At 71.4% G+C, this 115343-nt stretch carries 70 protein-coding genes and 5 pseudogenes (2 of these 75 only partly in view); 47 read left to right on the top strand and 28 right to left on the bottom strand.

All coding sequences use genetic code 11. The annotated features are described in order from the left end of the window. The 4 genes and pseudogenes from ACZ6TD_RS42100 to ACZ6TD_RS42085 all read right to left on the bottom strand — a co-directional run. Window positions 1–6305, bottom strand: a pseudogene (locus tag ACZ6TD_RS42100) (SDR family NAD(P)-dependent oxidoreductase) (its annotated part extends 247 nt beyond the left edge of the window); the annotation flags it as partial. Between the two features lie 36 nt (window positions 6306–6341). Further along, window positions 6342–11870, bottom strand: a complete 5529-nt coding sequence (locus tag ACZ6TD_RS42095; protein ID WP_471346696.1) for a type I polyketide synthase — start codon at window positions 11868–11870, stop codon at window positions 6342–6344. Between the two features lie 81 nt (window positions 11871–11951). After that, complete coding sequence (locus ACZ6TD_RS42090; protein WP_471346694.1) at window positions 11952–18545, bottom strand: type I polyketide synthase; 6594 nt, start codon at window positions 18543–18545, stop codon at window positions 11952–11954. Window positions 18546–18572: 27 nt separating this feature from the next. Then, a complete protein-coding gene (locus ACZ6TD_RS42085) occupies window positions 18573–34931 on the bottom strand; it encodes a type I polyketide synthase (RefSeq protein WP_471346692.1) in 16359 nt (5452 codons plus the stop codon). A 201-nt stretch (window positions 34932–35132) separates the two neighbouring features. Between ACZ6TD_RS42085 and mhpA the strand changes: the two genes are divergently transcribed. Then, window positions 35133–36731, top strand: coding sequence for a bifunctional 3-(3-hydroxy-phenyl)propionate/3-hydroxycinnamic acid hydroxylase MhpA (gene mhpA / locus ACZ6TD_RS42080; protein WP_471346690.1), 1599 nt, complete (start codon window positions 35133–35135; stop codon window positions 36729–36731). Between the two features lie 16 nt (window positions 36732–36747). On the opposite strand, the gene ACZ6TD_RS42075 is transcribed toward mhpA, so the two are convergent. Both ACZ6TD_RS42075 and ACZ6TD_RS42070 read right to left on the bottom strand, forming a co-directional pair. Beyond that, window positions 36748–39636, bottom strand: a complete 2889-nt coding sequence (locus ACZ6TD_RS42075) for a helix-turn-helix transcriptional regulator (protein WP_471346688.1) — start codon at window positions 39634–39636, stop codon at window positions 36748–36750. A gap of 632 nt (window positions 39637–40268) precedes the next feature. Further along, complete coding sequence (locus ACZ6TD_RS42070) at window positions 40269–40898, bottom strand: malonic semialdehyde reductase (protein WP_471346686.1); 630 nt, start codon at window positions 40896–40898, stop codon at window positions 40269–40271. Window positions 40899–41106: 208 nt separating this feature from the next. Between ACZ6TD_RS42070 and ACZ6TD_RS42065 the strand changes: the two genes are divergently transcribed. Beyond that, complete coding sequence (locus ACZ6TD_RS42065) at window positions 41107–42081, top strand: zinc-dependent alcohol dehydrogenase (protein ID WP_471346684.1); 975 nt, start codon at window positions 41107–41109, stop codon at window positions 42079–42081. A gap of 46 nt (window positions 42082–42127) precedes the next feature. Here ACZ6TD_RS42065 and ACZ6TD_RS42060 read toward each other — a convergent pair whose 3' ends face one another. The 4 genes and pseudogenes from ACZ6TD_RS42060 to ACZ6TD_RS42045 form a co-directional block, all read right to left on the bottom strand. Next, complete coding sequence (locus tag ACZ6TD_RS42060) at window positions 42128–44212, bottom strand: Orn/Lys/Arg family decarboxylase (protein ID WP_471346682.1); 2085 nt, start codon at window positions 44210–44212, stop codon at window positions 42128–42130. A 44-nt stretch (window positions 44213–44256) separates the two neighbouring features. Further along, window positions 44257–44571 (bottom strand): annotated as a pseudogene (locus ACZ6TD_RS42055) (hypothetical protein); the annotation flags it as partial. A 131-nt stretch (window positions 44572–44702) separates the two neighbouring features. Beyond that, the gene (locus ACZ6TD_RS42050; RefSeq protein WP_471346681.1) at window positions 44703–46334 is read right to left on the bottom strand and encodes a hypothetical protein; all 1632 of its coding nucleotides are present in this window, start codon (window positions 46332–46334) and stop codon (window positions 44703–44705) included. A 35-nt stretch (window positions 46335–46369) separates the two neighbouring features. Further along, window positions 46370–48196 (bottom strand): flavin-containing monooxygenase, encoded by a 1827-nt coding sequence (locus tag ACZ6TD_RS42045; RefSeq protein ID WP_471346679.1) that lies wholly within the window; start codon window positions 48194–48196, stop codon window positions 46370–46372. 230 nt (window positions 48197–48426) lie between these two features. On the opposite strand from ACZ6TD_RS42045, the gene ACZ6TD_RS42040 reads away from it, so the two are divergent. From ACZ6TD_RS42040 to ACZ6TD_RS42020, 5 genes are all read left to right on the top strand, one after another. After that, complete coding sequence (locus ACZ6TD_RS42040) at window positions 48427–49008, top strand: TetR/AcrR family transcriptional regulator (protein WP_471346677.1); 582 nt, start codon at window positions 48427–48429, stop codon at window positions 49006–49008. 135 nt (window positions 49009–49143) lie between these two features. After that, complete coding sequence (locus ACZ6TD_RS42035; RefSeq protein ID WP_471346675.1) at window positions 49144–49872, top strand: succinate dehydrogenase; 729 nt, start codon at window positions 49144–49146, stop codon at window positions 49870–49872. 2 nt (window positions 49873–49874) lie between these two features. Further along, window positions 49875–51833: a fumarate reductase/succinate dehydrogenase flavoprotein subunit gene (locus tag ACZ6TD_RS42030; RefSeq protein ID WP_471346673.1), complete on the top strand. Its 1959-nt coding sequence runs from the start codon at window positions 49875–49877 to the stop codon at window positions 51831–51833. Next, window positions 51830–52576, top strand: coding sequence for a succinate dehydrogenase/fumarate reductase iron-sulfur subunit (locus ACZ6TD_RS42025; protein WP_137976501.1), 747 nt, complete (start codon window positions 51830–51832; stop codon window positions 52574–52576). The genes ACZ6TD_RS42030 and ACZ6TD_RS42025 overlap by 4 nt, the downstream gene beginning before the upstream one ends. A gap of 166 nt (window positions 52577–52742) precedes the next feature. After that, a complete protein-coding gene (locus tag ACZ6TD_RS42020) occupies window positions 52743–53216 on the top strand; it encodes an SRPBCC domain-containing protein (protein ID WP_471346671.1) in 474 nt (157 codons plus the stop codon). Window positions 53217–53228: 12 nt separating this feature from the next. Here the strand turns inward: ACZ6TD_RS42020 and ACZ6TD_RS42015 are convergent, their stop codons facing one another. After that, window positions 53229–53933, bottom strand: a complete 705-nt coding sequence (locus tag ACZ6TD_RS42015; protein ID WP_471346669.1) for a TetR/AcrR family transcriptional regulator C-terminal domain-containing protein — start codon at window positions 53931–53933, stop codon at window positions 53229–53231. Between the two features lie 107 nt (window positions 53934–54040). Between ACZ6TD_RS42015 and ACZ6TD_RS42010 the strand changes: the two genes are divergently transcribed. After that, on the top strand, window positions 54041–55534 hold the full coding sequence (locus ACZ6TD_RS42010; RefSeq protein ID WP_471346667.1) for an FAD-dependent monooxygenase: 1494 nt from the start codon (window positions 54041–54043) through the stop codon (window positions 55532–55534). Window positions 55535–55569: 35 nt separating this feature from the next. Here the strand turns inward: ACZ6TD_RS42010 and ACZ6TD_RS42005 are convergent, their stop codons facing one another. Then, window positions 55570–56082 (bottom strand): MarR family winged helix-turn-helix transcriptional regulator, encoded by a 513-nt coding sequence (locus ACZ6TD_RS42005; protein WP_471346665.1) that lies wholly within the window; start codon window positions 56080–56082, stop codon window positions 55570–55572. 153 nt (window positions 56083–56235) lie between these two features. Between ACZ6TD_RS42005 and ACZ6TD_RS42000 the strand changes: the two genes are divergently transcribed. Further along, window positions 56236–57438, top strand: coding sequence for an FAD-dependent monooxygenase (locus ACZ6TD_RS42000; protein ID WP_471358525.1), 1203 nt, complete (start codon window positions 56236–56238; stop codon window positions 57436–57438). Between the two features lie 19 nt (window positions 57439–57457). Here ACZ6TD_RS42000 and ACZ6TD_RS41995 read toward each other — a convergent pair. Continuing rightward, window positions 57458–58519, bottom strand: a pseudogene (locus tag ACZ6TD_RS41995) (pectate lyase family protein); the annotation flags it as partial. A 197-nt stretch (window positions 58520–58716) separates the two neighbouring features. Between ACZ6TD_RS41995 and ACZ6TD_RS41990 the strand changes: the two are divergent. Next, window positions 58717–60519 carry a glycoside hydrolase family 43 protein gene (locus ACZ6TD_RS41990; RefSeq protein ID WP_471346663.1) on the top strand — a complete coding sequence of 601 codons (1803 nt, stop codon included), beginning with the start codon at window positions 58717–58719 and terminating at the stop codon, window positions 60517–60519. Between the two features lie 98 nt (window positions 60520–60617). On the opposite strand, the gene ACZ6TD_RS41985 is transcribed toward ACZ6TD_RS41990, so the two are convergent. Both ACZ6TD_RS41985 and ACZ6TD_RS41980 read right to left on the bottom strand, forming a co-directional pair. Beyond that, on the bottom strand, window positions 60618–61472 hold the full coding sequence (locus tag ACZ6TD_RS41985) for a hypothetical protein (RefSeq protein ID WP_471346661.1): 855 nt from the start codon (window positions 61470–61472) through the stop codon (window positions 60618–60620). A 36-nt stretch (window positions 61473–61508) separates the two neighbouring features. Then, a complete protein-coding gene (locus tag ACZ6TD_RS41980) occupies window positions 61509–62408 on the bottom strand; it encodes a LysR family transcriptional regulator (protein WP_471346659.1) in 900 nt (299 codons plus the stop codon). Between the two features lie 70 nt (window positions 62409–62478). On the opposite strand from ACZ6TD_RS41980, the gene ACZ6TD_RS41975 reads away from it, so the two are divergent. After that, complete coding sequence (locus ACZ6TD_RS41975; RefSeq protein ID WP_471346657.1) at window positions 62479–62796, top strand: hypothetical protein; 318 nt, start codon at window positions 62479–62481, stop codon at window positions 62794–62796. Then, window positions 62793–63539, top strand: coding sequence for an SDR family NAD(P)-dependent oxidoreductase (locus ACZ6TD_RS41970; RefSeq protein WP_471346655.1), 747 nt, complete (start codon window positions 62793–62795; stop codon window positions 63537–63539). Before ACZ6TD_RS41975 ends, ACZ6TD_RS41970 begins: the two co-directional genes overlap by 4 nt. A 169-nt stretch (window positions 63540–63708) precedes the next feature. Here ACZ6TD_RS41970 and ACZ6TD_RS41965 read toward each other — a convergent pair whose 3' ends face one another. Next, entirely contained in the window at window positions 63709–64446 is a 738-nt protein-coding gene (locus tag ACZ6TD_RS41965) for a class I SAM-dependent methyltransferase (protein WP_471346653.1), read from the bottom strand. A gap of 356 nt (window positions 64447–64802) precedes the next feature. On the opposite strand from ACZ6TD_RS41965, the gene ACZ6TD_RS41960 reads away from it, so the two are divergent. Next, window positions 64803–65258: a DUF6010 family protein gene (locus tag ACZ6TD_RS41960; protein WP_471358522.1), complete on the top strand. Its 456-nt coding sequence runs from the start codon at window positions 64803–64805 to the stop codon at window positions 65256–65258. Window positions 65259–65307: 49 nt separating this feature from the next. On the opposite strand, the gene ACZ6TD_RS41955 is transcribed toward ACZ6TD_RS41960, so the two are convergent. Next, window positions 65308–66819: an FAD-dependent oxidoreductase gene (locus ACZ6TD_RS41955; RefSeq protein WP_471346651.1), complete on the bottom strand. Its 1512-nt coding sequence runs from the start codon at window positions 66817–66819 to the stop codon at window positions 65308–65310. Beyond that, a complete protein-coding gene (locus ACZ6TD_RS41950) occupies window positions 66816–67316 on the bottom strand; it encodes a hypothetical protein (protein ID WP_471346649.1) in 501 nt (166 codons plus the stop codon). Before ACZ6TD_RS41950 ends, ACZ6TD_RS41955 begins: the two co-directional genes overlap by 4 nt. 168 nt (window positions 67317–67484) lie before the next feature. On the opposite strand from ACZ6TD_RS41950, the gene ACZ6TD_RS41945 reads away from it, so the two are divergent. From ACZ6TD_RS41945 to ACZ6TD_RS41920, 6 genes are all read left to right on the top strand, one after another. Continuing rightward, a complete protein-coding gene (locus ACZ6TD_RS41945) occupies window positions 67485–68384 on the top strand; it encodes a LysR substrate-binding domain-containing protein (RefSeq protein ID WP_471346648.1) in 900 nt (299 codons plus the stop codon). Window positions 68385–68491: 107 nt separating this feature from the next. After that, window positions 68492–69133, top strand: a complete 642-nt coding sequence (locus ACZ6TD_RS41940; RefSeq protein WP_471346646.1) for a TetR/AcrR family transcriptional regulator — start codon at window positions 68492–68494, stop codon at window positions 69131–69133. Continuing rightward, window positions 69130–70632, top strand: coding sequence for an MFS transporter (locus tag ACZ6TD_RS41935; RefSeq protein ID WP_471346644.1), 1503 nt, complete (start codon window positions 69130–69132; stop codon window positions 70630–70632). The genes ACZ6TD_RS41940 and ACZ6TD_RS41935 overlap by 4 nt, the downstream gene beginning before the upstream one ends. Before the next feature lie 96 nt (window positions 70633–70728). Continuing rightward, window positions 70729–71193 carry a MerR family transcriptional regulator gene (locus tag ACZ6TD_RS41930; protein ID WP_471346642.1) on the top strand — a complete coding sequence of 155 codons (465 nt, stop codon included), beginning with the start codon at window positions 70729–70731 and terminating at the stop codon, window positions 71191–71193. A 107-nt stretch (window positions 71194–71300) separates the two neighbouring features. Further along, window positions 71301–72350, top strand: coding sequence for an SDR family oxidoreductase (locus ACZ6TD_RS41925; RefSeq protein WP_471346640.1), 1050 nt, complete (start codon window positions 71301–71303; stop codon window positions 72348–72350). A gap of 165 nt (window positions 72351–72515) precedes the next feature. Then, a complete protein-coding gene (locus ACZ6TD_RS41920; protein WP_471346638.1) occupies window positions 72516–73265 on the top strand; it encodes a nucleotidyltransferase domain-containing protein in 750 nt (249 codons plus the stop codon). A gap of 112 nt (window positions 73266–73377) precedes the next feature. On the opposite strand, the gene ACZ6TD_RS41915 is transcribed toward ACZ6TD_RS41920, so the two are convergent. Further along, window positions 73378–74385 (bottom strand): EamA family transporter, encoded by a 1008-nt coding sequence (locus ACZ6TD_RS41915; protein WP_471346636.1) that lies wholly within the window; start codon window positions 74383–74385, stop codon window positions 73378–73380. Window positions 74386–74453: 68 nt separating this feature from the next. Here ACZ6TD_RS41915 and ACZ6TD_RS41910 point away from each other — a divergent pair, with 68 nt between their 5' ends. From ACZ6TD_RS41910 to argG, 18 genes and pseudogenes are all read left to right on the top strand, one after another. Further along, window positions 74454–75308, top strand: a complete 855-nt coding sequence (locus tag ACZ6TD_RS41910) for a LysR family transcriptional regulator (RefSeq protein ID WP_471346634.1) — start codon at window positions 74454–74456, stop codon at window positions 75306–75308. Window positions 75309–75379: 71 nt separating this feature from the next. Next, window positions 75380–75868: a MarR family winged helix-turn-helix transcriptional regulator gene (locus ACZ6TD_RS41905; protein ID WP_471346632.1), complete on the top strand. Its 489-nt coding sequence runs from the start codon at window positions 75380–75382 to the stop codon at window positions 75866–75868. Window positions 75869–75984: 116 nt separating this feature from the next. Then, window positions 75985–77511, top strand: coding sequence for an MFS transporter (locus ACZ6TD_RS41900; protein WP_471346631.1), 1527 nt, complete (start codon window positions 75985–75987; stop codon window positions 77509–77511). A 127-nt stretch (window positions 77512–77638) separates the two neighbouring features. Beyond that, on the top strand, window positions 77639–77821 hold the full coding sequence (locus tag ACZ6TD_RS41895; protein ID WP_471346629.1) for a hypothetical protein: 183 nt from the start codon (window positions 77639–77641) through the stop codon (window positions 77819–77821). A gap of 152 nt (window positions 77822–77973) precedes the next feature. Continuing rightward, a complete protein-coding gene (locus ACZ6TD_RS41890; RefSeq protein WP_471346627.1) occupies window positions 77974–81075 on the top strand; it encodes a lantibiotic dehydratase in 3102 nt (1033 codons plus the stop codon). Beyond that, a complete protein-coding gene (locus tag ACZ6TD_RS41885) occupies window positions 81072–82352 on the top strand; it encodes a lanthionine synthetase C family protein (RefSeq protein WP_471346625.1) in 1281 nt (426 codons plus the stop codon). Before ACZ6TD_RS41890 ends, ACZ6TD_RS41885 begins: the two co-directional genes overlap by 4 nt. 44 nt (window positions 82353–82396) lie before the next feature. Then, window positions 82397–82681 (top strand): hypothetical protein, encoded by a 285-nt coding sequence (locus tag ACZ6TD_RS41880; protein ID WP_471346623.1) that lies wholly within the window; start codon window positions 82397–82399, stop codon window positions 82679–82681. 74 nt (window positions 82682–82755) lie between these two features. Continuing rightward, window positions 82756–83493 carry a DUF1775 domain-containing protein gene (locus tag ACZ6TD_RS41875; RefSeq protein ID WP_471346621.1) on the top strand — a complete coding sequence of 246 codons (738 nt, stop codon included), beginning with the start codon at window positions 82756–82758 and terminating at the stop codon, window positions 83491–83493. Between the two features lie 136 nt (window positions 83494–83629). Beyond that, window positions 83630–84061: a hypothetical protein gene (locus ACZ6TD_RS41870; RefSeq protein WP_471346620.1), complete on the top strand. Its 432-nt coding sequence runs from the start codon at window positions 83630–83632 to the stop codon at window positions 84059–84061. A 92-nt stretch (window positions 84062–84153) separates the two neighbouring features. After that, window positions 84154–84501, top strand: a pseudogene (locus ACZ6TD_RS41865) (DNA polymerase III subunit alpha); the annotation flags it as partial. Window positions 84502–84818: 317 nt separating this feature from the next. Next, window positions 84819–84941: a hypothetical protein gene (locus ACZ6TD_RS41860; RefSeq protein WP_471346618.1), complete on the top strand. Its 123-nt coding sequence runs from the start codon at window positions 84819–84821 to the stop codon at window positions 84939–84941. Between the two features lie 82 nt (window positions 84942–85023). Beyond that, the gene (locus tag ACZ6TD_RS41855) at window positions 85024–86022 is read left to right on the top strand and encodes a LacI family DNA-binding transcriptional regulator (protein ID WP_471346616.1); all 999 of its coding nucleotides are present in this window, start codon (window positions 85024–85026) and stop codon (window positions 86020–86022) included. A 217-nt stretch (window positions 86023–86239) separates the two neighbouring features. Then, a complete protein-coding gene (locus tag ACZ6TD_RS41850) occupies window positions 86240–87583 on the top strand; it encodes an ABC transporter substrate-binding protein (RefSeq protein WP_471346615.1) in 1344 nt (447 codons plus the stop codon). A 4-nt stretch (window positions 87584–87587) separates the two neighbouring features. After that, window positions 87588–88544, top strand: coding sequence for a carbohydrate ABC transporter permease (locus ACZ6TD_RS41845; protein ID WP_471346613.1), 957 nt, complete (start codon window positions 87588–87590; stop codon window positions 88542–88544). After that, a complete protein-coding gene (locus ACZ6TD_RS41840; RefSeq protein ID WP_471346611.1) occupies window positions 88541–89416 on the top strand; it encodes a carbohydrate ABC transporter permease in 876 nt (291 codons plus the stop codon). Before ACZ6TD_RS41845 ends, ACZ6TD_RS41840 begins: the two co-directional genes overlap by 4 nt. A gap of 30 nt (window positions 89417–89446) precedes the next feature. Further along, on the top strand, window positions 89447–91045 hold the full coding sequence (locus tag ACZ6TD_RS41835) for a glycoside hydrolase family 13 protein (RefSeq protein ID WP_471346609.1): 1599 nt from the start codon (window positions 89447–89449) through the stop codon (window positions 91043–91045). Window positions 91046–91100: 55 nt separating this feature from the next. Further along, a complete protein-coding gene (locus tag ACZ6TD_RS41830) occupies window positions 91101–93287 on the top strand; it encodes a discoidin domain-containing protein (RefSeq protein WP_471346607.1) in 2187 nt (728 codons plus the stop codon). 140 nt (window positions 93288–93427) lie between these two features. Further along, window positions 93428–94876 carry an argininosuccinate synthase gene (argG, locus tag ACZ6TD_RS41825; protein WP_471346605.1) on the top strand — a complete coding sequence of 483 codons (1449 nt, stop codon included), beginning with the start codon at window positions 93428–93430 and terminating at the stop codon, window positions 94874–94876. A gap of 76 nt (window positions 94877–94952) precedes the next feature. Here argG and ACZ6TD_RS41820 read toward each other — a convergent pair whose 3' ends face one another. Together ACZ6TD_RS41820 and ACZ6TD_RS41815 are read right to left on the bottom strand one after the other, a co-directional pair. Then, window positions 94953–96815: a glycoside hydrolase family 9 protein gene (locus tag ACZ6TD_RS41820; protein ID WP_471358519.1), complete on the bottom strand. Its 1863-nt coding sequence runs from the start codon at window positions 96813–96815 to the stop codon at window positions 94953–94955. A 229-nt stretch (window positions 96816–97044) separates the two neighbouring features. After that, window positions 97045–98319 (bottom strand): glucarate dehydratase family protein, encoded by a 1275-nt coding sequence (locus ACZ6TD_RS41815; RefSeq protein ID WP_471346603.1) that lies wholly within the window; start codon window positions 98317–98319, stop codon window positions 97045–97047. A gap of 215 nt (window positions 98320–98534) precedes the next feature. On the opposite strand from ACZ6TD_RS41815, the gene ACZ6TD_RS41810 reads away from it, so the two are divergent. Continuing rightward, complete coding sequence (locus ACZ6TD_RS41810; RefSeq protein ID WP_471346601.1) at window positions 98535–99890, top strand: MFS transporter; 1356 nt, start codon at window positions 98535–98537, stop codon at window positions 99888–99890. A 189-nt stretch (window positions 99891–100079) separates the two neighbouring features. On the opposite strand, the gene ACZ6TD_RS41805 is transcribed toward ACZ6TD_RS41810, so the two are convergent. After that, on the bottom strand, window positions 100080–101033 hold the full coding sequence (locus tag ACZ6TD_RS41805; protein WP_471358516.1) for an NADP-dependent oxidoreductase: 954 nt from the start codon (window positions 101031–101033) through the stop codon (window positions 100080–100082). 152 nt (window positions 101034–101185) lie between these two features. Here ACZ6TD_RS41805 and ACZ6TD_RS41800 point away from each other — a divergent pair, with 152 nt between their 5' ends. Continuing rightward, on the top strand, window positions 101186–101560 hold the full coding sequence (locus tag ACZ6TD_RS41800; RefSeq protein ID WP_471346599.1) for a winged helix-turn-helix transcriptional regulator: 375 nt from the start codon (window positions 101186–101188) through the stop codon (window positions 101558–101560). Window positions 101561–101644: 84 nt separating this feature from the next. Here the strand turns inward: ACZ6TD_RS41800 and ACZ6TD_RS41795 are convergent, their stop codons facing one another. Beyond that, entirely contained in the window at window positions 101645–102301 is a 657-nt protein-coding gene (locus ACZ6TD_RS41795) for a YceI family protein (RefSeq protein WP_471346597.1), read from the bottom strand. Window positions 102302–102411: 110 nt separating this feature from the next. Here ACZ6TD_RS41795 and ACZ6TD_RS41790 point away from each other — a divergent pair, with 110 nt between their 5' ends. Then, the gene (locus tag ACZ6TD_RS41790; RefSeq protein ID WP_471346596.1) at window positions 102412–103203 is read left to right on the top strand and encodes a thioesterase family protein; all 792 of its coding nucleotides are present in this window, start codon (window positions 102412–102414) and stop codon (window positions 103201–103203) included. Window positions 103204–103443: 240 nt separating this feature from the next. Beyond that, on the top strand, window positions 103444–104790 hold the full coding sequence (locus ACZ6TD_RS41785) for an MFS transporter (protein ID WP_471346594.1): 1347 nt from the start codon (window positions 103444–103446) through the stop codon (window positions 104788–104790). Between the two features lie 48 nt (window positions 104791–104838). Here the strand turns inward: ACZ6TD_RS41785 and ACZ6TD_RS41780 are convergent, their stop codons facing one another. Then, window positions 104839–105057 (bottom strand): hotdog family protein, encoded by a 219-nt coding sequence (locus ACZ6TD_RS41780; RefSeq protein WP_471346592.1) that lies wholly within the window; start codon window positions 105055–105057, stop codon window positions 104839–104841. 195 nt (window positions 105058–105252) lie between these two features. Continuing rightward, entirely contained in the window at window positions 105253–106059 is an 807-nt protein-coding gene (locus ACZ6TD_RS41775; protein WP_471346590.1) for an alpha/beta fold hydrolase, read from the bottom strand. 435 nt (window positions 106060–106494) lie between these two features. Here ACZ6TD_RS41775 and ACZ6TD_RS41770 point away from each other — a divergent pair. Then, window positions 106495–106620, top strand: a pseudogene (locus ACZ6TD_RS41770) (acyl-CoA dehydrogenase family protein); the annotation flags it as partial. A gap of 15 nt (window positions 106621–106635) precedes the next feature. Here ACZ6TD_RS41770 and ACZ6TD_RS41765 read toward each other — a convergent pair. Next, window positions 106636–107967, bottom strand: a complete 1332-nt coding sequence (locus ACZ6TD_RS41765; RefSeq protein WP_471358514.1) for an FAD-binding oxidoreductase — start codon at window positions 107965–107967, stop codon at window positions 106636–106638. Window positions 107968–108217: 250 nt separating this feature from the next. Here ACZ6TD_RS41765 and ACZ6TD_RS41760 point away from each other — a divergent pair, with 250 nt between their 5' ends. The 5 genes from ACZ6TD_RS41760 to ACZ6TD_RS41740 all read left to right on the top strand — a co-directional run bounded on the left by ACZ6TD_RS41760 (window position 108218) and on the right by ACZ6TD_RS41740 (window position 112442). After that, window positions 108218–108691, top strand: a complete 474-nt coding sequence (locus ACZ6TD_RS41760) for a nuclear transport factor 2 family protein (RefSeq protein ID WP_471346588.1) — start codon at window positions 108218–108220, stop codon at window positions 108689–108691. A 27-nt stretch (window positions 108692–108718) separates the two neighbouring features. Beyond that, window positions 108719–109294: a TetR/AcrR family transcriptional regulator gene (locus ACZ6TD_RS41755; protein WP_471346586.1), complete on the top strand. Its 576-nt coding sequence runs from the start codon at window positions 108719–108721 to the stop codon at window positions 109292–109294. A gap of 17 nt (window positions 109295–109311) precedes the next feature. Then, window positions 109312–110457 (top strand): sensor histidine kinase, encoded by a 1146-nt coding sequence (locus tag ACZ6TD_RS41750; RefSeq protein ID WP_471346584.1) that lies wholly within the window; start codon window positions 109312–109314, stop codon window positions 110455–110457. Beyond that, complete coding sequence (locus tag ACZ6TD_RS41745; RefSeq protein ID WP_471346582.1) at window positions 110454–111164, top strand: response regulator; 711 nt, start codon at window positions 110454–110456, stop codon at window positions 111162–111164. The genes ACZ6TD_RS41750 and ACZ6TD_RS41745 overlap by 4 nt, the downstream gene beginning before the upstream one ends. Before the next feature lie 96 nt (window positions 111165–111260). Next, the gene (locus tag ACZ6TD_RS41740; protein WP_471346580.1) at window positions 111261–112442 is read left to right on the top strand and encodes a serine hydrolase domain-containing protein; all 1182 of its coding nucleotides are present in this window, start codon (window positions 111261–111263) and stop codon (window positions 112440–112442) included. An 80-nt stretch (window positions 112443–112522) separates the two neighbouring features. Here the strand turns inward: ACZ6TD_RS41740 and ACZ6TD_RS41735 are convergent, their stop codons facing one another. Further along, window positions 112523–115054: an ABC transporter permease gene (locus ACZ6TD_RS41735; protein ID WP_471346578.1), complete on the bottom strand. Its 2532-nt coding sequence runs from the start codon at window positions 115052–115054 to the stop codon at window positions 112523–112525. A 126-nt stretch (window positions 115055–115180) separates the two neighbouring features. Beyond that, window positions 115181–115343, bottom strand: the final stretch of a protein-coding gene (locus ACZ6TD_RS41730; RefSeq protein WP_471346576.1) for an ABC transporter ATP-binding protein. It continues 602 nt past the right edge of the window; 163 of the gene's 765 nt are visible here — the last part of the coding sequence; the start codon falls outside the window, past its right edge — the gene reads right to left on this strand; the stop codon is at window positions 115181–115183.

Raw genomic sequence — 115343 nt, 5'->3', positions numbered from 1 at the left:
TCCTCCTCGCTTCCGGCGAGGCTCTGCTCAGGTGGGGCATCCGGACAGAGCTTCATCCGCAAGTGGCGCATCAGGGCGGTGGGCGTCGGATAGTCGAAGGCCAGCGTGGCCGGGAGCCGTATCCCGGTGAGGTTGGCCAGCCGGTTGCGCAGTTCCACCGCCGTGAGGGAGTCGAAGCCGATTTCGTTGAACGCCAGGTCCGGCCCGATGGCGTGGGCGGAGGCGTGGCCCAATACCCGAGCCGCCTCGCGGCAGACCAGGCCGAGGAGGATCTGTTCCTGCTCCTCGGGCGTGGCCCTGGTCAGGCGCTGGGTGAAGGCGTCCAGATCGGCGGCCGTCTGCGCAACGCGCCGACTCTGCCGGACGAGGCCACGGAGCAACGGTGGCACCGGTCCGGTGGCGGCGGCCTGAGCCCGCAGTGCGCCCAGGTCCAGTTTCATCGGAAGCACCACCGGCTGGGGCATGCGCAGTGCGGTGTCGAACAGTGCTCCGCCTTCGCCCTCCGACAGCCCGGCCACTCCCCCGCGCGCCATGCGCCGCTGGTCGGCGTCGGTGAGGTGGCCGGTCAGCCCGACCCCCGCACCCTGTGCCCACAGCCCCCAGGCCAGGGAGATGCCCGGGAGCCCCTCGGCGCGGCGCCGATGTGCCAGCGCGTCCAAGAAGGCGTTGGCCGCCACATAGCTTCCCTGCCCCGAGCTGCCGAGCGTCCCCGCGGCCGAGGAGAACAGGACGAAGGCCGCCAGATCCAGGTGCCGGGTCAGTTCGTGCAGGTGGAGTGCGGCGTCCACCTTCGGGGCGAAGACCGTGTCCAGCCGTTCCCTGGTCAGTGCGGTGATCACACCGTCGTCCAGCGCGCCTGCGCTGTGCACCACGGCGGTCAGCGGCGCGTCCTGGGGCAGTGAGGACAGCAGCTCGGCCAGGGCGTCGCGGTCTGCCACATCGCAGGCGGCGATCCGTACCCGTGCGCCGAGCGAGGTCAGTTCCCGCTCCAGCTCGGCGGCGCCGGCGGCCTGGGGTCCACTCCGGCTGGTCAGCACCAGATGCCGTGCGCCGTGCTCGGTCACCAGGCGCCGAGCGGCCACCTTGCCCACCGGTCCGGTGCCACCCGTGATGAGCACGGTGCCGTCCGGGTCGAGTCGGCGCGGGAGGGTGAACACGTTCTTGCCGATGTGCTGCGCCTGGCTCATGAAGCGGAAGGCGGCCGGAGCGCGCCGGATGTCCCATACGGTCACCGGTGGCGGGGTCAGCACCCCCTTCTCGAAGAGGTCGACCAGCTCGGTCAGCATCCGCTGGATTCGCTCGCCACCGGCCTCGGCCAGGTCGAACGCCCGATAGGCCACGCCGGGGTGCTGAGTGCCCACCTCTTCGGCGTCCCGTATGTCGCTCTTGCCCATCTCGATGAACCGGCCGCCCCTGGGCAGCAGTCGGAGTGAGGCGTCCACGAAGTCACCGGCGAGGGCGTCCAGCACCACATCGAACCCACGGCCGCCGGTCATCTCGAGAAACCGCTGCTCGAACTCCAGCGTCCGGGAGTTGGCCAGCCGTCCGTCCGGGACACCGGCGGCACGCGCCGCGTCCCACTTGGCCGGGCCGGCCGTGCCGTAGACCTCGGCGCCCCAATGCCGGGCCAGTTGCACCGCGGCCATGCCGACGCCACCGGCGGCCGCATGGATGAGGACCGACTCCCCGCGCTCCAGTCGTGCCAGGTCCCGCAGCCCGAAGTAGGCGGTGAGGAATACGCAGGGGACCGCGGCCGCCTGCTCGAAGGACCAGCCCTCGGGCATGTGGACGAGGGTGAGGCAGTCGGCGACGGCGATGGGGCCGCCCGCGCCCTCGAAGAGCCCCATGACCCGGTCGCCCGGGGCGAAGCGGGTGACACCCGGGCCGACCTCCGTGACCACACCCGCGCCCTCGTTGCCGATGCTGATCTCGCCGGGGTACATGCCCAGCGCCATCAGCACATCGCGGAAGTTGAGTCCCGCGGCACGTGTCTCGATCCGGACATGGCCCGCGGGCAGTGGCGCCAGTGCCTTCGGCGACGGCAGCAGCGCCAGGCCCTCCAGTGTTCCCGGACCACGGGTGCCCAGCTGCCACGCGGGCTCTCCCTCCGGCGCCACCAGTGACTCGTCGGCCACCGCCCGGGTCAGGCGGCGTTGGTGGCAGACGCCCGCGCGCAGCGCGAGCTGTGGTTCGTCTCCGGCGAGCAGGGCTGGCAGAAGGGTGGGCAGGGCCTCCGTGGAGACCGGTGTGTCGTCCAGGTCGAGGAGCAGGATCCGCCCGGGGTTCTCCGACTGCGCGGTGCCGACCAGTCCCCAGGCCGCGGCGACCGCCGGGTCGACCAGGTCGGTGTCCCGGACTCCTACGGCACCCCGCGTCAGCACCACCAGGCGTGAGTCCTCCAGCGAGGACTCGGCCAGCCACGTCCGCAGCAGGTCCAGCACGTGGCCCGTCAGCTCATGCGCGCGGGACGCGTTGGTGTCGCCGCCGGCGGCATCGCCGGGACCGATCTCGTACAGCAGCACCAGCGGCGGCTCGACCGACGCGTCGGCTCGAGTGGCCACCTGCCGTACGTCCTGCGCGGTGTGTACGGAAACGGTGTCCAGTGGTGCGTCGGCGGCGTCGACCCGCAGCTCCTCCCACCCTACGAGGAACATCTGGTCGGTCGAGGCCCGTGCGGCGGCGTCCAGCAGCGCCGTCGGCATCGGCCGTGACACCAACGACTCGACCACCGCCACCGCCGCCCCGCTCGGATCGGCCAGTCGCAGGCCCACGCCTTCCCCGCCGTGGGGCGTGATACGTACGCGCAGTGCCGAAGCGCCGGAGGCGTGCAGGGACACTCCGCGATAGGCGAACGGCAAGGCGGGCCCTGTCCGGTCATCGGTGCGGTCACGGAACGCGGTGGCGTGCAGGGCCGCGTCGAGCAGTGCGGGATGCAGCCCGAATGCGGTGGCTTCGGCCGACAGCTCCTCGGGCAGGGCCACCTCCGCGTAGATCTCGTCGCCCCGCGTCCACGCGGCCCGCAGACCACGGAAGGTCGGGCCGTATCCGTAACCGTTCGCCTCCAGCTCCTCATAGATGCCACGCACCCGCTCCGCCGAGACCGCCACCGCCCCGGCGGGGGGCCACCGCGTCAGGTCCGCGTCCAGCTCATTGGAAGTGGTCTGGGCAAGGGTGCCGCTGACGTGGCGGGTCCAGGGGGTGTCGATGCCGCCGTCCTGGCCGCGTGAGTGCACTGCCACCGGGCGTCGACCGGAATCATCCGCCGCGCCGACACTCACCCGCACCTGCACACCGTCGCGCTCGGGCAGGGTGAGCGGTGCCTCAACGACAAGCTCTTCGACGACACCACAGCCGACCTCGTCACCGGCGCGCACCGCAAGCTCCACGAACGCCGCCCCGGGCAGCAACACCGTGCCCGCCGCCGCGTGGTCGCCCAGCCACGGATGCGTACGCAGCGACAGCCGGGAGGTGAACAACACCCCGCCGGACTCGGGCAGCTCGGTGACGGCGCCCAGCAGCGGATGGTCGGCCCGCGCAAGCCCCAGCGCGGTCGCGTCCACCGATTCGCCTCGCCGTCCCAGCCAGTAGTGCTGGTGTTGGAAGGCGTAGGTGGGCAGGTCCAGTGCGGCGTGCGCGGGAAGGTTTCCGAGCAGGGCGGTCCAGTCGACGGGGACACCGCGTACGTATGCCTCGGCCAGGGAGGTGAGCAGGCGGCGCATACCGCCCTCGTCCCGGCGGAGGGTCCCGGTCACCACAACCGGCCCGGCATCCGCTTGCTCTGCCGCCGCCTCGATACTCATCGTCAGCACCGGATGCGCGCTCACCTCAACGAACGCCGCGAAGCCTTCCCCGATCAACCGGTCGATGGACGGGGCGAAGCGGACGGTGCTCCGCAGGTTCCGGTACCAGTACCCGGCATCCAGCTCTGCCGTATCCAGCCACTCCCCCTCCACCGTGGAGAAGAACGGGATACGTGAGGACACCGGCCGGACCCGCGACAACGACCGAGCCAACTCCTCCTCGATCACCTCCACCTGCCGAGTGTGCGAGGCATAGTCCACATCGATCCGCCGCGCCCGCACCCCCACACCCCCACACTCCTCCACCAGCTCCCGCAACGCCTCCGGCTCACCAGCCACCACCACCGACAACGGCCCATTGACCGCCGCCACCTCCACCCGCCCGGCCCAGCGGGACACCAGCAACTCAGCCTCGCCCACACCCACGGCCAGCGACACCATCCCACCACGGCCCGACAACCCAGCCGCGATCGCCCGACTACGCAACACCACCACCCGCGCCGCATCCTCCAACGACAACCCACCCGCCACACACGCCGCCGCGATCTCCCCCTGCGAATGACCCACCACCGCCAACGGCACCACACCAGCCGCCAACCACACCCGCGCCAACGCCACCATCACCGCAAACGACACCGGCTGCACCACATCCACCCGCCCCAACGACACCCCACCCCCCACACCCCGCACCACATCCACCAACGACCACCCCGTCAACGGATCCAACACCCCCGCACACTCCCGAAGCCCCTCCGCAAACACCTCCGACTCACCCAACAACTCCGCACCCATCCCCACCCACTGCGCCCCCTGACCAGGAAAAACAAAAACCACCCGGCCCTGCGCGTCCGCCCGTCCCACCACATCGCTACCGACCACCTCACCCACGGCCACCGCCGCCAGCCCCGCCAACGCCTCCCCCCGATCCCCCGCCACCACCACCGCACGATCCGACAACCCCGCCCGCGACATCGCCAACGAACGTGCCAAATGGCTCAGTTCTACATCCGGCCGTCGCTCCACAAAGTCCAGTAGCCGCCGCGCCTGCCCCCGCAACCCCGCACCACCACGCCCCGACACCACCAACGGCACCACACCACCCGACGCCACCACTACCGGCGCCACCTCGACCGCCACCTCCGGAGCCTGCTCCAGAATCACATGCGCATTCGTCCCGCTCACCCCGAACCCCGACACCCCCGCCCGACGCGGACGCCCCACCTCCGGCCACACCCGCTCCTCCGTCAGCAACTCCACCGCACCCCCCGACCAATCCACCTGCGGCGAAGGCTCATCCACATGCAACGTCCTCGGCAACACCCCATGCCGCAACGCCAACACCATCTTGATCACACCAGCCACACCCGCAGCCGCCTGAGCATGACCAATATTCGACTTCAACGACCCCAACCACAACGGACGCCCCTCAGGCCGATCCTGGCCATAGGTCGCCATCAATGCCTGGACCTCGATCGGATCACCCAGCGTGGTGCCGGTGCCGTGGCCTTCCACGGCGTCCACATCCGCCGCCACCAGCCCCGCGCCCGCCAACGCCTGCTGAATCACCCGTTGCTGCGACGGACCATTCGGCGCCGTCAAACCGTTCGACGCGCCGTCCTGGTTCACCGCACTGCCCCGCACCACCGCCAACACCCGATGCCCACACCGCTCCGCATCCGACAACCGCTCCAACACCAGCACACCCACACCCTCGGCCCACCCCGTGCCATCCGCCGAGGCCGCAAACGACTTGCAGCGGCCGTCTTCAGCCATGCCGCGCTGCCGCGAGAAGCCGATGAAGGCGCTGGGGGTGGACATGACGGTGGCCCCTCCGGCCAGCGCCATCGAGCACTCGCCCGACCGCAGCGCCTGCGCGGCCAGATGCAGACCCACCAGTGAGGAGGAGCATGCCGTGTCGATCGTCATCGCCGGGCCCTCGAACCCCAGCTCGTAGGCGACCCGCCCGGTGAGCACGCTCGCCGAGCTGCCCGTCATCAGATAGCCCTCGACGCCCTCGGGGACCGTGTCCACGTCCGTGGCGTAGTCCTGGTTGAGGGTGCCGAAGTAGACACCGACATCCCTGCCGCGCAGGGCCGTTGGACCGATCCCGGCGCGCTCCAGCGCCTCCCATGACGTCTCCAGCAGCAACCGCTGTTGCGGATCCATCGCCAGTGCCTCACGTGGCGAGATGCCGAAGAAGCCCGCGTCGAACTCCCCCGCGTCGCGCAGGAAGCCACCCTCGCGGACATAGCTGGTGCCCGGGTGGTCCGGATCCGGGTCGAAGAGGTTCTCCAGATCCCAGCCACGGTCCTCCGGAAACCCACCGACCGCGTCACCGCCGGACACCACCAGGTCCCACAGCTCCTCCGGCGTGGTCACCCCTCCCGGCAGCCGGCACGCCATCCCCACGATCGCGATCGGCTCCGACCGCGCGGCCTCGATCTCGGTGATCCGCTGCCGCGCCTGGTGCAGGTCGGCGGTCACCCGCTTGAGGTACCGGACCAGCTTCTCGTCGTTGTCCACCGGAGGTCACCTTCCCCTTCACTCGTAGGCGCGGTCGGAATCCGCCGGGTCCACGATTCCGAACTCGTCGTCGATGAAGGCCAGTACGTCGTCGACCGACGCCGCCTCGAGCGTCGCTTCGATGTCGGCGCCTCCGGCCGGCCCGGGGGCATCGGTGCTGAGCTTGGCCGCCAGGGCCCGGAGCCGGGCGGCGGCGCCCGTGTTCTTGGCGCCGTCCGGTGGCCGGGTGGCCACCAGTTCTTCGAGCCTCGCCACTTCGGCCAGCACCGGGTCCTGGATGGTGTCGGCGCCCAGGCGGGTGTTCAGGTGGTCCGCCAGGGCCAGCGGCGTGGGGAAGTCGAAGGCGAACGTGGCGGGGAGTCGCAGCCCGGTACGGGCGAGGAGCCGGTCCCGTAGCTCGATCGCCGTGAGCGAGTCGAAGCCGACGTCGGTGAAGGCCGCATCGGGGCCGATACGGCCGACCGAGGCGTAGCCGAGCACATACGCCGCCTCCTGCCGGACCAGGTCGAGCAGGATCGCCTGCCGGTCCACGGGGCCCACCCCGGCCAGTCGTGTGGTGAGCGCGTCGGCGTCGTGCGCATGCGCCGGCTGGGCCTTCTGCCGGATCCGCCGGGGCTGGGGGACCAGCCCGCGCAGTAGTGGCGGCACCGCCCCGGTGGCGGCCTGGGCCCGCAGTGCGCCGAGGTCCAGCTTGAGGGGGAGGACCGTGGGTTCGCCGGTACGCAACGCGGTGTCGAACAGCTCCATGCCCTCGGCCGAGGTCAGCGCGGCGAGTCCGTCGCGCGCCAGTCGACGGTGGTCGGTGTCGCCGAGCTGGGCGGTCATCCCCGCGTCCTGGGACCACATGCCCCAGCCGAGGGAGATCGCGGGAAGCCCTTGGGCGGCCCGGTGCTGTGCCAGCGCGTCGAGGTAGGCGTTGGCGGCCGCGTAGTTGCCCTGCCCGGAGCTGCCGAAGGTGCCGGCGGCGGAGGAGAACAGGACGAAGGCGGAGAGGCCCAGGTCCCGGGTCAGCTCATGCAGATGCAGCGCCCCATCGACCTTCGGCCGGAACACCGTATCCATACGCTCCGGGGTCAACGCGGTCAGCACACCGTCATCCAGCACACCGGCCGTATGCACCACCGCCGACAACGGAGCATCCTCTGGGACGGCATCCAGCAGCCCGGCCACCCCGTCGCGGTCGGCCACATCACACGCGACGATCCGTATCCGCGCACCCGCCCCCACCAGCTCCGCCTCCAACTCGGCGGCGCCCACGGCCTCAGGCCCGCTCCGACTCGCCAACACCAGACTCCGCACCCCATGCACGGCCACCAGATGCCGCGCCACCACCGCGCCCAACGCCCCCGTACCGCCGGTGACCACCACCGTCCCCCCCACGTCCACACCACCCGCTCCGGTCTCGGGCGGCTCCACCACACGGGTGAGCCGCCGCAGGAAGCACGCTCCCGCGCGGACGGCGGCCTGGGTCTCGTCGGCGGCGAACAGGGCGGGGACGAGGGTGCTCAGCGTGGCGTACGAGGACGGCGCGTTGTCGACATCCAGCAGGAGGATCCGGCCGGTGTTCTCCGACTGCGCGGTGCCGACCAGCCCCCATACGGCGGCGATGGCGGGGTCGACCGGCTCACTCGGATCGACGGCGACGGCGCCCGTGGTCAGCACGACCATCCGGGTGCTGTCCAGCGCGGGTTCGGTCGACCACGCCTGGACGACTTCCAGTACGCGGCTGGTCAGCTCACGCACACCTCCGGTGTCGGCCACCTCGACCGTCACGGCGTCGAACCGGTCACCTCGTGCGGCCAGCGCGCGCACATCCTCGGCCGTGGCCACCCGCACCGCGCCCAGTGCGGTGCCGACGGGCGTGAGGGTTGTCTCCTCCCATCCCGGGCGGAGCAGACGGTCATGAGTCGAGGCGGTCTTGAACTGCCCGGGCTCGACCGGGCGGGACACCATCGAACCCACCGAAGCCACCGGGGCGCCGGTCTCATCGGCCAACTCCAGCGTCAGGGTGTCCTCTCCGGTGGGGACCACCCGTACCCGTAAGGCCGTGGCACCCGTGGCATGGAGCGCCACATCGCGCCAGACGAAGGGCAGTGCTGTCCGCTGGTCGGCACGCTCCGCACGGTGCTGGAACGCGGCGGCGTGCAGGGCCGCGTCAAGGAGTGCCGGATGCAGTCCGAACCCTGCCGCCTGGGCCCGCCGCTCCTCCGGCAGAGCCACTTCCGCGTACACCGCACCATCCAGCCGCCAGGCCGCCCGCACCCCCTGGAACACCGGCCCGTACCGATACCCAGCTCGCTCCAGATCGTCGTACAGGTCCTCCAGCTCCGCCGCGTCCACCGCGACCGCACCCGTCGGAGGCCACACCGACAACCCCACATCAGGAGCAGAGACCCCCGACGTGGACCGCAACGTCCCGCTCGCGTGCCGCACCCACGCGGCACCCACACCCCCGTCCTCCGCCCGCGAATACACCCGCACCGCGCGCCGACCTTCCTCATCGGCCTCCGCCACACTCACCCGCACCTGCACCGCCCCACCCTCCGCCAAAACCAGCGGAGCCTCCATCACCAACTCCTCCACCCCACCGCACCCGACCTCATCACCGGCCCGGACCACCAACTCCACAAACGCCGCCCCCGGCAACAACACCGCACCCGCCGCCACATGATCAGCCAGCCACGGATGCGTACGCAGCGACAGCCGGGAGCTGAACAACACCTCTCCCGACCCCGGCACCTCCGTCACCGCACCCAACAACGGATGCTCCACCCCCGCCAGCCCGGCAGCCGCCACATCACCGGCTCCACTCCCGTCCCCCACCAACCAGTAGTGCTCCCGCTGAAAGGCGTATGTCGGCAGATCGACCGAACCGGTATGCGTTCCGCCCAGCACCGTTGTCCAGTCCACACGCACACCACGCGTATGGCAGGTGGCCAGAGACGTGACAAGGGCGCGGGTCTCGTCACCCTCCCGGCGGAGGGCCGGTACGAAGGCGGCGTGCGCGTCGTCCAGGCACTCGCGGCCCATCGCGGACAGCGTGCCATCGGGGCCCAGCTCCAGGTACGTACTCACCCCGTACTCCGCAAGTGCCCGCACTCCATCCGCGAACCGCACCGCCGAACGCACGTGCTCCACCCAGTACGCGGGCGAACACACCGCCTCCGCATCCGCCAAACCCCCGGTCACGTTGGATACCAGGGGAATCACCGGGGCGGCGAAGGACACATCGGCGATCGCTTCCCGGAACTGCTCCAGCATCGGCTCCATCCGGGCGGAGTGGAACGCGTGCGAGACCGCCAGACGCCTCGTCCGGCACCCCCGCTCCGACAACTCCTCCGCCACCCGCAGCACCGGCCCCTCATCACCGGAGAGCACCACCGCCGCAGGCCCATTCATCGCAGCGATACCCACCCCCGCCACCAACAACGGACGCACCTGATCCTCACCCGCACCCACCGCCACCATCGCGCCACCCCCCGGCAACGCCTCCATCAACCGACCCCGCGCCGCCACCAACACCGCCGCATCCTCCAACGACAACACACCCGCCACACACGCCGCCACCACCTCACCCACCGAATGCCCACCCACCACATCCGGCACCACACCCCACGACTCCACCAACCGGAACAACGCCACCTCCACCGCGAACAACCCCGCCTGAGCGAACACCGTCCGCTCCAGCAACTCACCGTCCCCGAACACCACCCCCCGCACCGAACCCGACACACCACCCGCACCCAACTCCCGATCCAACACCTCACACACCGCGTCAAAAGCTTCCCGAAACTCCGGGAACGCCTCATACAACCCACGCCCCATCCCCACCCGCTGACACCCCTGACCAGCGAACAACACCCCCAACCGACCACGCACCACCGAACCCGACACCACCCCCACACCCGACTCACCCCGCGCCACCGCGCCCAACCCCGCCAACGCCTCCTCACGATCCCCCGCCACCACCACCGCACGATCCGACAACCCCGCCCGACCACAACCCAACGCCACACCCAGCTCCGTCACCCCCACCTTCGGGTGGCCTTCGGCGAAGTCCAGCAGTCGCCGCGCCTGGGCCCGCAACCCCGCATCGCCACGCCCCGACACCACCAACGGCACCACACCACCCGACGCCTCCGGCACCGCCTCGGTGGCCACTTCGGGAGCCTGCTCCAGAATCACGTGCGCGTTCGTCCCGCTCACCCCGAACCCCGACACCCCCGCCCGACGCGGACGCCCCACCTCCGGCCACACCCGCTCCTCCGTCAACAACTCCACCGCACCCGCCGACCAATCCACCTGCCGCGTCGGCTCATCCACATGCAACGTCCTCGGCAGGACCCCATGCCGCAGTGCCATCACCATCTTGATGACTCCGGCCACGCCCGCCGCACCCTGGGTATGGCCGATGTTGGACTTGAGCGAGCCCAGCCACAGCGGGCGGTCGTCCGGTCGCCCCTGCCCGTACGTGGCCAGCAGCGCCTGTGCCTCGATCGGGTCTCCCAGCGCCGTGCCCGTCCCATGGGCCTCCACCGCGTCCACGTCGGACGGACCAAGGCGCGCATGGGCCAGCGCCTGCCGGATGACACGCTGCTGAGACGGACCGTTCGGGGCGGTCAATCCATTCGACGCGCCGTCCTGGTTCACCGCACTGCCCCGCACCACCGCCAGCACCCGATGGCCATGTCGCTCCGCGTCCGACAGCCGCTCCAGCAGCAGCACGCCCGCACCCTCGGAGAAGCCGGTGCCGTCGGCCGCCGCGGCGAATGCCTTGCAGCGGGCGTCGGCGGCGAGTCCGCGCTGGCGCGAGAAGCCGATGAACGCCCGGGGTGTGCCCAGGACGGTGACGCCACCGGCCAGCGCCATCGAGCAGTCCCCCGCCCGGAGGGCGCGCGCCGCCAGGTGGAGGGCCACCAGGGACGCGGAGCACGCGGTGTCCACCGTGACGGCGGGGCCCTCGAACCCGAAGGTGTACGAGATCCGGCCGGAGAGCACACTTCCGGCGTCGGAGGTCATCAGATAGCTCTCCAGTGCCTCGGGAAGCTCCGGCAACCCGGCCCCGTAGTCGCTGCCCGCGAACCCGGAGAAGACACCGACGTCCTTGCCGCGCCATGCGGTCGGGTCGATCCCCGCCCGTTCGAACGCCTCCCAGGACAGCTCGAGCATGATGCGCTGCTGGGGATCCATCGTGACCGCCTCGCGCGGGGAGATCCCGAAGAAGCCCGCGTCGAACTCCCCGGCGTCGTGCAGAAATCCGCCCTCGCGGACATAGCTGGTGCCCCGGTGGTTTGGGTCCGGATGGAACAGGTTCGCCAGATCCCAGCCGCGGTTCCCGGGGAAGCCGGTGATCCCGTCCCGCCCGTGCAGCACCATCTCCCAGAGTTGCTCCGGGGAGGACACCCCGCCCGGAAGCCGGCAGGCCATCGCGACGATCGCGATCGGCTCCGTCTTCTCGGCCTCCAGCTCGCGGATCCGCTTCTGGGAACGGCGGGCGTCCGCCAGCACGCGCTTGAGGTAGTCGCGCAGCTTCCCGTCATCTGCCATGGGTGTTCACTCCCGAAGGAAACGGTGGCGTCTGCTGGAGGGTCGGCGGCGTGTGGCGTGTCGTCGCGCGGGGCCGGGCGGTCACGAGGTGCCGAACTCCCGGTCGATGAGCTCGAACATGGCCTCGTCGGTCGCGGTGTCCACGTCGAACTCCTCGTCCTGATCGGCGGTTGTGGCGCCTGCCGTGGTCTCCCACTGCTCGACCAGCAGGTGGAGCCGGGCCAGCACCGTGGCGTGGGTCGTGGCGTCGGGGGTCACCTCGGCCAGGGTCGTGGCCACCGTGTCGAGCTCGGTCATCAGCAGCTCGGAGGTGTCGACCTCCTGGCCCAGTTCGGCCAGGAGGAAGCGGGCGAGTGGCGCGGGAGCGGGGTGGTCGAAGATGAGCGTGGCCGGCAGCCGTACCCCGGCCCGGCGGGAGAGCCGGTTGCGCAGCTCCACGGCGGTGAGGGAGTCGAAGCCGATCTCCTTGAAGGGCTGGTTGGGCTCGATCAGGTCGGCCGAGGAGTGGCCGAGGACGGCGGCGGCCTCCTGTTGGACCAGGTCGAGCAGGATCTTCTCCTGCTGGCCGGCGGTTGCCCTGGCCAGCCTGCTCACCAGGTCGTCCGTGTCCGCCGCCGCGTTGTCGACGGCCCGGCGCGGGGTGCGGACGAGGGCGCGCAGCAGCGCGGGCAGCGAGCCGGAGGCGGCCAGGGTGCGCAGGGCGGCGAAGTCCATGTGTGCGGGGACCAGTACGGTGTCGGGGCCGCGCAACGCGGTGTCGAACAGCTCCATGCCCTCGGGCACGGAGAGGCCGAGCATGCCACCCTGGGCCATGCGCCGCTGGTCGGAGCCGTCCAGGTGTGCGCTCATGTCGGTGACCTGCCCCCACAGGCCCCAGGCGAGAGAGGTGGCGGGCAGCCCCTGGGCGTGGCGGTAGCGGGCGAGCGCGTCGAGGAAGGCGTTGGCGGCGGAGTAGTTGCCCTGGCCTGGGGAGTCGAAGGTGCCCGCGCCGGAGGAGAAGAGGATGAACGCGGCGAGGTCGAGGTCGCGGGTCAGCTCGTGCAGGTTGAGCACCGCGTCCACCTTGGGGCGGAACACCGTGTCCAGGCGTTCCGGGGTCAGGGTGGTGATCACGCCGTCGTCCAGCAGCCCGGCGGTGTGCACCACGGCGGTCAGCGGGGTGTCCTGGGGGATCGAGCCGAGCAGTTCGGCCAGCGCCTCCCGGTCGGCGAGGTCGCAGGCCACCGTGCGCACGGTGGCGCCCAGCGCGCCGAGCTCGTCCTCCAGCTCGGGCATCCCCGTGGCGGCCCTGCCGCGCCGTCCGGCCAGGACGACGTTGCGCATTCCGTGTTCGGTCACCATGCGCCGGGCCACCAGACGGCCCAGTGAGCCGGTGCCGCCGGTGACCAGGAGGGTGCCGGTGGCGTCTGGGGTGCGGGGCAGGGTGAACACGTTCTTGCCGATGTGCCGTCCCTGGCTCATGTGGCGGAAGGCGGCCGGGGCGTGGCGTACGTCCCAGGTGTTGAGCGGCAGGGGGTGCAGCGCCCCTCGGTCGAACAGGTCGACCAGTTCGCGCAGCATCTCCCCGATGCGGTCGTTGCCCGCCTCATAGAGGGAGAACGCCTGGTAGGAGACGCCGGGGTGGGCGGCTGCGACCTCCTCGGGGCTCCGCAGATCGGTCTTGCCCATCTCCAGGAACCGGCCTCCTCGGGGCAGCAGCCGCAGCGAGGCGTCCACGAACTCCCCGGCCAGGCTGTCCAGCACCACATCGACACCCCGGCCCTGGGTGGCGTCCAGGAAGTGCGCTTCGAAGTCCACGGTGCGCGAGTTGCCGAGCCGGTCCTCGCTGATTCCGGTGGCGCGTACGGCGTCCCATTTGGCGGGGGCGGCGGTGGCGAACACCTCGGCACCCCAGTGCGTGGCGAGCTGCGCGGCGGCCATGCCGACCCCGCCGGCGGCGGCGTGGATCAGTACGGACTCACCGGATCGCAGACCGGCGAGGTCGCGCAGCCCGTAGTAGGCGGTGAGGAACGCCATCGGCACGGTGGCGGCCTGCTGGAAGGACCAGCCGTGCGGGATCCTGACCACGGTGCGGTGGTCGGCCACGGCCAGCGGGCCGACGGCGTCGGGGAACAGCCCCATCACCCGGTCGCCGACGGTGAGCCCGGCCACTCCGGGGCCGATCTCGGTGACCACGCCGGAGCCCTCGTTGCCGATGGTGGCATCGACCCGGTTCATGTCCAGCGCGACCAGGACGTCCAGGAAGTTCAGCCCCGCCGCCCGGACCTCGATCCGGACCTGACCGGCCGCCAGCGGTTCCAGCGCGGCGGGCGCGGGGCGCAGCGCCAGACCTTCGAGGGTCCCGTCGGTGCCGGGCTCGAGCCGCCAGGCCGCCGCGCCCGCGGGTGGGGCGAGCGCGCCGGTGGTGTCCGCGCGGGTGAGGCGGCGGGCGTAGCGGATGCCGTCGCGCAGGGCGAGTTGCGGCTCTCCGCCGGTGAACACGCCGGGCAGCAGGGCCAGGGACGCCTGGGCCCGGTCGGTGTCCACCAGTGTGATGCGCCCGGGATTCTCGGCCTGGGCGGACCGGAGCAGACCGCATACGGCGGCGGCGGTGGGGTCGGTGAGCTCCCGGTCGTGGTGTACGGCCACCGCGCCGTGGGTGAGCACGAGCAGCCGGGTGTCCTCGAGTTCGGGTGCGGCCAGCCAGGTCTGCAGCAGTTCCAGCACCCGGCCGGTCACCTCCCGTACGCCGCTCGCGCTCGGCTCCTGGCCGTCGCCGGCCAGGTCCAGGAGCAGCGCCTCGGGCACGCCCAGGTCGGCCGTCTCGGCCAGTTCGCGGATGTCCTCGGCGGTCGCCACCGGTACGGGATGGGGTGTGTCCGGTGTGGTGTCGGCCGCCGGTGCCGGAAGCTCGTCCCAGCCCACGCGGAACATCCGCTCCCGGGCGGGGCTGGTGCCGGTGTCCAGCAGTTCGGTGGCCACCGGCCGGGACACCACCGATCTGACGGTGGCGACGGCCGCGCCACCGGTGTCCGCCAGTTGAAGCGCCACTTCCTCGGGGCCGTTCGGGATGATGTGGACGCGTAGCGCGGACGCTCCGGCGGCGTGCAGGGCGACGTCGCGGTAGGCGAACGGCAGCGCCAGCGTGGGCTGGGCGGCGCCGAGGTCGCGGAAGGCGATCGCGTGCATGGCCGAGTCGAGCAGCACCGGGTGCAGGCCGAAGCCGTCCGCCGAGAGCCCCTGGTCGTCGGCCAGTGCGACCTCGGCGAACACCTCCTCGCCCCGGGTCCACACCGCGCGCAGTCCCCGGAAGGCCGGTCCGTAGCCGTAACCGGCTGTGGCCATGTCCTCATACGCCTCGGACACCCGCTCGGTGTCCACCGCGACCGCCCCGGCCGGTGGCCACTGGACGAGGCCGGTGTCCGGCGGGGTGGCGACGGCGGCCGGGGCCAGGACACCGGTGGCGTGCCGCGTCCACGCCGCCCCGGGGCCGCTTCCCTCCGCGCGGGAGCGCAGGGAGAGCGGGCGCCGCCCGGAGTCGCCCGCCTCGCCCACGAACACCTGGAGGCGCGCGCCGTCGCCCTCGGCCAGGGTGAGCGGTTCCTCGATGACGAGCTCTTCGACGACACCACAGCCGACCTCGTCACCGGCGCGCACCGCAAGCTCCACGAACGCCGCCCCGGGCAGCAGCACCGTGCCCGCCGCCGCGTGGTCGGCCAGCCAGGGGTGCGTACGCAGCGACAGCCGGGAGGTGAACAACACCCCGCCGGACTCGGGGAATTCGGTGACCGCGCCCAGCAGGGGGTGCTGGGCCGGTTCGAGGCCGAGCCCCGCCGCGTCGCCGAAGGTGTCGGCCGCCTCCAGCCAGTAGTGGCTCCGTTGGAAGGCGTACGTGGGCAGATCGATCCGACGCGGGTCCGAACCGGCGAACACCGTGGCCCAGTCCACCGGCAGCCCACCCACGTGGCCCTCGGCGAGGGAGGCCAGGAACCGTCGCGCACCGCCCTCGTCCCGCCGCAGGGAGCCCACGGCCACCGCGTCGGCCCCGGCGTCCTCGAACATCTGCTGCATGGCCGTCACCAGGACGGGATGGGCGCTGGACTCCACGAAGAAGCCGAATCCGTCGGCGAGGAGTTCGTGGACGGCGCCCTCGAAGTTCACCGGGTGGCGCGCGTTGCGGAACCAGTACTCGGCGTCCAGTTCGCCGGTGTCGAGCGCACCGCCGGTAACCGTCGAGTAGAACGGGATGTGTCCGCGGCGCGGAGTGATGTCGGCGAACATCGCCAGGATGCGGTCCCGCAACGGATCGACCTGGGCGCAGTGCGAGGCCACCGTCGAGCCCACGACCTGCGCCCGGACCCCGTCGGCCTTGCACCCGGCCACGAACTCCTCCAGCGCGGCCACCTCGCCCGCGACGGTCGCCGCCGAGGGGCCGTTGCGTCCGGCGATCACCAGCCGCTCGCCCCAGTCCGCCAGCCGCTTCTCCACGGCGTCGGGCGACAGCGCCACGGAGGCCACCGCGCCCTTGCCCACCAGTTCCTCGGCGAACAGGGCGCTGCGCAGGACCACGATCCTGGCCGCGTCCTCCAGCGACAGCGCCCCGGCCACGTACGCGGCCGCGATCTCCCCTTGGCTGTGGCCGACCACCGCCGCCGGTTCGACCCCGGCCGCCGCCCACGCCGCCGCCAAGGACACATGCACAGCGAACAGCGCGGGTTGCAGGATCTCGATGCGGTCCAGGGAAGGCGCTCCCTCGGCCCCTTGGATCACATCGCTGACGGACCAGTCCAGGAGGCGGCTCAACGCGTCGTCGCATTCCGCGAACCGGGTGGCGAACGCCGGTGAGGAGGCGAGCAGTTCGGCCGCCATGCCCTGCCACTGCGAGCCCTGGCCGGGGAAGACGAAGGCGATGTGCCCGGTGGCCGGACCGGTGCCGCGGATCACATCGGGCGCGGGGGTGTTGTGGGCCAGTGCGGTCAGGCCGCGCAGCGCGCCGTCCCGGTCGGTGGCCAGCACTACGCCGCGTTGCTCGAGCGCGGCGCGCCCGGAAGCCAGCGACCAGCCGAGGTCCGGCAGGGCCACGTCGGGGCGTTCGTCGAGGAACGACAGCAGGCGCTGGGCCTGAGCGCGCAGCCCCGGCTCGCCCCGCCCGGACACCAGAAGCGGCACCGGGGCGTCATCCAGCACCGGTGGTGACGACGGCGCCGGTTCGGTGGCGGCGGTGCCGGTTTCGGCGACCGTCCCCGACGCACCGACCGCACCGGATACGGCGGTCGAGCCGGTCGCGGGGCCGGGTTCGCTGGGCTGAGGTGCCGGGGCCTCTTCGAGGATCACATGGGCGTTGGTGCCGCTGATGCCGAAGCCCGATACGGCGGCCCGGCGCGGCCGTCCCGTCTCCGGCCACGGCTGTTCGCCGGTCAGGAGCTCCACGGCACCGGCCGACCAGTCCACCTGGGGCGTGGGCGCGTCCACATGCAACGTCTTCGGCAGTACGCCGTGCCGCAGCGCCATCACCATCTTGATCACACCGGCCGCACCGGCGGCGGCCTGGGTGTGGCCGATGTTGGACTTCACCGAACCCAGCCAGAGCGGGCGATCGCGGTCCCGGCCGTAGGTGGCCAGCAGGGCCTGCGCCTCGATGGGGTCGCCCAGTGCCGTACCGGTGCCGTGTGCCTCCACCACGTCCACATCGGCGCCCGTCAGCCGCGCGCTGCTCAGCGCCCGGCGGATGACACGCCGCTGTGAGGGGCCGTTCGGCGCGGTGAGGCCGTTGGACGCACCGTCCTGGTTCACCGCCGAGCCGCGCACCACCGCCAGTACCGGGTGTCCCGCGTCGACGGCGTCGGACAGGCGCTCCAGCAGAAGCACACCGGCGCCCTCGGAGAACCCGGTGCCGTCCGCCGAGGCCGCGAACGCCTTGCACCGGCCGTCGGGGGCCAGTCCCCGCTGGCGGGAGAAGCCCACGAAGGCGTCGGAGGCCGCCATTACGGTGACCCCGCCGGCCAGTGCCATCGAGCACTCACCCGCCCGCAGCGCCTGTGCCGCCAGATGCAACGCCACCAGCGACGAGGAGCACGCCGTGTCGATCGTCACGGCGGGGCCTTCGAGGCCGAGCGCGTAGGAGACCCGTCCGGACAGCACACTTCCCGCGCCACCGGTGAGGATGAAGCCCTCGAGCCCTTCGGGGACCTCGGCGAGACCGGCGCCGTAGTCGTGGAACGCGATACCGGAGTAGACGCCGACGTCCTCGCCCCGCCTGCTGGTCGGGTCGATCCCGGCGCGCTCGAACACCTCCCAGGACAGCTCCAGCATGATCCGCTGCTGGGGGTCCATCGCCACGGCCTCCCGGGGCGAGATGCCGAAGAAGCCCGCGTCGAACTCACCGGCGTCGTGCAGGAAACCCCCTTCCGTGGCATAGCTGGTGCCGGGGTGGTCCGGATCGGGGTGGAAGAGGTTGTCCAGGTCCCAGCCGCGGTTCACCGGAAAGCCGGAGATGCCGTCGCCGCCGGTGGACACCAGCTCCCACAGGTCTTCCGGTGTGCTCACCCCGCCCGGCAGCCGGCAGGCCATCCCGACGATGGCGATGGGGGCGGTGGTGGCCGCGACCGCCTTGTCGTACTCGTGCTTCAGCCGGGCGTTGTCCTTCAGCGAGGCGCGCAGGGCTTCGACGATCTGTTCGCTCTGGCTGCTGCTCATGGCTGCCTCCCACCGCGTCGAGTGCGATCACAACTGGGTTCCGTCGAACGCCCGTTGGACCAGTCCGGCGATATCCATTCCATCGATCAGGTCGAGCTCTTCATCAGCGGACGGCCGGCTGCCGTCCCGTGCGGCCGCTTCGGTCCTGGCCAGCGACCGCAGCGCATCGAGCACCCCGGCCTCGCGGAACCGGCTGAACGGCACGGCGGCCAGTACGCGGCGGATCTCCTCCTCATCGGCGTCGGTGGCCTCGTCGTCGCCCTGGTCTCCCAGGAGCTCGGTGCGCAGGTACTCCACCAGCGCGGCGGGCGTGGGGTAGTCGAAGACGAGGGTGGCCGGCAGCCGGGTGCCCAGAGCGGCGCCGAGGGTGTTGCGCAGGTTCACCGCCGCGAGGGAGTCGAATCCCATCTCCTGGAAGGCACGCTGCGGTTTGACGGCCTCGACGCCGCTGTGGCCCAGCGCGATGGCCGCGTTCTCACGCACCGCCTTCATCAGGGCGCGTTCCCGCTCGGCGTCGGAGCCCGTGGCCAGTTCGCGCAGGAATTCCGAGGCGGATTCGTCGGTGGCGTCGTCCGTACGAAGGCTGTCGACGATCTCCTGAACGCCCGGCAGGTCACCGATCAGCGGGCTGGGCCGCAGCGAGGTGAACGCCGGGACGAACGCCGACCAGTCGATGTCCACCACGGCCACGAGCGTGTCGTCGTGGCGGACGGCGTGTGTCAGGGCCGCCATGGCCGCCTCGGGCGCCATGGGCAGCACACCACGGCGGCGCAGCTGCTCCTGGGCCGTGGCATCGGCGGCCACGCCGAAACCGTCGATCACACCCCAGGCCACCGAGGTGGCCACAAGCCCCCTGGCGCGGCGCCGCTCGATCAGGGCGTCGAGCTGGGCGTTGGCCGCGCCGATCAGCCCCTGGCCACCACCGCCCCAGACGCCGGCGACCGACGAGAAGACCACGAACAGATCCAGCTCCCGATCGGCGAGGAGCGTGTCGAGATGCAGCAGACCGTCGACCTTGGCCGCCAGCGTCTCCGCCAGTTCATCGGCGCTGGTGGCATCGGTCTGGGCGATCCGTGCGAGGTCGGCGGTGTGGACGACACCGGAGAGCTCGGGATACGCGGCGGGGCCGGTGAGCAGCCGCTCCACCGCGTCCCGGTCGGTGAGGTCCGTCGGGCACACCGTCACCTTCGCGCCCAGGTCGCTCAGCTCGTCCCGCAGGGCCACCACATGCGGCGCCTCCGGATCCGACCCGACGGTCAGCACCAGGTGCTCGGCACCGGCACCGGCCAGCCAGCGCGCGGCATGCCTGCCGAGACCCTCCGTACCGCCAGTGACCAGGACGGTGCCCCGCGGCCGCCACTCCGGCTTCGCCACTCCGGTGGGCAGGGGATGGCTCCGCAACCTGCGTACGAACGGGCCCGTGGCACGGATCGCGAGCTGGTCCTCATCGCCCGGATCGGCCAGCGCGGCGAGCAGGGTGCGGGCGGCCCGGTCATCGAACACCTCAGGGAGGTCCACCAGGGCCCCCCATCGGTCCGGCTGCTCCAGCGCCACGGCCAGCCCGAGCCCCCACACCGCCGCCTGTTCCGGGGCGCTGAGGCGGTCCGCCGCGCCGACGGTCACCGCGCCTTGGGTGACGCAGTACAGGCGGTGTCCCACACCCGGCGAGCCCGTCGAGCCCACGTCGCCGAGGGCCTGGACCAGCGCCAACGTGGCCGCGGCCCCCTCGGTGAGCGTCGCGGAGCCGGGGCGTGTGCGCTGGTCGAGAGCGAGCAGGGACAGCACGCCGCCGATGTCGTCGTGGTCCGCGAGCGCGTCACGCAGCATCTCGGAGAAGGTGGCGCGGTCCGGCGGTTCGGGGCCGTCGAGCCGAAGGGTCGTGGTGCGCAGACCCTGGCGGTTCAGCACCGGGGCCACCCGGGCCGCGTACTCCTCGTCCTGGCAGTCGTACGGCAGGACGACCAGCCAGGTGCCGGTGGGTACGCCGGAGGTGGCGCCGGGGAGTGGCTTCCAGGTGACCTGGTAGCGCAGCCGGTCCGCCGCGGACTTCTCACCGCGCTTGCGCCGCCAGTCCGACAACACGCCCAGCGCACCGCCCACGGCGTCCAGCGCGGCACGGTCCTCATCGCCGTCCGCAAGGTCCAGCGCTTCGGCCACCGAGCCGAGGTCCCCGCGTTCGACCGCGGCCCAGAAGCGGGCGTCGGTATCGTCGGTTTCGCTGGAGGCACCGGCCGGGCTCCGGTGAGCGGTGGGCCGGGCGTCATGGAGCCAGTAGTGGGCGCGCTGGAAGGCGTACGTGGGCAGATCGGGGAGGTGGACGGGCGGAACCGCGCCGCCGAACAGAGCGCTGAAGTCGATGTGTACGCCTGCCACGTGCAGTTGAGCGACGGCGGACATCAGTGCGCGGGGCTCGTGGCCCTCACGCCGTAGCGACGGCACCACCACGGGCTGTTCGGCCGCCTCTTCCGGCAGACAGTCCCCGACCATCGCGGACAGCACCGCATCCGGAGCCAGTTCGAGAAAGGTGCTCACGCCGTGGTCGGCAAGCGCCCGCACTCCGTCCGCGAAGCGCACGGCGGCGCGCACGTGCTCCACCCAGTACTCGGGGGAACGCACCGCCTCTGGATCCGCCAGCCGGCCGGTCACATTGGACACCAGGGGGATCAGCGGTGCGGTGAAGGACAGATCGGCGATCGCTTCCTGGAACTCCTGGAGCATGGGTTCCATACGTGCGGAGTGGAACGCGTGCGAGACCGCCAGACGCCTCGTCCGGTACCCCCGCTCCGACAACTCCCGCGCCACCCGCAGCACCGGCTCCTCATCACCGGAGAGCACCACCGCCGCGGGGCCGTTCACCGCGGCGATATCCACCCCGGGCACCAGCACCGGGCGCATCTGGTCCTCACCCGCGCCCACCGCCACCATCGCGCCACCCTCCGGCAGCGCCTCCATCAACCGGCCCCGTGCCGCTACCAGTACGGCGGCGTCCTCCAGCGTCAACACACCCGCCACATGCGCCGCCGTCACCTCGCCCACCGAATGCCCACCTACGACATCCGGCACGACGCCCCAGGACTCCACCAACCGGAACAACGCGGTCTCCAGCGCGAACAGCCCCGCCTGAGCGAACACGGTCCGCTCCAGCAGCTCACCGTCCCCGAAGGCCACCTCCCGCACCGAACCCGACACACCACCCGCGCTCAGCTCTTGGTCCAGCGCCTCGCACACCGCATCGAAGGCTTCCCGGAACACCGGGAACGTCTCGTACAACCCACGGCCCATCCCCACCCGCTGGCACCCTTGACCAGCGAACAACACCCCCAACCGACCACGTACCACCGAACCCGACACCACCCCCACACCCGACTCACCCCGCGCCACCGCGCCCAACCCCGCCAACGCCTCCTCACGATCCCCCGCCACCACCACCGCACGATCCGGCAACCCCGCCCGCCCACAACCCAACGCGAGGGCGAACTCGCCCAGGTCCTGGTCCGGTCGCAGATCCAGGAAGGCCAACAGTCGCTGTGCCTGGGCGCGCAGCGCGCCCTCGCCGCGCGCGGACACCGGAAGAAGGGCCAGGCCGCCCGGCAGCGACGGTGCGGGCAGGGCCAGGTCAGGGACGTCCGAGGGCTGCTCCAGGATGATGTGGGCGTTGGTGCCGCTGACGCCGAACGCGGACACCCCGGCCCGGCGCGGGCGACCCATCTCCGGCCAAGCCCGTTGTTCGGTCAGCAGCTCCACCGCACCCGCCGACCAATCCACCTGCCGCGTCGGCTCATCCACATGCAACGTCCTCGGCAACACCCCATGCCGCAACGCCAACACCATCTTGATCACACCAGCCACACCCGCAGCCGCCTGAGCATGACCGATGTTCGACTTCAACGACCCCATCAACAGCGGCTGATCACGATCCTGGCCATACGTGGCCAACACCGCCTGCGCCTCGATCGGATCGCCCAACGGTGTGCCCGTGCCATGCGCCTCCACCGCGTCCACATCCGCCGCCACCAGCCCCGCACCCGCCAGCGCCCGCCGGATCACCCGCTGCTGCGACGGACCGTTCGGCGCCGTCAAACCGTTCGACGCACCATCCTGGTTCACCGCACTCCCCCGCACCACCGCCAACACCCGATGCCCAAGCCGCTCCGCATCCGACAGCCGCTCCACCAGCACCACACCCGCGCCCTCGGCCCATCCCGTACCGTCCGCCGAGGCCGCGAACGACTTGGATCGGCCATCGGGGGCGAGCCCGCGCTGACGGGAGAACTCCACAAAGGCGTCCGGCCCGGCCATCACCGTCACCCCACCGGCCAGCGCCATCGAGCACTCCCCCGCCCGCAACGCCTGCCCCGCCAGATGCAACGCCACCAACGACGACGAACACGCGGTGTCCACCGTCACCGCAGGACCCTCGAACCCCAGCACATACGACACCCGACCCGACAGCACACTGCCCGCACCGCCGGTCATGAGGTAGCCCTCGGAGCCGTCGGGAGCCGTGTCGAGGCGGCTGGTGTAGTCGTAGTTGACCATTCCGGCGAAGACACCGATGTCCTGGCCACGGAGCGAGGCGGGGTCGATCCCGGCTCGCTCCAGCGCCTCCCATGACGTCTCCAGCAACAACCGCTGCTGCGGATCCATCGCCAGCGCCTCGCGCGGCGAAATCCCGAAGAAGTCCGCGTCGAACTCGGCCGCGTCGTAGAGGAAACCGCCCCGCCGCGCGTAGCTGGTCCCGGCGTGATCCGGGTCCGGGTCGAACAGGTTCTCCAGATCCCACCCCCGATCCGCCGGGAACTCCCCGATGCCCTCGGCCCCCGCCAGGACCAGTTCCCACAAGTCCTCCGGCGAGGCCACGCCACCCGGCAACCGGCAGGCCATCCCCACGATCGCGATCGGCTCGGTGGGATCGCCCGCCGTCCGCGCCGATCCGGTCCGTGCGGCGTCCTGTCCGAGAAACCGGACGTGCAGGAACGACGCGAGCGCGGCCGGTGTCGGATGGTCGAAGGCGAGCGTGGTGGGCAGCTCGGCGCCGGTCAGGTCTCGCAGGCGGTTGCGGAGCCGGACCACGTTCAGGGAGTCGAAGCCGAGGTCCTGGAAGGCCCGTGCGCCGTCGATCGCCGAGGCGTCGTCGTGCCCCAGCACGGCGGCGGCGCTGCTCAGTACCAGGTCGAGGACGATCCGGTGCCGCTCGGCCTCGGTGCCTGCCTTCAGCCGTTCGACGAAAGCCGTGGCGTTGCCATCCCGGAGCGCCGCGGTCTGCGACAGCGGCCGAGGACCCGGCTCACCCACTGTGGAGGCGTCCGATACGGGGGCGTCCGGCCAGTACCGCCGGTGCTGGAAGGCATACGTCGGCAGGTCAACCGTGCGCCGCGCGGTTCCCGGGAGCAGCGCGTTCCAGTCGACCGGGACACCACGGACATGCAGCCGAGCGAGCGCGGCCACAGCGGCGACCGGATCGGACTGTTCGCCGCCGTGCAACGTGGGTACGAACATCGCCGGGTCGGCGCCGTCGCCCAGCGCTTCCTGGGCCATGGCGGTGAGGACACCATCGGGGCCGAGTTCAAGGAAGGTCGTGGTGTCCTGGGTGTGGAGCGTGCTGACCCCGTCGAGGAAACGGACGGTCCTGCGTGCGTGCTCGACCCAGTAGTCCGGAGAGCAGAGCTGGTCAGGGGTGGCCAACTCTCCTGTGACGTTGGAGACGATCGGTACCGCCGGAGGCGCGTAGGACAGCCCGGCGACGATTGCGCGGAACTCGTCGAGCATGCCGTCCATGTGCGCGGAGTGGAAGGCATGGCTGACCCGCAGCCGCTTGGTCCGGTACCCCTGGGCCGCGCATATCCGCTCGACGGCCGCCACGGCGTCCTGGTCGCCGGAGACGACGACAGAGGCAGGCCCGTTGACCGCGGCGATGTCCACGGCACCCGGGGCTTCGGCCAGCAGAGACCGCGCCACGGACTCGGGAACGTTGAGCGCCACCATCGCGCCACCGGGCAGGGCCTGCATCAGCCGCCCCCGCGCGGCCAGCAACGCGGCCGCGTCCTCGAGGGACAGCACACCCGCCACGTGGGCTGCGGTCAGCTCGCCCACGGAGTGGCCGACGAGGAAGTCGGGGCGCACCCCCCAGGACTCGTACAGCCGGAACAGCGCGGTCTCCAGCGCGAACAACCCCGCCTGGGCGAAGACGGTGCGGTCGAGCAACTCCGCTTCGGGGGTCCCGGGCTGGGCGAACAGGACGTCCCGGACGGGGTGTTCGACATGCCCGGCGTCGACCAGATGGCGGTCCAGTCGCGCGCAGGCCGCGTCGAAGGCATCGCGGAACGCGGGGTACCGTGCGTGCAGTTCCCGGCCCATGCCCGTGCGCTGGCTGCCCTGCCCCGTGAACAGCACCGCGAGCCTGCCGGGGCTCGCCACGCCTCGCGCCACGGGGCCGTCGCTCGGCCCGGTGATGGCGTCCAGCCCGCTCAGCAACTCCGCACGCCCCGTACCCACGACCACGGCCCGGTGGTCGAATGTGGCCCGTGTGGTGAGCAGCGAGTGCGCGATGTCGTTCGGGTCGAGCCCCGGGTGGCTGCGGGCGAATTCGGCGAGCCGGGCCGCCTGGCCGTACAGCGCGTCGGCGCTCCTCGCCGAGATCACCCACGGTACGGCGGGGATCGCGTCCGGGTCCTCCGTAGCGAGCTCGGCGACGGTGGCCGGTGCCTCCTCCACGATCACATGGGCGTTGGTGCCGCTGACGCCGAACGCGGACACCCCGGCCCGGCGCGGTCGCTCCGCCTCCGGCCACGCACGCCCCTCGGTCAGCAACTCCACCGAGCCCGCCGACCAGTCCACCTCCGGTGTGGGGGCGTCGACGTGCAGCGTTCGTGGCAGGACACCGTGCCGCATCGCCATGACCATCTTGATCACCCCGGCCACGCCCGCGGCGGCCTGGGCATGACCGATGTTGGACTTCACCGAGCCCAGCCACAGCGGCCGGTCACGGTCCTGGCCGTAGGTGGCGAGGATGGCCTGCGCCTCGATGGGGTCGCCCAGCGCCGTACCCGTGCCATGCGCCTCGACCGCATCCACTTCGGCGGCCGACACACCCGCGCCGGCCAGCGCCTGCCGGATGACACGCTGCTGCGACGGGCCGTTCGGCGCCGTCAGACCGTTCGACGCGCCGTCCTGGTTCACCGCGCTGCCCCGCACCACCGCCAGCACTCGGTGGCCGTTCCGCTCCGCGTCCGACAGCCGCTCCAGGAGCAGCACACCCACACCTTCGGCCCACCCCGTGCCATCGGCCGAAGCGGCGAAGGGCTTGCACCGGCCGTCGGCCGACAGTCCGCGCTGGCGCGAGAAGTCCACGAAGGCGTCGGGTCCGGCCATCACCGTCACCCCACCGGCCAGCGCCATCGAGCACTCCCCCGCCCGCAGCGCCTGCGCGGCCAGATGCAACGCCACCAACGACGACGAACACGCCGTGTCCACCGTGACCGCGGGTCCCTCCAGGCCCAGGGTGTAGGCCACACGCCCGGACAGGACGGCCGCGGAGACACCGGTGATCCGGTGCCCCTCGACCTCGTCCGGAACGTGGCGCAGGCGGATCGCGTAGTCCTGGGTGTTCATTCCGGTGAACACTCCGATGGCGCTGCCGCCCAGCGTGGTCGGGTCGATCCCGGCCCGCTCGAACACCTCCCATGAGGTCTCCAGCAGCAGCCGCTGCTGGGGATCCATCGCCAGCGCCTCACGTGGCGAGATGCCGAAGAACTCGGCGTCGAACCCGGCGGCGTCGGGCAGGAAGGCGCCGTGCCGGACGTAGGAGGTGCCGGGGTGGTCCGGGTCGCGGTCGTAGAGCGCGGACAGATCCCAGCCACGGTCGTCCGGGAAGTCGCCGACGGCGTCACCGCCCTCGCTGATCAGCCGCCAGAAGTCCTCGGGGCTGTTCGCCCCGCCTGGAAAGCGGCAGCTCATCGCCACAATGGCGATGCCATCGTCCGAAGCCCCGCCCGCAGGTGCCGGGGCGGCGGGAGCGCTCGGCGACCCCAGCAGTTCCGTGTGCAGATGCCGGGTGAGCGCCCGTGGGCTGGGATGGTCGTAGAGCAGGGTCGAGGGAAGCCGGAGCCCGGTGGCGGCGTTGAGTCGATTGCGCAGTTCCACGGACGTCAGCGAGTCGAACCCCAGCTCCCGGAAGGCCCGTTCGGCGGCGATGCTGTCCGTCGAGGAGTGTCCGAGCACCTGGGCGGCATGGTGTGTGACCAGATCCAACAGCGTCCGCTCCCGTTCGGCGGGGTCCACTGACTCCAGCCGCCGTACGAGGTCGGTCCGCGGCGCTGCCGTACGGCTCACGACCCGACGGCCCGGTGGCACCAGCTTGTGCAGCAGAGGGACGACAGGGGCGGCCGCCGCGCCGGCGCGCAGGCCCGCGAGGTCCAGGCGGGCCGCCACCAGCGCGGGCGTGGCACCGCGCAGACCGGCGTCGAACAGTGCCAGACCGGTCTCCTCCGACAGGGCGGTCATGCCGAAGCGCCGGGTGTGCTGCCGCAGGTCGGCCGCGGTGAGATGTGCGGTCATCTCGCTGCTGAGCGCCCAGTGCCCCCAGGCGAGCGAGGTGGCCGGGAGCCCTTCCGCCCTGCGCTGCTGGGCGAAGGCGTCCAGGAAGGCGTTGGCCGCGGCGTAGTTGGCCTGTCCGGGGTTGCCGAAGACGCCCGCGGCCGAGGAGAACACCACGAAGGCGGCGAGGTCCGTGTCGCGCGTCAGCTCGTGCAGGATGAGGGCCGCGTCCGCCTTGGGGCGGAGGACGGTGTCCAGCCGTTCGGGTGTCATGGCGGTGACCACGCCATCGTCCAGGACACCGGCGGTGTGGACGACCGCCGTGAGGGGCGCTTGGGCGGGGAGCGAGGCCAGGAGGTCCGCCACCGCGGTCCGGTCCGCGATGTCGCAGGCAACGATGCGTACGGACGCGCCCAGCGCGCCGAGTTCGGACTCCAGCTCCGCCACGCCTTCGGCGGCCCCGCCACGGCGACTGACCAGCAGGAGGTTACGTACGCCGTGCTCGGCAGCGAGGTGCCGGGCGAGCAGCCGGCCCAGCGCACCGGTACCACCGGTGATGAGCACCGTGCCGGTCGGGTCCAGCGGCCGCGGTGGCGCTTCCTCGTTCGGTGTGGCGCGCACCAGCCTCGGTACGGATGCCACCCCGGCGGTGATGGCGATCTGCGGTTCGCCGGTGGCCAGTGCGGCGGGCAGCAGCGCGCCGGAGGCGTCGTCCTCGTCCGTCGCCACCAGGACCAACCGGTCCGGGGCTTCCGACTGTGCCGAGCGCACCAGTCCCCAGACCGCCGCGCAGATCGGGTCGGTGACCTCGCGCGTGACGATGACCAGCCGTGCATCCGTCTCCGGTGCGGCCAGCCACGCCTGGACCCACTCCAGCGCCTGTGAGGTGAGCGCCCGGAGGCCGTGTGTGGTGTCCGTCAGGTCCACGCGTACGAAGGGCGGTACGTCGCCGTGGTCGGCCAACGTTGTCAACTCGGCCGGGCTCGTCACCGTCACCATCGCCGGATCCGAGGTGACCGGTGGAACAGGGAGGGGGAACCACTCCACCTCGAACAGCGCGTCCTGCGGTTCCATCCCGGCTGCCGACACCCATACGTCGACCGGGAGCGGCCGCGACGTCACCGAGCCCACGGACCCGACCGCCCTCCCGGCTGAGTCCGCCAGCTGTAGCGTCACGCCGCCCTGACCGTCCGGGCTGATGCGCGCGCGCAGTGCGGTCGCGCCGGTCGCGGACAGGGACACCGCACGGTAGGCAACGGGCAGCGCCGATGCCTCGGCGTGCGTGTCGGCGTGGCCTACGGCTTCCAGCAGTACGGGATGCAGTGTGCAGCGCGCGGCTTCGGCCTGCTGGTCGTCGGCCAGCTCCACCTCGGCGAACACGTCGGTGCCACGGGTCCACGCCGAGCGGAGCACATGGAACGCCGGACCGATGCCACGTCCAGCCCGTGCCAGATCGTCGTACACCTGGTCCACATCCACGGGGGTGGCTCCGGGCGGTGGCCATGTCGCGAGGCCGATATCGGGCGCGGTGGTGGCCGGGGCGAGCGTGCCCGTGGCGTGTCGGGTCCAGTCCGTACTGCCCGACCCGTTGCCCTGCTGGCGGGAGTGGACGGTGAGGCGCCGTCGGCCGGACTCATCCGCCCCGCCGACGACCACCTGGAGCTGCACACTCATGCCCTCCAACAGCACGAGCGGGGCCTCGATCAGCAGCTCGTCGACGGCGCCGCAGTTGACCTCGTCACCGGCGCGCACCGCCAGCTCGACAAAGGCCGAACCAGGGAGGACGACCGCACTGGCGAGCGTATGGTCGGCCAGCCACGGGTGGGTGCTCAGCGACAGTCGGGAGGTGAACAACACCCCGTCCATGCCGGGCAGTTCCACCCAAGCGCCGAGCAGAGGATGCTGAGCACCGGCGAGGCCGACTGCGGCCACCTCACCACTCCGGGGGCCACTCTTCAGCCAGTAGTGCTGGTGTTGGAAGGCGTAGGTCGGGAGATCACACGCGATGTGTGCGGGGACGTTGCCGAGCAGAGCGGACCAGTCGACGGGGACACCGCGTACGTATGCCTCGGCCAGGGAGGTGAGCACACGACGCACACCGCCCTCGTCCCGGCGGAGGGTCCCGGCCACCACAACCGGCCCGGCATCCGCTTGCTCTGCCGCCGCCTCGATACTCATCGTCAGCACCGGATGCGCGCTCACCTCAACGAACGCCCGGAAGTCCTCCTCCAGCAGGCGCTCAATCGACGCGGCAAACCGGACGGTGCTCCGCAGGTTCCGGTACCAGTACCCGGCGTCCAAATCGACCGTGTCCAGCCACTCCCCCTCCACCGTGGAGAAGAACGGGATACGTGAGGACACCGGACGGACCCGCGACAACGACCGAGCCAACTCCTCCTCGATCACCTCCACCTGCCGAGTGTGCGAGGCATAGTCCACATCGATCCGCCGCGCCCGCACCCCCGCGCCCTCGCACTCCTCCACCAGCTCCCGCAACGCCTCCGGCTCACCAGCCACCACCACCGACAACGGCCCATTGACCGCCGCCACCTCCACCCGACCCGACCACCCCTGAACCAGCCGCTCCGCCTCCTCCACACCCACGGCCAGCGACACCATCCCACCCAAGCCCGACAACCCAGCCGCAATCGCCCGACTGCGCAACACCACCACCCGCGCCGCATCCTCCAACGACAACCCACCCGCCACACACGCCGCCGCGATCTCCCCCTGCGAATGACCCACCACCACCGACGGCACCACACCAGCCGCCAACCACACCCGCGCCAACGCCACCATCACCGCAAACGACACCGGCTGCACCACATCCACCCGCCCCAACGACACCCCACCCCCCACACCCCGCACCACATCCACCAACGACCACCCCGTCAACGGATCCAACACCCCCGCACACTCCCGAAGCCCCTCCGCAAAGACCTCCGACTCTCCCAGCAGCTCCGCACCCATCCCCACCCACTGCGCCCCCTGACCAGGAAAGACAAACGCCACCCGGCCCCGAACATCCGCCCTACCTACCCCACCGCCCTCCGCCACCGCCGCCAGCCCCGCCAACGCCTCCCCCCGATCCCCCGCCACCACCACCGCACGATCCGACAACCCCGCCCGACCACAAGCCAGCGCCACGGCCAGCTCCCCAACGCCCAACCCCGGACGAGCCTGCACGTACTCCAACAACCTCCGCGCCTGCCCCCGCAACCCCGCACCACCACGCCCCGACACCACCAACGGCACCACACCACCCGACGCCACCGGCACCGGCGCCACCTCGACCGCCACCTCCGGAGCCTGCTCCAAAATCACATGCGCATTCGTCCCACTCACACCAAACCCCGACACCCCCGCCCGACGCGGACGCCCCACCTCCGGCCACACCCGCTCCTCCGTCAACAACTCCACCGCACCCGCCGACCAATCCACCTGCCCCGTCGGCTCATCCACATGCAACGTCCTCGGCAACACCCCATGCCGCAACGCCAACACCATCTTGATCACACCAGCCACACCCGCAGCCGCCTGAGCATGACCAATATTCGACTTCAACGACCCCAGCAACAGCGGCTGATCACGATCCTGGCCATACGTGGCCAACACCGCCTGCGCCTCGATCGGATCGCCCAACGGTGTGCCCGTGCCATGCGCCTCCACCGCGTCCACATCCGCCGCCACCAGCCCCGCACTGGCCAGCGCCCGCCGGATCACCCGCTGCTGCGACGGACCGTTCGGCGCCGTCAAACCGTTCGACGCACCGTCCTGGTTCACCGCACTCCCCCGCACCACCGCCAACACCCGATGCCCACACCGCTCCGCATCCGACAACCGCTCCAACACCAGCACACCCACACCCTCGGCCCACCCCGTGCCATCCGCCGAGGCCGCGAACGACTTGCAGCGCCCGTCGGCGGCAAGCCCACGCTGACGGGAGAACTCCACAAAGGCGTCCGGCCCGGCCATCACCGTCACCCCACCGGCCAGCGCCATCGAGCACTCCCCCGCCCGCAACGCCTGCCCCGCCAGATGCAACGCCACCAACGACGACGAACACGCGGTGTCCACCGTCACCGCAGGACCCTCGAACCCCAGCACATACGACACCCGACCCGACACCACGCTCGCCGAGGTGCCGGTCATCAAGTGGCCTTCCAGACCGGCGGGCGCATCTGCTCCATCAGCGGAGCCGACACCGTAGTTCTGATGCATCATCCCGGCGAAAACGCCCACGTCCTGGCCCCGTAACGAGACCGGATCGATCCCGGCCCGCTCCAGCGCCTCCCATGACGTCTCCAGCAGCAACCGCTGCTGCGGATCCATCGCCAGCGCCTCACGCGGCGAAATCCCGAAAAACTCCGCATCGAACTCCCCCGCGTCATACAGGAAGCCGCCCCGACGCGCATAGCTGGTCCCGGCGTGATCCGGATCCGGATCGAAGAGGTGCTCCAGATCCCACCCCCGATCCGCCGGGAAATCCCCGATACCCTCACCCCCGGCCAGGACCAGCTCCCACAACTCCTCCGGCGACCCGACCCCGCCCGGCAGCCGACAGGCCATCCCCACGATCGCGATCGGCTCATCGACCACGCCCACGCCGGCGCCCGCGACCACGGCCGAATCCGGGACCGGAACCGGGACCGGAACCGAGGTGGTCGGCGTTCCCGGCCCCGCCCCCGTACCGCCGAGCAGCTCCCGCCGCAGCATGCTCCCCAACGCCACCGGTGTGGGGTGGTCGAAGGCGGAGGTGGCGGGCAGACGGAGCCCCGTGGCCTCGCTCAGCCGGTTGCGCAGCTCCACCACCGTGACCGAGGTCAGGCCCAGGTCGGTGAAGGCCCGCTCGGGCTCGACGGCCTGCTTGTCGGCCAGGCCCAGCAGGTCGGCCAGGTGCTCGCGGACGAGATCGGTGAGCAGCCGGTCCCGGTCGGCCTCGTGCGCGTCCATCAGCCGCCCCCGCAGAGCCACCGTGACGGCCTCGTCCACGGTGGCGGTACGGGCCGGAACGTCGATCAAGTCCTGGAGCAGCGGGGAGGTCATCCCGGACGGCACGGTGGTCGGGTCGAGCTTCATCGCGACGAGTTGGGCCTGGTCCACGCCCAGGGCGGCGTCCAGCGCCGCGAGCGCCTCCCGAGAGCTCAGGGCACCGGCCGTCTCGTCGGTCTCCCCCTCCCACGGCCCCCAGGCGATGGACCGGGCCGGTACACCCCGTATGCGCAGATGCTGGGCGTAGGCGTCGAGGAAGGCGGCGGAGGCGGCCTCCGTGGTTTCCCCTGCCGCGCCCAGCAAGCCCTTGGTCGAGGAGGACAGCACGAACGCGGCGAGGTCGGCGTTCCGGGTGAGCTCGTACAGTGTCCTGGCCTCGGCGGCCACGCGCCCGTCCGACGGCTCGTCCACGGCCTCCCAGGCGTGGACGACCACGCTCAAGCGGCTGGTGGCCTTGGCCAGCGCCCGCCTCAGTTTGGTGCGGTTGTCCAGGTCGCATTCGACCAGTCGGACATCGGCTCCGGCATCGGTGAGCTGTGCGCCCAGCTCGGCGGCCCGGCCGCCCTGCCCCGGCGGGGCGATCAGCAGCAGCCGGCGGACGCCGTAACCGGTCACCAGATGCCGGGCGATCGCGGCGCCGCGCCGGGTGTCCACTCCGGTGACGACCGCGGTGCCATGGGGGTCGAAGGCCACGGACACATCCCGCTCAGCGTCCGGACCCATGCCCAGACCCACGTCCAAGGCCACGCGCTCAAGCCGTGGCAGCAGCACGACGCCCGAGCGCACCGCACTCTGGGGCTCGCCCGACGCCACCGCCGCCAACAGCCCACCCGCACACGCCTCGTCACCCGGCTCGTCGAGATCGACGATGGCGATACGGCCGGGATGACTGGCCTGCAGGGAGCGCACCAGCCCCCACAGCGCGGCCTGTTCCGGGTTCGGCACGTCCTCGCCCGTGGTCGTCGCCACGGCGCTTTCGGTGGCCACCACCAGCAGCGCATCGGACAACTCGGCGGAGGCCAGCCACGTCTCGACGTCCCTCAGGACACCCTCGGTGGTGTCCGCGGAGGTCGACAGCAGGGCCACGGCGGGCGGGGGACTTCCGGCGGCCACCGCCGCTCTCAGGTCGGCCGTGTCGATGTGCTCGCCCGACTCGGTACCGTCGGAGGCCCGCAGCAGGCCGACGAGCCCGGTGGCCTGCCGTCCGAGCAGCACCCAACGGCCGGACCGGGGCCGCGATGCAGACGGCTGTGGGGCAGACGGCTGGGGGATCCACCTCGTACGGAAGAGCGCATCATGGTAGGCGTTGCCCACCGCGCGCAGCCGTGCCGGGCCGTCCAGCAGCCGGTGCCGGGTGACCTTGCCGGTCGCGGTGCGCGGGATCCGCGCGATCTCGTACAGCTCCTCGGGGACCTTGAAGTACGAGAGCCGCTCCCGGCACAGGGCGAGCGCCTGGGCCGGGTCGAAACCGCCGGGTGCGGGGACGATGAAGGCCACCGGGACTTCACCGAAGACGTCGTGCGGCTTGCCGACCACGGCCGCGTCGGCCACGCCGGGCGCCATCCGCAGGACGTCCTCCACCTCGACGGGGTGGATGTTCTCCCCGGCGCGGATGATGAGTTCCTTGAGCCGCCCGGTGACCGTCAGATAGCCGTCCCGGTCGCGGCGGGCGAGGTCGCCGGTGTGGAACCAGCCGTCCCGGAGCGCCTCGGCGGTGGCTTCGGGCTGGTTGTGGTAGCCCGCCATGATGTTCGGGCCGCGGACCCACACCTCGCCCTCGGTCCCGTCGGGCACGTCCAGACCGGTGCGGTGGTCGACCACCCGCAGGGCGAGGCCGGGGACGGGGAGCCCGCAGGAGCCCTCGACCCTGGCCCCGGTCGGCCAGTTGATGGCGATCGAGCCGGAGGTCTCGGTGCTGCCGTACGCGTCGATGAGCGGGGCCCCGAAGGCGTCCTCGACCGAGCGCCGTAGCGCCGCCGTGGTCACGGCGCCACCGACCAGGCCCACCCGCAGGTCAGGGGCGGTGAACCCGGGCGCCTTGGAGGCGCGGACGAGGTAGTGGTACAGCGTGGGGACCCCCGCGATGACCGTGGAGCGCTCCTGGCCCCACAGCTCCAGCACATCCTCGGCGGAGTGTCCGTCGGTGATCCGGGCGGTCGCTCCGACCGCCGTCACGGCCAGCACGCACACGATGTGCGAGAGGCTGTGGAACAGGGGCAGCGGCCAGAGCACACGGTCCTCGGCGGTGAGACCGAGCGCGGGTACGTACGAGGCGGCGACCGACCAGAGGCAGTTGCGCTGGGTGGCGAGCACACCCTTGGGCTTGCTGGTGGTGCCGGAGGTGAAGAGCATCCAGGCGATGTCGTCGAGCCCGTGGTCGTCGCGGGCCGGTGTGTCCGGCTCGGTGGTGGCGAACCGCTCGTAGGACAGGCAGCCCGCGGGGACCGGGTCCTCCCCCACCACCAGCACGGTCAGCGGACTCGCCCCGGGGTGCGGCCGGCGCAGCAGCGGCAGGTGGGCGGAGTCCGTGATGACGACCTGGCTGCCGCAGGCGGTGCGCAGATGCTCCAGTTCGGCCTGGGAGACGTGCGGATTGACCGGAACACCGATCCCCCCGGCGCGGACGACGGCGAAGTAGCTCTCCACCATCTCGACGCGATTGCCGAGGTACATGGCCACGCGGTCGCCCGGCAGCAGGTTCAGTCCGGCCAGATGGCCGGCGAGCCGGCGGGTGCGCGTCTCCAGCTCGGCATAGCTGATGGCGCGCCGGGCGTCGGCGTAAGCGGTCTTGGCACCGAAGCGGCGGCTCTGTTCGGTGAGGAGGTCCTGGATCGGGCGGATCAGTTCGGTGCGCAGCATGCCACCTCTACCCTCCCTGCGGTCAGGGTTCCCGGTGACGCGTCAGCGGCTTCACCCATTCCAGCTTCACACCGGAAAACGAGGAGAATCCCCTGATTCACCCCCCTCATCCCCCCTTACTTCGTGATCGCCAAACCCCCTTTGTCCCAGTCCGTTCGGCCTCCGCTGATAGGTTCACCGCACCGGAGGAGGGAGGCGCGGATGCGCTCTGCGGGCTCTGGGCGGGGGCCGGACACACCGGATGCGGATGTGCTCATCGTCGGCTACGGACCCATCGGTCAGGTGCTGTCCATCCTGCTGGCCACCCGGGGGTGGCAGGTGCTGGTCGTGGAGCGGTGGGAGAAGCCGTACACACTGCCGCGGGCGACCAGCTTCGACGGTGAGACGGCCCGGACTCTGGCGTCGCTGGGGGTGGCCGGTTCGTATCCGGAGATCGGTCTGCCGGCCGACGCCTACGACTGGCGCAACGCCGAGGGCAGATCCCTGCTACGGGTCGAGCTCGCCGAGCGGGGTGTGCACGGCTGGCCGGAGACGACCACGATGCACCAGCCCGCGCTGGAAGCGGTGCTGTGCGCCCGCGCCGAGAAGCTGCCCAACCTGCGGGTGCTGCGCGGTTACGCCGCGACGGACCTGGTGGACAGCGGCACCGGGGTCGATCTCACGGCGACGGACACGGCGGGCAGCAGCCTGCGGTGCGGCGCCTCCTGGGTGGTCGGGTGCGACGGGGCTAACAGCTTCGTCCGCGACCGCATCGGCGTGGGCCGGACGGATCTCGGCTTCTCCTTCGACTGGCTGCTGTGCGACGTGGTGCTCCACGAGCCGCGGGTGTTCTCGCCGCTCAATGTGCAGCACTGCGATCCGGCCCGGCCGACGACGGCCGTGGGCAGCGGACCGGGCCGCCGGCGCTGGGAGTTCATGCGGCTGCCTGGGGAGAGCGTGGCCGAGCTGAACCGGGCGGAGACGGCCTGGCGCCTGCTGGAGCGCTTCGATGTCACCCCGGAGAACGCCACCCTGCACCGGCACACCGTCTACAGCTTCCAGGCCGCGTGGGCGGACGAGTGGCGGCGGGGGCGGGTGCTGCTGGCCGGGGACGCCGCCCATCTGATGCCGCCGTTCACCGGTCAGGGGATGTGCGCGGGCATCCGGGATGTGCTCAATCTGTCCTGGAAACTGGATCTGGTGCTGCGGGGCGCCGCCGGTGAGGGGCTGCTGGACACCTATCCGCGAGAGCGCGTCGGCCATGTGCGGGAGGCCATCGACACGGCGGTACGGCTGGGCAAAGTGCTGTGTGTGACCGACGCCGCCACCGCCGCGAGCCGGGACGCCTCGCTGCTCGCGGGCGGCGCCGACACCGGCCGGGGCAGGCAGCACGGCGTCGCGGGCCCGCCGCTGCGGACCGGCCTGCTGTACACCGGCATCGGCACGGCGCCGGTGCCACCGGCCGGGGAGGTGATACCCCAGGGCCGGGTGCGGCACGACGGCGTGACCGGTCTCTTCGACGAGGTCGTGGGCACCGGTACGGTGCTGCTGGGGTCGGCGGATCCGACCGTGGCATTGGAGGAGTCCCAGCTCACCTTCCTCACCGGGCTCGGTACGCGGGTGGTGCACATGGTGGCGGAGGGCACCGGGGCGACACCGGGGGCCGCCGTCGACATCGACGAGGTGTATCTGCCGTTTCTGAAGGCGGCGCGGGCACGATTCCTGCTGGTGCGCCCGGACCACCACATTTACGGCGCGGCCCGCACCTCCCGGGAACTCACCGCACTCGTGGACCAGTTCAGGTCCGGGCTGTTGACGTGACCGAAGTGAGAAAAGGCTAGAGGAAGTGCGGCAGATCCTGCCGCCGCTTGACGTTGACTTTACGGAACACCCGGGTGAGGTGCTGCTCGACCGTGCTGGCGGTGATGTAGAGCTTGGCGGCGATCTCGCGGTTGGTGTAGCCCTTGGCCGCCAGTAGCGCGATCCTCCGCTCCTGTGTGGTGAGCGCGGACAGCCCGTCCTGGCGCTGATCCGCGGACATCGCGGCCTCGGGGTCGATGGGGTCGAGCGCGGCCTCCCGGCACAGGTGCTCGGCCCCGGTCTGCTTCGCCAGGTGCCAGGCGCGATGGGCCACCCGGCGGGCGTTGCGCTGGTCCCCGGTGTCCTTGAAGGCGGTGCTGAGGTCGATCAGCGCACGGGCCAGCTCGTAGTCGTCGCCACTGTCCTTGAGCATGTCGACGGCCTCGGTGAGCAGTTGCGGACGGCGGGTGACCCGGCTGACCGCCGCCAGGGTACGCAAAGACAACCCACGGTCCCGCGAGGGGCCCGGGAGCAGCCGGGCCATCTGCTCCCGTACCAGACGCTTGGCCTGGTCCTGGTCGTCCTGTGCCAGCCATGCCTCGGCCGCGCTGGTGCGCCATGGGACCACGTCGGCGCCGGGCGTGTGCCAGGTCTCGGCGAATCTGCCGCAGGCCAGGAAGTCCGCGAGCGCGGCCTGAGGGTGGTGGGTGGCCAGCCGGTAGTGGCCCCGGGCGTGCAGATAGTGCGCGCCGTAGCGGCTGTGCAGGGCCTGCTCGGGGATCGGCTGCGCCACGTACTTCTCCGCCTGCTCCAGCCTGCCGGAGCGGGTGGCGGCCAGGATGGCGCAGCCCAGCACTCCGGCCAGGCCGATGCCCCAGCCCTGGGGCGGTACGAGGGCCATGGCGCGGGCCGCCAGGTCGTGGGCGGAGATCAGGTGCCCCTGCCGCAGATGGGCCTCGGCGCGGATGGCGAGGAACTTCCCCTGCCAGGCGACGGCGTGGTGGGCGGCGGCCTCGGTCTCGAGCTTTTCGCACCAGGCATCGACCTCGTCCAGGCGGCCCGCGTGGAGCAGCGCCCGCAGGGCGAGCGCTCCTGACTCGGCGTTCCACAGCGAGCCGTGGTCGAGGTGGAAGGTGCGCAGCAGCAGTTCGGCGCGGTGCGTCCGCTGGTCGTTGCGTCCGCGGGTCAGATCGTCGGCCAGGGTGACCGCCGAAGGCAGCCATGGGTCGTGGCAGGGAGTGGCCTCCGGGGTGGCCGCGGCCACCGAATGGGCCAGTTTCCGCAGCCCGGTGTGGAGGGGGTACGCCATCGCCGCCCAGTTCGTCAGGGGCCGGATGTCCTCGGTTCCGGAGCCGGCGCCCCGATGGGCGCGTGCGCGCAGGGCGTCCAGCAGGGCGGTCAGCTCATCGAGCGCACCGGCGTTGGCCAGGCCCAGCACCAATTCGGAAACTTCCCGGCGGTCCAGGTGGCCCGCGGTGAAGTCGCGCAGCTGGGGGCGGAGATGGCGGACGGCGACCTGCGGTTTCAGCTGCCACTCCAGCCTGCTGAGCCGGGCGCGGATGCGTGCCGCTGTGGGGTCGTCGGCCCGGGTGTGCTGGGCGAGGTCCAAGCAGCTGAGCGCGGTGCTCACATCGCCGGTCGCCAGCGCCTCGTCGGAGGCCGTGACCAGCACCTCGGTGGCGCAGTCGGCACCGGGGTCCGCGGCACTCAGCAACTGCCCGGCCACCGTCAGCGCGGGTGCCCCGGCCTCGTGCAGCAGTTCGGCGGCCGCGCGGTGCAGTGCGGCCCGGCTGTCGGCGGGCATGTCCTCCAGCACGGCGGTGGCGGCCACCGGATGGCGGAACGCCTGGCCCTTGGTGAGCAGTCCGGCGCTGACCAGGGCGTGCAGGGCCCAGCCGGTCACCGTGGCATCCACCCCGGCCAGAAGGGCCACGTCCGCGACCGGCGCCGCACCGCCGAGCACGGCGAGGGCGCGCACCACGGACAGCATCGACGGCCGGGAGTGCGCCACGAGCTCGAGCAGCGCCCGTCCGTAGCCTTCGGGATAGCAGGCGCCGCCCGCCTGCTGATCGATGATCAGGGCCTGGGCGGCCAGGGGGTTGCCGCCGCTGATGCGGTGGAGCTCCGCGGTGAGCCGGGGGGATGCGGTGTGCGGTCCGAGCAGCCGGACGGCCAGGGCGTCGACTCCGCTCCGGCTCAGGGGCCTCACGGCGATCCGGTGGGCGTTGGGGCTCTGCGAGAGCAGCCCGGCCAGCAGGGGCGAACGCGGCCATCGCAGGGTGTGGTCATCGGTGAGGAGCACCAGGATGCGGGCGGAATGCAGCCAGGGGACGAGGCCGGCGAGGAAGTGCAGCGAGGGCGGGTCCAGGTAGTGGGCGTTGTCGACGCAGATCACCAAGGGGGTGGTCTCGGCCAGATGGGCCAGCTCCATGGTGAGCTTCTGGAAGACGTCGACGACCCGCGCCTCCCAGCCGCCCCCGGCTAACCGCCCATCGGTGACGGAGTGTTCGACCGCGGAGGCGAGCAGGGCGCGCACCCGGTCCCGGCTGGGCGGCGGAATCGTCATGCCGTGGAAGAGCTGGGTCACCACGCCGAACGGCAGAAGGTGCTCCCGGAGCGAGGCGGTGGCCCTCAGGACCCGGGCGCCACCCGGTTCGAGGGATTCGAGGAACTCGTGCACCAGCCTGCTCTTGCCACTGCCCAGCGGCCCGTCCACGACGGCGAGCTGCCCCTTGCCCTTCGTGGCATCGGCGAGCAGCCGGCTCAGGCCGGCCAGGATGTCATCGCGCTCGACCAGGTCGGGGAGCGCCCCGCCGGGCGCGCGGCCCCCCTCGTCTCCCCGGTCCTCCTGGTCCCTCCGGAAACCGATCGCCGACCGACCGGCGCCGACCATGGAATCGTGGCATTCCAACAAGCTCACAGGCATCCCGCTTTCTGACATTCCTCCATCCGCGCGGCCGCTCATGGGGCGTGGCCGCGCGAAAGCGCATGACGAGCAGGCAGAACTCCTCAGCGGCACAGGTGCGTTGTCCACCCTTGATGCCCGTGGCCTACCGCCAGGGGGAGAGAAATGGATGGGAAAGACGCGAGCCGGCCGGAGTCTTGTGTTTCAACAGCATGCGAACAGCGTGTGGTGGCTGTGACATGCACCGAGTAGGGGGCGATATGCACCGGGTAGGGGGCACTCTCGGGTCCTATGCGTAGGTCCCGGCGCACCGCGCTGTCAAGCGAATGAGTCGTATATCACGAAACGATCACGCCGCACTTTTCGGCCGATGCTACGTGGCCCTCGTCGCCATGGGAAGGCACCGTACGGGCGGTGTGGGCGAGGAGGTGGGGGCCGGTGATGAGGCCGAAAGTCGACGGTCCTCGGTGGGTCCCGCGTTGGTCCCGCGTGGGTCCTGCGTGCGTGGCTCGGCGTACCGCCGCCGGGCGAGGCGGACCCATGCGACGGGTCCCCCGCCCGGCACGAAGGCCCGGCGCGAAGAGGGATCAGGTCACCGCGGCTGAAGTGGCCTGATCCCCTGGAGGTGGGCGCCTCACATCACCCCGCTGAGGTCAGACCAGCTGTACCGCCTGCTCGTACGAGGGGCGCGGAAGCCGGTCCCGGAAGGCTTCGGGGCCCGGGTAGCCGATGTTGACCAGCAGGAGCGACCGCCACCGGCCATCGGGGAAGAACTCCTTGTCCACCGCCTCGGCGTTGAATCCCTTCATCGGCCCGGCCGCCAGCCCCGCCGCGCGGACGGCCAGCACGAAGTAGCCCGCCTGGAGTACCGCATTGAAGTCCATGTGGGTCTCGCGCAGTTCCTGGTTGGCCTCCAGCATCTGCTGTAACTGCGGGTTGGACGGAGCGAGGAACGGCACATACTCCGGGTAACGGGTGTCCGCGGCCAACACCGCGGTGACCGGGGCCGAGGCGGTCTGCTCCTGATTGGGCTGCGCCACCCCGGGCAGCAGCCGCTGCTTTCCTTCCTCGGTGCGTACGTACAGAATGCGCAGCGGATTGATATTCGCCGACGTCGGGGCCCATTTGAACAGTTCGTAGATGGCCCGCAGACGGTCGTCGCCCACTGGCTTGTCGCTGAAGTCATAGGCCGTCTTGGCCTCGGTGAAGAGAAGTTTCCGCCCCTCGGGTGAGAGTGCGTACAAGGGCTGATCGATATCGGGGGCCAGGGTGCTGTCCGACATGGTCGTTCCAACTCCTTACTCAGGTAGGGCGATTGCGCACACAGCGTACGCGTACGAGGTGTGCGGTGGCCGGGGACTCGGTCAGGTGGGCCGGTGGTGTGGGCCGGTGGTGTGGGGTAGGCGGCGTGGTCTACCGCCGCGCGGATCATGTGTGGCACGCTCTTGGCATGATGCCGACGGCGCGTCCCATCGGAAAGCAGGCGTTCCCTTGAGGGCCGCCGTGCTGGCGGAGCCCGGCGCGCTGTCCGTGGTGTCCGTGCCGGAGCCGTCCTGCGGGCCGGAGGATGTGCTGATCCGTATGCGGGGCACGGGGCTGTGCGGCTCCGACCTCGCGGTGCACGCGGGACGCCGGCGACCACCGAGCCTGCCCTGGGTCCTGGGTCACGAGGGGGCGGGGCGGATCGTCGAGCTGGGCCGTCAGGTCAGCGGTCTGCGCATCGGCCAGGACGTGGTCATCGAACCGGACTACTGCTGTCTGGCGTGCGAACCCTGCCACGCCGGGCGGACGTCGGCCTGTGAGGGCCGGGCCGCCGTGGGACTGACGGTCCCCGGTCTGCTGAGTGACTATGTGGTGGCCCCGGCCGCGTTCGTGTGGCCGGTCGCCCCACATCTGCCCCTCGAGGACCTGGTCTGTGTGGAACCCGCGACGGTGGCACGGGCGGCGATGCGGCGCTCGGGGATCGCACCGGGGCAGAGCTGCCTGGTGATCGGGGCCGGTTCCCAGGGTCTGCTGCTGTGCCAGGCGCTGGTCGACCACGGGGTGACGGTGTTCGTCCAGGAGCCCAACGAGGCCAGGCTCGACCGCGCGTGTTCCCTCGGCGCGAAGCCCCTGCCGCCGGACGCGGACGGGCTCCCGTGTCTCTTCGAGACCTCCGGAGCCCCCGGCGTCGTCGAGCAGGGGCTGCGACGGCTCGCCAAACACGGCACCGCCGTGCTGATCGGGATGAACACCGCCCCGCTCGGGGTCTCGCCGCGCGATCTGGTGGCGGGGCAGATCACCCTCATCGGCAGCATGATCTACGACCATCCGGTGGACTTCGCACAGACAGTCAGCGCCCTGCAGTCCCAGACCCCACCCCGGCTCGGCGCGGTGGTCAGCGACGGCTACCCCCTCGACAACGTCCAGGAGGCGTTCACCGCCGCGTACACCGCGTCGGGAAAGGTATGGGTCGACCTGTCCTGAGCCGTCGGAGCGGTGACCGCCCTGGCGGCGGGCGCGGCCGACGGACTCAGGGGCGCTCCGCCGGGGCGGTGGCCGGAGCCGCCGCCGGAGCCGGGACAGCGAGCTCGCGCGCATCGCCCAGGGCCGCTCTGGAGACCTCCTCGCCCTGGGACAGACACTCGATCAGGTAGTCGCCGGTCTCCGGGTCGAGGGTCACGCCATGGGTCTCGCTGCGGAATCCGGGAAAGCGCCGGTCGAACGTCTCCAACGCGGTCAGATAGCGCAGCAATGGACCGTCGGGCGTGCCGATGCCCTCGCCGGGCATCAGCACCGGGATACCGGGTGGAGTGACGGTGACCATGGCCGCGGCCACCCGTCCCGCTGCCTCGGAAAGCCGCACCCGCTCGGTGCCGCCGCGGATGAGTCGCTGGTAGCAGAGCTGTGGCGGGACGACCGGCTCCGGCAGCTCCTGGAAGGCGGTGTCCAGCAGCTGGACCAGACTCACCTCACGAAGCTGGTCGTGCATCTCCTGGCACAGCTCACGCAGGGTCCGGCCGGTGTAGCGGCCGGGGTACGCGGCGACCAGGTCGGGCAGGACGCGGTCCAGCGGTGCGTCCTCGTCGTAGAGGGCCTTGAAGTCCATCAGGGCGTCCAGCAGCGTTCCCCATTTGCCCTTGGTGATGCCCATGGAGAACAGGACCAGGGTGGTGTAGCTGTCCGTCTTCTCGACCACTACGTGCCGAGTCGCCAGATAGGAGGTGAGGACCCGGGCGGGGATGCCCCAATCGGCCATCCGTCCGCTTGCGTCGATCCCCGGGCAGGTCACGGTGACCTTGAGCGGGTCGAGCATGCAGTAGCCCTGGCTGAGCCCCGGGAAACCGTGCCATTCGGCATCCGGTTCCAGCTCCCAGCACGAGGGGTCCGTGCGCAGCAGCTCGGCCGGGGCCTCGTCGAAGGGCAGCCGCTCACCGCTGGCCGGGTCGGTCACCGTCTCCGGCTGCCAGATTCCGAAGAACCAGGTGGGGCGGTCCCCGGCGGCCTTGATACGGCGCCCGATCCGCACCACCGACTGGCGGAAGCGGACCGCCTCGGCCACCGCCTCGTCGATCAGCCAGTGGCCCTGTGGCCCGTCCATCATCGCGGTGGCGACATCCAGGGAGGCGATCATCGGATACAGCGGCGAGGTGGTGCCGTGCATCATGAACGCCTCATTGAACCGGTCGTGCTCCACCGGGGCCCGGGGCGCGGGTTTGATGTGCACCATGGCGCTCTGCGAGAGCGCGGCCAGCAGCTTATGGGTGGACTGGGTGGCGAAGACGGTGGGCCGGTCCGGGCCGGGGAAGGTGTCGGGCCCCACCGACATGCCATAACGCCCGGCGTACAGGGGGTGGAAACGGGCGTAGGCGAACCATGCCTCGTCGAAGTGGACCCGTGGGGTGCTGGCCGCGAGCCCTCGGGCGGTCTGCACGGCGTCGTAACACAGCCCGTCGTAGGTGGAGTTGGTGAAGACCGCGTACTGGGCCTCGGCGGAGAGCGCGCCGCGCGTCAGCGGGTTTCCCGCGATCCGGGCGGCCACCGTGCCCGCCTGGATCTCATCCGGGGGCAGCGGCCCGGACAGTCCGTAGCCGTTGCGGGTGGGGATCAGATAGACCGGCCGGGCGCCCGAGACGACCAGACCGTGCAGCACCGACTTGTGACAGTTCCGGTCCACCAGGGCGATCTCGTCCCGGGTGACGCTGAAGTGGCCGACCAGGCGGTCACAGGTGGAGTCGCCGTGGAGGACGAAGTAGGTGAGGTCGGCGCCGAAGACCCGGGCGGCGTTCCGCTCCGCGTCGCCGATCGGGCCCGTGTGCTCGAACAGCGAACCGAGCGCCTCGACCGAGATCGACAGATCGCTGCGGAAGAGCCGCTCCCCGAAGTAGTCGTGGAAGGCGCGGCCCACCGGTGACTTCAGAAAGGCGACGCCACCGGAGTGGGCCGGGGTGTGCCATGAGTACTCATGCGTATCGTCGAAGCGGCGCAGCGCCTTGAAGAACGGCGGCAGGACGGCCTCGCGGTAGGCGCGGGCGGCGCTGGAGATCCGCCCGGCGATGAAGGCCGCGGTGTCCTCTGTGGGCCAGACATAGCCGACCACGGTCTCCGACACATCCATAGCGGCAGTTCTTCAAGGCTCTCATCGGCCGCGATCAGGAAGACCGGCAGATTCTGGAACCGCCGGCCGACCTGGCGCAGCACCGCGGCGCCACCCGGCTCACCGCCCCGTTCGCCGCGCGGTGGGCCGTCCGCTTCGCCGTCCGCGCCGCCGCGCGAGTCGAGCCCCCAGTCCACCAGCGCGGCGGCCAGACCGGCCTCGGTGCGCAACACCGTCCGGGCATCGGCGCCGGTACCGGCCCATCGCACCGCGAAACCGCCGGCTTCCAGCTCTTTGCGGATCCTGCGCAGCTGCTCGGCTCCGACCGTGTCGTCCCCGGGGTGCTCCCGCACCGCGAACAGAACCGTGTCGCCCGCCATATCCCCCTCCTCGACGCGCCTCCCCTGTCCGTCCAGTGTTCAGGAACAGACCGGCACATGGGGGGATGCAACTGGAAGACCACACGAAGGAAGGAAAATCACCCCGGATGGGATCCTGGAGCCGCGGCGGCTCACTCGGCTCGCGCGTCCAGACGCAGCACACTCCCCTCCCCGTTGGCCGATACGAGGAGGGCCCCGTCCGGAGCGACGGCGAGCCCGGCGAACTGGCGCGGGCGGCCGGGGACTCCGGGGATCGGCTCGGGTTCGGTGCGGGTGATGCCGGGCGGCAGGCCGACCGCCAGGTCCTCGGCCTCGATCCTGCTCTCCCCCGTGGCGAGCGGGATCGCCCGCAGCCGCCGGTGCGCGACCTCCACCGTGAACAGCTCGTCGCCGCGCACGGCCAGCCCCTGTGGTTCGCCGAGCCCGTCCGCGACGACCACGGCCTCGCCGTCCTCCAGCCGGAGCACCGCGCCGCGCCGGTCGTCGCTGACGTAGCAGCGCCCTCGGCCGTCGAAGGCGACGTCCAGGGGGTGGTCGAGTCCCTCGGCGAGCACACTGAGCGTGTCGGTGTCGTCGATGCGCAGGATGCGGCCGGCACCGGTCTCGGCGACCACGAGGGCGCCGTCCGGCGCGACCGCGATTCCGGTGGGCTGGTCCAGCCCGGTCGCGCGCACCCGGGCGGTCCTGTTCACGGGGTCGTGGGTGCGCACATCGCCGAGTTGGGAGGTGAGGTGCAGCAGACCGTCGTCGGCGGTGACGTTGTGCACGGCGTACATCAGCTCGTGGGTGACGACACCGGGCTCCTGCCCATCCTCGCCGGAGCCGCGACCGGAGTCGTGGCCGGAGACATCCGGGCTCGCCAGCCGGAAATGGTCGGCCGCGTACACCGTGCCACCGAGGTCGACCGTGATGCCGAAGGGCCCGTCGAACCCCTGCGGGACCACCACCCGGGTCCGGCCGTCGGTGTGCACCTCCGCGATCCCGCCACTGGCGAAGCTGGACACGAACATCCGGTTCTCGTGGTCGAACGCGGCGTTGTCCAGCCCCACGATGCCGGTGGCGACGACCGACCGGGCCCCGGTGTTCAGATCGATACGGGTCACCACCCCGGCCCTGCCACGGGACAGGACGACGAGGACACCACCCCGGTCGAACCGCACCGCGACCGGGTCGTCCACCTCCTCGGCCACCAGCTCGGGCACCCCGCCGTCGGGCGGGATCCGCCAGACCTGGTTGCGCATCATCTGCGGGTAGTACAGGCAGCCGTCCGGGCCGAGTTGCATCGCGTTGCCCAGGGCCAGGCCGTCGGTCAGCACCACCGGGTCGCCGCCGTCCGGGAACAGCTCCATCAGGCGGCCGTTCATCTTCATCTCGTTGACGAAGAGGCGGTCGCCGACGCAGGTGATGCCGTTGGGCACCGACACCTGGTCGGAGACGAGCGTGTACGCGCCCTCGGAGCCGCGCCGCCACACCCGGCCGGGGGTCAGATCGGCGATGTACATCGAACCGTCCGCCCCGAAGGCCAGGTCGTCCGGCGCCTCCACCGGGCCGTCGAGCGGCACCACCACCTCGATGTCACCCGAGGCCGGGTCCACGGCGCTGATCTGTCCGGCGAGGAACTGCGCCACGTACAGCCGCCCGTCGGGGCCGAAGGTGACGCCGTTGGAACCCCACAGCCGGTTCGCCCGGGTGAGTCGTCGCACCTCCAGGCGGTCGCTCGTGGCCTGCGTACGGCCGGTGTCGTCGAACCGGCTGGGGTGCATGGTCGCTCCTTGTACGTAAGTGGCACACATCGGTGTCAGACGACCAGGACATCGTCCATGCCGCCGTTTGCGCGCCAGTGCCTGAGCAGTTCGTGGAAGGCGATCGGCCCGTCGCCGAAGGACTCGCTGCGCTCCCTCGGCATGCCCTCGTTGTTGTAGTAGCCGGGGGTGCACTCGGCATGGAAGGCGTACAGGTCCGCCGCCTTCTCACGGATCGTGGCGCGCCACGCCGACTCGGCCTCGGCGGTCGGCTCGACATACCGGGCCTCGCGCTTGCGTGCCTCGGCGAGCACCTCGGCGACATGAATGGCCTGCTCATCGAGGATGTGCACATAGTTGACGGCGCTGGCGTTCTGCAGCGGGCCGAGCTGGAAGAGGTTGGGGAAGCCGTGGCTGTAGAACCCGTGCAGGGTCCTCGGACCGTCCTTCCAGGACTCGGTCAGGGTGACCCCGCCCCGGCCGTACACCGGGAGCTGTCCGGAGGTGACCCCGGAGCGGCCGACCTCGAAACCGGTGGCGAAGATGACGCAGTCGACCTCGTACTCGGCGCCGCCCACCACGACCGCGTTCTCGGTGATGCGCTCGACTCCCCCGTGGTCGGCCGTGTCCACCAGCGTGACATTGGGCCGGTTGAAGGTGTCCAGATAGGTGTCGCTGAACGTGGGGCGCTTGCACATATAGCGGTACCAGGGCTTGAGCGCGTCGGCCGTCGCCGTGTTCTCGACGATGGAGTCCACGCGGGTGCGGATGGCGTTCATCTTCTGGAAGTCGGCGATCTCATAGAGTTGCTCCCGCTCCTCGGGCGGGATGTCCGCGTAGCTGTCGGTGGGGACGAGCTTCTGCTGCAGCCGCGCGGTGCTGGTCCAGCCGTCGTTCACCAGGTCCTCGTCCACCTGGCCGCCGGTGACGATCCTGAGGAAGTTGTCCCGGCGGCGGCGCTGCCAGCCGGGCGTCAGCGACGCGGCCCACTCCGGATCGGTGGGGCGGTTGCCGCGCACATCGACCGAGGAGGGGGTGCGCTGGAACACATACAGCTGCCGGGCGTCCCGCCCCAGATGCGGTACGGCCTGGATGGCGGTGGCTCCGGTGCCGATGAGGGCCACGCGCTTGTCGGCGAGTTTATGGAGGTTTCCGTTCGCGTCGCCGCCGGTGTAGTCGTAGTCCCAGCGGCTGGTGTGGAACATATGCCCCTTGAAGGTCTCGATCCCAGGGATTCCAGGGAGCTTCGCCTGGCTGAGTGTGCCGCTCGACACCACCACATGGCGCGCCCGCATGCGGTCGTCGCGGTCGGTGTGGACGATCCACTCCGACTCGGCTTCGTCCCAGCGCAGTTCGGTCGCCCGGGTCTGGAAGCAGACGTCGCGGTAGAGGTCGAAGTGGCGCCCGATCGCCCGCGCGTGCTGTCTGATCTCCTCCCCCGGCGCGTACTTCCACTTCGGCACGTACCCGACCTCTTCGAGCAGTGGCATGTAGACGTACGACTCGATATCGCAGTGGATGCCCGGATAGCGGTTCCAGTACCAGGTCCCGCCGAAGTCCCCGCCCTGCTCGATCACGCGGATCTCCCGCACACCGGCCTGCCGCAGCCGCGCACCGGCGAGCAGACCGCCGAATCCGCCACCGACGATCAGCACCTCGACCCGGTCGTGCAGCGGCTCCCGGGTGAACCCGGGCTCCACATACGGGTCTTGTGCGTACGAGCCGAATTCCCCGGCGATGCGGCGGTATTGCTTGTTGCCGTCGGGGCGGATCCGGCGGTCGCGCTCGGCCCGGTACTTCGCCCGCAGGGCGTCCGGGTCGAATCCCAGCTCCTCGGCGTCCGGGGAGGTGGTGGCGGTGGGCGGGCGATGGGGGGTGGGCATAGGGGGTCCTCGGGCCTCTGGCGTCGGAAGGTGTGCGGGGCTCGGATGCCGTCCGGAACTCGGATGCCATCCGGGGCGTTGACCGGCGGCTGATCGGTCGGCGCCTGACCGGCCACGGCTGATCGGCAGGCGGCTGATCGGCGGCGCGGGCTCAGCCTCACAGAAACGTTCCCAGTGCGCAAGCTTTCCCAATGGGCAAGAATCGGCCGTCTCCCGTATGCTCATCGGCGATGACTACCGGCCTGCGCGAGCGCAAGAAGGCGGCGACCCGCCAGTCGCTGCACGACGCCGCCGTGCGCCTCGCCGCCGAGCACGGCGTCGAGAGCCTCACGGTGGAGGCCATCGCCGATGCCGCCACCGTCTCCCGGCGCACCTTCTCCAACTACTTCGCCAGCAAGGAGCAGGCGCTGCTGCACCACGACCGGGCGCGCACGGTCCGGCTGGTCGAGCTCATCCGCGCCCGCCCGGCGCGGGAATCCCTGATGGCGGCGGTCATCGGCGCCGCCGAGCAGCACGCCACCGAGTTCACCGCCGACCCGGAGCAGGAGGAGCGCTACCGGACCCTGCGCCTGCACCCGGCGCTGCTGCCCGAGCTGGTCGCCACCTACGCCGCCGCCGAACGCGATCTCGCCGTGGCCGTCGAGGAGCGCCTCCCCGCCGGACCGGACACGCCCCTGCGGGCCCAGGTCCTCGCCGCGACCCTCCTCGCCGCCTTCCGCGTCGTCGGGCAGACGGCTCTCGAACGCCGCGAGCGCGACGCCGTGGACCTCCTCCGCCAGGCGCTCGCCATCACCCGTGAGGGCTTCCACTGACCGGTTTTCCCTGGCCGCGCGGACGACAACGTCAAGCGTGGCCGGATCTGAGCGGCCCTCGATAGGCATCGCCTATCGAGATGATCAGAATCATATCTTGGCCCTTTTGACCCGCCGGGTTCTACCGTCGTGTTCATGGCATTGACAACGCGGCCGGAACAGCGTCCGACGCGGGCGGAGCGGCGGCCGTCCATGGCGCTCAATTTCTGGCACTCGACCCTCGGCAAGAAGATCGTCATGGGCGCGACCGGTCTGATCATGATCGGCTATCTCTGCGTCCACCTGCTCGGGAACATGAAGATCTTCTTCGGTCCCGGGGAGTTCAACGCCTACGGACACTGGCTGCGTGTCATGGGAGCCCCCGTTCTGCACCATGAGTGGGGCCTGTGGATCGCCCGGATCGTCCTCCTGGCCGCGGTGATCCTGCATGCCGTGTCCGCCTACCAGCTGAGCCGGCGCGACATCAAGGCCCGCCCGCAGAAGTACGTCCACACCAAGCCACGGATGAGCTATGCCACCCGGACCATGCGCTGGGGCGGGGTGATCCTGGGCCTGTTCATCATCTGGCACATCCTGGACCTCACCACCGGCACCACGCACTCCGGCGGATTCCAGGAGGGCCATCCGTACCAGAACGTGGTGGACACCTTCTCCACCTGGTACGGGAACGTCATCTACATCGTGGCGATGCTGGCCATGGGCATGCACGTCCGACACGGCTTCTGGAGCGCCGCGCAGACCCTCGGCGCGGGCAACCACGCCCGTGACCGTGCCCTCAAGGCCATCGCCAACGCCCTGGCGATCGTTCTCACCGCCGGGTTCATCTCCATACCCGTCGGTGTCATGACCGGAGTGGTGAGCTGACCATGACCTCGTACAGCGAATACACCGAGTACACCGTCGGCGAGCCGATCCAGGACGACCAGGCCCCGTCCGGGCCGGTCCACGAGCGCTGGGACACCCGCCGCTTCCAGGCCAAGCTGGTCAACCCCGCCAACCGCCGCAAGCACACCATCATCGTGGTGGGCACCGGGCTGGCCGGTGGCGCCGCCGGCGCCACCCTGGCCGAGCAGGGCTACCACGTGGTCCAGTTCTGCTACCAGGACTCGCCGCGCCGGGCCCACTCCATCGCCGCCCAGGGCGGGATCAACGCGGCGAAGAACTACCGCAACGACGGCGACTCGATCCACCGGCTGTTCTACGACACCGTCAAGGGCGGCGACTTCCGCGCCCGCGAGTCCAATGTCCACCGCCTGGCGCAGATCTCGGTGGAGATCATCGACCAGTGCGTGGCCCAGGGCGTGCCCTTCGCCCGCGAGTACGGCGGTCTGCTGGACACCCGCTCCTTCGGCGGTGTGCAGGTCTCCCGCACCTTCTACGCCCGCGGCCAGACCGGCCAGCAGTTGCTGCTCGGCGCCTACCAGGCGCTGTCCCGCCAGATCGCGGCGGGCAATGTGGAAATGCACGCCCGCACCGAGATGCTGGACCTGATCGTGGTCGACGGGCGGGCGCGTGGCATCGTCGCCCGCGATCTGGTGACCGGCCGGATCTCCACGTACTTCGCCGACGCGGTGGTGCTGGCCAGCGGCGGCTACGGCAACGTCTTCTACCTGTCGACGAACGCCATGAACTCCAACGCGACCGCCATCTGGCGGGCGCACCGGCGCGGCGCGTACTTCGCCAACCCCTGCTTCACCCAGATCCACCCGACCTGCATCCCACGCTCCGGGGACCACCAGTCCAAGCTGACCCTGATGAGCGAGTCGCTGCGCAACGACGGCCGGATCTGGGTGCCCAAGGCGAAGGGCGACACCCGTCCGCCCGCCGAGATCCCCGAGGACGAGCGCGACTACTACCTGGAGCGGATCTACCCGTCGTTCGGCAACCTGGTGCCGCGCGACATCGCCTCCCGCGCCGCGAAGAACGTCTGTGACGAGGGCCGTGGCGTCGGCCCCGGTGGCCAGGGCGTCTATCTGGACTTCGCCGACGCCATCGCCCGGATGGGCCGCAAGGCGGTCGAGGAGAAGTACGGCAACCTCTTCGACATGTACGAGCGGATCACGGCGGAGAACCCGTACGAGGTCCCGATGCGCATCTACCCCGCGATCCACTACACGATGGGCGGACTGTGGGTCGACTACGACCTGCAGACCACCGTGCCGGGGCTGTTCGCGATCGGCGAGGCCAACTTCTCCGACCACGGTGCCAACCGGCTCGGCGCCTCCGCGCTGATGCAGGGCCTGGCCGACGGCTACTTCGTTCTGCCGTCGACCATCAACGACTACCTGGCCCGCAACCCGCACAAGGACGAGGTCGACGCCTCCCACCCGGCGGCCGTGGAGGCGGTGCGGGAGACCGAGGACCGGCTGGCCAGGCTGCTGGCCGTGGACGGCGACCGCACCCCCGACTCCTTCCACCGCGAGATCGGCGAGCTGGTCTGGGAGTTCTGCGGCATGGCCCGCACCGAAGAGGGGCTGCGCAAGGCGCTGGACCGCATCCCGCAGATCCGCGAGGAGTTCTGGCGGCGGATCAAGGTGCCGGGCACCGGCGAGGAGTTCAACCAGTCGCTGGAGAAGGCCAACCGGATCGTGGACTACCTGGAGCTGGCCGAGCTGATGTGCCTGGACGCCCTGCACCGGGCCGAGTCCTGCGGCGGCCACTTCCGCGAGGAGTCCCAGACCCCCGACGGTGAGGCGGCCCGCAAGGACGAGGAGTTCTCCTACGCCGCGGCCTGGGAGTTCACCGACACCGGCACCGCCCCCGTGCTCCACAAGGAGCACCTGACCTTCGAATACGTCCACCCCACTCAGCGGAGCTACGCATGAAGCTCACCCTGCGCGTCTGGCGCCAGAAGAACCCCGACACCCCCGGTGCCATGGCCACCTACGAGCTCGACGGCGTCTCCCAGGACATGTCCTTCCTCGAGATGCTCGACGTCCTCAACGAGGAGCTCATCGTCAAGGGCGAGGAGCCGGTGGCCTTCGACCACGACTGCCGTGAGGGCATCTGCGGCGCGTGCAGCCTGGTGATCAACGGTGACGCCCACGGCCCGGAGCGCACCACCACCTGCCAGCTCCACATGCGGTCCTTCCAGGACGGCGACACCATCGACATCGAGCCGTGGCGCGCCTCCGCCTTCCCGGTCATCAAGGACCTGGTGGTGGACCGCTCCGCGTTCGACCGGGTGATCCAGGCCGGTGGCTACATCACCGCCCCGACCGGGTCCGCGCCGGAGGCACACGCCACTCCGGTGCCCAAGGCGGACGCGGACTACGCGTTCGAGCACGCCGAGTGCATCGGCTGCGGCGCCTGCGTGGCGGCCTGCCCCAACGGCGCGGCGATGCTGTTCACCTCGGCCAAGGTCAACCATCTCAATGTGCTGCCCCAGGGCTCGCCCGAGCGGGAGACCCGGGTGCTGGACATGGTGGCCCAGATGGACGCCGAGGGCTTCGGCGGCTGCACCCTGACCGGTGAGTGCGCCACGGCCTGCCCCAAGGGCATCCCCCTGTTCTCCATCACCGCGATGAACAAGGAGTGGCTGCGGGCGACCCGCAAGGTCAAGCGCTGACCCCACTCCCCCCGAACGGCACCCCTCGACAACGCTCCGTGGATGGGGTGTCCCGGCGGCGGAGGTCTTTCCGGACGCTAGACCTCCGCCGCCGCCCGCACATCCGGGGCGGTGGCTCCGGTGCCATCGGCTCACATACCCGCCGCCCAGCGGCTAGGTTGAGCGCATGTACGCCATGCGACTCTCCCGGCGGGTGAACGCTCCGCGCTCCGCCGTCTACCGCGCGCTCCTCGACGCGAGCGCCGTCGCGGCCTGGCGGGTGCCCGAGGGCATGACCAGCCGGGTGCACGAGTTCGACCCCCGCGAAGGGGGCGCCTTCCGCATCTCCCTCGTCTACGACGACCCGGCGAGCACCGGCAAGTCGAGCGGCCATACGGACACCTACCACGGACGCTTCACCCGGCTGGTGCCGGACGAGCGGGTGGTCGAGGTGCTCGAGTTCGAGACCGCGGACCCCGCCCTGCGCTCCACGATGACGATGACGACCACGCTCACCGACGCGGAGGGCGGCGGCACGGACGTCCACCTCCTGCACGAGGGAATCCCCGACGCCGTACCGGCCGCCGACAACGAACTGGGGCAGCGCATGGCCCTGGACAAGCTGGCCGAGCTGGTCGAGACGGGCGGGGCGCCTCGGTAAGAGGCCCCGCGGCTACCGCCGGCCGCGCTCGAAGAACGCCTGGGCCAAGCCGTCGAGTACATGTCCCAGGCGGCGGTCGAAGGCGTCCCGCGGATCGGTGGGCCGGGGGGCCTCCCGCAGGGCGCGCGCGGAGAGCGGGTACTCACCGCTCTCCGCGGCCTGGTCCAGGAACGAGGGTCCGGGCGCGCCGGTCTCGCTCCCGTCGGCCCGGCGCTGTCGGGCCCCGTGCCGGCGGGCCTCGGCGAAGGCATGGCCCTGGACGAAGGCGAGCAGGGTCCGCCAGGCGTCGAGCATGTCACCAGTGTCCAGCCCATGGCCGTCCAGAAGCGCCAGGGTGGACTCCGTCATCGCCAGCGTGCCCGGCCCGAAGTCCTCGGCGTTGAGGGCGTGTCGGGCCAGCCAGGGGTGGCGCAGTGTCACCTGGCGGATGCGGTGGGCCGCTTCGGTGAGGTCGGCACGCCAGTCGCCGGTCGGGGGCGGGGCGATGGCCTCGGCGCTGACCCGGTCGACCATGAGGGTGATCAGGTCGTCACGGCTGTCGACATAGCGATAGAGGGACATGGCGCCCGCGCCGATGTGCTCGGCGACCTTCCGCATGGTCACCGCGTCGAGCCCTTGGGTGTCCGCGACCTCGATGGCGGCGACCGCGATGGCCTCGTAGGACAGCGCGGCTCGTGGCGCCTTCGCCGGTTGCGCGACCTTCTCCCAGTTCACCATGAGCAGTGATCGTACGCTAGCGTACGCTGTACCCGCCGCGTACGGCGTACGCGACCTTGCCTCGTGCCCTCCTCGGCCCGCGCCGTCCCGACATCTGGAGCGCCACCATGGACACCACCGCCCCCGCCACCGACTGCGATGTGCTGGTCGTGGGCGCCGGTCCGACCGGCCTCACCGCCGCCTGCGAACTCGCCCGACGCGGTGTCAGTGTCCGCGTCGCCGACAGTGCGGCGGCCCCCTTCAACGGCTCGCGCGGCAAGGGGCTGCAACCCCGCACCCTGGAAGTCCTGGACAACCTCGGGGTGGCGGGGCGCCTGATCACCCTCGGCCGCTTCCGCATGCCGGTCCGGCTCCACGACGCCGACGGCACCTTCCGGGACGTGGACCTCAGCGGCGGCGCCGAGCCGACGCCCGACAGCCCGTACGCCCGCACCCTGCTGATCCCGCAGTGGCGGGTGGAGGAGACCTTGCGCGAGCACCTGGACCAGCTGGGCACCGAGGTGGAGTGGAACAGCCCGGTCGCCGATCTGGTGCGGCACACCCGCCATGTCGAGGTGGTGTTCGCCGACAGTGCACGCGCCACGGCCCGCTATGTGATCGGCGCCGACGGCGGCTCCGGGACGGTCCGCCGCCTGCTGGACGTCGCGTTCCTCGGCGAGACCGACGAGGACGAGCGGATGCTGCTCGGCGATGTCCGGCTGGACGGCCTGGACCGCGACCACTGGCATATCTGGCAGGGCCCCCAGGGCGGTTCGGTCGCGCTGTGTCCGCTGCCGGCCACCGACACCTTCCAGATCCAGGCGCCCGTCGCCCCCGGCGACACCGGCGAACCGACCCTCGAGACCTTCCAGCGCATCGTGGACACGCTGATCGGGCCGGACGCGGTGCGGCTGCGCGAGGCCACATGGCTCTCGCGCTGGCGGCTGAACGTCCGTATGGTCGACCGCTACCGCGTGGGCCGGGTCTTCCTCGCCGGGGACGCCGCACACGTCCACTCCCCCGCCGGCGGCCAGGGTATGAACACCGGCATCCAGGACGCCGTCAATATCGGCTGGAAGCTGGCCGCCGTGCTCCACGGCGCCGACGAGTCACTCCTGGACACCTACCAGGCCGAGCGGCTTCCGGTGGCGGCGGCCGTGCTCGGCCTGTCCTCCCGCCTCATGGGACAGGGCGTCGGCGAGCACGGCGAGGACGCCGAGCGGATGCTGCAGACGGGCCACACCTACCGTGGCGGGCCCCTCGCCCCCGCCGGGCCCGCGGATGCGGAGGGGCCGAGCGCCGGGGACCGCGCACCCGACGCTCCCTGCCACCGGGCCGACGGGCGGCGGGTGCGGCTGTTCGACCTCCAGCGCGGCGGTCACTGGACGCTCTACGGATTCGGGGTACGGCCCCGGCCACCGCACCCCGCGGTCCGCGCCGTGGCCATCGACGGCGAGATCGGTGGCGAGATCACCGACACCGGCGGCCACGCCCGGCGGGCGTACGCCGCCACCGACGGCGAGTGCGTCCTGGTCCGCCCCGACGGGCACATCGCCATCCGCAGCCACGATCAGGCGGCCATCGACGCCTACCTTCGCCCCGTCCTTCACCCTTTCCCCTAGGCCGCGCGGGCAGCGCGGACCACCCCGGTATCAGCTCATGCGGGCCGATCGTCGCCGAAGGAGTTCAGGTGGGCGGTGAGGTCGTCGACGAAGCGCGCGAGAAGGCGGCCGAACACCTCGCGGTCATCGGGGCTCCAGCCGGCGAGGGCGTCGCTGAACCATCCGAGGACGGTCCGCATATAGCGGTCGGTGGCCACCGCTCCCTCGGCGGTCGGCTCGATGAGCCGGGCGCGCTGATCGTCCGGATCGGTGACCCGGCGGACCAGCCCCCGCCGCGCCAACTCGTTGACCTGCCGGGTGACATGGGGCCCGACCACCTGCAGCCGCGCGGCGATCTCCCCCACGCGCAGTGGGGTGCCCGCCAGATGCAGGGCGACCAGCACCGACATCCCGGGGCGGTCCACCGATACGCCGGCGGCCTCCATGGCGCGCTCGGTCACCCGGCCCCGGTTCACGGCGCCGCTGAGCTGCGCCAGACGGGGCAGCATGGCCAGCAGGTCGTGTTCGCGGTCGCCGCCCTGCCCGGCCTCCGGTCCCTCGGCGGTCATGCCCGGCCTCCACATCTACCTAAGTTAGGTATATAGTCTTCTCACCAACCCCGCACCTCGCGGGTTCTTCACGGCCAGAAAAAGGATACCTGAGTTAGGTATGTGTTCAGGCTCTCCCCGCGGGAGGGCCGGAGAGGAGCGCCCATGGGCGCCATGAACACCGCACCGCGGCGCACGGTCCTGGTCTCCGGCGCCAGCATCGCCGGTCCCGCGCTGGCCTACTGGCTCCGCCGGTACGGCTTCGCGGTCACCCTCGTCGAGAAGGCGGCCGCACTGCGCGGCGGCGGCTACCCCATCGACATCCGCGGTACCGCGGTCGAGGTCGTCCGGCGGATGGGGGTGCTCCCCCGGCTCCGGGAGGCCCACGTCGGCATCCGCCGGATCTCCTTCCTCGACGAGGGAGGCGATCCGATCGCCGCCCTCCGGCCCGAGGCCATCTCCGGCGGCGAGGAAGGCCATGACCTCGAAATCCCCCGCGGAGAGCTGGCCGAGATCCTCTACGGCGCGATCCGCGACGACGTCGAGATCCTCTTCAACGACTCCGTCGCCACCCTCCACGACCACGACGGCGGGGTGGACGTGACCTTCCGCGGCGGCGCCCGGCGCACCTTCGACCTGGTCATCGGCGCCGATGGCATCCATTCGCGGACCAGGAGCCTGGCCTTCGGCCCCGAGGAGCCCTACCACCGCTACCTCGACCACTGCTTCGCCGGGTTCACCATGCCCAACCACCTGGGGCTCGCACACGAGGGGCTCACCTGGAACGTCCCGGGCCGGACCGCCGTCCTCTACGCGCCCCGCGACGACGACCGCGTGCACGCCTTCCTCAGCTTCCTGCGCCCCGAACCGCCCTTCGACGCCTTCCGCGACCCCGCCGCCCAGCGCGACCTCGTGGCCGAGGTGTTCTCCGGATACGGATGGGAGGTCCCGCGCATGGTCGCCGCCATGCGCGACAGCGACGACCTCTTCTTCGACGTGGTCAGCCAGATCCATATGCCGCGGTGGTCCACGGGCCGGGTCGCCCTGGTCGGCGACGCCGCCTACGCGCCGTCGTTCTTCTCCGGCCAGGGCTCGAGCCTGGCGCTGGTCGGCGCGTACGTCCTCGCCGGTGAACTGGCCGCACACGCCCACCACGACGACGCCTTCGAGGGGTACGAGCGCACCCTGCGGTCGTTCGTCGAGAGGAACCAGGGCCTCGCCGGCGAAGGAGGCGCCGGCGTCTTCCCTCGCACCGCCGAGGACCTGGCCCGGCGCGACAAGGCGCTGCGCGAGCCGTCCGCCGTGCTCAGCAGCGCCGGGCGGGACGCGCATTCGGCGCTGAACCTCCCCGGCTACGACGGCTCCGACGCCCCATGAGGACGGCGCCGCGTCAGCCGGTGGCGCCGATGGCCGAGGTGGGGCCCGAGCCGGAGCTCACAATGGCCGGCACCCGGTCGGCGGGGTCGAGGGAGTAGGAGTAGTACGCCTTCGGGTCGAACGCGGTGCCACCGCTCTCGTTGCGGCCGGAGGTGTTGACGAAGACGTTGCCGCGCTGGACCAGGGTGGCGGTGCCGTCCTTGATGACGGGGTTCTTGAAGCCCTGGAAGTAGCTGTTCTCCAGCACCATCCTGGTGTTCCCCCGGGCGTAGTTGCCGTAGGAGGAGTTGATGTCCGTGCCCGGGTCGTCCTGCAGGTAGTTGTTGTACAGATGCGCATGGGCGATGTTGTCGGTGGACGGGTTGCGCTGCTCGCTCTCGCGGAACCAGTTGTGGTGGATCGTGATGTCGGCCGTGGTGTTCTCCGTCCAGCCGATTCCGAAGCTCTTGTTGTTCTGCTGGAGCCGGTTCCAGGACACCGTGAGATAGGTGGTGTCCTTACGGCTGTCGATCAGCCCGTCGGCCATATGCCGCAGATCGTTGTGATCGATCCAGACATGATGGGCGCCGTCCATCTGGACGGCGTCCCAGTCGTGCTCCTTGTCGTTCCAGGTGCCCTCGTAGGAGTCACGGATCGTCAGATTCCTGAGGATGACGTTGTGCACGCCCTGGCCCAGGAAGAAGCCACCGCCCACGATCTGGCCCGACGTGCCCGAGCCCACGATCGTCTTGTCCGAGGCGACCTTGATCTCCTTGCCCTTGGGGTCCATGGTGATCGCCGCGGCCACGACGATGACGTACGGCTCGGACGCGGTCGCGTACTTCTCGAGATCGGCGAGCGTGCGCACGGTGACCGTACGACCGTCCCGGCCCCCGTACGTACCGTTCTGCCCGAGTGCGTTGACTGATGCGAAACCGTCCGCGACATCGGCTTTCCAGGACGCGGCGGCCGGCCCCGGCCCGCCCTCGGCGAACGCCCCCTGCCCCGGCAGGGCGACCGCACCGGCCAAGGTCAGAGCTCCGACGGCCGTCCCCAGCACACGACGCCTGCCGCGCCCCACCCTTCGACGTTCGGCTTCCATGGCCCCTCACTCCCACTGCTCGACGACTCCTGCCGTGCGACTGTCGTCACCGCGCACCAGGAGGTTGCCGGGGCGGGCCAATCGTCCTGTGGCGGATCCCCACCCCTTCTTGCCCACGCCGTGACGCGCTGACAGACTCCGGCAGCAAGCGCTTACCGACGGACGCACCACACCCATGAGTCGCCCCGGAGGGAACAGTGAGCGAACACGGTCGCAGGCAGGTGCTACGGACCGGCCTCGGCGCGGTCGCCGGATCGACGGTGCTCGGCGCCATCGGCGGCGCCACCCCGGCTTCGGCAACACCACGACCCGACGGGCCACTCGGGGCAGGTGGCGTGGTGACGCGAGGCGAGCCGGAGTCGGCCCGGGCAGACCTGCCATGGGTGGCCGATCTGGGCGACGGGCGCTATCAGAACCCGGTGCTCAACGCCGACTGGTCCGACCCCGACGCGATCCGGGTGGGCCCGTACTTCTATCTGGTGGCCTCCACCTTCAACCGCGTCCCCGGACTGCCCGTGCTGCGGTCGGTCGACCTGGTCAACTGGACCGTCATCGGACACGCCCTGACTGAGCTGCTGCCCAAGGACCACTTCAGCGAGCCCAGGCATGGCGAAGGGGTGTGGGCCCCGGCCCTGCGCCATCACGACGGCAAGTTCTGGATCTTCTACCCCGACCCCGACTTCGGGATCTCCATGGTGACCGCCACCGACCCGCGAGGGCCGTGGAGCACACCGCGTCCGGTCAAGCCGGGCAAGGGGCTGATCGACCCGTGCCCGCTGTGGGACGACGACGGGCAGGCGTATCTGGTCCACGCGTGGGCGAAGAGCCGCAGCGGCATCAACAACCGGCTCACCCTGCACCGGATGAGCCCGGACGGCACCGCCCTGCTCGACGAGGGCCGGATCGTGATCAACGGCGATGACCTCCCCGGCTACACCACGCTGGAGGGGCCGAAGCTCTACAAGCGGGACGGCTGGTACTGGATCTTCGCTCCGGCCGGGGGCGTCACCAACGGCTGGCAGTCGGCGTTCCGCTCCCGCTCCATCTGGGGCCCGTACGTGGACCGCATCGTGCTCGCCCAGGGCGGCACCCCCGTCAACGGGCCGCACCAGGGCGCATGGGTGTCCACCGAGAGCGGCGAGGACTGGTTCCTGCACTTCCAGGACCGCGGGGCCTACGGACGGGTGGTGCACCTCCAGCCGATGCGGTGGCGCACCGACGGCTGGCCGGTGATGGGCACCGACGACGGCAGCGGCCGGGGCGCGCCGGTGCTGGTGCACACCAAGCCGCGGGTGAACGGGCGGACGGAGGTGACCGCCCCGGCCACCAGCGACGAGTTCACCGGCACGGAGCTGGGGAAGCAGTGGACGTGGCAGGCGAACGCCGATCCGGCGTGGTGGTCGCTGCGCCGCTTCCCGAGCCGGCTCGCGCTGTTCTGCCGGCCGAGCCCGGTCGCCCATGACCTCCGGCTGCTGCCCCATGTGCTGGGCCAGCGGCTGCCCGCCGAGTCGTTCACCGCGACGACCTCGCTGCGACTGTCCACCGCGACGGCGGGGTCCCGGGCCGGGCTGGTGGTCCTGGGTGAGACCTACGCGTGGGCGGGCCTGTGTCACGACGGTGACCGGATCGTCCTCGTATGCCGTACCGCGGCGCAGGACGCCACCGAGGTGGACGCCGTCACGCCGGTGCCGCTGCGGAGGGGGCGCTCGGCCGTACGGCTGCGGGTGAGTGTGCGGCCGGGTGCGGTGTGCCAGTTCGCGGCCGATGCGGACGGGCGGGGGTTCAGGCCGCTCGGGGCGCCGTTCCCGGCGACGGCGGGCAAGTGGATCGGGGCGACGCTGGGGCTCTTCGCCACCGGTCCGGCGACCGGCGGCACGGGTGGTGTGACGGCCGGCGGCACGGGTGGCGTCACGGCCGGCGGCAGGGGTGGCGTCACGGCCGGCGGCAGGGGCGATGTGGCGGAGTTCGACTGGTTCCGGGTGGGTCCGATTTCCTCATAGATGGCCGATGACGGGCGCTTCGGGGCCAGTCCCCGCGGAGTGTGGTGCCCTGTCTGCCGGAAGGGGCGCCCAGGAGGGCGCCCCCGCGGAAGCCGGGCTCAGAGGCCGTAGCGGCTCTTCAGGTGGCGCCAGAAGTCACGGAGCATCCACTTGTCGAACTCCGTGATCTGTGTGGCACTGCCCGCCTTCATGAGGAAGCAGCACTGGCCGGTCGGGGTCCAGTCGTAGAAGTCGTCGAGGCCGAAGGTGTGGCCGACTTCATGCAGGTAGATGTGGATGTTCTCCTGGTTCAGCGCACCGGTGAAGTACTCCTGACCCACGCGCTGGCCCCAGTCCCCGCCGGCCCCGCCCTGGAACCCCTTCGTCAGCCACAGCGACTGGTCGTAGTGGCGGGCCGCACCGCCGGGGCAGCGCGAGTAGTTGCCGTCCTGGTGGAAGAAGCGGCCGCAGTCGGGGGAACACTGCGGGGCGCCGCCGCCGTCGAGGTTCCCGGCGTAGATGTCGACCGAGTTGTCGGTCCACTGCAGCGTCGAGCGGTTCTTCACCGCCCAGCCGACGATGTTGACCGGGACGTTGGTGTACGGCCAGGCGTTGTGGCCCTTGCCGTTCTCCACCATGGCCGCCGTCCACTTCGCGAACTGCTTCTTCAGCGCGGCGTGGATCTGGTCGCGCAGCGCGGCGCTGACCGGGGCGTCGGACTCCCAGCGGACGCAGTAGTTGACGCTTCCTCTGTTGGCCATGACCTGGTCCCAGCCGTAGTTGCGGAAGCCGTAGAGGTCCGGATAGGTCGACTCGACGTGGTTCCACACCTCGCCCAGCGGCTGTACGAGGTTCGCCGGCGGGTTCCAGTCGTCGGCGACCCGCGACGGGGCGGCCGTCGCGACACCGGGCGCGGCGACCAGCGCGGCCAAGGCGGCCGGCACGGTGGCCAGGCGCGCGAGGAATGAGCGCACTGTGAACTCCCTTGAGTAGCTGACAGATTGTCAGCCTCAGGTCGCCGCCACCGCCGCATCGGTTGCCGCCGTGTCTGGCCCTCGGGGAGTGTCGGAACGGACATGAGCGGCGAGCGCGGCCGCCACGAACGACGCGACCAGCGGCCGGCGGTCCCGCTCGTTCCAGGCGAGCACGAGGCGGCTGGGCGGCGCGTCGGCCACCGGGACGCAGACCAGGCCGGCCGGGACCGGTTCGACCAGCGAGCGGGGCAGCACCCCGATCATCCGGCGCACCCTGATCATGTGCAGCAGCTGGACCGCGTCGGCGACGTCGGGCCCGGTGCCGTCGCCCCCGGGGACCCCTTTCCAGGGCGGCAGCGTCTCACCCTCCAGGTCGGACAGGTGCACCGCGGCGCGCCCGGCCAGTCGGTGCCCGGACGGGACGATGACCACGCGGTCCTCGGTGTGCAACGTCTCGTGGGCCAGGCCGTCGAGATCGTCGAACGGCGCGTAGAGCAGGCCGACGTCGGCCCGGCCGTCGCGCAGGATGTCGGAGCGGTCGGCGGGGCCGCTGAACAGGATGTCCACCCGGCGTGCGTCGGGCTGGTGGGAGTACTCGGCCAGGATCCCGGACAGCAGGCCGGCGTCGCCACCGGGCTTGAGCACGAGCCGCAGATGGGCCTGGGTGTCCCCGGCGCGCCGGGCGTTCCGGACGGCGGCGCTGACCGCGTTGAGCGCATGCCGCCCGTGCTCCCGCAACGCCTCCCCGGCCGGAGTGAGCTCGACGCGCCGGCTGGAGCGGAGGAACAGCGGGACACCGAGCCGGGTCTCGATCCGCCGGATCGCCTTCGACAGCGCCGGCTGGGCGATCGAGAGCCGGACGGCGGCCCGGCCGAAGTGCAGCTCGTCGGCGACCGCCAGGAAGTACTCGAGCTCGCGGGTCTCCAGTTCGATCATGCCTCCAGGTTATCGCCGGATTCCCAACCAGTCTTGGACACCGGTGGCGTGCGCCCCCAAGAATCGAGGCATGATCTACCACACGATGATCGTTTCCTTCGATCAGCCGCTGCCCGACACCGAACTCGACCAATACCTCACGGACATCGAACGCGTCATGCTCGACTCCGGTCTCGTGCGGTCCGTGGTGACCCGGCGCCACCTTCCCATCCCCGGCGAGGAGGCCATTCCGGCGCTGATCGCGACCGCGATCGTGCAGGTGGCCGTGGCCGACACCGAGGCGCTGGCGAAGGCGTTCACCGCGCCCGGCATGCACGAGGTCATCGAGCACTGGCAGGCGCGGCACCCGTACAAGGTCGCCTGGGCGAACCACGAGCCGCTGGCATGAGCGACATGACCGGGAAGGTGGGTCTGGTCACCGGCGCCGGCAGTGGGATCGGCCGCGCGGCGGCGCTGGAGTTCGCCCGGGCCGGCGCCGCGGTCGCCGTGCTCGACATCGACGAGAGCACGGCGGCCGAGACCACCGAGATGATCAGGAAGGACGGCGGGAAAGCACTGTCCGTCCCCGTCGACATCGCCGACGAACACTCCGTGCGGGCGGCCGTCGAGCGCACGGTCGCGGCCTACGGTGGACTCGATTTCGCCGTGAACAACGCCGGCCTGGCCTCGCACCACCGGCAGCTCGACCGGATGCCCCTGGACGAGTTCGAGCGCGTGGTCCACGTCAACCTGGCCGGCACCTTCCTGTGCATGAAGTACGAGCTGCCCCTGCTCGACGGCGGTGGCGCGATCGTCAACATCGCCTCCAACGGCGGCCTGTACGCGATTCCGACCGCTCCCGCCTACGTGGCCGCCAAACACGGCATCGTCGGGCTCACCAAGGTCGCCGCGGTCGACTACGCGCCGCGCGGCATCCGGGTCAACGCCGTCTGCCCCGGCCCGACCCGCACTCCCGGGCTCGAGAGGGTGGCGGCCGGCACCGACATGCTCGCCACGCAGGAGGCGATCACACCGCTCGGCCGACTGGCCACCCCTCAGGAGGCCGCGGCCGCGGCGGTCTGGCTCTGCTCGGACGCCGCGTCCTACGTCACCGGGATCGCGCTGTCGGTCGACGGCGGGCGGCGGGCATAGGAGTCGTCGCGGTCCAGGAGCACATGGCCACCGAGGCGTTCCCGCGCGTCGCGCACGGCCTGAACGAGGTGCCGGGCAGCGGCTCCCGCACGGCCGGGTCGCGCCGGGCAACGGCTCCCGCAGAGCCTGGACTTCGTGCCGGGCGACGGCTCCGTGGTGTGCGGCCCGCTCACACCGGCCGGGTCGCCACCACCAGCCGGCAGCGCGGGCTGCCGTCCGCCCGGCGGCCGAGGTCCTCCAGCGGACGCAGCTCGACCTCGAACCCGGCTCCGATCAGCTCCTTCCGCACATCCCCGAGCCGGAAGGTCCGGTAGTACATCACGAAGGGCGGCCGCCACACCGCGTTGCGCACCCGCATCGCGGTGTCGAACGCAAGGAGCGACCAGTAGGGCCGGGACCCCGGGCGGGCCGGTGCCACGATCGGGAACGCGAACCGGCCGCCCGGACGGAGCACGGAGTGGACCTGGGCGAAAAGCCCGGGCCGCTCCCGTGGCAGAAAGTGGCCGAACGCCCCGAAGCTCACCGCCAGGTCGAAGACCGGCCCGAACGGGAGGGCGCGGGCGTCGGCGCGCACCCAGTCCGTGCGCGGGGCGTCCGGCACCGCTCGCGTACGGTCCCGGCCCACGGCCAGCATGCCCGCGCTGAAGTCGACGCCGGTGATCCGCTCCCGGCACACCCGGCGCAGCACGTCCATGCCCGCGCCGGTTCCGCAGCACACGTCGAGGCCGCTGTCGAAGGGCCCGAGCGGGCGCAGGGCGCCGGTCACGGAGTCCAGCACCGAGGCCGACGTCCGGTACGCGGTGTGGTCGAACTTCGGGGCCAGCAGATCGTAGCCGTGCTCGACGGAGGACAGCGCCTGGACGACGAGTTCACGGAAGCTGGGGCCCTGGCCCTGAGGTGCGGACATCGCGATCAGCATAGAGCCCACCGGGGCAGGGCGGCCTGTCGACCTTGTGGACAGCGCGCCGGTGGTCCCCGGCTGGTGCGAGGCCCCCGGATCGAGGTCAACGGCCGGGTGGTGGCCGCGCGCGGCGGTCCGCCTTCGTCAGCGGGACGGGGCGGAGGTCGTGGCCTCGGCGATTATCCGTTGGAACGTGTCGGGAATGGCCCTGTGGGGCGCCCCGGGGCGGATCTAGCGTGGTGAACCGTCGCCACGCCGGTTCCCGGTCGCGCCACCGGCCCGTCCGTGGAGGTGGCGGGCCCGTGCGCTTCGCCGTGCCGGGCGGCCAACGTTCCGTCACCCGCAGGAAGTTCTTCCGCATGATCCAATACATCGCTCCGGTCTTCATCGGTGTTCTCTACGCGCTCCTGATGTCCCTGATCCGCGAACCCCACCGCCGGCGCTTCAACGCGATCATGGTCGGCGGAGCGGGTGCCGCCTATCTCAGTGGCGGCGGCCTGGACGGCTGGGAGTTCGCCTTCACCGTGGTCGCCACCTATGTGGCCTACCGTGGCCTGGAGTCGTGGACCTTCATCGGCGTCGGCTGGCTGCTGCACACCGCGTGGGACATCGTGCACCACATCAAGGGCAACCCCATCGTCCCCTTCGCCCATGGCTCGTCGCTGGGCTGTGCGATCTGCGATCCGGTCATCGCGCTGTGGTGTTTCCGGGGTGGTCCGTCGCTGCTCCGGTTCTTCCGCAAGGGACGGCCCGAGGAACCGGCCGCCACTGCCCTGCCCGGCTCCCTGTCCGCCGGGCCGACGGCGGGAAACGGCTGAGGACCTCGGCGCCGGGCCGCCCGCCCGGCGCCATCTCCGCGCCTGCTGTTCAGCGCCCGGCGCGCACCGCTTCGGCGGCCGGGCCGGTCCAGGCCCGCCAGGTGGTGTGCCAGCCGTCGGAGCCGTCCGTACGGACACCGGGCCCCGCCCAGGCGATATGGCCGTCGGGGCGGACCAGCAGGGCGGGGCCGGAGTCGGTGCGCTCGGCCTGGGCCACCGCGGTGTCGACACGGGATGCGCCCTGCTCGCGGATCAGCAGAAAGCCACCGGCCCGCTGCAGTTCGGTCAACCGGCCCTCGACGAGGGGGACTTCGGTGGCGCGGGTGCCCACGAGTGCGTGCCGGTGCCGTCCGCGCGGATAGCGCAGGGTGACGCCGGTGAAGCTTCCGGCGATGGTGTCGCGCACCCGGCCGACGCCCAGCACGGCCGGGGCCAGATGGTCGCGCAGCCACCGCGCCGGGCGTGGCCCGAGGGTGACGGCGCGCATCATGGCACCGCTCTGGAGCAGGACACGGCGGCCGATGGGGTGGCGCTCCCGGTGGTAGGTGTCCAGGATGGCCGGGTCGGCTCCGCCGAGGGCGAGGTCGAGCTTCCAGGCGAGGTTGGCCGCGTCCTGGATGCCGGTGTTCATGCCTTGGCCGCCCATCGGGGAGTGTACGTGGGCGGCGTCCCCGGCGAGAAAGACCCGGCCGTGCCGGTAGGAGCGGACCTGGCGTTCATCGCAGTGGAACCGGGAGTGCCAGCCGATCTCCCGCACTCCGACGTCGCGCCCCATGGCCTCGGCCAGCACGCGGATGGCCTCCGCCTCCGCCACGGGGGCCCTGTCGGGCAGTTGGTGGCGGCGGTCCCAGGTCATCGACCGGTACCAGCCGGGGCGCGCCTTCCCGTACGGCACGAGGAAGCCGAAGACCTCGGGGGTGTTGCCCAGAGTGAGTCCGTTTCCGGCGGGGCCGTCGGTGAGACGGACGTCGGCCAGCACCACGGAGGTCAGGACCGTCTTGCCGGGGAAGTCCGCGCCGAGGAGGTCGCGGACGGTGCTGTGTGCCCCGTCCGCGCCCACGACATACCGCGCTCGCCAGGTGGACGCGGGTCCGCCGCCGTTGGGGCGGGCGGTCACGGTGACCGCGTCGGCGTCCTGCGCGAGGCCGGTGACCTCGGTGCCGCGCAGCACCTGGGCGCCCTGGTCGCGGGCGTAGCGTTCGAGCGCCTGGTCCACGTTGGTCTGCGGGGTGATCATCCCGTATCGGTGTCGGGAGGGCAGATGCGTCAGGTCGAGCGTGGCGCCCGCGAACAGGTGCACGGCTTCGGTGGTGTTCGCCTCGGCCAGGAGGTCGTCGGCCAGACCGCGGCTGTCGAGGACTTCCAGGGTGCGGGGCATGGTGACGAAGGCACGGCTGGACGGATGGATCGCCGGCCGGCGTTCCAGCACGGTGACCGCGCGTCCGGCCCGGGCCAGATCCCCGGCCAGAGTCATTCCGGTCGGCCCGCCGCCGACGACGAGCACATCCGTGGGGTGGGGGTCCGGGTTCGCCTCCTCGTGGGGCCGGGCCGGGGCGGTCATCGGGCCTCCCGCGGGCCGTGGGCGGCTTCGGAGCGGGCGGCGTTTCCGGGGTTCTTCATCGCGGCCTCCTCGAGGTCGCCGGGGATGTCGAGGGGAACGGTGGAGGCCGGGTCGGGGTAGTGGCGGTGGATGTCGTCGGGGGTGGCCGTGGCGGAGTGGTTGAAGATGAACCGCGCGTGGGGCAGCGCGGTGTGGACGAGGTTGACGATGGATTCGAAGAGCAACGTGTTACCGGCGGTGAGCCGTACCCCGGCGCCGATGAGGACCGCGTCGTAGCGCTTGCGGCCGAGCATGGCGCGGATGGTGTCGAGTGCGGTCTCCCCGAAGTCGATCTGACATCCGTCCGCCTCGTATCCGGCGTCGCGCAGCAGGGCGAGGTTGCCGTCGTTGGCGGCGCGCAACGTCTCCCGGCTCAGACCGGCGAAGGCGGCGAACTCCGGCGCCTCGTAGTCGATGGCATCGGGGTGGAGCCCGATCTGGATGGCTGAGACGCTCATGACGGTGGATGCCTTCCATGGTGAAGTGCGTTGACACAAGGGGTAGTTGGGAATGCGCGGCGCCGAACCGGGCCGTCCGGCCGGGGCGTTCCGCTCCCCCTCCACGGTGGCGGGCCCATCGGTATCGTGTCCAACGATGATGTGTGCTGTGTGGCATCGCGAATGGAGATGGCAGTGGAGCTCCGGCAGCTTGCGTACTTCGTCGCGGTGGCCGAGGAGCGCAGCTTCACCCGCGGCGCCCAGCGGGAACACATCGTCCAGTCGGCGGCCTCCGCCGCCGTGGCCCGGCTGGAGCAGGAGTTCCAGACCGCGCTCTTCGACCGCTCGCACCGCACCCTGGAGCTGACCACCGCGGGGCGCACGCTGCTGGCCCGGGCCCGGATCCTGCTCGCGGAGGCACAGCGGGCGCGCGATGACATGGGCCGTCTCACCGGGGGGCTGAGCGGCGCGGTCACCCTCGGGACGGTCCTGTCCACCGGCTCGTTCGACCTGATCGGGGCGCTGAGCGCGTTTCAGGCCGAGCATCCCGATGTCGTGGTGCGGCTGCGCCACTCGACCGGACCGCTGGCCGGACACGCCACCGCCCTGCGCGAGGGCAGGTTCGATCTCATGCTGCTGCCCGTGCCCCCGCACGGCCCCGCCGTCCTCGGCCCGGATCTGATCATCGATGACGTGTCGCGGATACGCCTCGGGCTGGCCTGCCGCGCCGACGACCCCCTCGCCGAGGCCCACGGCGTGGCCTACGCCGACCTCGCCGACCGCCGTTTCATCGACTTCCCCACGGGGTGGGGCGACCGCACCATCGTCGACAGCCTCTTCGGCGCCGCCGGAGTCCAGCGCACCGTGGCACTGGAGGTCGTCGACACCACCACCGCCCTGACCATGGTCCGGCGGCGTCTCGGACTCGCCTTCGTGCCCGAGGAGACCATCGCCTCGCAGCCCGGCCTCGCCCAGGTCGATCTCGCCGATCCACCGCCCGTCCACGGCCTCGGCCTCGCCGCCTCGCGCGACCATCCCCCGTCCGAGGCGGGCCGCGCCCTGCGCCGGACCCTGCTCGCCGCGCGCTGACCGCGGCGTCGAAGCCGAAGGTCTCACTACAGCCCTCACCGGCACTCCCCTCGTGGCTGTGCGTCGCACATTGACGGAGTGAGTACTCACTCCGTACGGTGTGCCGCATGACCGAGAAGCCAGAGAACCCCTCCACCCCGCCCCGTCGCCGCGCTCCGGCCATGCATCCCGACCAGCGCCGCGCGATGATCGTCGCCGCGGCGCTCCCCCTCGTCGTCGAATACGGCGCCTCCGTGACGACCGCGAAGATCGCCCGGGCCGCGGGCATCGGGGAAGGCACCGTCTTCCGCGTCTTCGAGGACAAGGACGCCCTGCTCGCTGCCTGTATGGCCGAGGCCGTGCGGCCCGATGACACCGTGGCGCATCTGGAGTCGATCGCCCTGGACCAGCCGCTGGCGGACCGGCTCGCCGAGGCGGCCGATGTGGTGCGCGGGCACATGGCGCGCATCGGCGCGGTCGCCGGAGCGCTCGCGGCGGCCGGGCGGCTGGAGCGCATGGCGCCCAAGCCCGGCAAGGACGGGCGCCTCCCGGACCGCGAGGCGAGCCTGGTCCGGCCGCGCGCCGCGCTGGCCGCGCTGTTCGAACCCGACCGGGACCGCCTCCGGCTCGCCCCGGAACGGCTCGCGGACGCCTTCCAACTGACGCTGATGTCGGCCGGGCGCCCGGGCGCCCCCGACCCGCTGACCACCGAGGAAGTCGTGGACCTCTTCCTGCACGGCGCGCTCACGGCGCCCGGGGAGCCCCGGTGACCGGAACCGACGCGTATGAAGCGCTCCCGCGGCGCCGCCGGACCCTGGTCACCCTCGCCCTGCTGGGCTGCGCCTTCCTGGCCATGCTGGACGGCACCGTGGTCGGCACCGCGCTGCCCCGCATCGTCGAGCAGATCGGCGGAGGGGACTCCTGGTACGTCTGGCTCGTCACCGCCTATCTGCTGACTTCCTCGGTCAGCGTGCCGGTCTACGGCCGCTTCTCCGACCTCCACGGCCGCCGCCGGCTGCTGATCGGCGGGCTCGCCGTCTTCCTGATCGGTTCCATCGCCTGCGGCCTGTCCGCCTCCATGCCCGCCCTGATCCTCTCCCGCGCGCTCCAGGGCCTGGGCGCCGGATCCCTGCTGACCCTCGGCATGGCACTGGTCCGCGACCTCCACCCGCCGTCCCGCCCCCAGGGCCTGATCCGGATGCAGACGGCGATGGCCGCCATGATGATCCTGGGCCTGGTGGGCGGCCCGCTCCTCGGCGGGTTACTCGCCGACCACGTCGGCTGGCGCTGGGCGTTCTGGCTCAACCTCCCGCTCGGGGTGGCCGCGGGCGCCGTCATCGCCCTGGCCCTGCCCGACCGCCGCCCCGCCACCCCGCCGTCCGGCCGGCTCGACGTGGCGGGGATCCTCCTGCTCGCCGCCGGGCTCTCCCTCGCGCTGACCGGCCTCAGCCTCAAGGGGAACGCGACCGCAGGACGCGCTCCCTCCTGGACGGACCCGGCCGTGCTGGGCTGTCTGCTCGGCGGTCTGGCGCTGCTCGCCACGCTCGTACCGGTCGAGCGACGGGCCGCCGTCCCCGTCCTGCCCCTGCGGCTGTTCCGGCACCGCACCTACACGGCTCTGCTGACCGCCGGTTTCTTCTTCCAGGTCGCCGCGCTGCCGGTCGGGATCTTCCTGCCGCTGTACTTCCAGCACATCCGCGGCCATTCGGCCACCGGCTCCGGTCTGCTGCTGCTCCCCCTGCTCATCGGCATGACCCTGGGCAACCGGCTCACCGCCGCCACCGTGCTGCGCAGCGGGCACGTCAAGCCGGTCCTGCTGATCGGCGCGGGGCTGCTCACCGCCGGTACCGCCGCCTTCGCCGCCCTGCGCGCCACGACCCCCCTCGCGCTGACGTCCGTTCTGCTGCTGCTCGTCGGGCTCGGCGCCGGACCGGCCATGGGCGGGCTCACCATCGCCACCCAGAACGCCGTCCCGCGTGCCGACATGGGCACCGCCACCGCGGGCTCCGCGCTCACCAAGCAGATCGGTGGCGCGGTCGGCCTGGCCTGCGCCCAGTCCTTGATCGGCCACTCCGGCGCGGCCGCGCCCACCGCCACGGCCATCGGTTCCACCGTCGCATGGAGCGGCGGCGCCGCGGGGCTCCTCGCCCTCGGGGCGCTGCTCCTCATGCGCGACATCCCCATCGCCGCGGCCGGGAGGCGCCCGGGTGCGCCCACTCCCCCGCCCGCCGCCTCCGCGGCGGCGCCGAGGGCCGATCGGCGCCCTTGATCGCGAGCGCTCACCTGATCTCGAGCGTTCAGCTGCCCTCAAGGACGTGAAGAGCTCACTTGACCTCAAGCGCTTCAAGTGTCGGATGCTCGTCATATGACGGCGACAGAGGCAGAGACCGAGGTCCGGGGCTCCCCGATGACCATCCAGCAGGTGTCGAGGCTGAGTGGCCTCTCGGAGCCGACACTGCGCTACTACGAGAAGATCGGCCTGATCCCCTCCGTGGACCGCGACCGGGACAGTGGCCACCGGCGCTACCACCCCCGCGTGGTGGAGACGATCAAGGCGCTGGGGTGCCTGAGATCCACCGGCATGAGCGTGCGGGACATGCGTGCCTACCTCAGCCACCTCGACGAGGGCGCGCGGGGCGCGGCTCCCCTGCGTGACCTCTTCGAACGCAACGCGGACCGCCTGGAGCGGGAGATCGCGCTCATGGAAGTCCGCCTGCGCTATCTGCGGCTCAAGGCGGACATGTGGGACGCGCGGGAGCGCGCCGACGCCGGTGCCGAGCACCGGGCGATCGAAGAACTGACGGACGTCATCGACACGCTTCAGCCGTGAGAAACGACGCGCTTCAGCCGTGAGAAACACAGCTACGAGAAACACGGCTACGAGAAACACACTTGGGAAGGGATCCGAGGCACCCCATGGAAAGCAGGACAACCCCCGTGTCCGCTGATGCCGGCGCCGACACCCGTGGCGACGCCACCAGTGGCGAACTCGTCCTGGTGACAGGAGGCAGTGGCTATGTCGGCACCCACGTGATCAGCGGCCTGCTGCGGAGCGGCCATCGGGTCCGCACCACGGTCCGCTCACACGGCTCGGCCACGAGCGCCGCCGCCGGCGTCCGGTCGGCCGTCGCGGCCTCCGGCGTCGATCCCGGCGGGCGGCTCGACATCGTCAGCGCCGACCTCACCACGGATGACGGCTGGGACGACGCGATGGCGGGGTGCGCCCATGTCCTCCACGTCGCGTCACCGTTTCCCTCCGTCCAGCCGGACAACGCCGACGAGCTGATCGTCCCCGCGCGGGACGGCACCCTTCGTGTGCTGAGGGCCGCACGGGACCAGGGTGTGAAGCGGGTCGTGATGACGTCCTCGTTCGCCGCGGTGGGGTACAGCCACAAGGACGGCGCCGAGTACGACGAGAGCGACTGGACCGACCCCGAGGACGACAACCCGCCCTACATCCGTTCGAAGACCATCGCGGAGCTGGCCGCCTGGGACTTCGTGGCGAGGGAGGGGGACGGCCTCGAACTGACGGTGCTCAACCCGACCGGGATCTTCGGTCCGGCACTCGGCCCCCGGCTGTCCGCCTCGACGGAACACGTCCGGGCGATGCTGGAGGGGGAGATGGCGGCCGTCCCCCGCGCACACTTCGGGATGGTGGACGTACGCGATGTCGCCGAGCTCCACCTCCGGGCCATGACACATCCCGCCGCGGCCGGACAGCGCTTCCTCGCCAGCGGCGACCGGGCCGTCAGCCTCCTGTGGATCGCCCGGGCGCTGGCCGAACACCTCGGCGAGCGCGCCGCCCGGGTGCCCACGCGGGAGTTCGACGACGAACGAGCGCGGGAAGCGGTCGGTGTGACGGAGCGGGTACCGATCCTGCGCACCGAGAAGGCGCGTTCCGTGTTCGGCTGGACCCCGCGCGACCCGGTGACGACCATCCTCGACACCGCGGAGAGCCTGTTCCACCTGGGCCTGGTGAAGGGCTGATCCCCCCTTGCCGCTGCCGCCCCCTGACAGGGGCGGTAAGGTCGGCGTCATGGAGTGATGACCCGGCACACCGATCCGTATGAACAGCGCCGTTCGAGCCCGTGCTCCGGCGTGTGTTCGGTGTGCCCGCCACACCCGTCATCCACTTCACACGATCGGATCCGTATGACTGACGACCTGTTCCTCGATGATGTCGCCGAGCGACTCGCCGCCCTGCCCGCCGTGCACGCCGTCACCCTCGGGGGCTCCCGTGCGCAGGGCACCCACACCCCGGAGAGCGACTGGGACCTGGCCCTGTACTACCGGGGTGGCTTCGACCCGGCCGCCCTGCGGGCGGTCGGCTGGGAGGGCGAGGTCTCCGAGCTCGGCGAGTGGGGCGGTGGTGTCTTCAACGGGGGCGCCTGGCTGACGATCGGCGGACGGCGCGTGGACATCCACTACCGCGACCTCGAGGTGGTGGAACACGAACTCGCCGAGTCGCGGCGGGGCCGCTTCCACTGGGAGCCGCTGATGTTCCACCTCGCGGGCATCCCCAGCTATCTGGTGGTGGCCGAACTCGCCCTCAACCAGGTGCTGCGGGGCAGCCTGCCCCGTCCCGAGTACCCGGAGGCGCTGCGCGAGGCGGCGCCCCCGGTGTGGCGCGGGCGGGCAGCCTTGACACTGCGGTACGCCTCGGCCGCGTACGTGGCACGTGGCCAGGCCACCGAGGTCGCGGGGGCGGTGGCGACCGCCGCCCTGCAGACGGCACACGCGGTGCTGGCGGCGCGCGGTGAGTGGGTCACCAACGAGAAGCGGCTCCTCCAGCGGGCGGACCTGCGTGCCATCGACACGGTCGTGGCCGGGCTGCGGCCGGAGCCCGCCGCCCTGGCCGAGGCGGTCGCCGCCGCGGAGGCGCTGTTCGAGGCCGCGGGCTGAGCGGTGGCCTGGGGGCGGGGCGCGCCTCCGCCCCCAGGTCCAGCTCAGCCGAGGCGCCGGGCCACACCGCAGGTCCAGCTCATCCCAGGCGCCGAGCCACACCGCTGGTTTTTCAGCCGCGCCGGGTGAGGATGCTCAGCGCGTTGGCCGCGACGATGGCGCCCACGCTGATCCACTCCGGCCACCCCAGGCTCTGCCCCAGGCCGACCCGGCCGACCAGTGCGGCGAGGACGGGGTTGACGCTCATGAAGAGCCCGAACGCCTGGGCGGGCACGCGGCGCAGCGTGAACAGGTCCGCGAGGTACGGCACGGCCGAGGAGAGGACGCCCGCGATGATGGCGTACGCCGCGGCGCTCACGGTCGGCGGTTGCCGTACGGCGACGGCGATCCCGACCGGCAGGAACATCAGCGCGGAGATCCCCGCGGCCGCCGCCGACCCCTGGGCGCCGGGGACCCGCCGCCCCACGGTGCGGTTGAGCAGGATGTACGACGCCCAGCACACGGCGGCCAGCAACCCCAGCCCCATGCCCAGGTAGTCGGCCGAGGGCCGGGGACGCATGAGGGCCACCACGGCGGCCGCCGCGACCAGCGCGCAGCAGGCGTCCACGCGGCGCCGGGAGCCGGCGAGCGCGATACAGAGCGGGCCGAGGAACTCCAGGGTCACCGCCAGCCCGAGGCCGATCCGGTCGATGGCGCTGTACAGGGACAGGTTCATGGTGCCGAACACCACGGCGAGCCCCACCACCGGCCGCCACTGCCACCAGGTGAAGCTCCGCAGCCGGGGCCTGCCGACGGCCAGCAGGACGATCGCGGCCACGTACTGGCGGACCGCGACGACCCCGACCGGGCCGATGACGGGGAAGGCATGGGATCCGATCGCGGCGCCGGTCTGGTTGGACAGCCCGCTGCCGATCATCGTGGCCACGCCGGCGAACCGCCGCCCGGTCGGCCGCTGATCAAGGTCAGGGTCCAGGCCCTGCTCGGGACTCGGGTCCAGGCCCTGCTCGGGGCTCGGGTCCGGGCCCGGCCCCAGGTCGGAGTCGGCAGGGGTCGGCGCGGTCCGGTGTGCGGCTTCCGTCGCTCGTATGGACGGGGTGCGTGACGCGGGGGCGAGTCGCATGCGTCGATCGTGCGCCCGGCCCGCGCATGCGCATAATGCGTTCGGTGCTCTGTCTATACGCTGAGCGTATGGATCTGGAGCTGCGGCAACTGCGCTGCCTCGTCGCGATCGTCGACGAGGGCACCTTCACCGACGCCGCCATCGCGCTCGGCGTCTCCCAGGCGGCCGTGTCCCGGACCCTGGCCGCGCTCGAACGCGCCCTGGGGACACGGCTGTTGCGGCGGACCTCCCGCGAGGTGACCCCGACGGGCACCGGGCTGCGCGTGGTGGCACACGCCCGGCGGGTGCTGGCCGAGGTGGACGGCCTGATCCGGGAGGCCGTATCGGACCATGCCCAACTGCGGATCGGCTACGCCTGGTCCGCGCTCGGCCGCCACACCCCCGCCTTCCAACGCCGCTGGGCGCAGGCGTATCCCGAGACGGAGCTGCACCTCGTCCGCGTCAATTCCGCCACCGCGGGGCTGACGGAGGGCGCCTGCCACCTGGCCGTGGTGCGCAGACCGCTCGACGAGCGCCGCTTCGACTCCGCCATCGTCGGGCTGGAGCGGCGGCTGTGCGCCGTGGCCGCCGACGACCCGCTCGCCAGGCGCCGCTCGGTCCGGCTGGCCGACCTCAGCGGGCGCACCCTGCTGGTCGACCGGAGGACCGGCACCACCACCGCGGAGCTGTGGCCGCCCGACTCCCGGCCGGCCACGGAGGAGACCCACGACGTGGAGGACTGGCTCACCGTGATCTCCGCGGGCCGCTGTGTCGGCATGACCGCGGAGTCCACCGCCAACCAGTACCCGAGGCCCGGAATCGCCTACCGGCCGGTCCGCGACGCCGAGCCGATCGCGGTACGCCTCGCCTGGTGGCGGGACGACCCGCACCCCGCCACCCAGACCGCGGTCGAGCTGCTCACCACCCTCTACCGCAACGGCTGAGCCCTGCCCCGCTCCTCCTTATGGACTGTTCCGGATAATCCAGTACGGATCGAATTGTTACCCTGGGCCTCATGACCGCCATGGCGCCCACCAAGACCGAACCCGACCTGTCGTTCCTCCTCGATCACACCAGCCACGTCCTCCGCACCCAGATGTCGGCCGCGCTCGCCGAGATCGGGCTGACGCCGCGGATGCACTGCGTGCTGGTCCACGCCCTGGAGGAGGAGCGCACCCAGGCACAGCTCGCCGAGATCGGCGACATGGACAAGACCACGATGGTGGTGACGGTGGACGCCCTGGAGAAGGCGGGCCTCGCGGAGCGGCGCGCCTCGGCCCACGACCGCCGGGCCCGGATCATCGCGGTCACCGAGGAGGGCGCACGGATCGCCGAGCGGAGCCAGGAGATCGTGGACCGCGTCCACCGGGAGGCGCTGGCGGCGCTCCCCGAAACCCAACGCGCCGCGCTGGTAAGGGCGTTGACCCGGCTGACCGAGGGACATCTGGCCACGCCCGCCGAGAGCCCCCGCCCGGCCCGGAGGGCGCGGCAGCGCGAGAAGTAGAGCGGAGACACCCGAACGGCCCGCCACGCGGCCGCAAGTAGAACCGAAAAAAATAGTCTGCAACAAAACCATCTGCTACGGTCATTCCTGTCGCGCCTACTGACAGGAGTGTCCGCATGTCCGCCACCCCTTCCGCCCCGACGTCTCCCCGCGTCCGCCCTTCACGCCAACTGGCCCTCGGGGTCATCGCCACCGGCATGCTGATGGTGATCCTCGACGGCAGCATCGTGACCGTGGCCATGCCCGCCATCCAGAACGAGCTGCGGTTCTCCCCCGCCGGGCTCAGCTGGGTCGTCAACGCCTATCTGATCGCGTTCGGCGGTCTGCTGCTGCTCGCGGGCCGCATCGGCGATCTCATCGGCCGCAAGCGCGTGTTCCTGACCGGCACCGCGGTGTTCACCGCGGCCTCGCTGCTCGCGGCCGTGGCCACCTCCCCCGCGACGCTGATCGCCGCACGGTTCCTCCAGGGGGTCGGCAGCGCCATGGCCTCCGCGGTCAGTCTGGGCATCCTCGTCACGCTCTTCACCGAGCCCGCCGAACGGTCAAAGGCGATCGCCGTGTTCAGCTTCACCGGTGCCGCCGGAGCGTCGATCGGCCAGGTGCTCGGCGGCCTCCTCACCGACGCGCTCAGCTGGCACTGGATCTTCCTGATCAATCTGCCGATCGGACTGCTGACGCTCGCGGTCGCCATACCCGTCCTGCCCGCCGACCGCGGGCCCGGCCTCGCGGCCGGCGCCGACGTCCTCGGCGCCCTGCTCGTCACGGCCGGGCTGATGCTGGGCATCTACACCGTGGTCAAGGTGGCGGACTACGGCTGGACGGCGGCGCACACGCTCGGCCTCGGCGCCGTCTCGATCCTCCTGATCGCCCTGTTCCTGGTCCGCCAGGCCACCGCCCGCACCCCGCTGATGCCCCTTCGGATCCCGCGGTCGCGCGGGGTGGCCGGGGCCAATCTGGTTCAGCTCCTGATGGTGGCCGCGCTCTTCTCGTTCCAGGTCCTCGTCGCCCTCTACCTGCGCAATGTGCTGGGATACGACGCCACCGGCACCGGCCTGGCCATGCTCCCGGCCGCCCTCGCCATCGGCGCGGTGTCCCTCGGCGTCTCGGCGCGGCTCAGCGCCCGCTTCGGCGACCGCGCGGTGCTGCTGACCGGGCTGGCCCTCCTGACCGGCGTCCTCGGACTGCTCATCCGCGTCCCGGTGCACGCCCGGTACCTCCCCGACCTCCTCCCGGTGATGCTGCTCGCCGCCGGTTTCGGACTGGCGCTCCCGGCGCTGACCAGCCTCGGAATGTCCGGTGCGAAGGAGGACGAGGCCGGGCTCGTCTCCGGGCTGTTCAACACCACCCAGCAGATCGGCATGGCACTGGGCGTCGCGGTGCTGTCCACCCTGGCCGCCTCCCGCACGGACGCCCTGCTCGCCCGGGGCAAGGGTCGGGCCGAGGCACTGACCGCCGGCTACCACCTGGCCTTCGCCGTCGGAACGGGGCTCATCGTGGCGGCCTTCGCGGTGGCGTTCACCGTCTTGCGGCCGCCCGCGCGGAAATTCCCCGCCGCGCCACGGAACGCCACCCCGCAGAACGCCATCACTCCGGAAGGGGACGACATGGCCATGACCAATATCGCTGGTGTTGCCCCTAGATAGGGCGTTTGACGTTGGACTATCCCTCAGATGCCACCACAGACTGACATGGCTGTGTTTCATTCCGGGGGAAGATGTTGGATCGCTCCTCGGGCACAGCTCAATGCACCTCAACCCGAAAGGAGTCGCTATGACGACGCGTGTCGAAGGCCAGGCCGCCATGGATTCCGCGAACGCGGACTTCGATCTGGACATCCGTTCCAGCCTGCGTGACCTGGAGGACGGCAAGGGGGCGACCGCGGCGAAGAGTGTCTCGATCCCCAATGGCCCCTGGACCAGCTCATGCTTCTGCTCGGTGATCTCGGGCTGCTGATGTCCGGCATCAGCTCCTGATTCCACCAAGGGCGCAGGGCCGGTCCGAAGCCTCTGAGCCTCGTACCGGCTCTGTGCCACCTCCTCCAGAGGGGAAGAATGGCCGTGTCTTCGTCCGGCGACAACGTTTCGTTCCGCGCCTTGGAAGTCGGCATGCTCCGCATGCCGTTGCTGCCGCACACCATGGTCGAGAAGACCGTCGCGGCGGACGTGGAATTCGATCCGCGGGACAGAGCGCAGGTCGAGCGCTACATCACCGCGCTCACCGCCGACGAGCGGGTCCGCGAGGCGCTGGCGATCTCCAGCCCCTCGCTCGACCACGCGTTGCACACCCTGTTCAGCGGGGCGCCGATGAAGCCCGCGGCCTTGCGCAAACTGGTGTTGGGGACGACGCGCTACGTCCTGCGTGCGGCCGGCCGTCCCACTCCGTTCGGCCTGATGGCCGGGGTCGCGCCGGTCGCCTTCGCGGATGACTGCCGGGCGCGGGTGGGGGACGCCCATCGTGGCGCGGTACGGCCGGACGGCGGCTGGCTGCTCGGGCTGATCCGGCCGTGGGAGAGCGAACCGGCGCTGCTGCGCAAGCTGCGCGTGGTCACCAACGGCCTGGCGTTCCGGCGCGGACAGCGCTGGGTGCTGCCGTTCGCGCCCGCCCCGGACGAGGGCGATACGCCGACGTCCCGCACCGAGGAGGTCTCCGTACGCGGCACTCCCGCGGTCGGGCTGGCGCTGGAGTGCGCGCAACGGCCCATCGCTGCCGGTGAGATCGCCGAGCGGTTGACGACGGCGTACCCGACGGTCGGGAGGGAGGTCGTGGAGGGGCTGCTCATCGGGCTCGTACAGCAGGGTTTCCTGCTCACCGAGCTGCGTCCGCCACTGACTCGCACCGACCCGCTGGCCTACCTCCGGGACGTGCTGACGTCCGCCGGGGAGAGCGAGAAGGCCGATACCGTCGCCCGGGTGGCGAAGCTGGCGGAGGGCTGCGAGGCCGAACCGCTCGGCGCGGGCGTGTCCCGCTGGCGGGCCGCGGTCGGGGAGTTGCGGTCGCTGTACCGGCACGACCGGCCGCTCCAGGTCGATTTGCGGATGGACGCCGACGTCGTACTGCCGCGGGAGGTGCTGCGGGAGGCGGAGCGCGCCGCGACGGCGCTGTGGCGGGCGTCCGCCAAGAACGAGTCCGTACGGCACCTGACCGAGTACCACGGGGCGTTCGTGGAGCGGTACGGCACGGGGCAGGCGGTGCCGATCATGGAGGTGCTGGACCCGCACACCGGCCTGGGCACACCGGCCGGATACGAACACCCCACCAGCGAAAGGCAGTTGCCGATCGACGGCGCCGGCCGGAACCCGGACCGCGACGAGGTGCTGATGGAGTGGGCGCTGTCCGCGATCGCCACGGGACAGCGGGAGATCGTCCTGGACGACGCCGCGCTGGAGCGGCTGTCCGGCACGGTGCGGCGGATACCGCCGGTCGCGGCGGAGCTGTGTGCCCACCTGACCGCACCGTCCACCGCGGATCTCGCACGTGGGGAGTTCTCTCTCGTCCTGTCGCAGACGACCGGATCGGTCACGCCCGGTGGGATGTTCGGCCGGTTCGCCTATCTGCTCGACGACCCCGAACCGGTGGCCCGACTGGCCCGGGAGGCCGCCGCGTCGGCGTGCCGTCCCCAGGCCGAGCCGGTGCTCCTGGACTTCCAGCCGATGTCGGGCGGGGCCGCGAACGTGGCCCGGGTGCCCGCGTTCTGGGACCGGCGGCTGTCGGTCGGCTGTTTCCCCGACGCGCCGTCCGGCGTGACCGTGCAAGGCGTCGCCGATGTGGCCCTGGCCGCCGACGAGGAGCGGCTGTACGTGGTGGACACGACCACCGGACGGGAGATCGTGCCGCAGTCCGCCACCGTGCTGAACTTCGCCCTGGCACCGGCGGCCGCACGGCTGCTGCGCGAGATCCCGGCGATGGGCCGGCCGGTGTGGTCGGTGTGGTCGTGGGGTGCGCTGGACAACGCCCCCTTTCTGCCCAGGGTCCGCTACGGCCGTACGGTCCTGGCCGCCGCGCGATGGCGGCTGTCCGACCCCGCGCTGACCGATGCGAGCGCCACCGACGAGGCGTGGGGCCGGGCGCTGGACGCGTGGCGTGCCCGCTGGAACGTTCCCCGGCGGGTGAGCGTGGGGTTCGGCGACCGCCGGGTGGTGCTCGACCTGTCCGCACCGCTGCACCGGGCGCTGCTCCGGCGCGATCTGACGCGGGGTGGCGAACCGGCGGTGCACGAGACGCCCGAGGCCGGCGGGCACGGCGAGCACTGGCTGTGCGACAGCCGTGGCGACGCATACCGCAGCGAAGTACTCATCCCCGTCCTGCCCGGCCACGCGGCCGACGCCACGGCGCGCACCGGCGAGCAGACGGCCGACGCCACGGCGCGCACCGCCGGGGAGAGGGTGTCCCGCCCGGCGAGTGGCACCCCGGGCACCGTGACACCGCGGCCCGTCGACAAGGACGACCGCCGTCACCGCTCCTGGTTCTACGGCAAGCTCTACACCGCCACCGCCCAGCAGGAGGAGGTACTGGTCGACCATCTGCCGCGGCTGCTCGCGGCCCTGCCGGACGACGGCGGCCGGTGGTTCTTCATCCGCTACGCCGACCCCGAGCCGCATCTGCGGCTGCGGTTCCACGGCGACCGGGACGTGGTGTGGTCGCGGATCGCCCCGACCGTCCTGGACTGGGTCGACGATCTGCACGGGCAGCGGCTGGCCGGGCGGATGGTCGTGGACACCTACGAGCCCGAGACCGTCCGCTACGGAGGTCCGGAGGCCCTCGACGCGGCGGAGCGGTTCTTCCACCGGGACAGCGTGACCGTCATCGAGCAGTTGACCCGCCTGGCCTCCGGGGCCGACACCACTCCAGTCGGCGTCCTCGTCGCCGCCCACTACGTGGATCTGGTGCGCCAGGTCCACGGCGAGGACTGGCCCGACTGGTTCCTCGCCATGCCACGTGACGACGAGCACCACCCCTTCTTCCGTACGCACCGGTCGACGGCGCTCGGCCTCCTCGGCGAGGGAGCACTCGGCCTGAGCGCCCGCGCCGCACGGGCACAGGCACTCCGCGCCTATCCGGCGGCGTCCCAACGCGGCGTCATGGCGAGCGTTCTGCACATGCACCACAACCGGCTGGCAGGTGTCCGGCGTGACGCGGAGCTGCGCTCGCTCGCGGTGGCCCGCGGCATGGCGGCCACCGAGCGGGCCCTCAGGAGGAACCACCGATGAACACAGCCGGCGGCCCGCGCGAGGAAACACCCGCGAGCGATATGACGGCCGGTTCGAGCCGGGAGGACGTGGTCGCGGAGATCGCGCGGCGGGCCGAGGCGTGGAGCCCACCGGCCGATCTGCCGATCGGGCTGTCGGGCGGTTCGGCGGGTGCCGCCCTGCTGTTCGTCGAGCTCAGCAAGGACGACCCCGCGCTCAGGCCGATCGCCCACGCCCGGCTGGCCGCTGCGGCGAAGACGATCGGTCCCGCCCCGGGATCCGGCGGCCACGGCCTCTATGACGGCCTGGCGGGGCTGGCGTTCGCCATCAAGGCGGCCGTGCGCGCACCCGGCGACTACGCCACCGTGCTGGGCCAGCTGGACACCGTCGTGCGCGACCGGCTCCGGCGCGTCCTCGACCTGGAGCAGACCCGGCTGGCGGACGGCACGGAGCCGGCGCCACGCGAGCGGTTCGACGTGATCGGCGGCGCCAGCGGACTGGCCCGCTACTTCCTGACCGAGCCGGCGGATCCGGAGCCGGTCCGTGAGGTCCTGCGCTATCTCACCGCCCTGACCGAGCCGATCCGCCGCCATGGGCACACCCTGCCCGGCTGGACGGCGACACCCTGGCCGGGCCGGGAGACGGACGGCGACCAGATCGACCTGGGCCTGGGCCACGGCATCGCGGGCCCGCTGGCCCTGCTGTCCCTGTGCTGGACCCGGGGCATCAAGGTGCCGGACCAGGACACCGCCATCCGGCGCATCGCCGACTGGCTGATGAGTTGGCGGCAGACCGACGACAGCGGCCCCTACTGGCCCGCGCTGTTCCCGGCCCAGGAGGAACTCGCCGAACACCGTGCGCCGCGGCCCCCGCACCGCCCCAGCTGGTGTTACGGCGCGCCGGGCGTGGCACGGGCGATGCAGCTCGCCGGCTCGGCGCTGGGCGAGGAGGAGTGGGTGCGCTCGGCGGCGGACGCCATGCACGCGGTCCACCGCCGCCCCGGCGGTCTCACCGACCTGACGGACCCGGGCCTGTGCCACGGCCTGGCCGGTCTCGCCCACATCACCCGCGTCATCGCGGCCGACCTCCGGGACCCGGCCCTGACGAGCCACGCGGACGCCCTCACCGAGCGCCTGTGCGCGGACTTCGCCCCGGACACGGCCTTCGGCTACCCCACCCGCACGCATCCGGCGCCCCTTGACGCCCCCACGTTCCTGGAAGGCGCCGCGGGGGTGGCGCTCACCCTCCACCGCCCCGGCACACCACCGCATTGGGACGCGGCCCTCATGCTGTCCTGACACTCTCCGGCCCGCCTCTCGCGGGCCCCGAAGACCTCCAGATCGTGATGTTCGACGGGGTCGAGGAGCTGGACTGCATCGCTCCCTTCGAGGTGTTTCCGGCCGCCGCGATGCACGATCCGGACGGGGTGGAGGTCCGTTACGTCACCACGGGGCGGCCCCGGCGGGTCCGTGCGGCGTATGGCGTGGTGCCCGGCGGCGGTCACGCCCGCCGCAACGGCCCCGGCATCTGGGTGGAGACGCAGTCCGGCTCCCCCCGCGTGGCAAGCGGGCTCCCGGCCTGGGCGACGATGAACATCGCGCCCGGACCGTACGTACCGGGAATGTGAACCCACCTGGTGAGCGCGCCGGGTGACCGGTGAGGAGGGCTCGGGTGTCCGCCCCTTGGACGAGGAGAGATACCGTGAAAGCACATCGTCTGCCGTCCCGCCCGGGGCCGCGGCGGATCGGCGCCCTGGCCGTCGCCACCTCGGCCCTCGTCCTCGCCACGGCGGCCCCCGCCCTGGCCCACACCGAAGTGAGCGCCTCCGACTCCCGCGCCCTGGCGAAGAACGTCACGCTGACGTTCGAGTCGGAGGCGGAGGACGAAGGGGCCGGTTTCACCGAGATCCGGACCGTGTTGCCCAAGGGCATCGACCCCGGCGATGTGGAGCTGAAGCAGGCCCCGAAGGGCTGGAAGCTGAAGCCCACCCATGACGGCTACACCGTCGGCGGCCCAGCGCTCGCACCCGGTGAGAACGCCGAACACAGCATCGTCGTACGGCAGTTGCCCGATGCCACATCGCTGGCCTTCAAGACCGTGGACACCTACGAGGGCGGCAAGGTGTCCCGGTGGATCGAGGTGGCCCGCGACGGAGACCCGGAGCCGGAGAATCCCGCGCCGCTGCTGAAGCTCAAGGCCGCGGCCGCCGGCGCCACCCCGGACGCCTCGCCCTCGGCCTCGGCCTCCCCGAAGCCGGAGAGCGAGGCGCCGAGTTCGGGCGGCAAGGAGCCCGCGAAGGCCGCGACATCCGACGGCGGATCCGCCTGGCCCGCCGTGGGCATCATCATCGGCGTCTGTCTGTTCGCCCTGGCCGGAGGGTTTGTGCTGTTCCAGCAGCGGCGCGGCTCGGGTGGTGCGGGCGGCTCGGGCGCCGAATGAGCCGGGGGCGGCGCGTATGCCGATGCGCCGCCCCCGAACGGTCATGCCGAGGCGGCCGGATATGAGACGGTGACGCACCGGGCCAATGGCCCCGGGGCGCGGGTTTGCTGTCGGGTCGAGTGGTAACGCGGTGAACATGACCGAGAAGAAGAACGCACACACCGCCAAGAGCACCAGCGTGAACGCGAAGGCCACCGCCACCAAGGCCAAGGACACCGCGGACAAGGCCAAGGACACCGCGGGCAAGGCGGAGACCCACGCGAAGACCGCCGCGACCGGCGCGGCGGCGACCGCGGCGCACACCGCTCATGTCGCCGCCGACAAGGCTCAAGTGGCCGCCGGGAAGGCCGTGACCACCGGTCGTACCGTGGCCGCTGAGGCGCCCAAGAAGGCGGCCGCGGCGGCGGGTTCGGCCTGGATGATGATCAAGGCGCGGAAGGTCCTGGCAGCCGTCGCCGGTGCGGGTGCCGCCGCGGCGGGCGCCACCACCGCGATCGTCCTGCGCAGGCGCGCGGCTCGTCGTCGCCGCCCGCTGGCACGGCTGACCGGCGGCCGGCTCGGCGCTTGAGATTCGCGGTCGCACAGCACGTACGGCCTTCGTACGGAGGTATCCGCGCACACCGGGTCGGCCGACCGACCCCGAGCCCCACCCGATCCGGGTTCCGCGAGGAGGTCCGGCGCGGGATGGCCCGGCGGTATCCGGACGGCGTCCCCGAGGACCGTCAGAAGCTCGCCGAGTACGAGATGGACGTCATCATCCAGATGGGGTTCCCGGGCTACTTCCTCGTGGTCACCGACTTCATCATGTGGGCCAAGCGGCAGGGCATCGCCGTCGGGCCGGGCCGTGGCTCGGCGGCCGGTTCGATCGTCTCGTACGCCATGGGCATCACCGGCCTCGACCCGGTGGACCACGGCCTGATCTTCGAGCGGTTCCTCAACCCCGAGCGCGTCTCCATGCCGGACGTCGACATCGACTTCGACGAGCGCCGGCGGGTCGAGGTGATCCGCTAGTTCGACCTCTTCGGCGGCACGGGCGGTGACGGCGAGGGCGGCGAGGGGCCCGGCTTCGGCCTCGACGTCGAATTCACCTCCGAGGAGTGGGACAAGCCGTATCTGCTCGCCCAGGAGCGGGAGATGCTCGGTCTGTACGTCTCCGACCACCCGCTCCTCGGCCTGGAGCAGTTGCTGGCGGGCACGGCGGACGCCGCCGTCGCGCAGCTCACCGGCGGTGACTTCCCCGACGGCGCGGTGGTCACGGTCGGCGGCATCGTCAAGGGCCGACTCGACCGACGCGAGGACGTGCCCCGGCTGGTGGCGATGGAACTGTGCATCTGCGGGTGCGCGGCCGGACCAGGACCACCGTCTACCGGCTGGGCTACCGCATCGGCATCCGACCGGAGTTCTGGGCGGATCTCAAAGCGGCGGTGGCCGTCACCCGGGCGACATGAACCGGTGGCCGCCGCCGGGTCTCGCACCTTCCATGCCCCCGTTACGCAAGCCACTTACAATTCTTGCGCTACGCTTGCACGCATGACGCGACGACTTGCTGAAGTGGCGAAGAAGGTCGGTGTCAGCGAGGCCACGGTCAGCCGGGTCCTCAACGGCAAGCCCGGGGTCTCCGAAGCCACCCGGCAGGCGGTGCTGTCCGCGCTGGACGTCCTCGGTTACGAGCGGCCCACGCAACTGCGGGGCGACCGGGCCCGGCTGGTGGGGCTGGTGCTGCCCGAGCTGCAGAACCCCATCTTCCCCGCGTTCGCCGAGGTCATCGGCGGGGCTCTGGCGCAGCTCGGGTTGACTCCGGTGCTGTGCACCCAGACCAAGGGCGGGGTGTCGGAGGCCGATTACGTGGCCCTGCTGCTGCAACAGCAGGTCTCCGGGGTGGTGTTCGCGGGCGGGCTGTACGCGCAGGCCGACGCGCCGCACCACCACTACCGGCGGCTCGCCGAGCGCAACATCCCGGTGGTGCTGGTCAACGCGGCCATCGAGCACCTCGGTTTCCCGGCTGTCTCCTGCGACGACGCCGTGGCCATGGAGCAGGCGTGGCGGCATCTGGCCTCCCTCGGCCACGAGCGGATCGGGCTGGTACTCGGACCCGGTGACCACATGCCGTCGGCACGCAAGCTGGCGGCCGCGCGGGCGATCGCCGGCCGGCTTCCGGATGAGTTCGTGGCCCGGGCGATCTTCTCCATCGAGGGCGGCCACGCCGCGGCGTCCCGGCTGATCGACCGGGGCGTCACGGGGATCATCTGCGCCAGCGACCCGCTGGCCCTGGGCGCGATACGAGCCGGGCGCCGCAAGGGATTCGACGTGCCGTCGCGGGTGTCCGTGGTCGGTTACGACGACTCCGCGTTCATGAACTGCACCGAGCCGCCCCTGACCACCGTCCGCCAGCCCATCGAGGCCATGGGCAGGGCTGCGGTGGAACTGCTGAACGCGCAGATCGGCGGGGCGGCCGTACCGGCCGAGGAGCTGTTGTTCGAGCCCGAGCTGGTGGTGCGCGGCTCCACCGCCCAGGCGCCACGGGAGTGAGAGAGCGGACCGTCGAGGGTCCGGCCGAAGAGGCGGTCGGAAAGGCGGTCGACAGACTCAATCCACATGATTCGCAGCGCAGTTGAATAATTACAGAATCTACGCGACATCTTGCGGGCCGATGTCGTCGGTGCTTGAGTGTGCGGCGCACTCACGGTTGTGCGCGCCCCGCTCACGGCCGTGGGGCTTCCCTGCTCCTGTACAGAGGGGTCCACCCATGAGAAGCACCGGGTTCCGTCGTACTCTCATCGCGCTCAGCACGTTCTCCCTCGCCCTCACCGCCTGCGGCGGGTCGGACGACGGGTCGGCGGGCGGAAAGACGCGTATCACGGTCAACTGCATGCCGCCCAAGAGCGCCAAGGTCGACCGCAGGTTCTTCGAGGAGGACATCGCCTCCTTCGAGAAGCAGAACCCGGACATCGACGTCGTCGCGCATGACGCGTTCCCCTGCCAGGACCCGAAGACGTTCGACGCCAAGCTGGCCGGCGGCCAGATGGAGAACGTCTTCTACACGTACTTCACCGACGCCGGACACGTGGTCGACATCAACCAGGCGGCCGATCTCACCCCGTACGTCAAGGAGTTGAAGAGCTACTCCACCCTCAGCAAGCAGCTACGTGACATCTACACGGTCGACGGCAAGATCTACGGCATCCCGCGCACCGGCTACTCGATGGGTCTGATCTACAACCGCGAACTCTTCGAGAAGGCCGGACTCGATCCCGACAAGCCGCCGATGACGTGGGAGGAGGTCCGCGCCGACGCCAGGAGGATCGCCAAGCTGGGCGGTGGCACGGTCGGCTACGCGGACTACAGCGCCCAGAACCAGGGCGGCTGGCACTTCACGGCCGAGCTGTACTCACAGGGCGGCGATGTCGTCAGCGCGGACGGCAAGAAGGCCACCATCGACACCCCCCAGGCGCGGGCCGTCCTGCGGAACCTGCACGACATGCGCTGGGTGGACGACTCGATGGGCAGCAAGCAGCTCCTGGTCATCAACGACGCCCAGCAGCTGATGGGCTCCGGCAAGCTGGGCATGTACCTGGCCGCGCCCGACAACCTCCCGATCCTGGTGAAGGAGAAGGGCGGCAGCTACAGGGACCTCGCCATCGCCCCGATGCCCGGTGGCAAGTCCACGCTCATCGGCGGCGACGGCTACATGTTCCAGAAGAAGGACACACCCGCCCAGATCCGGGCCGGCCTCAAGTGGCTCGACCACATGTTCCTCACCCCGGGCAAGGGCTTCCTCGGCGACTACGTCCGCGCCAAGAAGCAAAACGCCCCGGTGGGCCTGCCCGAGCCACGGCTGTTCACCGGCGCCGCCGACGCCAAGGACCAGCAGATCAAGAAGGCCAACGCCAATGTTCCCGTGGGCAATTACCAGACCTTCCTCGACGGCAACCAGAAGCTGCGGATGAAGATCGAGCCGCCGCACGCGCAGCAGATCTACTCCGTGCTCGACGGAGCCGTGTCCGCCGTCCTGACCAAGAAGGACGCCGATATCGACCAGCTCCTGAAGGAAGCCTCCAGCAAGATCGACAACATTCTGGCCCGGGGCTGACCCGATGACCAAGACCGCTGCGCGGCCGCCCGCCGAGGCGATGGCCGTCCACCCGGTGCAGGCGCCGCCCCCGGCGGGGGGCCGGGGGCGGCGCCGCCTCGCCGACCAGGTCCGGGCCTATGGCTTCCTCCTCGGCGGCCTGATCTGCTTCGCGCTGTTCTCCTGGTATCCGGCGATCCGTGCGGTCGTGATCGCCTTCCAGAAGTACACGCCCGGCTCGTCCCCCGAATGGGTCGGCACCGCCAACTTCACCCGTGTCCTGCACGATCCGGAGTTCACCGCGGCCTGGCGGAACACCCTCACCTTCACCCTGCTGGCGCTGCTCATCGGCTTCGCCATCCCGTTCCTGCTCGCCCTCGTGCTCAATGAACTCCGGCACGCCAAGGCGTTCTTCAGGGTCGTGGTCTATCTGCCGGTGATGATCCCGCCGGTGGTCAGCGCCCTGCTGTGGAAGTGGTTCTACGACCCGGGCGCCGGGCTGGCCAACGAGGCGCTGCGCTGGTCGCACCTGCCCACCTCGAACTGGTCCAACGGCGCCGACACCGCCCTGGTCTCCCTCGTCATCGTGGCCACCTGGGCCAATATGGGCGGCACCGTCCTGATCTACCTGGCGGCGTTGCAGTCCATCCCCGGTGAGCTGTACGAGGCGGCCGAACTCGACGGCGCGAGCCTGCTCCAGCGCGTCCGTCACGTCACGATCCCCCAGACTCGGTTCGTGATCCTCATGCTGATGCTGTTGCAGATCATCGCGACGATGCAAGTCTTCACCGAGCCGTTCGTGATCACCGGCGGTGGCCCGGAGAACGCCACGGTCACCGTCCTCTACCTGATCTACAAGTACGCCTTCCTCTACAACGACTTCGGTGGCGCCTGTGCGCTGAGCGTGATGCTGCTCGTGCTGCTCGGCGCCTTCTCCGCCCTCTATCTGCGGCTCACCCGCTCCGAGGAGGACGACGCATGAGCACCCGGACCCTCGTCTCCCCCGCCACCCTGGCCCGCCCCCGCGGCCGGGCCGTCTACTGGACGGTCTTCACCGCCGTGGTGGTGCTGTTCGCGATCGCCTTCCTCTTCCCCGTCTACTGGATGGTGACCGGCGCGATGAAGTCCCCGGACGAGGTGGCGCGGACCCCGCCCACCCTCGCTCCGAAGGAGTGGCACCTCAGCGGCTACAGCGACGCCTGGGACCTGATGCAGCTTCCGCAGCACCTGTGGAACACGGTGGTCCAGGCAGCCGGGGCCTGGCTGTTCCAGCTGGTCTTCTGCACGGCCGCCGCCTACGCCCTGTCCAAGCTGAAGCCCGCCTTCGGCAAGGTGATCCTCGGTGGCATCCTCGCCACGCTGATGGTCCCGGCCCAGGCGCTGGTGGTGCCGAAGTACCTGACCGTCGCCGACCTGCCGCTGATCCACACCAGCCTGCTCAACGACCCGCTCGCGATCTGGCTGCCGGCCGTCGCCAACGCCTTCAACCTCTATCTCCTCAAGCGGTTCTTCGACCAGCTCCCGCGCGACGTCCTGGAGGCCGCCGAGATCGACGGCGCCGGGAAGCTGCGCACCCTGTGGTCGATCGTGCTGCCCATGTCGCGTCCGGTGCTCGGCGTTGTGTCGATCTTCGCGCTGGTGGCGGTGTGGCAGGACTTCCTGTGGCCGCTGATGGTCTTCTCGGACACCGGCGAGCAGCCGATCAGCGTGGCGCTCGTCCAGCTGTCGCAGAACATCCAGCTGACCGTGCTCATCGCCGCGATGGTCATCGCCAGCATCCCGATGGTCGCGCTGTTCCTCGTCTTCCAGCGGCACATCATCGCCGGGATCAGCGCGGGCGGCACGAAGGGCTGACACCGCCCCCTCGACAGAAAGGCTCCCACCGTGGCCCAGCCCACCCCTGCCCGGACACCGAACGACTGGTGGCGCTCCGCCGTCATCTACCAGGTGTATGTGCGCAGCTTCGCCGACGGGGACGGCGATGGCACCGGCGACCTCGCGGGCGTCCGCGCCAGGCTGCCGTACCTCGCCGAACTCGGCGTCGACGCGCTGTGGTTCAGCCCCTGGTACCAGTCGCCCATGAAGGACGGCGGCTATGACGTCGCCGACTACCGTGCCATCGACCCGGCCTTCGGCACCCTGGCCGAGGCGGAGAAGCTCATCGCCGAGGCCGGTGAGCTGGGCATCCGCACGATCGTCGACATCGTGCCGAACCACGTCTCCGACCAGCACCCCTGGTGGCGGGCCGCCCTCGCGGGCGGCGCCGAGCGCGAGCTCTTCCACGTCCGTCCGGGCCGCGGCGACCACGGTGAGCTGCCGCCCAACGACTGGACGTCGGAGTTCGGCGGCCCGGCGTGGACCCGGCTGCCCGACGGCCACTGGTATCTGCATCTGTTCGCCCCCGAGCAGCCGGACCTCAACTGGGCCCACCCGGCCGTGCGCCAGGAACACGAGGACATCCTGCGCTTCTGGTTCGAGCGGGGTGTCGCGGGGGTGCGCATCGACTCGGCCGCCCTGCTGGTCAAGGATCCCCGGCTGCCCGACTTCGTCGAGGGCCGCGATCCGCATCCGTACGTCGACCGCGATGAGCTCCATGACATCTACCGCTCCTGGCGCGCGGTGGCCGACGAGTACGGCGGTGTCTTCGTCGGTGAGGTGTGGCTGCCGGACAGCGAGCGCTTCGCCCGCTATCTGCGCCCCGACGAGCTGCACACCGCCTTCAACTTCTCCTTCCTGGCCTGCCCCTGGGACGCCCGGCGGCTGCGGACGTCGATCGACGAGACGCTCGCCGAACACGCCCCCGTGGGTGCTCCGGCCACCTGGGTGCTGTGCAACCACGATGTGACCCGCACGGTCACCCGCTACGGGCGCGAGGACACCGGTTTCGACTTCGCCACCAAGGTCTTCGGCACCCCCACCGACCTCGCCCTCGGCACCCGGCGGGCACGGGCCGCCGCCCTGCTGTCGCTGGCCCTGCCCGGCGCGGTCTACGTCTACCAGGGCGAGGAGTTGGGCCTGCCCGAGGCCGACATCCCCCGCGACCGCGTCCAGGACCCGATGCACTTCCGCTCCGGCGGCACCGACCCGGGCCGCGACGGCTGCCGGGTGCCGCTGCCGTGGGCGGCGCAGGCGCCGTACGCCGGTTTCGGCTCGCGCGAGGAGCCGTGGCTGCCACAGCCCGCGCACTGGGCCGTGTACGCGGCCGATCGGCAGACGGAGGACCCGGGCTCGATGCTCAGCCTCTACCGCGCGGCGATCCGCATCCGCCGCGCCACCCCCGGCTTCGGCGACGGGCCGCTGACCTGGCTCCCCTCGGCCGACGGTGTCCTCTCCTTCGCCCGTACGGACGGCCTGGTCTGCGTGGTCAACCTCGCGGACACCCCCACCGAGCTGGACGGCACCTCCCGGCTTCTGCTCAACAGCGGCCCGCTGGACGACCGGGGCCGCCTTCCGCGGGACACGGCGGCCTGGCTGCTCCGCTGAGCCGCCACCACCGCACCGCGCTATCCCACCACCCCCACCATGAAGGGATCAGCACATGCACCGCAGCAGTACCGCATCGGCATCCACCAAACGCCTGTCGGCGATCGGCGCGGCCGTCGCCCTCGCGGCCGGCACGCTCGTCACCCTGACCCCCACGGCCGCACACGCGGCCGCGGGCGCCTCCCTGCCGTTCACCTCGGCCGAGGCCGAGTCCGCCACCACCACGGGGACGAAGATCGGCCCCGACTTCACCCAGGCCACGCTCGCCTCCGAGGCGTCCGGGCGCCAGGCCGTCCGCCTCTCCGCCGGGCAGCGCGTGGAGTTCACCGCGCCGCGCGCGGCCAACGCGGTGAACGTGGCCTACAACGTGCCCGACGGCCAGTCGGGCACGCTGAACGTCTATGTCAACGGCACCAGGCTGGCCAAGACCATCGCGGTCACGTCCACGTACTCGTACGTGGACACCGGCTGGATCGCGGGGTCGAAGACCCACCACTTCTACGACAACGCCCGGGTGCTGCTCGGCCAAAACGTCCAGGCCGGTGACAAGATCGCCTTCGAGGCGGCGAACACCCAGGTCACCGTGGACGTGGCCGACTTCGAGCAGGTCGCGGCGGCCGCCTCCCAGCCCGCCGGATCGGTGTCCGTCACCTCCAAGGGCGCCGACCCCAGCGGGCAGGGCGACTCCACCCAGGCGTTCCGGGACGCCATCGCCGCCGCCCAGGGCGGAGTGGTCTGGATCCCGCCGGGTGACTACAAGCTGACCTCCTCGCTCAACGGTGTCCAGAACGTCACCCTCCAGGGCGCCGGGAGCTGGCACTCCGTGGTGCGCACGTCGCGGTTCATCGACCAGTCCGGCTCCTCCGGCAACGTCCACATCAAGGACTTCGCGGTCATCGGCGAGGTCACCGAGCGCGTCGACTCCAACCCCGACAACTTCGTCAACGGCTCGCTCGGCCCGGGCTCCAGCGTGTCGGGCATGTGGCTGCAGCACCTGAAGGTGGGGCTGTGGCTGACGGGCAACAACGACAACCTCGTGGTCGAGAACAACCGCTTCCTGGACATGACGGCCGACGGCCTCAACCTCAACGGCACCGCGAAGAACGTACGGGTCCGGAACAACTTCCTGCGCAACCAGGGCGACGACGCACTCGCCATGTGGTCGCTGTACTCGCCGGACACGGGCAGCAGCTTCGAGAACAACACCATCTCGCAGCCGAACCTCGCCAACGGCATCGCGATCTACGGCGGTACGGACATCACGGTCAAGAACAACCTGATCTCCGACACCAACGCCCTGGGCAGTGGTATCGCCATCTCCAACCAGAAGTTCCTGGACCCGTTCCATCCGCTGGCCGGCACGATCACGGTCGACGGCAACACGCTCGTCCGCGCGGGCGCCATGAACCCCAACTGGAACCACCCGATGGGCGCCCTGCGCGTCGACTCCTACGACAGCGCGATCGAGGCCACCGTCAACATCACCAACACGACCATCACCGACAGCCCGTACAGCGCCTTCGAGTTCGTCTCCGGCGGCGGCCGGGGCTACGCGGTCAAGAACGTCAATGTGTCCGGCGCGACCGTGACCAACCCCGGAACGGTCGTCGTCCAGGCCGAGGCGCAGGGGTCGGCGAAGTTCAGCGACGTCACGGCCGCCGGCGTCGGCGCGGCGGGCGTCTACAACTGCCCCTATCCGTCCGGCTCCGGCACCTTCGACCTCACCGACGGCGGTGGCAACTCCGGCTGGAGCAGCACCTGGTCGGACTGCTCCACCTGGCCCCGGCCCGGCCAGGGCAACCCGGATCCCGATCCGGGCCGCAACCTCGCCAAGGGCCGCCCGGCCACGGCGACCGGCTCCTGGGACGTCTACACCCCCGGCAAGGCGGTCGACGGCGACGCGAACACCTACTGGGAGTCGACCAACAACGCCTTTCCGCAGGCCCTGACCGTGGACCTCGGCTCCGGCCAGGCGGTCCGCCGGCTGGTGCTGAAGCTGCCGCCCTCGTCGGCCTGGGGCGCCCGCACCCAGACGCTGTCCGTGCTGGGCAGCACCGACGGCTCCTCGTACTCGACGGTGGTGGGCTCGCACGGCTACCGCTTCGACCCGGCGTCCGGCAACAAGGTCACCGTCACCCTGCCCGACAGCACGAACGTGCGCTTCCTGAGGCTCAACGTCACCGGCAACACCGGCTGGCCGGCGGCCCAGGTCAGTGAGGTGGAGGCGTATCTGACCCCGTGATCCTCACCCCCGCGCTTCGCCGTCCGGAACCGCCCGGGCGCCCCGGTCCCCGGCCCGGCGGAGCGCGGGGAACGAGGTGTGGATCACGGCGATCACCAGGGGGCCTTGCATGATCATGCGTAAGACTGCATACTCCTGCTGTGTCCAAAGTTCTCACCTCCCTCCCTGTCGGCGAACGCGTCGGGATCGCCTTCTCCGGCGGCCTCGACACCTCGGTAGCGGTCGCGTGGATGCGCGACAAGGGCGCGGTGCCCTGCACCTATACCGCCGACATCGGCCAGTACGACGAGCCCGACATCGCCTCGGTCCCCGGGCGCGCCACGACGTACGGCGCGGAGGTCGCCCGACTGGTGGACTGCCGGGCGGCCCTGGTGGAGGAGGGGCTCGCGGCCCTGGCCTGCGGGGCGTTCCACATCCGCTCCGGCGGCCGCAGCTACTTCAACACCACCCCGCTCGGGCGGGCGGTCACCGGCACCCTGCTGGTGCGCGCCATGCTCGAGGACGATGTGCAGATCTGGGGCGACGGCTCCACCTTCAAGGGCAATGACATCGAGCGGTTCTACCGCTACGGCCTGCTGGCCAACCCCTCCCTGCGGATCTACAAGCCGTGGCTGGACGCCGACTTCGTCAGCGAGCTCGGCGGCCGCAAGGAGATGTCGGAGTGGCTGCTCGCCCATGGCCTGCCCTACCGGGACAGCGCGGAGAAGGCGTACTCCACCGACGCCAACATCTGGGGCGCGACCCACGAGGCCAAGTCGCTCGAGCACCTCGACACCGGCATCGAGATCGTCCAGCCGATCATGGGCGTGCGGTTCTGGGACCCGTCGGTCGAGATAGCGGCCGAGGACGTCACGATCGGCTTCGAGCAGGGCCGGCCGGTGACGATCAACGGCAAGGAGTTCGCCTCCGCCGTCGATCTGGTGCTGGAGGCCAACGCCATCGGCGGACGGCACGGCATGGGCATGTCCGACCAGATCGAGAACCGCGTCATCGAGGCCAAGAGCCGGGGCATCTACGAGGCACCGGGCATGGCGCTGCTGCACGCGGCGTACGAGCGGCTGGTCAACGCGATCCACAACGAGGACACCGTCGCCACCTACCACACCGAGGGGCGCCGCCTCGGCCGGCTCATGTACGAGGGCCGCTGGCTGGACCCGCAGGCGCTGATGGTGCGCGAGGCGCTGCAGCGCTGGGTCGGCGCGGCGATCACCGGCGAGGTGACCCTGCGGCTGCGGCGCGGTGAGGACTACTCCATCCTGGACACCTCCGGACCGGCGTTCAGCTACCACCCGGACAAGCTCTCCATGGAGCGGACCGAGGACTCCGCCTTCGGTCCGGTGGACCGGATCGGCCAGCTCACCATGCGCAACCTCGACATCGCCGACTCGCGCGCCAAGCTGGAGCAGTACGCCGGTCTCGGCATGGTCGGCAGCTCGCATCCGGCGCTGATCGGCGCCGCGCAGGCGGCCTCCACCGGGCTGATCGGCGCGATGCCGCAGGGCGCCTCCGAGGCGATCGCCTCGGACGGGCGGGTGTCCGGGCAGGACACGCTGCTCGACCGCGCCGCGATGGAGTTCGGCGCCGACTGACCTCCCCGCTGCCCTGGTCCGACGCCCACCCGCGCCCCGAGCGCGGGTGGGCGTCGGCGTGTCCGGCCGGGCCGGGTCAGCGCACGGGCCGCTCCGCCGTGCCGCCGCCCAGACCGTCGACGTACGAGGCGATCCAGGCCAGCGGCGCGTTCCAGTTGATGGTGATCTCGTTGGTGGAGAACGCCATCAGGCTGTCGGTGTAGCACATCGCCGGGGCGCAGCCCTTCAGCTTCTTCTTGGCCACCGGGTCCTGGAGCCCGGAGTTCGGGCCGCCCGCCAGCGAACCGGGCGCCGGACGCGGCAGCCGGTGGTCGCGCTGGTGGGCCCAGAAGCGGTGGTGCTGGTTGTGCGAGTCCCGTTCGCCGTGGCCGGTGACATAGGACTGGTTGAGCGGATTGCCGCCCAGCAGATAGTCCATGCCGCGGAGCACCGCGTCGAGGTAGCGGTCCTTGCCCGTCAGGTCGTGTGCGGTGGCGAGCACGATCATGTTGTTGAGCACCTGGCTGTTGGAGCCCCACTCGTACCTGCCGCCCTTCGGCGCGTACGGCACGCCGTAGGCCGACTTCGCGGAGTCCGCGGCGTAGCGGTCGGCGGCCTTCGTCACCATCGCGCGCACCTCGGCGCGCTGCCGCTCGGTGAGCTTGTTGGGGACGGTGGCCAGGTCCAGCGCTCCGAGGCCCGCGGTCGAGGCCCACGACATGCCGCCGCCGCGCGGGAAGAGCGCGCCCACGTCGTGGTGGAGCGGCGAGTCGAGCACCGCCTTGGCGTAGGCGTGGTCGCCGGTGGTGATGAACAGCTCGGCCGCGGCCCAGTAGAACTCGTCGCCGACGTACCGGTCGCCGTAGGCACCGCCACCCGTGGAGTCCTTGTCGCTGGCGTAGATCTTCGGATGTGCCTTGGCCGCGTCCCACGCGGCCCGGGCCGCGTGCAGACAGCGGGCGGCGAACTCCGGGTCGTAGGACTTGAACAGCCGGGCGCTCTGCGCGGCGGACGCCGCCAGGTTGAGCGTGGCCGCGGTGGACGGCTTGTGCAGCTCGCGCTGTTGCTGGTCCCGGTCCGGCCGGGTCGGGAACCCGGTCCACAGCTTGTCGTGCACCTTGTGGAACGCCATACCGGCGAGCGGCTTGCCCTTCGGCACCTGCATGCGCAGGAGGAATTCCATCTCCCAGCGGGCCTCGTCCAGGATGTCCGGAACGCCGTTGCCACGCTCGGGCACCCGGAGCCGGCCGTCGCCAAGCGGCGCGGCGTCGACGCCCTTGGTGGTGCGGGTGCGCTCGTAGGCGGACATCAGCTGGGCCACCGAGATGCCGCCGTTGACGACGTACTTGCCCTGGTCACCGGCGTCGTACCAGCCACCGGCGACATTCCGGCGGTAGTCGCACACGCCCTTGACGCACGGGACGTCGGTGTCGCCCCGGTGCGGGGCCGCCTTGTCATGGCCCGCGGGACGGGCGTACGTGCGGCCCACGAGATCCGCGTCGATCTTGATGCCGCTGCGGTTGTGGTAGAAGTACGCGAGCGCGTCGCTCCGCAGCGAGTCGTAGAGGTGGTCGCCGATGGCGAACGGCTCGCTCTTCTTGCCGTCGATGGTGACGGTGTACCCCTCGCCCGCGTCGGTGACCTTGCTGAAGTCGAAGGTCTGGACGTTTTGCCGGGAGCTGGGGTCCACACCCGCGGGGGTGGTGGTCCCGTGCGCTCGCTCGGTCCCGTCGGCGGCCCGGAGCGTCCAGGTCAGCGGCTTGGTGGCAGGGGTGACGACGGTGCCCTTCTTGGGGCCGTGGGTCAGATAGCCGACCTGGTTCACCCGCACCGGCGAGCCGGTGTCGACCTTGGGAGCGGCCGTCCCGGCGCCGTGCCGCGCGTGGTGGTCCACGGCGCCCGCCGCGGGCGCGGCCAGGGCGCCGAGGGTCAGTCCGGCCGCGACCGCCGCGCCCACCACGCGCCGGCGGCGGCGGTCGGTCCGATCAGGGGTGATCCGTACGCGAGGAGCAGAAGGAGACAAGACTCAGCACTTCCGGGGGTTCGGCGTCTTTTCCGTCCCTCAGAGGCTAAGAAGAGGCCCTGGCCTGCGGCTTCGTACGCTTAGCCGAAATCCGGGTACACCAGGTGGCCCAGGCCGGTCTCCTTCGATCGAGGTATTTCAGGAGGTGAGCCGCCGTGGCGGCGGGCTACCAGCGGGCGAGGTCCGCCTGGAAGGACGGGTCGAAGCGCCGCATGTACCCGGTGTCATCGCGGTTGCGCAGTCCGCACTGGACATATTGCTCATGCAGGCGCGCCAGGGCGCCGGGGTCCAGCTCCACGCCGAGGCCGGGGGCGCCCGGCACGGGCACCGCGCCGTCCACGAAGGTCAGCGCGCCGTCCACGATCACGTCCTCGGTCTTCCACGGCCAGTGGGTGTCGCAGGCGTAGGTGAGGTTCGGGGTGGCCGCGGCGAGGTGGGTCATCGCGGCCAGGCTGATGCCCAGGTGCGAGTTCGAATGCATGGACAGGCCCATGCCGAAGGTGTCGCAGATGCCGGAGAGCAGCTTGGAACGGCGCAGCCCGCCCCAGTAGTGGTGGTCGGAGAGGACGACCTGGACGGCGTCGGCGGCCACCGCGGGGGCCAGCTCGTCGAAGGCGACCACGCACATGTTGGTGGCCAGCGGCATGGGGACCTCGCGGGCGACCGCGGCCATGCCGTCGATCCCGGGGGTGGGGTCCTCCAGGTACTCCAGCACGCCCTCGAGCGCGTGCCCGACCTTCACCGAGGTCTCCGTCGTCCAGACGGCATTGGGGTCCAGGCGCAGCGGATGGTCGGGGAAGGCGCGGCGGAGCGCCCGGATCGCCTCGATCTCCTCCTCGGGGGGCCGGACGCCGCCCTTCAGCTTGATCGCGGTGAAGCCGTAGTCGTCCACCATCCGGCGGGCCTGCGCCACGATGGCATCGGGGTCGAGGGCCTCGCCCCACTCGTCCGGCTCCTGGCCGGGGTGGGCGGCCCATTTGTAGAAGAGGTAGGCGCTGAACGGGACGGCGGACCGCACGGCGCCGCCGAGCAGGTCGCTGACCGGGCGGCCGATGGCCTTGCCCTGGATGTCCAGGAGCGCCACCTCGAACGGGGAGACGACCCGGTCGACGGTGCTGCTGGTGGTGATCATGCCGGTGAGCCCGGAGCCGCCGGAGCCGCCCACGCGGTCGATGACCCGCTGGACGCGCTGGTGCAGCTCCTCGGTGGCGAAGGCGTCCAGCCCGACGATCTCGTGTCCGACGGCCGCCAGGCGCTCCAGGTGGAGCTCGTCCGCGTAGGTCTCGCCGAGCCCGGTCAGGCCCGCGTCGGTGTGGATCTGCACGATCGAGCGGAGCGCGAAGGGCTCGTGGACGCCGACGGAGTTGAGCAGGGCCGGGTCGCGGAAGGCGACGGGGGTGATGGTGACATCCGTGATGCGCAGGGGTGCTCCGTCAGACATCGACGTCCATTCATATGGGTGAACGGGTGGTAGGTGTGTGAACCTTATCAAGGGGGCTGCCCCACCGAGGAGCAGCCAAAACACCTGCCACAACTCCTGTGATTCGGCCTGGAATTGTTGCTTCCGGAGTCATTGACCGGCGGAACGGGTGATCGTAAGGTCTGCACCCCACTCCCACTGGGTTCATGTGCATGAACGATGCGAGGAGAGCCGCCATGGTGAATCCCCCCGCCCCCGACCGCGACCCGGCCGCCTCCTCGGAGCTCGTCCAACGGTCCGTGACCAAGTTTCTGCGACGTGTGATGCCCATCCTGGTCATCATGCTCGTGGTCAACCAGATGGACCGCACCAACGTCGGCTTCGTCCAGGACGACCTCAAGGCCGACATCGGCATCGGAAGCGCGGCCTACGGGCTCGGCGCCGGGCTGTTCTTCATCGGCTACGCCCTGCTCGAAGTCCCCAGCAACATGCTGATGGAGCGCTTCGGCGCCCGGGTCTGGCTCACCCGGATCATGATCAGCTGGGGCGCGGTGACCGTCCTCATGTGCTTCATGACCGGGGCCACCTCCTTCTACGTCCTGCGGTTCCTGCTGGGCATCGCGGAGGCGGGGTTCTTCCCCGGTGTGATGTACTACCTCACCACCTGGCTGCCGGACTCCGCGCGCGGCCGGGCCAGCGCCATCTTCCTCGGCGGCTCGGCCACCGCCTACATCGTCACCGGGCCCATCAGCGGCGCGCTGCTGGAAATGCACGGCCTGGGCGGATTCGCCGGCTGGCGCTGGATGTTCGCGCTGGAAGGCGCCATCTCCATCGGCGTGGGCCTCGTCGCCGCCTTCTTCCTCGTCTCGCGGATCCAAGACGCCCGCTGGCTGAGCAGCGAGGAGAAGGCCGCCCTCAGCGCGGCGGTCGACCGGGACCGCGAGGCGCGCAGCCGCGAGCCTCAGGTGTCCAGGCTGCGCCTGGTGGTCCACCCCCAGGTGGCGCTGCTGACCGGCGTGTTCTTCGCCATGGCGCTCACCGGATACGCGATCACCTTCTGGCTGCCGAGCCTGGTGGACGACATCGGCGGGCTCTCGTCCTTCCAGATCGGGCTGCTCACGGCCATCCCGTGGATCTGCGCGGTCATCGCGATGTACACGATGAGCCGCTACACCGACCGCGTGCCGGACCGTCGGCCCTACCTCGCGATCGTGCTGGTGCTGTCCGCCATCGGCACCTTCCTCGCCACCCTGGGCTCCCCGTGGTTCGGGCTCGCGGCCGTCACGCTGGCCGCCGTCGGCAGCAAGTGCGCCGCCAACCTCTTCTGGCCGCTGGCCCAGTCCACGCTCGACCTCAAGGTCACGGCCGCGGGGCTCGCCGTCGTCAACTCCCTCGGCAACCTCGGCGGCTTCGTCTCCCCCACCCTCTTCGGCTATCTGGAGGAGACGACGGGCAGCACCAACGGCGGCCTCTACGCGCTCTCCGCGGCCTCGCTGCTCGCCACCGTCGGTGTCTACTTCATCCGCCGCGGCAGCGGCCGTGGCGGAGCCGGGGCCGCCGCGCCCGCCCCCGTCCGGACCGTCTCCGGGTGACCCCGGCGCGGCCCCGCCCGGAGCCGTGTGGTTCCGGGCGGCCGGGGTGGCGCCATCAACGGGACGCGCCGAACGCCGGTGACGCCGTCCAGGGCCCCGGAGACACACGGCCCCTCCTCCACGAAGGTGACCCGTTCCTCCCATGTGACGGGTGGCGGGAAGTGGCGTCGGCCGTCGGCCGTGGAGCGGTCAGGCGCCGGTGCGGAGCACCAGCTTGCCGCGGGTGTGGCCGCTCTCCCCCTGGCGGTGGGCGCGGCCGGCCTCCTCCAGCGGGAAGACGTCCTCGACCTCGACCTCGACCGCGCCCTGGTCGACAAGGCCGGCGATGGTGGTCAGGGCGGCGCCGTCCGGCTCGACGAGGAAGGGGCTGGTGCGCACGCCGCGGGCGTCCGCGGCCGCCCGCAGCTCGGGGCTGACGCCACTGGGAACGGCCACCAGCAGTCCCCCCTTCTTGAGCACCTCCAGGGAACGGGTGCTCGTGGCGTCGTGCTCCTCTCCCAGCAGGTCGATCACCACATCGACGTCCTCGACCGTGCCCTCGAAGCGCTGCTTGGTGTAGTCGATCAGCTCCGCCGCTCCGAGCCGGCCGAGCCATTCGTGGCGGCTCTCCCGGGCGGTCCCCGCCACCCACGCCCCCAGGTGCCGGGCGAACTGGACGGCGAAGTGCCCGACGCCACCGGCGGCGGCGTGCACCAGAACCCGCTGACCGGCCTCCACCCTGGCGGTGTCCACCAGGATCTGCCAGGCCGTCAGCGCCGCCAGCGGCACGGCGGCCGCCGCCTCGTGGCTCAACGTGGCGGGCTTACGGGCGAACTGGCGGGCGGGGGCCGTCACGAACTCCGCGTAGCCGCCCGCCTGACGGGGGAACCACGGCATTCCGTACACCTCGTCACCGGGGGCCAGCGTGGTCACCCCGAACCCGACTTCCTCGACCACACCGGAGACGTCCCAGCCCAGGGTGAACGGCGGCTCGCCGAGCACGCCCGCCATACCTCCGCCCTGACGGGTCTTCCAGTCGACCGGGTTGACGCCGGCGGCGTGCACCCGCACCAGCACCTCGGTGGGCAGCGGCTCCGGCCGCGCGACCTCCGCGACGCGCAGCACCTCCGGGCCGCCGAGCGCGTCCTGTACCACCGCACGCATCATGGACCTGGGCACGTGTGCCTCCTGAGCTCATCCGTATCTCTCACGCCCGCTCTCCGAGCGCGTTCGCACGCTAACCTCAGGGACCTGGTTACCCACAAGGGACACTGCTATCTTTTGGGTAGTACATAGCGGCCCGGAAGGTTTCCTCCATGAGTACGCGATGCCACACGGGCCAGCACGCCCATCATGATGTGTACGAGGCCCAGTGCCCGTGCCGCGCCATGCTGGATCTGCTGGCGAACAAGTGGTCGGCGCTGGCCATCGGCGCCCTTGAGGACGGCCCTCTCCGATTCGGCGGGCTGCAGCGCCGCCTTCAGGGGGTCAGCCCCAAGGTGCTCACCCAGACACTGCGGCGCCTCGAAGACGCCGGGCTGGTGGAGCGGACCGTCTACCCGGCCGTCCCGCTCCATGTGGAGTACGAGCTCTCTCCCCTGGGCCACAGCGCGTCCGTTCCGCTCAGGAATCTGCGTCTGTGGGTGGAGGACAATCTGGATCTCACCACCACGGCCGCGAAGCCGATGTGACGGCGCCGGTCCCCTGCCGCCGCCGCCCGGTCCCCCCCTCAGCACCCTCCTCGCAGCCGGGAGGGCGCCCTGGTCCGGGCCCTGTCAGGCGGTGGGGGCGGTACGGATGGCGGCGATGTCGAACTGGAGGCGGACCTTCTCACTCACCAGGGCGCCGCCCTCGGCCAGCCTGGCGTTGTACGTCAGCCCCCATTCGGAGCGGTTGATGGTGGTCGTGCCGTCGAAGCCCGCCCGCTGGTAGCCGAAGGGATCCGTGACATGTCCGATGTAGGTGAGCTCCAGGACGACGGGGCGGGTGACGTCCCTGATCGTGAGCTCCCCGGCCATGCGGTAGACGTCCGGGCCCGCGACCTCCACGGCGGTGCTGATGAACCGGATGTGCGGGAAGGTTCTGGCATCCAGGAAATCCCGGCCCATCAAGTGGTCGTCGCGCTGCTCGACACCGGTCTGGACACTGGCGGTGGACAGCAGGACCTCGGCCCGGGAACGGCGCGGGTCGCGGCCGTCGAAGTAGAGTCGGCTCTCGAACTCAGTGAAGGCGCCACGCACCGTGCTCACCATGGCGTGCCGGACGGAGAAACCGATCCGGCTGTGCGCCGGGTCGACGATCCACTCTCCGGTGAGAGCCGCGAGGCCGGGATCCGACAGAGCGACGGCGCCGGACGTCGCCCGCGTAGTGGGGGCCGCCGGTGCGGCGCTGGCGATCGCGCGGCGGGCGGTACTGCGGCTGAACAGGTTCATGCCACCCGTTGTTATGTCAACTTAGGGGATGACGCAACCCTTGATCAAGAGCAGATACTCAAGGATCTTGAGTAAGTGTCTGCGATGTACCCCCCGAGGAGAAGTCACCGTTGACGACCGACAGTTACTACGAGCCGATCGACGAGCACCGCTACAAGCCCACCTCCCACGTCAGCGGCGCCTGGAGCAGCGACGAACAGCACTTCAGCCCGCTCGGCGGTCTCATCGTCCACGCCATCGACCGCCACCTCGCCACCCGTCCGGACACCGGGCTGCTGCTCAGCCGGATCAGCTTCGACATCCTCGGGCGGCTCGCCCTCGACGAGTGCGAGATCCGGGTGGAGACCATCCGGCCCGGCCGCACCATCGAACTCCTCGAGGCCGTGGTGCTCATCGCGGACCGTCCCGTGGTCCGGGCCCGCGCCTGGCTCCTCGCCGCCGTGGACACCGCCGCCGTGGCCGGTGGCGCCGAGGAGCGGCTCACCCCTCCCGAGAAGCTCGACCCCTGGTCGATGGCATCGCTGTGGCCCGGCGGGTACATCGCCTCCCTGGACTCCCGCCCGCTCGCGCCGCGCGAGCCGGGCCGCGCGACGCTCTGGGTCTCCACCCCGCTCGACCTCGTGGCCGGACAGGCCAGCACCCCGCTGGCCTCGTACATCGCGCTCGTGGACACCGCCAACGGCATCGCCGTACGGCAGTCGCCCACCGCCTGGATGTTCCCCAACGTCGACCTGACCATCCACCTCCACCGGCAGCCCGAGGGCCGCTGGACCGGGCTGGACACCACGGTCACCTTCGGCAGCACCGGCCAGGGCATCACCAGCACCGTGCTGCACGACCTGCGCGGTCCGGTCGGCCACGCCCAGCAGATCCTCACCGTCCGGCCCCTGCCCGGCACCTGACCGCGCACGGGACAGGCCGCCACCGGCGAGGTGGCGGCTCCCCCTGTACGATGAGTCCGCAAGCAACGAACCACTCTGCCTGACGCAGAGCTGGCGCGACCGCTCGGCGGCCGCGGTCCTTCGAGCCCCCTGATCGGCGCGGACCCGGTATCTACCCCGGTCCAGCGCGAGAGGACAGCTCTCGGCGCACTCCGCCACGCCGGCCCGGGTGCGCTACCAGGCGGCGGAAAGGCGTCGGCCGTGGCATCCGCGGTCTCCAGCGACACCCCTCCCCCCGTCCAGCGCGTCGGCTACCGGCAATTGCTGCGCACACCGGGTGTGTGGACCTTCCTGCTGCCTGGGTTCGCCGCCCGGCAGCCGTTCGCGATGCTGACGATCAGCATCGTGCTCCTGCTGCGCCACACCACCGGGTCGTACGGTGTCGCCGGTGCGGTCGCGGCCGTCACCGGCGTCTCCATGGCGCTGTTCGCGCCCCAGAGCGGCAAGCTCGCCGACCGCCACGGGCAGCGTGCGGTCCTGGTGCCGGGTGTGCTGCTCCACGCGGCGGCCGCGGCCCTGCTGACGGCGCTCGCCCTGGCCCACGCGCCGCTGTGGGCGCTGATCGCCGCCGCGGTGCCCACGGGCGCCTCCGTCCCACAGGTCGGGCCCATGGTGCGGGCCCGCTGGGCGGCCGCCCTCGGGGACGGCGCGCCGGGCGGATCCGGGCCGCGCCCGGGACGCCATCCGCTCCTGGCGACCGCGGCCGCGTTCGAGTCCGTGACGGACGAGCTCACGTTCGTCATCGGCCCGGTGCTCGCCACCGCCCTGAGCACCGCCGTGCACCCGGCCTCCGGCCTGATCGCGGAGGCCGCGCTGACGCTGGTGGGCGGGCTGCTCTTCGCGGCCCGGCGCCGTACGGCGCCACCGCCGGGCCCGGCGCGGGCGGACGCGCGGGAGCGGCACGCCTCGGCCCTGTCCGTGCCGGGCGTGCGGGTCCTGGCCGTGGCCTTCCTGGGCATCGGCTCGGTCTTCGGCGGGATGCAGGTCGCCCTGACCGCCTTCACCCAGGAGCAGGGCCAACCGGGCCTGAACGGCGTGCTGTACGGCGTGTTCGCGGCGGGCAACATGCTCGCGGGCGTGGCCTGCGGCGCCATCGCCTGGCGCACCTCCCCGCGCCGGCGGCTGCTGACCGCCTACGCCGCGCTGACGCTGATCTGCTCGACGCTGTGGGCGGTGTCCGCGCCACTGCCGCTGGGCGGGCTGGGGCTGCTGGCGGGCCTGTGCATCGCACCGGCGCTGATCACCGGGTACACCCTGGTGGAGGCGCTGGTCCCGGCCGCCTCCCGGACGGAGGCGTTCACCTGGCTGACCGGCTCGGTCGCGCTGGGGCAGGCCGCGGCGGTGACGGCGGGCGGACAGGTGGCGGACGGCTTCGGCGCGAGCGCCGCCTTCACCGTGCCGCTCGTGGGCACGGCCCTGTCCCTGCTGACGGTGGTGTCCCTGCGCGCCCACATCGCACCGCGCGGCACCACCACGGCGATACGCCAGGACCAGCGCACCGCCGACCCCCGCTCCGCCTCGCTCGAGGCGGCGGACACCACCTCCTGAGCGACGCCCCGCGGGCGCGGGCGGCGGCCTTACGGCCGCCGCCCGCGCTCATGCGAACGTCACCTCGGCCGTGGCATGCCGCGCCTCGCGATGGGTGGCGACGCGCATCTCGGCGCCGTTGCCGGACGGTGTGCCGCACACGAGGAGGCGCTCCCCGGCGAACAGGGGCCGCCGCAGCCGGTAGGACAGGGCGGCCACCCGGCGTGCCGGGGCGTGGCGGCGGGCGAGTTCGAGCATGAGCAGGGCCAGCAGCGGGCCGTGGACCACGGGGCCCGGATAGCCCTCCTCCCCTTGCGCGTACGGCGTGTCGTAGTGGATGTTTGGCCCTCACCGTGCCGAGGCTGCTGACGCGTTCGGCGGGCTCGCCGAGGCGCAGCGGTTCGGCGATCTCGCACCGCCCTCCGGCGATCATCCGCTGCCGGTGCGGGATGGGCGGCAGGAATTCCCGGCCGCGATGGCGTGTCAGTCGGTGAGGAACGACGACACGATCTCCCCGGCCTCCGGGCGGCACTCCTCGAAGTAGCCGTGCCGGGCGCCCTCGAAGAGGTGTGTCCGCGCCCCGGAAATGCGGGAGGCGAGCAGCGGTGCGTTGGCCGCCGGGGTGAGCCGGTCGTCCGCTCCGTGCAGGATCAGCGTGGGCGCTTTGATCAGCGGGAGGACGTCCCAGGCGTCGTGATCATTGCTGGCCACCAGGTGGCGCCGCCGGGCGTGCGGGGGCATGGCGGGGTCGCCGAGGGTCGTATACGGCCCGGGGTGCCCGGACCGCCAGGCCGGGGTGTACATGAGGTCGATCAGCGCCTCCCTCGCCGCCCGCGCGTCGGCCTGGGCCAGGGAGCGCCGCACCGTCATGTCGCGCTCCGTCGCCCGTGGCCCGCCGGGTGAGGTGCAGCCGAGGACGAGCCGCCGGATCCGGTCGGGGTGGCGGGCGGCGATCCATTGGGCGACCCGCCCTCCCATGGAGGTCCCGTACAGATCGGCGGACTCGATGCCCAGGTGGTCGAGGACGGCGATCACATCGTCGGCGAAGTCCCGTGTCGCGTAGGGGTGGTCGGGCTTTCCGCTCTCCCCGGTGCCGCGCCAGTCCATGGTGACGGTGGAGTGCGTGGCGTGGAAGTCCGCCCGTATGCCGTCCCACCAGTGGTGGTTGTTGGCCTGGCCCGCCAGGAGCACCAGCGGTGCTCCGGTGCCCTGGCGCTGGTAGGCGAGGAGGGTGCCGTCCAGTGCGCGGGCGTGGCCTCTGACCTGCTGGGGGACGTCGGTGCGTGGCATGGGTGTCTCTCGCCTCTCGGGGTTCTCGGGTGTCGTCGGTGTGTGCGGTCCGCGTGTGCACCTGGGCGGAGGGCCACCGCTCCTGACGCACAGCCGAGGTGATCTGGTGGATGAGCTCCCGGGCGACGGCCTCCACCGCGGGCGGTGTCCGCCCGGCCGCGACGTCCCGAGCACGGTCGAGCGCCATACGCGTGACGGTGCCGGTCACCACGCCCGGGTCCGGCTGGACCTCGGCACGGGCGCGCTCCCGTTCGCCCGGGGCACGACGAGCGCGGCATGGACGTATCACGTATCGCCATTTCACCGACACGGTTCATGAGCAACCATGATGACATGGTGTCTCTCAGGAGCGTCGGAGCAGGAGCGTTCAGAGCATGAGCACCCTCGACATCGTGTCCGAGGACGAGCGGTTCATCGTCACGACGGTGCGCGAACTCCACCGAGTTCGACGTGGAGCGCTACTTCCGCGACGCGCCCCTGATGATCGTCGGTGAGGGTACCAACGAGATCCAGCGCAATGTGATCGCGGCTCAGCTCGTCAAACGAGGCGGACTGGGGTGACGCCCCTCCCCGCGCTCAGCCGCGGGCGATGACCTTGCCCGGATTGAGGATCCCGTGCGGGTCGAGGGCCGCCTTGACCGCCCGGTGCATGTCCAGAACCGCCGGGGTGAGCTCCCGCTCCAGACCGTCCCGCTTCAGCAGGCCCACACCGTGTTCACCGGTGACCGTGCCACCGAGGTCGATGGCGTCCGCGATGATCTCGTGGAACGCGGCCTGGGCCCGCTCCCGGGCCGCGGTGTCGCCGGGCTGGGTGATCAGCAGCGGATGGAGGTTGCCGTCACCGGCGTGGGCGATGTTGGCGATGAGCGTGTCATGGCGGGTGGCGGCGCGCTCGATGCGCGCCAGCATCTCCGGGACGGCCGCCTTGGGCACGCACACGTCCTCGGTGAGCACCGGGCCCAGCCGCTCCAGCGCCGGGTAGGCGAGCCGCCTGGCCGCGAACAGCGCGTCGGCCTCCTCCTGGTCCGTGGACTGCGCGGCCCAGGTCGCCCCCGCCTCCTCGAAACAGGCGAGCATGCGCTCGGCCTCCTGCGCGCCGGCCGGGCCCGGGGCGTCCGTACGCCCGAGGAGCACCACATCCGCGTCCACGGACAGGCCCATGTTCTTCCACTTGTCGACCGCCGCCAGGCAGTGCCGGTCGATCAGCTCCAGCGCGGACGGGGTGAGCCCCGCGGCCCCGATCGCGGCCACCGCGCGTCCCGCCGCCACGACCGAGGAGAAGTATCCGGCGACCGTGCGCTCCGCCTCGCGCCGCGGCCGCAGCCGCACGGTGACCTCGGTGATCACTCCCAGGGTGCCCTCGGAGCCGACCATCAGCCCCGCCAGGTCGTACCCGGCGACGCCCTTGGCGGTCCTGCGGCCGAGCCGCACCAGCTCACCGGTGCCGGTCACCACTTCCAGGCCGAGCACATAGTCGCGGGTGACGCCGTACTTCACACAGCACAGCCCGCCCGCGTTGGTCGCCACATTGCCGCCGATGGTGGACCAGGGCGCGCTCGCCGGGTCCGGCGGGTACCACAGCCCCCGCTCGGCGCAGGCGGCCCGCAGATCGTCGTTGACCACCCCCGGTCCGACGACCGCGAGGCGCTCCACGGGATCGATCTCGTGGATGGTGTCCATGGCCTCGGTGGAGAGCACCACACAGCCCTCGACGGCGTTGGCACCGCCGGAGAGACCGGTGCCGGCGCCCCGGGTGACCAGCGGAACGCCGTGCCGCACACAGGCCCGCACCACGGAGCGCACCTCCGGCGCCGTACGTGGCCGCACCACCACGCGGGGCGTGCCGTACGGCGCCCACTCCGCCTCGTCGTGGACGAACCCGGCGGCGACACCGGGGTCCTCGACCATCCGGCCGTCCGGCAGCTCCTGCCGCAGATCATCGAGCAACACGCCGGTCCCCTGCCTTGTCGTCGAGCACGTGACTTCCCGCTCGCACGGTACCCACCGCCATCGGAACGCGTGCTCGCCACCCCCCTGTCACCGGGGCGGCGGCGGGTCGGCACTTGCGCGAGAACCATCGTTCTCCTAGTGTCGTGTCCGACGGGGAGAATGCTCGTTCTCCCCGGCACCTCCCCTCTCCACGACTCGAGGAGTCGACATGACCGACGCCGCACGCCCACCGTTCCCCCCGTTCACCCGCGAGACCGCCATCGAGAAGGTCCGACTGGCGGAAGACGGCTGGAACTCCCGTGACCCGGAGAAGGTCGCCCTGGCCTACACCGTCGACTCGCGCTGGCGGAACCGCGCGGAGTTCGCCACCGGGCGCGAGGAGATCGTCGCCTTCCTCACCCGCAAGTGGGCGAGGGAGCTGGACTACCGGCTCATCAAGGAGCTGTGGGCCTTCGACGGCAACCGCATCGCCGTGCGCTTCGCCTACGAATCCCACGACGACTCCGGCAACTGGTTCCGCTCCTACGGCAACGAGAACTGGGAATTCGACGCGGGCGGTCTGATGCGCCTGCGCTACGCCTGCATCAACGACCTCCCCATCAAGGAGTCGGAGCGCCTGTACCACTGGCCGCTCGGGCGTCGCCCCGACGACCACCCCGGGCTGAGCGACCTCGGCCTCTGACCGGCCGGACACCAGGAGAGCAAGGCAATGATCAGTCCCGAGACCGCGGAGCTGAAGATCCTCGACGCGGCCGAGACCCTGTTCTACGGACGGGGCATCCAGGCGGTGGGCATGGATGAGATCCGCTCCGCCTCAGGCGTCTCCCTCAAACGGCTCTACCAGCTCTTCCCGTCCAAGGGCGAGCTCGTACAGGCGTATCTGCGGCGGCGCGACGTCCGCTGGCGCCAGAAGCTGGCCGCGTACGCCGATTCCCAGGCCACTCCCGAGGAGAGCATCCTGGCCGTCTTCGACTGGCTCCACGAGTGGTTCGGCGAGCCCGACTTCCGCGGCTGCGCCTTCAGCAACTCCTTCGGGGAACTCGGCGCCACCTCCTCGGCCGTCGCCGAGACGGCCCGCGCGCACAAGGAGGCGTTCTTCCGCTACCTCGCCGAGCTGACGGCGGCCGCGGGCAGGCCGGCCTCACTGGGCGACCACCTGGCCCTGCTGGCCGAAGGTGCCATCACCACCGCGGCGATCACCGGCAGCGCCGAACCCGCGCACCGGGCGAAAGCGGCCGCACGCGTCCTGCTGGAGGCGGCACAGCCGTTGCCATCAAGGGCATAGCCGTTACCATCCAGTTCATGCGGGGGTGGTGGGAGCGGGGCCGGGCGCTGGGAGCAGCTCACCCCCAGGCCGTGGACATCGGGATCGCGCTCCTGGTCCAGGCGGCCATGACGATGCCGTTCATGGTGCCGCGGCCACCCGATCAGGAGCCGGCGACCTGGCCCGCCTACGGGCTGACCACGCTCACCGTCGTTCCCCTGGTCTGGCGCCGGCGCGCTCCCCTCGCCGTGCTGGTCGCGATCATCGCGACCAGCGCGCTGTACAAGCTGGCGGTGGAGGGGCCCGGGCAGCCGCTGCCGTACACCGGGCTCGTCATCACCTACACCATCGCCGCGGTTTCACCGCCGGGGAAGCGGCTGGTCGCCGGATGCCTGCTGACGGTCGCCGTGCCGGTGTCGGCGTGGCTGAACACCCGGACGGCCCGTGAGCTGACCTTCTCCCTCTTCGTGTTCGCGGCGGCCTATGTCTTCGGGCGGCTGACCGATGCCCGGCAGCGTGAGCACCGCATCGAGGCGGAGCGGGCCGCCGCGCGCGAACGGGCCCGGATCGCACGGGAGATGCACGACATCCTCTCCCATGCGGTGAGCCTGATGATCGTGCAGGCGGAGGCCGGTCCGGTGGCGGTGCGGACGGCGCCGGAGCGGGCCGAGGCCGCCTTCGACGCCATCTCCGCGACGGGCCGGGACGCGATGGCCCAACTGCGCCGGATGCTGGGTGTGCTGCGCGAGGGCGAGGAGCCGGGCCGCGCCCCGCGTGAGCCACAGCCGGGCCTGGCCGATCTGCCCGAGCTGCTGGACCGGATACGGGCCAGTGGCCTCGATGTGGTGTACGAGCCGGCGGGGGCCGTGCGGCCGCTGCCGGAGGCCACCGGGGCGAGCGTCTTCCGGATCGTGCAGGAGGCCCTGACCAACGTGGTCAAGCACGCGGCGGCCCGCGGCGTTTCCGTCCACCTCGCCTATGGCGAAGACGCCGTGGACATCCGGGTGCTGGACGACGGGCGCGGACCGCGGTCCGGTTCCGGTGGCGGCCACGGTCTGATCGGCGTCCGCGAGCGGGCGGCGGCGCACGGCGGTACGGCGGTCACCGGGCCGGGCCCGGACGGCTGGGGCTTCGAGGTACGGGTCCATCTCCCCGTACCCTCCACGACGGAGGTGGCGCGTTGACGATCCGTGTGGTGGTGGCCGACGACCAGGAGCTGGTGCGCAGCGGCTTCGCCATGATCCTTGACGCCCAGCCGGACATCGAGGTGGTCGCGGAGGCGGGCGACGGGGCCGAGGCCGTCGAGGCGGTGCGGCGCCACACGCCCGATGTGGCCCTGCTGGACATCCGGATGCCCCGCGTGGACGGTATCGAGGCATGCCGCGAGATCGCCGCGTCCGGCGCCTGCCGGACGGTGATGCTGACGACCTTCGACTCCGACGAGTACGTCTACGAGGCGCTGCACGCGGGCGCGAGCGGCTTCCTGCTGAAGGATGTGCGCAGGGACGATCTGGTGCACGCGGTACGGGTGGTGGCGCGGGGCGACTCGCTGCTCGCGCCGTCGGTGGCCCGGCGTCTGGTGGAGCAGTACACCCGGGCCACCGCCCGGCCACGGCGGCCCGATCCCCGGCTGGACGCGCTGACCGGGCGGGAGCGGGAGACGCTGCTGCTGCTCGCCCGGGGGCTGTCGAACGCCGAGATCGCCGCGGAGCTGGTCGTCAGCGATCACACGGTCAAGACACACGTCGGCAATGTGCTCGCCAAGCTGGGGCTGCGGGACCGGATCCAGGCGGTGATCTGCGCCTATGAGACGGGCCTGATCACGGCCGGGGACCCCCCGCCCGGGGGAGCGGCCCGGCCCGGCTCCTCCCCCGCCTCGGCGAGGAACTGACCCCCGGAACACCGCTCGCGCGGGCGATCCGCGCGAGACCGCCGGTCACCAGGATGGAGTCACCGGGAACAACGGCTCACATCACTGGAGTTGACCATGAAGAGCACCAGCCGCACCCTGCTGGCCGCGGCGCTCGTCCTGGGCGTCGTGGCGGGCCCGGCGGTGCCGCCGGCCCTCGCGGCCACCTCGTCGCCCGCGGACACCGCGTCGCCCACGGCCTCCGAGCGGACCGGGATCCCCGAGCTGGAGGCCGCCATCGCTGATCTGCCGACGAGCGATGCCACGGCCGCGCTGGTACGGGTCGGGGGCACCGAGGGCGTCTGGAGAGGCAGTTCGGGCGTGCACGACCTGACGACCAACCGGCCGGCCGATCCGGCCGGCCGCTTCCGCGCCGGTTCGGTGACCAAGGTCTTCACGGCCGCGGTCGCCCTGCAACTGGCCGCCGAGGGCAAACTCGACCTGGACCGCACCGCTCGCTCGTATCTGCCGGAGCTGATCCCGGCGTCGTACGGGAAGGTCACCGTACGGCAGTTGCTCAATCACACGCACGGCATCCCGGCCGCCGACCTCCCCGGGGACACGGTCGAGGAGCGGTACGCCGACCGCTTCCGGATCCATGACCCCGAGGAGATGGTCCGCTCGGCGACCGCGAAGAAGCGCGAGTTCGCGCCCGGCGAGAAGCAGCACTATCTGAACATCGGCTACACCGTCGCCGCTCTGGTCATCGAGCGGATCACGGGCGACACCTACGAACACCAGGTGACCCACCGGATCCTGAAGCCCCTGGGGCTGCGCGACACCTACCTCCCGGGGACGGACCCGCACATCGCCGGACCGCACAACCACGGCTACCAGACGATGCGGCTGGACGACGGCACGACCGGGCTGCGCGATGTGTCGGTGTGGGGGCCGACGGACGGCTGGGCGGCCGGGGACATCATCTCGACCACGGCGGACCTGGAGCGGTTCACCAAGGCCCTGTTCCGGGGGCGGGTGGTGCGCGGCCCGCTGCTGCGGGAGATGTTCACGCTGCCGAAGGTGGCGGACTTCACCACCGGCGACCCGGCCGCGTACTCGGCCGGCCTCTCGATGAAGAAGCTGGGCGGCCGTGAGGTGTGGGGGAAGTCGGGCGGCCGCTGGGGCTACAACACCGGCATCGTCTCCACCCGCGACGGCTCGCGCACCCTGGTCTACAGCGTCAACTCCACCGATGCCAAGGGCAAGGAGATGAACACGGTGGTACGGAACATCATGGTGGCGGCCTACGGAAACCCCTGAGCCGCCCGCCGCGGGCGGACCGGGCGGAGGCGGATGCCCCAGGCCATGCGCCGCTCCCGGCCGCCCGCCCGCGGCGCGCCTCAGTCCGCCTTGAGGGCCGTGAGGATGTTCAGCCGGGCGGCCCGGCGGGCGGGCCACAGTCCGGCGACCACACCGACGAGCGTGGCGCCCGCGAGTGCCACGGCGATACGGCCCCAGGGGATGACCATCTCGTACCCCTGGATGCTGTCGGAGGCGAGCTTGCCCGCGGCCCAGCCGAGGAAGATGCCCGCGCCGATGCCCAGAAGGGCCCCGAACAGCGAGATGAGGACGGACTCCAGACGGATCATCCGCCTCGTCTGCTCGGGCTGGAGCCCCACCGCGCGCAGCATCCCGATCTCGCGGGTGCGCTCGAAAACGGACATCGCGAGGGTGTTGACGACTCCCAGGACCGCGATCACCACCGCCATGGCGAGCAGCCCGTAGAGGACGTTGAGGAGCAGTGTGATGGCCTCGCCACCGGCCGCCTCGGCCAGGTCGTCGGTGTTCCGCACCTGGATGAGGGGGTTCTGGTCGAGGGTGCGCTGGAGGGCGTCCCGTGCCGTGTCGCCGTCACCGGCCTCGGTGCGCACCAGGACCGAGGCGTCCTCGGCCTCCTTCAGATGGGGCTGGAGCGTGGCCAGCGGCATCATGGTGGACGGGAGGTATTCGTCGTCGTGGTAGACGCCGCCGATCTCCAGTGAGCCCCGGCTGCCGTCGTCGTAGACCACCGGAACCCGCTGTCCCGTGGTCCATCCGTAGATGTCGGCGATGGAGGTGTCGATCAGCAGGTTCTTGCCTCCGCCCGAGCCCAGGGCCGCGAGCGAGCCCGAGACGAAGCTCGGGTCGAGGAGGTCGCCGATGGTCCGGGGGTCCACACCGGTCAGGGTCACCTCGTCGCCGCCGATGCGCACGGCGCCCTGGCGCCGCGGGCTGGAGGAGGTCACGGCCGAGGACTTCGCCAGGGTGTCGTGGACCGACGCGGGCAGGTGGCCGCTGTTCTTCGACGAGATCTCGAAGTCGGCCGTGACGGAGCGCTCGGCCCGCTCGTGCAGCGATGTCGTGGCGGACACCGCGACCACCGTGAGCCCGGTGACCAGGGACAGCCCGATCATCAGCGCCGAGGCCGTGGAGGCGGTGCGCCGGGGGTTGCGCCGGGCGTTGCGCGGCGCCAGCGTGCCCGGGACGCCGAAGCGGCGCAGCAGGGGCACGGCCAGGTCGACGGCCGGGCCGGAGAGCGCCGGTGTCACCACGATGATGCCGATGAGCAGCAGGGCGGCCGGGAGGAGCACGATGGTCCTGCCCTGCTCGCCGCTGGACGCCGCGAACACCACGCCGAGCACACCGATCGCGATCAGGGCGACGCCGATCGCGTTGCGCCTGCGGAGGCCGCGGACCGGCGGGGGCGTGTGGATCGCGGACATGGCGGCCACGGGAGGCACGGCGGCGGCGCGGCGGGCGGGCACATAGGCGGCGAGCATGGTGACGACGACGCCCACCAGGAACGAGATCAGTACGGTGCTGGGCGAGACGACCAACGGCCCGTCCGGGAGGCCGGATCCGGTGGACGCGAACAGCTGCCGGATGCCCATGGCCACGCCGATGCCGAGGAGGAACCCCGTGGCGCCCGCGCACAGCCCCAGCAGGCCGGCCTCGATGAGGACGGAGCGGGTCACCTGGCGGCGCTCGGCGCCGACGGCCCGCATCAGGGCCATCTCCCGCGAACGCTGGGTGACGAGCATGGTGAAGGTGTTGCCGATGACGAAGATGCCGACGAACAGGGCGATGGCCGCGAAGACGAGCAGCACCTGGCTGAGCCCCTTCGTCCCGTCGGCGGCCTCGGCCCGCTGCCGCTCGCGCAGTTGCGCCCCGGTGCTGATGTCGGAGTCCCCGGGCAGCAGATGGCGCGCTTCGGCCGCGAGCTTCGCCTCGGAGGTGCCGCGGTCGGCCTCGAGGGTGATCCCGTCGTACCGGCCGGGCTTCAGGAACAGCTTCTGCGCGGTGGCGTCGTCGAAGAGCGCCAGGGTGCCGCCGGAGCCGTGGGTGTCGTCGGTGCGGACGATGCCGACGAGCTTCTTGTGCAGCACCGGTCCGTCGACGGCCAGCCGGACGGTGTCGCCGACCCGGTAACCACCCTGGTCGGCCGTGGCGGTGTCCAGCAGCACCTCGTCGGGCCCGGTCGGGGCGCGCCCGGCGGTCAGCGGGTGGCGGGTGTCCTTGCCGTCGGCCTGGGGGAAGTAGTTGCCCCCCGCCGTCACATGGTCCTCGCCGAGGGGGTGGCCGTCCTTCGCGGCCACGGCGGCGAACCCCTCGACGGAGCCGGTGACGGACGCCACGCCGGGCAGCCGTTGCAGGCGCCGCAGTGTGTCCTCCGCCACCGTTCCGCGCTCGCCGGCCTTCTCGTCGTAGGGCGGTGTGGCCTGGACCGAGACATTGCGCAGGGTGGTGAGGAAGCGCTCCTTGTAGGCGTTGCCGACGGTGTCGGTGAAGACGAGGGTGCCCACGACGAAGGCGACGCCGAGCAGGACGGCGAGCATGGTCATCAGCAGACGGGCTTTGTGCGCGAGGACGTTGCGCAGGGCGGTACGGAACACGGGGCGGCCTTCCGGGAGGGTGCCGGGTGTGAGGTGCTCGGGGAGCGGGGCGGGCGTCGGGCGTGCGTGGCGCGGGCGTCAGACGTGCGGGGCGTCAGACGTGCGGGGGGTCAGGCGTGCGGGGCGTCAGGCGTGCGCCGGGGTCAGACGGCCCATGCGCTCCAGGACGGCCTCGGCCGTCGGCGCGTGGAGTTCGTCCACGATGCGGCCGTCGGCGAGGAAGACCACGCGGTCCGCGTAGGCGGCGGCGACGGGGTCGTGGGTGACCATCACGACGGTCTGGCCCAGC

This window comes from Streptomyces yongxingensis (genome assembly GCF_055597465.1).
Note: the sequence above shows the minus strand (reverse complement) of the source record. Positions and strands in the feature narration are given on the sequence as shown.

What these genes read in the sequence shown, in the direction of transcription:
- ACZ6TD_RS42025 (WP_137976501.1), top strand. Translation starts at nt 51,830, where the DNA reads ATGAAGCTCACCCTGCGCGTCTGGCGCCAGAAGAACCCCGACACCCCC.
- ACZ6TD_RS41910 (WP_471346634.1), top strand. Translation starts at nt 74,454, where the DNA reads ATGGATCTGGAGCTGCGGCAACTGCGCTGCCTCGTCGCGATCGTCGAC.
- ACZ6TD_RS41980 (WP_471346659.1), bottom strand. Translation starts at nt 62,408, where the DNA reads ATGATCGAACTGGAGACCCGCGAGCTCGAGTACTTCCTGGCGGTCGCC.
- ACZ6TD_RS41795 (WP_471346597.1), bottom strand. Translation starts at nt 102,301, where the DNA reads ATGAACCTGTTCAGCCGCAGTACCGCCCGCCGCGCGATCGCCAGCGCC.
- ACZ6TD_RS42070 (WP_471346686.1), bottom strand. Translation starts at nt 40,898, where the DNA reads ATGTCGGACAGCACCCTGGCCCCCGATATCGATCAGCCCTTGTACGCA.
- ACZ6TD_RS42035 (WP_471346675.1), top strand. Translation starts at nt 49,144, where the DNA reads ATGGCATTGACAACGCGGCCGGAACAGCGTCCGACGCGGGCGGAGCGG.
- ACZ6TD_RS41970 (WP_471346655.1), top strand. Translation starts at nt 62,793, where the DNA reads ATGAGCGACATGACCGGGAAGGTGGGTCTGGTCACCGGCGCCGGCAGT.
- ACZ6TD_RS41965 (WP_471346653.1), bottom strand. Translation starts at nt 64,446, where the DNA reads ATGTCCGCACCTCAGGGCCAGGGCCCCAGCTTCCGTGAACTCGTCGTC.
- ACZ6TD_RS41755 (WP_471346586.1), top strand. Translation starts at nt 108,719, where the DNA reads ATGATCAGTCCCGAGACCGCGGAGCTGAAGATCCTCGACGCGGCCGAG.
- ACZ6TD_RS41905 (WP_471346632.1), top strand. Translation starts at nt 75,380, where the DNA reads ATGACCGCCATGGCGCCCACCAAGACCGAACCCGACCTGTCGTTCCTC.
- ACZ6TD_RS42040 (WP_471346677.1), top strand. Translation starts at nt 48,427, where the DNA reads ATGACTACCGGCCTGCGCGAGCGCAAGAAGGCGGCGACCCGCCAGTCG.
- ACZ6TD_RS41765 (WP_471358514.1), bottom strand. Translation starts at nt 107,967, where the DNA reads ATGGTCGAGGACCCCGGTGTCGCCGCCGGGTTCGTCCACGACGAGGCG.
- ACZ6TD_RS42095 (WP_471346696.1), bottom strand. Translation starts at nt 11,870, where the DNA reads ATGGCAGATGACGGGAAGCTGCGCGACTACCTCAAGCGCGTGCTGGCG.
- ACZ6TD_RS41950 (WP_471346649.1), bottom strand. Translation starts at nt 67,316, where the DNA reads ATGAGCGTCTCAGCCATCCAGATCGGGCTCCACCCCGATGCCATCGAC.
- ACZ6TD_RS42010 (WP_471346667.1), top strand. Translation starts at nt 54,041, where the DNA reads ATGGACACCACCGCCCCCGCCACCGACTGCGATGTGCTGGTCGTGGGC.
- mhpA (WP_471346690.1), top strand. Translation starts at nt 35,133, where the DNA reads ATGCGCTCTGCGGGCTCTGGGCGGGGGCCGGACACACCGGATGCGGAT.
- ACZ6TD_RS42090 (WP_471346694.1), bottom strand. Translation starts at nt 18,545, where the DNA reads ATGAGCAGCAGCCAGAGCGAACAGATCGTCGAAGCCCTGCGCGCCTCG.
- ACZ6TD_RS41940 (WP_471346646.1), top strand. Translation starts at nt 68,492, where the DNA reads ATGACCGAGAAGCCAGAGAACCCCTCCACCCCGCCCCGTCGCCGCGCT.
- ACZ6TD_RS41760 (WP_471346588.1), top strand. Translation starts at nt 108,218, where the DNA reads ATGACCGACGCCGCACGCCCACCGTTCCCCCCGTTCACCCGCGAGACC.
- ACZ6TD_RS41740 (WP_471346580.1), top strand. Translation starts at nt 111,261, where the DNA reads ATGAAGAGCACCAGCCGCACCCTGCTGGCCGCGGCGCTCGTCCTGGGC.
- ACZ6TD_RS41895 (WP_471346629.1), top strand. Translation starts at nt 77,639, where the DNA reads ATGACGACGCGTGTCGAAGGCCAGGCCGCCATGGATTCCGCGAACGCG.
- ACZ6TD_RS41900 (WP_471346631.1), top strand. Translation starts at nt 75,985, where the DNA reads ATGTCCGCCACCCCTTCCGCCCCGACGTCTCCCCGCGTCCGCCCTTCA.
- ACZ6TD_RS42015 (WP_471346669.1), bottom strand. Translation starts at nt 53,933, where the DNA reads ATGGTGAACTGGGAGAAGGTCGCGCAACCGGCGAAGGCGCCACGAGCC.
- ACZ6TD_RS41775 (WP_471346590.1), bottom strand. Translation starts at nt 106,059, where the DNA reads ATGCCACGCACCGACGTCCCCCAGCAGGTCAGAGGCCACGCCCGCGCA.
- ACZ6TD_RS41845 (WP_471346613.1), top strand. Translation starts at nt 87,588, where the DNA reads ATGACCAAGACCGCTGCGCGGCCGCCCGCCGAGGCGATGGCCGTCCAC.
- ACZ6TD_RS41810 (WP_471346601.1), top strand. Translation starts at nt 98,535, where the DNA reads ATGGTGAATCCCCCCGCCCCCGACCGCGACCCGGCCGCCTCCTCGGAG.
- ACZ6TD_RS41930 (WP_471346642.1), top strand. Translation starts at nt 70,729, where the DNA reads ATGACGGCGACAGAGGCAGAGACCGAGGTCCGGGGCTCCCCGATGACC.
- ACZ6TD_RS41800 (WP_471346599.1), top strand. Translation starts at nt 101,186, where the DNA reads ATGAGTACGCGATGCCACACGGGCCAGCACGCCCATCATGATGTGTAC.
- ACZ6TD_RS41890 (WP_471346627.1), top strand. Translation starts at nt 77,974, where the DNA reads ATGCTCCGCATGCCGTTGCTGCCGCACACCATGGTCGAGAAGACCGTC.
- ACZ6TD_RS42045 (WP_471346679.1), bottom strand. Translation starts at nt 48,196, where the DNA reads ATGCCCACCCCCCATCGCCCGCCCACCGCCACCACCTCCCCGGACGCC.
- ACZ6TD_RS41855 (WP_471346616.1), top strand. Translation starts at nt 85,024, where the DNA reads ATGACGCGACGACTTGCTGAAGTGGCGAAGAAGGTCGGTGTCAGCGAG.
- ACZ6TD_RS41830 (WP_471346607.1), top strand. Translation starts at nt 91,101, where the DNA reads ATGCACCGCAGCAGTACCGCATCGGCATCCACCAAACGCCTGTCGGCG.
- ACZ6TD_RS42075 (WP_471346688.1), bottom strand. Translation starts at nt 39,636, where the DNA reads ATGCCTGTGAGCTTGTTGGAATGCCACGATTCCATGGTCGGCGCCGGT.
- ACZ6TD_RS41850 (WP_471346615.1), top strand. Translation starts at nt 86,240, where the DNA reads ATGAGAAGCACCGGGTTCCGTCGTACTCTCATCGCGCTCAGCACGTTC.
- ACZ6TD_RS42085 (WP_471346692.1), bottom strand. Translation starts at nt 34,931, where the DNA reads ATGCTGCGCACCGAACTGATCCGCCCGATCCAGGACCTCCTCACCGAA.
- ACZ6TD_RS42005 (WP_471346665.1), bottom strand. Translation starts at nt 56,082, where the DNA reads ATGACCGCCGAGGGACCGGAGGCCGGGCAGGGCGGCGACCGCGAACAC.
- ACZ6TD_RS42030 (WP_471346673.1), top strand. Translation starts at nt 49,875, where the DNA reads ATGACCTCGTACAGCGAATACACCGAGTACACCGTCGGCGAGCCGATC.
- ACZ6TD_RS41920 (WP_471346638.1), top strand. Translation starts at nt 72,516, where the DNA reads ATGACTGACGACCTGTTCCTCGATGATGTCGCCGAGCGACTCGCCGCC.
- ACZ6TD_RS41915 (WP_471346636.1), bottom strand. Translation starts at nt 74,385, where the DNA reads ATGCGACTCGCCCCCGCGTCACGCACCCCGTCCATACGAGCGACGGAA.
- ACZ6TD_RS41955 (WP_471346651.1), bottom strand. Translation starts at nt 66,819, where the DNA reads ATGACCGCCCCGGCCCGGCCCCACGAGGAGGCGAACCCGGACCCCCAC.
- ACZ6TD_RS42060 (WP_471346682.1), bottom strand. Translation starts at nt 44,212, where the DNA reads ATGGATGTGTCGGAGACCGTGGTCGGCTATGTCTGGCCCACAGAGGAC.
- ACZ6TD_RS41840 (WP_471346611.1), top strand. Translation starts at nt 88,541, where the DNA reads ATGAGCACCCGGACCCTCGTCTCCCCCGCCACCCTGGCCCGCCCCCGC.
- ACZ6TD_RS41885 (WP_471346625.1), top strand. Translation starts at nt 81,072, where the DNA reads ATGAACACAGCCGGCGGCCCGCGCGAGGAAACACCCGCGAGCGATATG.
- ACZ6TD_RS41975 (WP_471346657.1), top strand. Translation starts at nt 62,479, where the DNA reads ATGATCTACCACACGATGATCGTTTCCTTCGATCAGCCGCTGCCCGAC.
- ACZ6TD_RS42020 (WP_471346671.1), top strand. Translation starts at nt 52,743, where the DNA reads ATGTACGCCATGCGACTCTCCCGGCGGGTGAACGCTCCGCGCTCCGCC.
- ACZ6TD_RS42000 (WP_471358525.1), top strand. Translation starts at nt 56,236, where the DNA reads ATGAACACCGCACCGCGGCGCACGGTCCTGGTCTCCGGCGCCAGCATC.
- ACZ6TD_RS41805 (WP_471358516.1), bottom strand. Translation starts at nt 101,033, where the DNA reads ATGCGTGCGGTGGTACAGGACGCGCTCGGCGGCCCGGAGGTGCTGCGC.
- ACZ6TD_RS41870 (WP_471346620.1), top strand. Translation starts at nt 83,630, where the DNA reads ATGACCGAGAAGAAGAACGCACACACCGCCAAGAGCACCAGCGTGAAC.
- ACZ6TD_RS41815 (WP_471346603.1), bottom strand. Translation starts at nt 98,319, where the DNA reads ATGTCTGACGGAGCACCCCTGCGCATCACGGATGTCACCATCACCCCC.
- ACZ6TD_RS41750 (WP_471346584.1), top strand. Translation starts at nt 109,312, where the DNA reads ATGCGGGGGTGGTGGGAGCGGGGCCGGGCGCTGGGAGCAGCTCACCCC.
- ACZ6TD_RS41945 (WP_471346648.1), top strand. Translation starts at nt 67,485, where the DNA reads ATGGCAGTGGAGCTCCGGCAGCTTGCGTACTTCGTCGCGGTGGCCGAG.
- ACZ6TD_RS42050 (WP_471346681.1), bottom strand. Translation starts at nt 46,334, where the DNA reads ATGCACCCCAGCCGGTTCGACGACACCGGCCGTACGCAGGCCACGAGC.